This window comes from Actinoplanes sp. NPDC051475 (assembly GCF_040689425.1).
Taxonomy (GTDB): Bacteria; Actinomycetota; Actinomycetes; order Mycobacteriales; family Micromonosporaceae; genus Actinoplanes.
This window is the reverse complement of record NZ_JBFAZZ010000025.1, coordinates 1-96897: the sequence shown is the minus strand read 5'-3', so window position 1 is coordinate 96897 and position 96897 is coordinate 1. Positions and strand designations below refer to the sequence as shown.

93 protein-coding genes and 1 riboswitch are annotated in these 96897 nt (G+C 71.7%); of the genes, 40 read left to right on the top strand and 53 right to left on the bottom strand.

Annotation, left to right across the window (positions count from 1 at the left end; translation table 11 throughout):
• Positions 1-71 precede the first annotated feature (71 nt).
• The gene (add, locus tag AB0368_RS35370; protein WP_366158397.1) at positions 72-1031 is read right to left on the bottom strand and encodes an adenosine deaminase; all 960 of its coding nucleotides are present in this window, start codon (positions 1029-1031) and stop codon (positions 72-74) included.
• A 159-nt stretch (positions 1032-1190) separates the two neighbouring features.
• Between add and AB0368_RS35365 the strand changes: the two genes are divergently transcribed.
• From AB0368_RS35365 to AB0368_RS35355, 3 genes are all read left to right on the top strand, one after another.
• Positions 1191-2081 carry a SemiSWEET transporter gene (locus tag AB0368_RS35365; protein ID WP_366158396.1) on the top strand — a complete coding sequence of 297 codons (891 nt, stop codon included), beginning with the start codon at positions 1191-1193 and terminating at the stop codon, positions 2079-2081.
• 61 nt (positions 2082-2142) lie between these two features.
• Positions 2143-3273, top strand: a complete 1131-nt coding sequence (locus tag AB0368_RS35360; RefSeq protein WP_366158395.1) for a substrate-binding domain-containing protein — start codon at positions 2143-2145, stop codon at positions 3271-3273.
• 222 nt (positions 3274-3495) lie between these two features.
• Positions 3496-4275: a hypothetical protein gene (locus tag AB0368_RS35355; protein ID WP_366158394.1), complete on the top strand. Its 780-nt coding sequence runs from the start codon at positions 3496-3498 to the stop codon at positions 4273-4275.
• A gap of 168 nt (positions 4276-4443) precedes the next feature.
• On the opposite strand, the gene AB0368_RS35350 is transcribed toward AB0368_RS35355, so the two are convergent.
• Entirely contained in the window at positions 4444-4905 is a 462-nt protein-coding gene (locus tag AB0368_RS35350; protein ID WP_366158393.1) for a GNAT family N-acetyltransferase, read from the bottom strand.
• Between the two features lie 246 nt (positions 4906-5151).
• Here AB0368_RS35350 and AB0368_RS35345 point away from each other — a divergent pair, with 246 nt between their 5' ends.
• The 6 genes from AB0368_RS35345 to AB0368_RS35320 all read left to right on the top strand — a co-directional run bounded on the left by AB0368_RS35345 (position 5152) and on the right by AB0368_RS35320 (position 13222).
• The gene (locus tag AB0368_RS35345; protein ID WP_366158392.1) at positions 5152-5466 is read left to right on the top strand and encodes a PadR family transcriptional regulator; all 315 of its coding nucleotides are present in this window, start codon (positions 5152-5154) and stop codon (positions 5464-5466) included.
• The gene (locus AB0368_RS35340; protein ID WP_366158391.1) at positions 5463-6473 is read left to right on the top strand and encodes a hypothetical protein; all 1011 of its coding nucleotides are present in this window, start codon (positions 5463-5465) and stop codon (positions 6471-6473) included. The genes AB0368_RS35345 and AB0368_RS35340 overlap by 4 nt, the downstream gene beginning before the upstream one ends.
• Before the next feature lie 101 nt (positions 6474-6574).
• The gene (locus tag AB0368_RS35335) at positions 6575-7741 is read left to right on the top strand and encodes a glycosyltransferase family 4 protein (RefSeq protein WP_366158390.1); all 1167 of its coding nucleotides are present in this window, start codon (positions 6575-6577) and stop codon (positions 7739-7741) included.
• A 115-nt stretch (positions 7742-7856) separates the two neighbouring features.
• Positions 7857-10262, top strand: a complete 2406-nt coding sequence (locus AB0368_RS35330; RefSeq protein ID WP_366158389.1) for a transglycosylase domain-containing protein — start codon at positions 7857-7859, stop codon at positions 10260-10262.
• Positions 10263-10408: 146 nt separating this feature from the next.
• Positions 10409-12067 (top strand): serine/threonine-protein kinase, encoded by a 1659-nt coding sequence (locus AB0368_RS35325; RefSeq protein ID WP_366158388.1) that lies wholly within the window; start codon positions 10409-10411, stop codon positions 12065-12067.
• Positions 12068-12103: 36 nt separating this feature from the next.
• Positions 12104-13222 carry an acyltransferase gene (locus tag AB0368_RS35320; RefSeq protein ID WP_366158387.1) on the top strand — a complete coding sequence of 373 codons (1119 nt, stop codon included), beginning with the start codon at positions 12104-12106 and terminating at the stop codon, positions 13220-13222.
• Here AB0368_RS35320 and AB0368_RS35315 read toward each other — a convergent pair.
• From AB0368_RS35315 to AB0368_RS35290, 6 genes are all read right to left on the bottom strand, one after another.
• Entirely contained in the window at positions 13200-13826 is a 627-nt protein-coding gene (locus AB0368_RS35315; RefSeq protein WP_366158386.1) for a DUF305 domain-containing protein, read from the bottom strand. The two genes, AB0368_RS35320 and AB0368_RS35315, sit on opposite strands and share 23 nt — an antisense overlap.
• 61 nt (positions 13827-13887) lie before the next feature.
• A complete protein-coding gene (locus AB0368_RS35310) occupies positions 13888-15171 on the bottom strand; it encodes a primary-amine oxidase (protein ID WP_366158385.1) in 1284 nt (427 codons plus the stop codon).
• A gap of 16 nt (positions 15172-15187) precedes the next feature.
• Positions 15188-15922, bottom strand: coding sequence for a hypothetical protein (locus tag AB0368_RS35305; protein WP_366158384.1), 735 nt, complete (start codon positions 15920-15922; stop codon positions 15188-15190).
• Positions 15923-16100: 178 nt separating this feature from the next.
• Positions 16101-16928 carry an SAM-dependent methyltransferase gene (locus AB0368_RS35300; protein ID WP_366158383.1) on the bottom strand — a complete coding sequence of 276 codons (828 nt, stop codon included), beginning with the start codon at positions 16926-16928 and terminating at the stop codon, positions 16101-16103.
• On the bottom strand, positions 16925-19015 hold the full coding sequence (locus AB0368_RS35295; protein WP_366158382.1) for a bifunctional diguanylate cyclase/phosphodiesterase: 2091 nt from the start codon (positions 19013-19015) through the stop codon (positions 16925-16927). Before AB0368_RS35295 ends, AB0368_RS35300 begins: the two co-directional genes overlap by 4 nt.
• The gene (locus tag AB0368_RS35290; protein ID WP_366158381.1) at positions 19015-19626 is read right to left on the bottom strand and encodes a sigma-70 family RNA polymerase sigma factor; all 612 of its coding nucleotides are present in this window, start codon (positions 19624-19626) and stop codon (positions 19015-19017) included. Before AB0368_RS35290 ends, AB0368_RS35295 begins: the two co-directional genes overlap by 1 nt.
• 175 nt (positions 19627-19801) lie before the next feature.
• Between AB0368_RS35290 and AB0368_RS35285 the strand changes: the two genes are divergently transcribed.
• Positions 19802-20641 (top strand): metallophosphoesterase, encoded by an 840-nt coding sequence (locus AB0368_RS35285; RefSeq protein WP_366158380.1) that lies wholly within the window; start codon positions 19802-19804, stop codon positions 20639-20641.
• On the opposite strand, the gene AB0368_RS35280 is transcribed toward AB0368_RS35285, so the two are convergent.
• A complete protein-coding gene (locus tag AB0368_RS35280; protein WP_366158379.1) occupies positions 20622-21575 on the bottom strand; it encodes a helix-turn-helix domain-containing protein in 954 nt (317 codons plus the stop codon). The genes AB0368_RS35285 and AB0368_RS35280 overlap by 20 nt on opposite strands.
• Before the next feature lie 151 nt (positions 21576-21726).
• Here AB0368_RS35280 and AB0368_RS35275 point away from each other — a divergent pair, with 151 nt between their 5' ends.
• Complete coding sequence (locus tag AB0368_RS35275) at positions 21727-21855, top strand: hypothetical protein (RefSeq protein WP_366158378.1); 129 nt, start codon at positions 21727-21729, stop codon at positions 21853-21855.
• A gap of 61 nt (positions 21856-21916) precedes the next feature.
• Here AB0368_RS35275 and AB0368_RS35270 read toward each other — a convergent pair whose 3' ends face one another.
• On the bottom strand, positions 21917-22924 hold the full coding sequence (locus AB0368_RS35270) for a hypothetical protein (RefSeq protein ID WP_366158377.1): 1008 nt from the start codon (positions 22922-22924) through the stop codon (positions 21917-21919).
• Positions 22925-23114: 190 nt separating this feature from the next.
• Here AB0368_RS35270 and AB0368_RS35265 point away from each other — a divergent pair, with 190 nt between their 5' ends.
• Genes AB0368_RS35265 through AB0368_RS35250 form a run of 4 tightly spaced genes read left to right on the top strand, consistent with a single transcriptional unit; the run spans position 23115 to position 26365 of the window.
• Positions 23115-23729, top strand: coding sequence for an MEDS domain-containing protein (locus AB0368_RS35265; RefSeq protein ID WP_366158376.1), 615 nt, complete (start codon positions 23115-23117; stop codon positions 23727-23729).
• Positions 23729-23899, top strand: a complete 171-nt coding sequence (locus tag AB0368_RS35260; protein ID WP_366158375.1) for a hypothetical protein — start codon at positions 23729-23731, stop codon at positions 23897-23899. Before AB0368_RS35265 ends, AB0368_RS35260 begins: the two co-directional genes overlap by 1 nt.
• Entirely contained in the window at positions 23896-24852 is a 957-nt protein-coding gene (locus AB0368_RS35255; protein WP_366158374.1) for a sensor histidine kinase, read from the top strand. The genes AB0368_RS35260 and AB0368_RS35255 overlap by 4 nt, the downstream gene beginning before the upstream one ends.
• A 46-nt stretch (positions 24853-24898) precedes the next feature.
• Positions 24899-26365, top strand: a complete 1467-nt coding sequence (locus tag AB0368_RS35250) for a serine/threonine-protein kinase (RefSeq protein ID WP_366158373.1) — start codon at positions 24899-24901, stop codon at positions 26363-26365.
• A 5-nt stretch (positions 26366-26370) separates the two neighbouring features.
• Here AB0368_RS35250 and AB0368_RS35245 read toward each other — a convergent pair whose 3' ends face one another.
• From AB0368_RS35245 to AB0368_RS35225, 5 genes are read right to left on the bottom strand one after another with little or no spacing between them, the layout of a single operon-like run.
• Positions 26371-26919, bottom strand: coding sequence for a hypothetical protein (locus AB0368_RS35245; RefSeq protein ID WP_366158372.1), 549 nt, complete (start codon positions 26917-26919; stop codon positions 26371-26373).
• 16 nt (positions 26920-26935) lie between these two features.
• Positions 26936-27949, bottom strand: a complete 1014-nt coding sequence (gene yjfF / locus AB0368_RS35240; protein ID WP_366158371.1) for a galactofuranose ABC transporter, permease protein YjfF — start codon at positions 27947-27949, stop codon at positions 26936-26938.
• Positions 27946-28956: an ABC transporter permease gene (locus AB0368_RS35235; RefSeq protein WP_366158370.1), complete on the bottom strand. Its 1011-nt coding sequence runs from the start codon at positions 28954-28956 to the stop codon at positions 27946-27948. Before AB0368_RS35235 ends, yjfF begins: the two co-directional genes overlap by 4 nt.
• A complete protein-coding gene (locus tag AB0368_RS35230; protein WP_366158369.1) occupies positions 28953-30467 on the bottom strand; it encodes a sugar ABC transporter ATP-binding protein in 1515 nt (504 codons plus the stop codon). Before AB0368_RS35230 ends, AB0368_RS35235 begins: the two co-directional genes overlap by 4 nt.
• A 13-nt stretch (positions 30468-30480) precedes the next feature.
• Positions 30481-31455 (bottom strand): ABC transporter substrate-binding protein, encoded by a 975-nt coding sequence (locus AB0368_RS35225; protein ID WP_366158368.1) that lies wholly within the window; start codon positions 31453-31455, stop codon positions 30481-30483.
• A gap of 291 nt (positions 31456-31746) precedes the next feature.
• On the opposite strand from AB0368_RS35225, the gene AB0368_RS35220 reads away from it, so the two are divergent.
• A complete protein-coding gene (locus tag AB0368_RS35220; RefSeq protein ID WP_366158400.1) occupies positions 31747-32742 on the top strand; it encodes a LacI family DNA-binding transcriptional regulator in 996 nt (331 codons plus the stop codon).
• Between the two features lie 10 nt (positions 32743-32752).
• Here AB0368_RS35220 and AB0368_RS35215 read toward each other — a convergent pair whose 3' ends face one another.
• The 3 genes from AB0368_RS35215 to AB0368_RS35205 form a co-directional block, all read right to left on the bottom strand.
• Positions 32753-33619, bottom strand: a complete 867-nt coding sequence (locus AB0368_RS35215; protein WP_366158367.1) for an AbfB domain-containing protein — start codon at positions 33617-33619, stop codon at positions 32753-32755.
• Positions 33620-33710: 91 nt separating this feature from the next.
• Positions 33711-36626: a glycoside hydrolase family 48 protein gene (locus AB0368_RS35210; RefSeq protein ID WP_366158366.1), complete on the bottom strand. Its 2916-nt coding sequence runs from the start codon at positions 36624-36626 to the stop codon at positions 33711-33713.
• A complete protein-coding gene (locus AB0368_RS35205) occupies positions 36623-38890 on the bottom strand; it encodes a sialidase family protein (RefSeq protein ID WP_366158365.1) in 2268 nt (755 codons plus the stop codon). Before AB0368_RS35205 ends, AB0368_RS35210 begins: the two co-directional genes overlap by 4 nt.
• A 265-nt stretch (positions 38891-39155) precedes the next feature.
• Between AB0368_RS35205 and AB0368_RS35200 the strand changes: the two genes are divergently transcribed.
• Complete coding sequence (locus tag AB0368_RS35200) at positions 39156-40493, top strand: cellulase family glycosylhydrolase (RefSeq protein WP_366158364.1); 1338 nt, start codon at positions 39156-39158, stop codon at positions 40491-40493.
• 85 nt (positions 40494-40578) lie between these two features.
• Here the strand turns inward: AB0368_RS35200 and AB0368_RS35195 are convergent, their stop codons facing one another.
• The 3 genes from AB0368_RS35195 to AB0368_RS35185 form a co-directional block, all read right to left on the bottom strand.
• The gene (locus AB0368_RS35195) at positions 40579-40785 is read right to left on the bottom strand and encodes a hypothetical protein (RefSeq protein WP_366158363.1); all 207 of its coding nucleotides are present in this window, start codon (positions 40783-40785) and stop codon (positions 40579-40581) included.
• A 98-nt stretch (positions 40786-40883) separates the two neighbouring features.
• Positions 40884-41366: a GNAT family protein gene (locus AB0368_RS35190; protein ID WP_366158362.1), complete on the bottom strand. Its 483-nt coding sequence runs from the start codon at positions 41364-41366 to the stop codon at positions 40884-40886.
• Positions 41367-41484: 118 nt separating this feature from the next.
• Positions 41485-42129 carry a transglycosylase family protein gene (locus AB0368_RS35185; RefSeq protein WP_366158361.1) on the bottom strand — a complete coding sequence of 215 codons (645 nt, stop codon included), beginning with the start codon at positions 42127-42129 and terminating at the stop codon, positions 41485-41487.
• Position 42130: 1 nt separating this feature from the next.
• A riboswitch (cyclic di-AMP (ydaO/yuaA leader) is annotated at positions 42131-42309 on the bottom strand.
• A gap of 176 nt (positions 42310-42485) precedes the next feature.
• Between AB0368_RS35185 and AB0368_RS35180 the strand changes: the two genes are divergently transcribed.
• Complete coding sequence (locus AB0368_RS35180; RefSeq protein WP_366158360.1) at positions 42486-42869, top strand: Hpt domain-containing protein; 384 nt, start codon at positions 42486-42488, stop codon at positions 42867-42869.
• Between the two features lie 10 nt (positions 42870-42879).
• Here AB0368_RS35180 and AB0368_RS35175 read toward each other — a convergent pair whose 3' ends face one another.
• From AB0368_RS35175 to AB0368_RS35155, 5 genes are all read right to left on the bottom strand, one after another.
• Entirely contained in the window at positions 42880-43302 is a 423-nt protein-coding gene (locus AB0368_RS35175; protein WP_366158359.1) for a response regulator, read from the bottom strand.
• Positions 43303-43368: 66 nt separating this feature from the next.
• Positions 43369-43677 carry a DUF2064 domain-containing protein gene (locus AB0368_RS35170; protein WP_366158358.1) on the bottom strand — a complete coding sequence of 103 codons (309 nt, stop codon included), beginning with the start codon at positions 43675-43677 and terminating at the stop codon, positions 43369-43371.
• Positions 43678-43729: 52 nt separating this feature from the next.
• Entirely contained in the window at positions 43730-44836 is a 1107-nt protein-coding gene (gene menC, locus AB0368_RS35165) for an o-succinylbenzoate synthase (protein ID WP_366158357.1), read from the bottom strand.
• 28 nt (positions 44837-44864) lie between these two features.
• Positions 44865-45614 carry a GNAT family N-acetyltransferase gene (locus tag AB0368_RS35160; RefSeq protein WP_366158356.1) on the bottom strand — a complete coding sequence of 250 codons (750 nt, stop codon included), beginning with the start codon at positions 45612-45614 and terminating at the stop codon, positions 44865-44867.
• Positions 45611-46705, bottom strand: a complete 1095-nt coding sequence (locus AB0368_RS35155; protein ID WP_366158355.1) for a M20 family metallopeptidase — start codon at positions 46703-46705, stop codon at positions 45611-45613. Before AB0368_RS35155 ends, AB0368_RS35160 begins: the two co-directional genes overlap by 4 nt.
• 327 nt (positions 46706-47032) lie before the next feature.
• Here AB0368_RS35155 and AB0368_RS35150 point away from each other — a divergent pair, with 327 nt between their 5' ends.
• Both AB0368_RS35150 and AB0368_RS35145 read left to right on the top strand, forming a co-directional pair.
• Positions 47033-47641 carry a hypothetical protein gene (locus AB0368_RS35150; RefSeq protein WP_366158354.1) on the top strand — a complete coding sequence of 203 codons (609 nt, stop codon included), beginning with the start codon at positions 47033-47035 and terminating at the stop codon, positions 47639-47641.
• A gap of 56 nt (positions 47642-47697) precedes the next feature.
• Positions 47698-48594, top strand: coding sequence for an RICIN domain-containing protein (locus AB0368_RS35145; protein WP_366158353.1), 897 nt, complete (start codon positions 47698-47700; stop codon positions 48592-48594).
• 13 nt (positions 48595-48607) lie between these two features.
• Here AB0368_RS35145 and AB0368_RS35140 read toward each other — a convergent pair whose 3' ends face one another.
• The 3 genes from AB0368_RS35140 to AB0368_RS35130 form a co-directional block, all read right to left on the bottom strand.
• Entirely contained in the window at positions 48608-49480 is an 873-nt protein-coding gene (locus AB0368_RS35140; protein ID WP_366158352.1) for an NAD(P)-dependent oxidoreductase, read from the bottom strand.
• A 62-nt stretch (positions 49481-49542) separates the two neighbouring features.
• Positions 49543-50121: a hypothetical protein gene (locus tag AB0368_RS35135; protein ID WP_366158351.1), complete on the bottom strand. Its 579-nt coding sequence runs from the start codon at positions 50119-50121 to the stop codon at positions 49543-49545.
• Positions 50122-50337: 216 nt separating this feature from the next.
• The gene (locus tag AB0368_RS35130) at positions 50338-51228 is read right to left on the bottom strand and encodes a diiron oxygenase (RefSeq protein ID WP_366158350.1); all 891 of its coding nucleotides are present in this window, start codon (positions 51226-51228) and stop codon (positions 50338-50340) included.
• Between the two features lie 55 nt (positions 51229-51283).
• Here AB0368_RS35130 and AB0368_RS35125 point away from each other — a divergent pair, with 55 nt between their 5' ends.
• Together AB0368_RS35125 and AB0368_RS35120 are read left to right on the top strand one after the other, a co-directional pair.
• A complete protein-coding gene (locus AB0368_RS35125; RefSeq protein WP_366158349.1) occupies positions 51284-51991 on the top strand; it encodes a TetR/AcrR family transcriptional regulator in 708 nt (235 codons plus the stop codon).
• Complete coding sequence (locus AB0368_RS35120) at positions 51988-52287, top strand: DUF4873 domain-containing protein (RefSeq protein ID WP_366158348.1); 300 nt, start codon at positions 51988-51990, stop codon at positions 52285-52287. The genes AB0368_RS35125 and AB0368_RS35120 overlap by 4 nt, the downstream gene beginning before the upstream one ends.
• On the opposite strand, the gene AB0368_RS35115 is transcribed toward AB0368_RS35120, so the two are convergent.
• Positions 52241-53260, bottom strand: coding sequence for an AraC family transcriptional regulator (locus AB0368_RS35115; protein ID WP_366158347.1), 1020 nt, complete (start codon positions 53258-53260; stop codon positions 52241-52243). The genes AB0368_RS35120 and AB0368_RS35115 overlap by 47 nt on opposite strands.
• 69 nt (positions 53261-53329) lie before the next feature.
• Here AB0368_RS35115 and AB0368_RS35110 point away from each other — a divergent pair, with 69 nt between their 5' ends.
• The 4 genes from AB0368_RS35110 (at position 53330) to AB0368_RS35095 (ending at position 57795) form a co-directional block, all read left to right on the top strand.
• A complete protein-coding gene (locus AB0368_RS35110; RefSeq protein WP_366158346.1) occupies positions 53330-54778 on the top strand; it encodes an NAD(P)/FAD-dependent oxidoreductase in 1449 nt (482 codons plus the stop codon).
• Between the two features lie 5 nt (positions 54779-54783).
• Positions 54784-55647: an SDR family oxidoreductase gene (locus AB0368_RS35105; RefSeq protein WP_366158399.1), complete on the top strand. Its 864-nt coding sequence runs from the start codon at positions 54784-54786 to the stop codon at positions 55645-55647.
• Positions 55644-56495, top strand: a complete 852-nt coding sequence (locus tag AB0368_RS35100) for an alpha/beta fold hydrolase (RefSeq protein WP_366158345.1) — start codon at positions 55644-55646, stop codon at positions 56493-56495. Before AB0368_RS35105 ends, AB0368_RS35100 begins: the two co-directional genes overlap by 4 nt.
• Before the next feature lie 94 nt (positions 56496-56589).
• A complete protein-coding gene (locus tag AB0368_RS35095) occupies positions 56590-57795 on the top strand; it encodes an AGE family epimerase/isomerase (RefSeq protein ID WP_366158344.1) in 1206 nt (401 codons plus the stop codon).
• 36 nt (positions 57796-57831) lie between these two features.
• Here AB0368_RS35095 and AB0368_RS35090 read toward each other — a convergent pair whose 3' ends face one another.
• The 8 genes from AB0368_RS35090 to AB0368_RS35055 form a co-directional block, all read right to left on the bottom strand.
• Positions 57832-58656 carry a serine protease gene (locus AB0368_RS35090; protein ID WP_366158343.1) on the bottom strand — a complete coding sequence of 275 codons (825 nt, stop codon included), beginning with the start codon at positions 58654-58656 and terminating at the stop codon, positions 57832-57834.
• A gap of 339 nt (positions 58657-58995) precedes the next feature.
• The gene (locus AB0368_RS35085; protein ID WP_366158342.1) at positions 58996-59493 is read right to left on the bottom strand and encodes a GyrI-like domain-containing protein; all 498 of its coding nucleotides are present in this window, start codon (positions 59491-59493) and stop codon (positions 58996-58998) included.
• 114 nt (positions 59494-59607) lie between these two features.
• Positions 59608-60942 (bottom strand): nitrate/nitrite transporter, encoded by a 1335-nt coding sequence (locus AB0368_RS35080; RefSeq protein ID WP_366158341.1) that lies wholly within the window; start codon positions 60940-60942, stop codon positions 59608-59610.
• Positions 60939-61253 (bottom strand): Rieske (2Fe-2S) protein, encoded by a 315-nt coding sequence (locus AB0368_RS35075; protein WP_366158340.1) that lies wholly within the window; start codon positions 61251-61253, stop codon positions 60939-60941. The genes AB0368_RS35080 and AB0368_RS35075 overlap by 4 nt, the downstream gene beginning before the upstream one ends.
• Positions 61250-63709, bottom strand: a complete 2460-nt coding sequence (gene nirB, locus AB0368_RS35070; protein WP_366158339.1) for a nitrite reductase large subunit NirB — start codon at positions 63707-63709, stop codon at positions 61250-61252. Before nirB ends, AB0368_RS35075 begins: the two co-directional genes overlap by 4 nt.
• Position 63710: 1 nt before the next feature.
• Complete coding sequence (locus tag AB0368_RS35065; protein WP_366158338.1) at positions 63711-65804, bottom strand: molybdopterin oxidoreductase family protein; 2094 nt, start codon at positions 65802-65804, stop codon at positions 63711-63713.
• Positions 65805-65873: 69 nt separating this feature from the next.
• Positions 65874-66512 carry a CbiX/SirB N-terminal domain-containing protein gene (locus AB0368_RS35060; protein WP_366158337.1) on the bottom strand — a complete coding sequence of 213 codons (639 nt, stop codon included), beginning with the start codon at positions 66510-66512 and terminating at the stop codon, positions 65874-65876.
• On the bottom strand, positions 66509-67633 hold the full coding sequence (locus AB0368_RS35055; protein ID WP_366158335.1) for a uroporphyrinogen-III synthase: 1125 nt from the start codon (positions 67631-67633) through the stop codon (positions 66509-66511). The genes AB0368_RS35060 and AB0368_RS35055 overlap by 4 nt, the downstream gene beginning before the upstream one ends.
• Before the next feature lie 129 nt (positions 67634-67762).
• Here AB0368_RS35055 and AB0368_RS35050 point away from each other — a divergent pair, with 129 nt between their 5' ends.
• Positions 67763-69073 carry a TIGR04013 family B12-binding domain/radical SAM domain-containing protein gene (locus AB0368_RS35050; RefSeq protein ID WP_366158334.1) on the top strand — a complete coding sequence of 437 codons (1311 nt, stop codon included), beginning with the start codon at positions 67763-67765 and terminating at the stop codon, positions 69071-69073.
• 8 nt (positions 69074-69081) lie between these two features.
• On the opposite strand, the gene AB0368_RS35045 is transcribed toward AB0368_RS35050, so the two are convergent.
• Both AB0368_RS35045 and AB0368_RS35040 read right to left on the bottom strand, forming a co-directional pair.
• Positions 69082-69354, bottom strand: a complete 273-nt coding sequence (locus AB0368_RS35045; RefSeq protein WP_366158333.1) for a hypothetical protein — start codon at positions 69352-69354, stop codon at positions 69082-69084.
• Positions 69351-69587 (bottom strand): hypothetical protein, encoded by a 237-nt coding sequence (locus AB0368_RS35040; RefSeq protein WP_366158332.1) that lies wholly within the window; start codon positions 69585-69587, stop codon positions 69351-69353. Before AB0368_RS35040 ends, AB0368_RS35045 begins: the two co-directional genes overlap by 4 nt.
• Positions 69588-69727: 140 nt before the next feature.
• Between AB0368_RS35040 and AB0368_RS35035 the strand changes: the two genes are divergently transcribed.
• Positions 69728-70465, top strand: a complete 738-nt coding sequence (locus AB0368_RS35035; RefSeq protein ID WP_366158398.1) for an XRE family transcriptional regulator — start codon at positions 69728-69730, stop codon at positions 70463-70465.
• A 45-nt stretch (positions 70466-70510) separates the two neighbouring features.
• Here AB0368_RS35035 and AB0368_RS35030 read toward each other — a convergent pair whose 3' ends face one another.
• The gene (locus AB0368_RS35030; RefSeq protein ID WP_366158331.1) at positions 70511-71635 is read right to left on the bottom strand and encodes a pyridoxal-phosphate dependent enzyme; all 1125 of its coding nucleotides are present in this window, start codon (positions 71633-71635) and stop codon (positions 70511-70513) included.
• Between the two features lie 202 nt (positions 71636-71837).
• Between AB0368_RS35030 and AB0368_RS35025 the strand changes: the two genes are divergently transcribed.
• Positions 71838-72311, top strand: coding sequence for an Hsp20/alpha crystallin family protein (locus AB0368_RS35025; protein WP_366158330.1), 474 nt, complete (start codon positions 71838-71840; stop codon positions 72309-72311).
• A gap of 57 nt (positions 72312-72368) precedes the next feature.
• On the opposite strand, the gene AB0368_RS35020 is transcribed toward AB0368_RS35025, so the two are convergent.
• Positions 72369-75278 (bottom strand): AAA family ATPase, encoded by a 2910-nt coding sequence (locus AB0368_RS35020; protein WP_366158329.1) that lies wholly within the window; start codon positions 75276-75278, stop codon positions 72369-72371.
• A 135-nt stretch (positions 75279-75413) separates the two neighbouring features.
• On the opposite strand from AB0368_RS35020, the gene AB0368_RS35015 reads away from it, so the two are divergent.
• Complete coding sequence (locus AB0368_RS35015) at positions 75414-75974, top strand: TIGR03086 family metal-binding protein (RefSeq protein WP_366158328.1); 561 nt, start codon at positions 75414-75416, stop codon at positions 75972-75974.
• Positions 75975-76187: 213 nt separating this feature from the next.
• Here the strand turns inward: AB0368_RS35015 and AB0368_RS35010 are convergent, their stop codons facing one another.
• From AB0368_RS35010 to AB0368_RS34995, 4 genes are all read right to left on the bottom strand, one after another.
• On the bottom strand, positions 76188-77132 hold the full coding sequence (locus AB0368_RS35010; RefSeq protein ID WP_366158327.1) for a DUF5995 family protein: 945 nt from the start codon (positions 77130-77132) through the stop codon (positions 76188-76190).
• Positions 77133-77331: 199 nt separating this feature from the next.
• Entirely contained in the window at positions 77332-79197 is a 1866-nt protein-coding gene (locus tag AB0368_RS35005) for a propionyl-CoA synthetase (protein ID WP_366158326.1), read from the bottom strand.
• Positions 79198-79200: 3 nt separating this feature from the next.
• Positions 79201-80592 carry an AMP-binding protein gene (locus tag AB0368_RS35000; RefSeq protein ID WP_366158325.1) on the bottom strand — a complete coding sequence of 464 codons (1392 nt, stop codon included), beginning with the start codon at positions 80590-80592 and terminating at the stop codon, positions 79201-79203.
• A gap of 39 nt (positions 80593-80631) precedes the next feature.
• The gene (locus AB0368_RS34995) at positions 80632-81573 is read right to left on the bottom strand and encodes a S41 family peptidase (RefSeq protein WP_366158324.1); all 942 of its coding nucleotides are present in this window, start codon (positions 81571-81573) and stop codon (positions 80632-80634) included.
• A gap of 688 nt (positions 81574-82261) precedes the next feature.
• Between AB0368_RS34995 and AB0368_RS34990 the strand changes: the two genes are divergently transcribed.
• On the top strand, positions 82262-84235 hold the full coding sequence (locus AB0368_RS34990; RefSeq protein WP_366158323.1) for a M4 family metallopeptidase: 1974 nt from the start codon (positions 82262-82264) through the stop codon (positions 84233-84235).
• A 309-nt stretch (positions 84236-84544) separates the two neighbouring features.
• Positions 84545-84859 (top strand): hypothetical protein, encoded by a 315-nt coding sequence (locus AB0368_RS34985; RefSeq protein WP_366158322.1) that lies wholly within the window; start codon positions 84545-84547, stop codon positions 84857-84859.
• 62 nt (positions 84860-84921) lie between these two features.
• Here AB0368_RS34985 and AB0368_RS34980 read toward each other — a convergent pair whose 3' ends face one another.
• Together AB0368_RS34980 and AB0368_RS34975 are read right to left on the bottom strand one after the other, a co-directional pair.
• Positions 84922-85449 carry an adenylate kinase gene (locus tag AB0368_RS34980; RefSeq protein WP_366158321.1) on the bottom strand — a complete coding sequence of 176 codons (528 nt, stop codon included), beginning with the start codon at positions 85447-85449 and terminating at the stop codon, positions 84922-84924.
• The gene (locus AB0368_RS34975) at positions 85446-86165 is read right to left on the bottom strand and encodes a hypothetical protein (protein WP_366158320.1); all 720 of its coding nucleotides are present in this window, start codon (positions 86163-86165) and stop codon (positions 85446-85448) included. Before AB0368_RS34975 ends, AB0368_RS34980 begins: the two co-directional genes overlap by 4 nt.
• 64 nt (positions 86166-86229) lie before the next feature.
• On the opposite strand from AB0368_RS34975, the gene AB0368_RS34970 reads away from it, so the two are divergent.
• Positions 86230-86859, top strand: a complete 630-nt coding sequence (locus AB0368_RS34970) for an NADPH-dependent FMN reductase (protein WP_366158319.1) — start codon at positions 86230-86232, stop codon at positions 86857-86859.
• A 136-nt stretch (positions 86860-86995) separates the two neighbouring features.
• Complete coding sequence (locus AB0368_RS34965; RefSeq protein WP_366158318.1) at positions 86996-87409, top strand: hypothetical protein; 414 nt, start codon at positions 86996-86998, stop codon at positions 87407-87409.
• Between the two features lie 67 nt (positions 87410-87476).
• Here the strand turns inward: AB0368_RS34965 and AB0368_RS34960 are convergent, their stop codons facing one another.
• Together AB0368_RS34960 and AB0368_RS34955 are read right to left on the bottom strand one after the other, a co-directional pair.
• Complete coding sequence (locus AB0368_RS34960) at positions 87477-87818, bottom strand: hypothetical protein (protein ID WP_366158317.1); 342 nt, start codon at positions 87816-87818, stop codon at positions 87477-87479.
• A 145-nt stretch (positions 87819-87963) separates the two neighbouring features.
• Positions 87964-88290 (bottom strand): TraR/DksA C4-type zinc finger protein, encoded by a 327-nt coding sequence (locus AB0368_RS34955; RefSeq protein ID WP_366158316.1) that lies wholly within the window; start codon positions 88288-88290, stop codon positions 87964-87966.
• Between the two features lie 92 nt (positions 88291-88382).
• On the opposite strand from AB0368_RS34955, the gene AB0368_RS34950 reads away from it, so the two are divergent.
• Positions 88383-89249, top strand: coding sequence for an alpha/beta hydrolase (locus tag AB0368_RS34950; protein ID WP_366158315.1), 867 nt, complete (start codon positions 88383-88385; stop codon positions 89247-89249).
• 243 nt (positions 89250-89492) lie between these two features.
• Complete coding sequence (locus AB0368_RS34945) at positions 89493-91757, top strand: arginine/lysine/ornithine decarboxylase (protein ID WP_366158314.1); 2265 nt, start codon at positions 89493-89495, stop codon at positions 91755-91757.
• Positions 91758-91852: 95 nt separating this feature from the next.
• Here the strand turns inward: AB0368_RS34945 and AB0368_RS34940 are convergent, their stop codons facing one another.
• Positions 91853-92674: a hypothetical protein gene (locus AB0368_RS34940; RefSeq protein WP_366158313.1), complete on the bottom strand. Its 822-nt coding sequence runs from the start codon at positions 92672-92674 to the stop codon at positions 91853-91855.
• Between the two features lie 342 nt (positions 92675-93016).
• Positions 93017-93496: a hypothetical protein gene (locus AB0368_RS34935; RefSeq protein ID WP_366158312.1), complete on the bottom strand. Its 480-nt coding sequence runs from the start codon at positions 93494-93496 to the stop codon at positions 93017-93019.
• Positions 93497-93637: 141 nt separating this feature from the next.
• Here AB0368_RS34935 and AB0368_RS34930 point away from each other — a divergent pair, with 141 nt between their 5' ends.
• The 3 genes from AB0368_RS34930 to AB0368_RS34920 are packed head-to-tail and all read left to right on the top strand — an operon-like array spanning position 93638 to position 95667.
• Complete coding sequence (locus AB0368_RS34930; RefSeq protein ID WP_366158311.1) at positions 93638-94063, top strand: hypothetical protein; 426 nt, start codon at positions 93638-93640, stop codon at positions 94061-94063.
• Between the two features lie 25 nt (positions 94064-94088).
• Positions 94089-94895: a TIGR02452 family protein gene (locus tag AB0368_RS34925; RefSeq protein ID WP_366158310.1), complete on the top strand. Its 807-nt coding sequence runs from the start codon at positions 94089-94091 to the stop codon at positions 94893-94895.
• A gap of 31 nt (positions 94896-94926) precedes the next feature.
• Positions 94927-95667 carry a hypothetical protein gene (locus AB0368_RS34920; RefSeq protein ID WP_366158309.1) on the top strand — a complete coding sequence of 247 codons (741 nt, stop codon included), beginning with the start codon at positions 94927-94929 and terminating at the stop codon, positions 95665-95667.
• A 20-nt stretch (positions 95668-95687) separates the two neighbouring features.
• Here AB0368_RS34920 and AB0368_RS34915 read toward each other — a convergent pair whose 3' ends face one another.
• Positions 95688-95915 (bottom strand): zinc-ribbon domain-containing protein, encoded by a 228-nt coding sequence (locus AB0368_RS34915; RefSeq protein ID WP_366158308.1) that lies wholly within the window; start codon positions 95913-95915, stop codon positions 95688-95690.
• Positions 95916-95945: 30 nt separating this feature from the next.
• Between AB0368_RS34915 and AB0368_RS34910 the strand changes: the two genes are divergently transcribed.
• The gene (locus AB0368_RS34910; protein WP_366158307.1) at positions 95946-96830 is read left to right on the top strand and encodes a hypothetical protein; all 885 of its coding nucleotides are present in this window, start codon (positions 95946-95948) and stop codon (positions 96828-96830) included.
• The last annotated feature ends 67 nt before the right edge of the window (positions 96831-96897 follow it).

Genomic DNA, 96897 nt, shown 5'->3' with positions numbered 1-96897 from the left:
CATGCCATCCTCTTCGGGCCCGCACGGGACCCGGGGAGTGCACAACGGGCGTACCACGGTTGCCGTTCGGTTCACACCCCCGGAATCCTCAAGTCGGTGAAGGCGGCCCGTACGGACTGCTCCGCGACGGTCCGCAGCTGCTCCGGAGTGAGGCCCGAGGCGTAGCGGGCCAGGGTGTGCTCCTGGGACAGCCGGACGTCACTGACACGCGGGTTGTCCGTGTTGAGCGTGACCGGTACCCCCGCCGCCAGCAGCGCGTGAATCTGGTGGTCCGGATAGCCCGGGGCGGCGCCGGTCTGGACGTTGCTGGTGAGGGCGACCTCGAGGGTGACGCCCGCCGCGGCGAGCTCCGCCATGAGGGTCGGGTCCTCGGCCGACCGCACGCCGTGCCCGATGCGCTCGGCGCCGAGCTCGCGCACCGCGGCGCGCACGCTCTCCGGTCCGGCGGCCTCACCGGCGTGCACGGTGACGTGCAGGCCGGCGTCGCGAACGGCCCGGAACGCGGGACGGAACAGCTCCGCGGCGTACCCGGCCTCGTTTCCGGCGAGATCGACGCCGCACCACAGCTCACGCCGGGTCAGGAAGGTCGCCACCTGCTCGGCCGCCGCCTCCGGGCCCAGGTCGCGCAGGATCGTCGCGATGAGCCCGGCCCGGAGGCCGGTGACCGCCGAGCCCTCCGCGACGCCCTCGGCGACCGCGTCGATCACCGCCTCCGGGGCGAGCCCGGTCTGCTGCCGGATGAAGTACGGGCTGAACCGGAACTCCACGTAGTCGAGCCCGTCGTCGTACGCGTCCTCGACCGCCTCCCGTGCCACCCGCCGCCAGTCGCCGAGCCCCGAGACGACCCCGATCCGGTCGTCGACCTTCGCCAGGTACGGCAGCAGCCCACCCAGCGGCCCCCGCGCGACCAGCTCGTCCCGGGGCCGGGGCACGTCGGCGAACGGGTGCCCGTCGCGGCGCGCGATGGCGATCATCGTGCTGGAGCGGATCGAGCCCTCCAGGTGCCGGTGCAGGTCGATCAGCGGGAGCATCGCCCCTCCTTCTCGGATCTTGGTTGCGGAACGGTGGTTTCCGTCCGTGTCGCCTCTCACGGATGGATCTTGTCAACCCGCCCCCGCGGCGGGCCGATGGGGCAGGTGGCCGTGACGAACCCGGCCTCCCTGTACGGACCACCTCACCGGAAACGGATCATGTTCTCCTCTGTATGGCTCGGCTGGCTCGGCGCCGCACTGTCCATGACTCTCCCCTGGCCCCAGGTCTGGCGCTCGTGCGCCCAGGGCCGCACCGGCGGCCTCTCCCCCGTCGCGTGCTGGATGGGCGCCGCGATGCCGGTGGGCTGGATCACGTACGGCCTGCTCACCGGCGAGACGGTGCAGGTGGTCACCAACTCCGTGACCGGCGTCGCCGGCCTGGCCGTCCTCGTCGTCGTCCTCCTCAAGCAGGGTGAGCTGCGCAGCGGGCGCAAGCTGCTGGTCAGCGCCGCCGGCGCCGCGGGTGTGCTGACCGCCGCCGCGGGCAGCGCGGCCGTAGCCGTGGCGACCGACGCCACCGGCGCGCACGTCGCGACGTTCCTGGGAACGGTGCTGGCGGTCGCGGCCACCCTCTCCGCCGTGCCCCAGCCGTTGTCACTGCTGCGCGACCGGAACCAGGACCTCGCCGGTCTCTCCCCGCTGCGCTGGCGCCTGGCCGCCGGTGCCTGCGCCTGCTGGATGACGTACGGGCTCAGCACCGCCCAGCCGGCCGTCTGGATGTCCGCCGCGGTGGGCCTGATGAGCGCGCTGATCGTCTGCTGGATGCTGCTGCCGGTCAACCGCCCCGCCGCCCCGAGCACCCGGGAGGCGGCTCCGGTCGTCCGCCCGGCCCGGGGCACGGCGCGCGTGGTGCGGCCCGCCACCTCGGTCGTCGTTCCGGTGTCCGAAGAGGTCCCTGCGGTGCTCCGGCCCGTACCGATGCCGATGCCCCGGCCGTCCTCCACACGGGTCGTCCGTCCCGCGGCGGCCGTGGCCCGCTCGGCCCGCCCGGTCTCCGGACCGGCCCGCGGGACGAGGGTGGCGCGTCCACTTCGGCCGGCGCTCGCCTGAGGTTCTCTCACGACCGAGTCACTGATAGCCTTGCCGCGCTCTCGCCCATTGAGGAGAAGACGTGCGCCGGAATCTGCTGGCTCTTGTGACGGTCGGTCTGCTGACCGTGGGCGGGCTGACCGCCTGCACCGACGACGACGGAAAGACCAGCGGCGGCGGCAGCAAGGTCGCGGCCCGCGGGGGCGACGGCACCGGCAAGGTCGGAGTGATCCTGCCGGACACGACGACGTCGCAGCGCTGGGGCACGGACGATCCGAAGCTGCTCAAGGCGGCGTTCGACGCGGCCGACGTACCGGTCGAGATCGAGAACGCCCAGGGCGACCCGGCGAACTTCCAGCGCATCGGCGACCGGATGATCGCCGCCGGCGCCACCGTGCTGATCATCGCGAACCTGGACCCGGCCAGCGGCACGTACGTCCTGAACAAGGCGCGCGCGGCCGGGGTCAAGACGATCGACTACGACCGGCTGACGCTCAACGGCGGCGCCGACTACTACGTCAGTTTCGACAACGTGAAGGTCGGCCAGCTCCAGGGCCAGGGGCTGGTGCGGTGCCTGAACGCGACGAAGGCGCTGCGCGGCGACCGGCCCCCGCGCATCGTCTACCTGAACGGCGCGCCGACGGACAACAACGCCACGCTGTTCAAGAACGGCTACGACTCGGTGCTTCAGCCCAAGTACGACGACGGCACGTACCTCAAGGGCCCGGACCAGTCCGTCGACAAGTGGGACAACAAGGAGGGGCGCTCGATCTTCGTCGAGATGCTCAACCAGTTCAACAACGACGTGGACGGGGTGCTGGCCGCCAACGACGGGCTCGGCAACGCCGCCATCAGCGTGCTGCGCGAGCGCAAGAAGAACGGCACGGTCCCGGTCACCGGGCAGGACGCCGAGACCCAGGGTCTGCAGAACATCCTCGCCGGCGACCAGTGCATGACCGTCTACAAGCCGATCAAGCAGGAGGCCGACGGCGCGGCGAAGCTGGCCATCGGCCTCTTCAAGGGCCAGCAGACCAAGGTCAAGGGGCAGGTCAAGGACCCGCAGTCCGGCGCGTACGTGCCGGCGGTGCTGCTGGAACCGATCCCCGTCTTCAAGGAAGACGTTGGCAAGGTCATCAAGGACGGCTTCGTCTCCAAGAAGGCCGTCTGCGCCGGACGCTTCGCGGCGCTCTGCAGGGAGAACGGCATCAAGTAAGCCGTGCGGACCGCGGCCACGAAACCGCCGGTCCAGGAGTGGAGCGACCCCGAGGTCGGTGCAAGTGCCCGTACCGTCGCGCACTCCGCCGCTGAGTTCAGCGTGGACGTGTACGCGGGGCTTTGCTGTCGAAGCGGCCGGGATCCGGCGACCTCTCTTTCGGCGTCACAATCGACTAGAAATTGGAGTGAGCGGCGCCTTCGTGACCCTAGAATGCCCCTGGTGTCCGCTCGTGCCGCCATGCTGCTCGCCGCGCCGTTCGCCCTGCTGGCCTTCGCCATGCACCTCGGCGCGACGCTGTGGCTGCAACCCCTGACATGGCGCATCGGTCCGCTCGCCTTGGGCCTTCTAGCGTATTCCGGCCTCGCGGCAGGCAGTTTCGGTATCCCCCTGGCGGCTTACTTGCTGCTCACCAGAGCAGCACGGCAACGGAGGCCGGCCTGGTACCTCGACGAACAGAAGCGCCGTTTCGTCGCGGGCAGCTCGCCGTACAGCACAGGACCATTGGCAATCTTGTCCGGATGGTTCACCGGTGGCTTGGTCCTGACCGAGCGGGTGCCCAACGAGGAGCACATGCGGATCGCCCAGTTCGGCGTTGTGACCACCATCAGCATCGTTGCGGCCCTCGGGTTGCTGATTCTGATCACACTCAGGCTGCTCGTGAACAGACCGCGTCTGATCCTGACCGCCGAGGGCATCACCGTGCAAGTGCTTCGCGGCCGCGTTGAGACACGGTGGGACGAGTTGCTGCCTGGAGGGCCACCGCCACCCGCCAAACGCAATCCCCACACTCTCGTCGTGCTCACGATCAACGCCGCCGGAGGACCACCGCAGCCACAAGCGTTGCCTGCACGCAGCCTCCATATCGACACCGCATTCCTAGCCGCCACTATCCGCTGCTACGTCGAAAATCCGGACCGTCGTGCGGGTATCGGAACCTCCGAAGAGCGAGCCAGATTGCAGCTTCTTGTCTCCGGGACCGCTGGCGTTCCAGGTACGTAGACAAGGCAGGCCTACTTCGTCCCAGGTGCAACATGCCGAACTGTTTTCGGCCGTTCTGGCGGCCGAAATCTCGTGAAGTTCTTCTGGCCCGGCGCCGGCAATGGGACGAGTTGTTCGGGGCGCGGACGGGAGGCCGCCGGGCGGAAAGGCGGGGTACCTGCAGTCGCTCTATCGGACGTAGTGCCGCAGCCGCACCACTTCCCCGCGCGGACCGCTCCAGTCAGCGGTCGCCGTGTGCGTGTACCGCCATCCGGTGCGCTCGTAGAATGCGACCGCAGGGGATTCGGGCTTGTCGATGACGTTGAGGATCAGCCGGCCGCCGGCCCACACACTCACGTGGTCCAGCAGAGCACTGGCGACCTTGAGGCGCCGGGCCGCAGGGGCCACAAACAAGCGGGTGACCTCCCGGGCGTTCTGGACGGCGACGTGCCCGTCGATGACACCGGGTGAGCTATGGGCCACCCAGGCCTGGTTCAGCTGCGGGTGGTCCAGCCAGGCTCGGGGATTCGACGGCCATTTCATCGGATAGCCGTTGGCCAGGCGCACCTCGCGCAGCACTTCCACACACTTGTCGAGATCCTCGGACCGCCGGGCCCGGATGGTCAGGGGGTGCATAGTCGGGTTGCTCACCCGAGCATCATGAAGTAGAGCCGCCCCATCTCACGAAACGAATCGGTGCGGCGAGCGCGGTCCCAACCTCGCGGGTGGCAAAGGACCCCGGCCGCCTGCGGCCGGAACGCGTGGCGTCCGGGTCGGGCCAGCGGATGCTGCAGCCGGCTGTCACGCGGTCGGCGGAGGCCGCGTGCATGCCCCCAGATTGAGACGTGGGCCGAACGGACGCTGCCCCGGCTTTCTCTACCTGAATAGAGTTCGCTTATGGTTCGGCTGAGGCGCCCGTCGGCGCAGACCGTGGTGGTGGTGAACGCACTGGCCGACGATCCGGTCGCGTGGCGGTACGGCTACGAACTCGGCCGGCAGGTCGGCCTGAAGGCCGGCTCGCTGTATCCGATCCTGATCCGGCTGCGCGATCGTGGTCTGCTCGAGGCGACGTGGGAAAACGACCCGTCGCCCGGGCGCCCACCGCGGCACCTGTACCGGTTGACCGCCGAGGGTCTGCGGTGGGCCGCCGAATTGGCGGCCGTGCCGGTGCCCGGCCGCGTTGTCGGCCGGCCTCGACTGCGGGAGGCATGATGAACCCGGCCGGCCGGGACCGGTCCGCTCGGTTGCTCGCCGCCGCCGTGCGTGTCGTGCCCGCCGGGCGCCGTGACTGGGGCCGGGCGATGCAGGCGGAACTGGCCGCGATAGCCGAACCGGGGCAGCGGTGGAGCTTCGCCTGGGGTTGCGTCCGTGCTGCGGCCGCCCAGTTCCACCTGCTGCGCGGAGCCGTGCATCTGCTCGTGGTGCTGGGCACCTTGGGGACATTGCTGTCCTGGACCGCCACCGTTGACTACCCGCCGCTGGCCTGGGTCCTGTATGTGATGGTGTCGGTCCTGACCTGCGTGTGCTGGGCGGCGCGGCGGGCCGGGATGCTCGGCCCGAATGGCGACGGTGTCACCGCTTGGCTCCTGCGCGGGGGTGGCTATCTGATCGCCGCCGCGGTCGCCGCGGTCGCCGTCGCCCACACTCACGCTGCCACCCTGGAAGCCGCCGACGCCGGCGTCGGCATTCTGATGATCGCCACCGTCCCGGCCAGCTTCCTGATCGGACTGGCGGCCGTGTTCGCGAAGAGATCCGCGGCGACCGCACGGCTACTGACCACCGCGGCCGGTAGCGGACTCGCCGCGACTGTGCTCTGGCTGGCCCTCGTCGTGGTCACCCCACCGATCCCGACCTCGGTCGGATGGGCACTCGCCCTGACCGGCGCAGCCGCGGTCACTGCGGTCCTGACGAACGCCGACCGGTCCGGCACCATCCAGGGCTGCCTGCTCGCGGGGCTGCTGGCCGCGGCCACCGCGATGGCATTGATCTTCGCCGGAGTGGTCGGGCTCGCGCACTGGGGCCCGGACAGCCTCATCCCGAACATCACTCCGCACGCGCTGCCCGCCGACCGCGTCGCCGAGAGCCGCATCGAGGTCGTCGATCCGTACGTGCTGATTCTCGTCCTCAGCGCGGTGGCAGCCACCGCACTCGGCCTCGCCGCGGTCGTCACCCGCCGACCGTCCGTGGACCACCGGTCAAGCGCCGAACGACCGGGGTAGACCACCGACGGCTACGCGCAACTTGCGTGCCGACCCGGACAAGATCCGTTAGATGCTGGGAGCGCTTCCGGCGCATTGACGCAGGGCAATAACGTGGGCGGATGCGCATCCGGTACGTGCTTCACAACGCCTACGGAGCCGGCGGCACCATCCGCACGGTGGTGAACCAGGCGAACGCGTTGTGCGAGGCCCACGACGTCGAGATCGCCAGCGTCTACCGGTCCCGTGAGCAGCCGGTCTTCCCCGTCGACCCCCGGGTTCGCCTCGTGACGCTCACCGGCCTGCGCGAGGACGGTGCACGGTGGACGGATCCCAGGGACGCGAACTCCCGGCTGCTGCGCAAGACGCGGTGGTTCCGCAACCGGCTGCCGCACGGCCAGGACTTCCGTTACAAGCGGTGGGACCCGGTCGTCGACGCGGCCGTGATCCGGTACTTCCGGGCGCAGCACTCCGGAATCCTGGTGACGACCCGCCCCGGGCTCAACCTGTTGTCGGCCTGGTTCGCCCCGCGCCGGCTGGTGCGCGTCGGGCAGGACCACCTGAACCTTGCGGCGTACAAGCCGGGACTGCGCGCGGCGGTGCTGCGGGCGTACCCCCGGCTCGATGCTGTCTGCGTGCTGACCCGGGCGGACCTGGCCGCCTACCGCGAGGCCCTCGGGACGCGGGTCCGCCTGGAGCGGATCCCGAACGGCCTTCCGTCTCGCGTGCCCGGGCCGGAACGGGCCCGCACCCGGACGGTGCTGGCGGCCGGGCGGCTCGGCCGCCAGAAGGGTTTCGACCTGCTCATCGATGCCTTCCGGACCGTGCACGAGCGGCACCCGGACTGGGAGCTCGCCATCTTCGGCGAGGGCCGGCTGCGTGCCCGGCTCACCGGGCAGATCGAGGAACGAGGGCTCGCCGCCCACGTGCACCTGCGCGGCCTGACCCGCCGGCTGGACCGGGAACTGGCCGCCGCCTCCATCTTCGCGCTGAGCTCGCGGTTCGAGGGCCTGCCCATGGTGCTGCTGGAGGCGATGGCCGCCGCCGTGCCGGTCGTGGCGTTCGACTGCCCCACCGGGCCGGCCGAGATCGTGGCGGACGGCCGCAACGGCCTGCTCGTGCCGGCGGAGGACACGGCGGCCCTGGCCGACGGCATCTGCCGGCTCATCGAGGACGCCGCCGCCCGGGAGGTCATGGGCCGCGCCGCCCGGGAGACGAGTGCGTGCTACGCGATGCCCGCGGTGGCACGGCAGTGGGAACGGTTGTTCGCCGAGCTCGCCCGGGCGTGACGCAGAGCGCCGACGGCCGTACCCGTTTGCGCGTGATCGTTACCCTCCCGCCCGGGCGGTTCGCCAGGAACACCCTGGACGTTGACGTATATCTAAGTTTGGACTTCGGATCCCGATGCGCGTACGCGAGCACTCGATCTTCACCAACGCCGGCACCCTGCTGATCTGCGGCCTGCTGTCCGGGGTCGTGGTGGCGGCCGCCGCCTTCCCCGCGGTGGCGATGTCCGGGCTGGCGGCAAAGGCCGGCGGCGAGTCGTTCGCCAGCCTCCCGGGCGAGCTGAAGCACGCCACCGCGCCGCAGGTCAGCCGCGCGGTCGCGGCCGACGGCAAGACGCAGGTCGCGGTCTTCTGGGACGAGTTCCGCAGCGACGTACCGCTCAAGGACATCTCGAAGAGCATGCAGGACGCCATCGTCGCCGCCGAGGACCACCAGTTCTACGAACACAACGGCGTCGACCTCAAGGGCGTCGCCCGGGCCTTCGTCAGCAACAGCGGCTCGTCGAACGGCCGGCAGGGCGCCTCCACCCTGACGATGCAGTACGTGAAGATGTCGCTCGCCTACTCCGCGACCACCCCGCAGGAGGTCGTGGACGCCACCGAGGACTCGGCCAAACGCAAGCTCACCGAGATGAAGTTCGCCATGCAGGTGGAGAAGGAGCTCACCAAGGGACAGATCCTCGAGCGCTACCTCAACGCCGCACCGTTCGGCAACGGCGCGTTCGGGGTCTCCGCCGCCAGCCAGGTCTACTTCGGCAAGAAGCCGCAGCAACTCTCGATCGCCGAGGCTGCCCTGCTGGCCAGCATGGTCAAGGCGCCGTCCGGCTTCGACCCGACGACCGCGCTCGGCTATCCCAAGGCGCTGGTCCGGCGCAACTGGGTCATCGACAACATGCGCGACCTCGGCTCGATCACCCCGCAGCAGGCCGCCGAGGCGGCGAAGGTGAAGCTCGGCAGGACCGTGCACCGCAGCGGCAACGGCTGCAGTGCGGTCAAAGTCAACAGCTGGGGCTTCTTCTGCGACTACTTCTACCGCTGGTGGCTGGACCGGCCCGAGTTCGGCAGTTCCCGGTACGACCGCGAGCGGCGCCTCAAGAGTGGCGGCTACCGCATCCAGACCTCCCTGGACGTCGACGCGCAGACCGCCGTACGCAAGAACATCGCCCGGCGGATCGGCGTCAAGGACCGCGACGCCCTGCTGCTGGCCGCCGTCGAGCCGAAGACCGGGCGGGTACGGGCGCTCGGCGCCAACCGGCGCTACAAGCTCGACGACCCGGCCCACCCGCAGAACAAGCCGCACTCGGACCCCAAGCTGGCGAAGAAGGGGCTCCGTGGCACCTTCCCGAACACCACCAACCCACTGCTCTCCGGCGGCGGCGACATCACCGGCTACCAGGCCGGCTCGGTGTTCAAGATGTTCACCATGGTCGCGGCGCTGGAGAACGGCTTCCCGCTGGCGTACCCGATCAACACCACCAACCGCTACAAGTCGCCGACCTACCTGGACTCCGGTGCGCCGGCCGAGTGCGGCGGGCACTACTGCCCCACCAACTCCTCGCCCGACGAGAAGGGCCCGTACAACATGTGGTCGGGCTTCGGCGCCTCGGTGAACACGTACTTCGTCCCGCTCGAGGAACAGGTCGGCGCCGAGAAGGTCGTCGACGTGGCCAAACGCTTCGGCGTCCAGTTCCGCGCGCCCAACGACCGCGACCTGGCGACCAAGTACGCCCACGACTGGGGCTCGTTCACCCTCGGCGTGTCCTCGTCCACCCCGCTGGAGATGGCGAACGCGTACGCCACGCTGGCCGGCGACGGCATGTACTGCACGCCGACACCGGTGCAGCAGATCACCACGATGAGCGGCGAGAAACTGGACGTGGGCAAGCCGCACTGCGTCCACGCCACCTCCAAGGACGTGGCCCGCGCGGCGATCGACGCGGCCCGCTGCCCGGTCGGCGACTCACCGCGGCTCGGCGGCAGCTGCGGCAGCCACCGTACGGCCGGGGACACCCACGGCATCGTCGGCCACCCGGTCTTCGGCAAGACCGGCACCACCGACGACGAGAAGACCGCGTCGCTGATCGTGGGGACCGCGTCCATGGTCGTCGCCGGGTACCTGGTGAATCCCGACTATCAGAACCATCCGTACCGGCTGCGGCACACGATCGTGAACCCCGCCGTCCAGCACGCGTTGCACGACATCATGGAGGGCAAGCCGGACGTCCAGTTCAAACGCCCCTCCGGATCGAAGATCGCCCGGGGTGAGCAGCGGTCGATCCCGGACGTGCAGTGCGTCAGCGTCGAGCAGGCCATGGACCGGGTGGAGAGTGCCGGCTTCACCGCGTCACGCGGCTCCGAGGTCACGTCGTCGTGCCCGGCCGGCCAGGCGGCGGGGACCGAACCCTCCGGCACCACGATCAAGGGTGGCTTCGTCAGCATCCAGATCAGCGGCGGCCCGGCGGGAGGCGGGCCGGGCGGGCCGGGCGGGCCGGGTCAGCCGGGCGGTCCAGGCCGGCCACGCTGACCCGGCCGGGCGGGCTGTGCCGGGGCCGGACCAGGTCCAAAAAAGAGCCGGTCCGGCCTCGCTGACCTGGTCTTGCGGGATCGTTGCCCGGCCGGCCGGAGGGGCGGGGATGCAGATCGGCGTCGATGTTGGCAGACTGCGTCGGCATGGAGGTGAACCCGAAACTCGGCGGCCGGTACGCGCTGCTCGAACCGCTCGGCCACGGTGGCATGGCCGTCGTCTGGCGGGCGCGCGACGAGGTGCTCGGGCGTACGGTCGCGGTCAAGGTGCTCGCCCCCCGGCACGCGGGCGACCCGGAATCGCGGGCGCGGATCCACCACGAGGCGCGGGCCGCCGCGGCGCTGTCCCACCCCAACATCGCCCAGGTGTACGACTACGGCGAACAGCCGGCCGGCGCCACCACCACGCCGTACGTGGTGATGGAGCTGGTCCGCGGCGGCACCCTCCAGCAGCGGATGGCTGCGCCGATGCCCCCGCGGTTCGCGATGCGCGTCTGCGCCGAGGTGGCCGCGGCCCTCGCCGCCGCCCACGCCGACGGCCTCGTCCACCGCGACGTCAAGCCGGCCAACGTCATGCTCACCCCGGCCGGCGCCAAGGTCGTCGACTTCGGCATCGCGGCGGCGATCAACCCGTCCGGCACGGGCGACCCGGCCGCCGAGATCTACGGCACCCCCGCCTACCTCGCACCCGAGCGGCTGGTCGACGACGCGGTGGACCCGGCCTCGGACGTGTACGCGCTCGGAGTGCTGCTCTACCGCCTGCTCTCCGGTCACTCGCCGTGGACCGCGGACACCACGACGCAGATGCTCACCGCACACATCTACGTGGAGCCCGAGCCGCTGGTTCCGCTGCCGGAGGTGCCCGGGTATGTCATCGAACTGTGCAACCGCTGCCTGAGCAAGGACGTCACCATGCGGCCCAGCGCCCGGGAGGTCGCCGCCCTGCTCGCCCAGGCCGCGGGCATGCGGGTGGTCGCGGACGAGCCGACGCCGGCGCCCGGCGGCACGGCGGTCGACCCGACGCCGTCACTCCTGATCCGCCGCGAGAATCACACCCCACCGCCGGCCACCGCCGCCGCGCCGCCCCCGACCGCGCCGCCCCCGACCACGCCGCCCCCGACCACGCCGCCGTCGGCCTCTGCAACGCCCAGCCCGCCGCCTCCTGACCCGCCGGTCCCGCCACCCCCGGACGCGCCGAGCACCGCCGTCGGCGAGACGCCCGGCGAAAGCAAAGGCCCCAGCCGGCGACCATGGCTGGTCGCCGTAGCCGCGCTCCTCGTCGCCCTCGCCGCCCTGGCATGGTCATTCCTGCCCCGCGACCGCGACGAGCAACCAGCCGGCGCCCACCCCGCCCCCGCACCGTCGCCCACGGTGTCGCCGGCGCCCGCGACGACCAAGGCGTCCCACGAGGAGAGCACCGCCACCACGCCCCCGGACGACGAGGCGCCCGCCGGGCCGGGAGCCACCACCGCGGGCCGTCCCGCGGACGGCCACCCGGAACCGAGGACCGCCATTCCGCACCCCACGACGACCACCACCACGCCGCCCCGCACGCCCAAGCCCACGGCCACGGCACCCCGGCAGTGGACGTTCTCCTCGAACGGGGGCACCGTCCGCGCCACCTGCACCGAACCCGACGAGGCCGAGCTGGTCACCTGGGAGGCGAAGAAGCCCTACAAGGTCCAGGACTCCGACGCCGGCCCCGCCGCAGCGCCGTGGGTGACCTTCAAGCACGGCAACGACCACCTCCGGATGACCGTGACCTGCTCGGCCGGCCTGGCCTCCGCGACGAACGACCAGGTCTGAGCGAGTTCCGGCGGCGCATGCGTCGTTGTTCCCGTCATGGCTGTTCTCGTCACGCCCCTGCAACGCCGGCCCGGCGGCACCCTGACGCCGCGGCCGCGGCCGCGCCCGGGCCGGATCGCGGTGCTCGACGGGCTGCGGCTCGTCGCGGCGCTCATGGTGGTCGCTTATCACTTCGTCGCGTACGACCGCGGCACCGTCCCGCCGTGGGGGGCCGCCGCCGACCGGGTGTTCCCGTGGCTGTCCGTGCCGGCCTCGTACGGGTGGATCGGCGTGCCGATGTTCTTCGTGATCAGCGGCTTCGTGATCTGCCTGAGCGCGTGGGATCGCACCCCCGGCGAGTTCCTGCGGTCCCGGGTGATCCGGCTGTTCCCGGCGTACTGGGCGGCGGCGCTGCTCACCTTCGCCGTGCTGAGCCTGTGGCCCGTGGTGCGCCGGCCGGTCGGGCCCAGCGATCTGCTGGTCAATCTGACGATGCTGCAGAACCCGATGGGGGTACGCCCGGTCGACGCCGTCTACTGGACGCTGTGGGTGGAGGCGCGGTTCTACCTGCTCTTCGCGTTCGTGGTGTGGCGTGGCCTCACCGTGCGCAGTGCGACACTGTTCGGCTTCGGGTGGCTGGTGGCGTCGGCGCTCGCGGAGCAGGCCGGTGTGAAAGCGCTGGACGTGGTGGTCATGCCGGAGCACGCGCCGTACTTCGTCGCGGGGATCGCCCTGTTCCTGGTGCACCGCAGCGGGAGCCACCTCACACTGTGGGCGCTGTTCGGGGCCGCGTTCCTGATGGCGCAGCACCACGTGGCCACGCAGGTGGGCCATGTCGCCCACGACGTGCTCGGCCGGCCGCTCCCGGTGCTGCCGGCGCTGATCCTGGTCTCCGCCATCTTCGCGACGATGGCGGCCGTGGCCACCGGCCGGCTGTCCCGCGTGCGCTGGCGCTGGCTCACCGTGGCCGGGGCGCTGACGTATCCCCTGTACCTGCTGCACGAGTACATCGGCTGGACGCTGATCGCGGCGCTGCGTCCGTTCCTGCCGCGCCACGTCACCCTGGCGATCGTCGTCGCGGTGGTGATGGTCGCGGCGTGGCTGCTGCACCGCTACGTGGAGCGCCCTGCGGCACGACTACTCCGTAAGCACCTCAGCCGGCAGCTGCCCCGCTGACCGTCCGGGGCGGCAGCAGGGCGGCCATGGCGTCGATCTCCGCGGTCTGCTCGTTGATGACGTGCTTGGCCAGGCTGTGGGTGTAGACGTTGCGCCCGTCGCCGTCGAGCAGCGCGCGGGACGACACGACGGCGCCCCGGTGGTGCTCGATCATGCGGCGCAGGAACAACGGCACGGCCTGCTCGGTCTTGGCGAGGTCGAGCTCGTGGAGCTGGGCTTCGGTGAGCATCCCCTGCTTCGCCGCGCCGGCTCCGTGAGCGTGGTCGTGGCCGTCGCCGGCCTGCGCGCCCCAGGCGGCCAGCCAGGCGTTCGTCTCGTCGATCTCGCGCTGCTGGTCGTGGACGATGAACTCGGCGATGAGGCGGATGCGCTCCGGGACGCCCGGCTTGGCGATCAGGGCCCGGCTCATGCGTACGGCCTGGGCGTGGTGCGCCACCATCATCTGCGCGTACGCCAGGTCGGCGTCCGACGGCGGGGCCACGGATGCCACCGCGACCGGGCGCGGGTCCGGCTTCTTCTCCCCGTCACCGCGGGACGCGAACGTGATCACGGTCAGCGCGGTGGCCGCCAGCACGAGGGCGGCGGCGAGGCGGCGTGCGGGCAAGGTCGTCCCCCCAGGAAGGCAGGAGCCCGGCCCGGTCTCGGTGACCGGGCCGGGCCGATGCTCAGTTCGGCTGTCCGTTGACGCCGGCGCGGTCGGCCGGGGTCAGCGGGTTCATCTCGGTGAAGTCGCGCGGCAGCAGGTCGAATCCCTGCCAGTGCAGCGGCATCGGGCTCTGGTCCTCGTCACGCGGGACGTGGTGGAAGCCGACGCGGACCCACATCACCGGGTTCTTGAGCGTCTCCTTGTCGTGGGCGTAGTCCAGGATCGTCTTCTTGGTGGCGCACTGCGGGTCGGCGTTGCCCGTGGCGAACTTCTCGCAGGTGTGCGCCTGGGTGAAGGTCACATCCGGCGTGGTCTCCGGGTGCGCCTCGTACCGGTCATCGGCGCCGGTGACCAGCTCGTACGAGCGCTTGTGCCCGTCCTTGTTCTTGCTGGTCGGGCTGACCAGCCGCCACCAGCGGCGGTTCACCTTGGAGAAGCTGCCCTCCTTGGTGATCGTCTTCTTGCTGGTCTTGAGCTTGGCGGCCATCGAGCCGCGGCCGTCGACCTTGGTGTCGTACTGCTCGACCTTCTCGCCGCCCTTGCCGTCGATGTTGAAGTCGACCCGCCAGAACGCGCTGTGGTAGTGCATGGACGCGTAGTCGCGGGCGTTCTTGCCGATCGGCCAGCCGTTGTCGGCCCTGACGTAGTCGCTGGGCGACAGGTCACCGGTCGCACCGAGCCGCGCGGAGATCTGGCCGTCGTCGGCCAGGCGGAACTCGGTCACGTACTCGTACCAGCCGACCTTGCTGATGGTGCGCAGCACCAGGTCGTGGCCCTGCTTCGAGTAGACCTTCTCGGCGTTCGTCTGGAAGTTGTAGCTGTGCAGCCGGTAGGCCAGCCCGGACGCTTCCGCGCTGACGCAGAGCACCTTGCGACGCTGCGCCTGCGGGCCGCCGTCGGAGCCCTCGCGCGCCGAGCCGCCCTTGCAGTCCTCGCCGGTGAGGGTCTCGAGGTCGCCGCCGCCGAACCCGAAGTCGCTCAGGTCGTTGTACTCGGTCTCGCCCGAGTCGTACGGCACGTTGAGCTGCGCCAGCCGGATCGACTGGAGCACCTGCACCGGCTGGGGGTAGCGCCGGGTGGCGACGGACACCTTGTCCAGGATCAGACCGGCGCGCTCGTCGATGCGCCAGCAGAGCTGCCACGTGGTGCCGTTCGGCAGGGTCTCCTTGACCTGCGACCCCGAGGTACACGCGGCGGCCGCGGCCGCGGGCGCCTTCGCGGCCGCGGGCGATGCCCCGATGCCGAGGGAGGCGAGGGTCAGGAGCGCGGCGGCGCCGGCACCCGCTGTCTTTCGGTACGTCATGCTGCCGGTTCCCCGTCTAGCTCAGGCGGGCGACCGTGCGCCCGGAGAGGTCGATGATGATCTTGTCAAGGTCGATGATGTGGCCGTCCTTGGTCTCCACGATCAGCTGCAGGCACCGGTGCTTGCCGCACTGGCTCGTGCCGCTGTCGGCCGCCTTCGCGTTGAAGACATGGGCGGTGGTGACCAGGCCGTCCTTGCCGGCGAACGGCTGGCCCGTGGCCTGCTTGTACGCGTCCTTCAGGTCGCTGGCCAGCGGATCGGCGAGCAGCATGTCGAGCGCGGTGGTGACCTCGCGGTCGGCGGCCGGCAGCTGCAGCCCCGCGGCGGAGTACGAACCCGCGAGCTTGCCGGCCGCGAGGTCGACGACCTGCTTGACCAGCTTGTTGCTCTTGTAGTCGTAGTAGTACAGCTCGGCGCGGCGACCCTCGTCCGCCTCGACGATCTCGGCCGAGAGGTACTCGATGCCGGTCGCGCCGGTCACGTCCTTGGCGCCGGCGGTGAGCGCCGTGGTCTCCGCGATCTTGCGAGCCTTGCCGACCTCTCCGGTGGTCAGCGCGTCGACGCCGGTCCCGGCCGCGGGCTCCGGGCCCGGGTTCGGGTCGGACACGCTCGGCTGCTCGTTCCCCGCCGCGGCCGGCGGCGTGCTGGGTGGCGGCGCGGCATTCGCCTGCCACGATGCCACGCCGAAGGCGGTCACCGCGGTAACGCTCGCGATGCCCAGGCCCCAGGCCCATTTCCGGTAACGCCGCACTGTCGGCATTCCTCCCCCTCGTCGATGGTTCGCACGAGAGGATGCCGGTCGGCGCGTAAGGGCGCCGTGAAGTCTGATGATCATGAATATCGAAACAAGACCCCACCGTACGCATCGACGACGGGGGCACCCCACCCCTGCGGGGGCGGCGAAGGGGTGGGGTGCTCGGGGGAAGGTCTCAGGACGCCGCGGGGATCCGACCGACCGCCGCGACCACCGCCGTGCCGTGCGGGTCGCCGTCGCCACCGTCCGGCCACTCGTGCACCCAGACCAGGCCGGGCGGCACCAGCACCGCGTCGCCGAAGAAGCGCAGGATCTCGTCCCTGCTCCGGCCGTGGGCGGCGGACACGTCGGTGCGCCGGTAGAGCGCCGTGACCGCGTCGATCGCCGCGTCCGCCGGCGTGTCCGAGAGGCCGTGCGAGACGACCACGTAGGAACCCGGCGGCAGGGCGGCGCGCAGTCGTTCGGCCGCGGGAAAGGCGTCCTCGTCGGGGACGAAGTGCAACATCGCGACCAGCAGCAGGCCGATCGGCTCGGCGGGATCGAGCAACTCGCGCACACCGGGGTGCTCGAGGATCGCCTCCGGGAAGCGCATGTCGGCCTGGACGGCCAGGGCCAGCGGGTTGTCCTTGAGGATGTCGTTGCTGTGGGCGACCGCGACCGGGTCGATGTCGACGTAGACCACTCGGGCGTCGGGGACGCAGCGCTGGGCGATCTCGTGGACGTTGCCCACCGTCGGGATGCCGCTGCCGATGTCAAGGAACTGGCGCACCCCCCGGTCGAGCAGGAACTGCACCGCCCGGTTGAGGAAGGCCCGGTTGGCTCGCGCCATCTCCCCTGCGCGGGGGATCGCCGCGAGCAGGTGCTTTGCGGCCTCGCGGTCGGCCGCGAAGTTGTGGTTGCCGCCCAGCAGGGCGTCGTAGATGCGGGCGCTGCTGGGCCGGTGGGAGGGATCCGTGTCGGCGTTCGCCATGCCGAGGAACCCTACTCCACTGTGGTCGGTCATGACGCCACCAATCCGTTGTCCCGGCGGGCGAACGACGCCAGGGTCCCGGCACCGCGCAGCAGGATCGGCACCTGGTGCGGGGTCGTGGGCGGGCCGTACCGCAGCCCCTGGGCGCCGTCGCAGCCGGTGCCGATCAGGGTGGCCGCGCGTACCTCGTCGTCGACGCCGTGCACCGTCAGGGTGAGGCTGAGCGCGTGCGCCACCCGGGCCATGCCGGCAAGGAGCTCCCGGTCCGCCTCCGCGCCCGCGGCCATGGGATGCAGCAGGCCGGCCGGGGTGCGGAGGCCGTGCACGGGCAGATCACGGAGGTACGCGAGGCTGCTGTACCCCGTACCGAAATCGTCGAGGATCAGCCGCACGCCCAGCGCAGCCAGCGCACTGAGCACGGCGTGGCTGTGGGCCCCGGCCGGGACCGCGTCGATGCCGGAGAGGTGCAGGTGCAGCCGCCTCGGCGGCAGGCCGCTGCCGGTCAGGGCCGCGCGGACGAGGTCGGCGACGTCGGGATAGCCGATCTGGTGCACCGGCAGGTCGACGCCGATGAACGGGCCCTTCTTGCCGCCGTCCCACTGCATCGCCTGCCGGCACGCCTGGTGCAGCAGGCTGCCGGCCAGCCGGGTGGTGGTGTCGCGGTCGCCGGTGAGCTGGCCGATCCGGTCGAGGTCGAGGGTGCCCAGGTGGGGATGGCGCCAGGTCATCCGGGTGTGCAGGCCGGCGATGCGCCCCGTGGCGAGGCGGACGATCGGCTGATACGTGGGCGGCCCGGTGACCAGCCCGGTCACGCTCGTGCCGCCGGCGCGGCCGGGGGTGGCGGGCTGCGGGTCGTACACCGCCCAGCCGCTGCCGGCGGCCCGGGCCTGGCGCAGGGCGATCTCGGCGTCGACCAGCACCCGGGCCGGGTCGAGTCCCGCGGTGGACACGTCGACCACGCCGACATGGGCGAGCACCGGGGCTGCCGGGCCGGTGCCGGGCAGCGCGACGGGTTCGCCCAGGGCGCCGGTGATCCGTCCGGCGAGCTCGGCCAGGTGGGCGACGCCGCCGCTGTCCTGCACCAGCACCGCGAAGGTGTGCGGGCCGTGCCGGGCGATCAGGTGGTCGGGATGCTCGGCGACCGCCCGGAGCCGGCGGGCCACCTCGGCGAGCAGGTGCTCGCCGGCGTCGGCGCCGAACTGCTCGCAGACCGCGCGGTGGCCGCCGGCCTCGACGAGGCAGAGGCCGGCGTGCCGGACCGGGTCGTCGCCGTGCGCGGCCTGCTGGAGGCGCTGGACCAGCCGCGCCTTGCTGGCCAGGCCGGTGACCGGGTCGTAGTACGCGAGGCGGCGGTAGCGGGCCTCGCTGTGCTCCAGGGCCAGCTGGAACTCCCGGGCGGCCCGCTGGGCGGCGCGATGCAGCGACTCCTGCTGGGCCAGGGTGCGGGCCTGCAGCGCCGCGGCGAACCCGGCGGCGAAGGTGCCGGCGATCTGGCGGGCCGGGCGGCGCACCACGTCGCCGTCGGCGAGGTGGTCGAGGATGACGCTCATCGTCGCCGGCAGGGCCTCGTGACGGCCGATCCCGAGCGCGACGACCTCCGTGCCGATCCGGTATGCCGCGCCGAGGTCGGGCGGGTCTGCGTGCGCCGCGTCGGCGAGGCAGGCCGCGTAGACGTCCAGGGTCCGGGCCGCGGCGGGCTCGGCGAACGGCAGGTAGACGCCGGCCGCGATCGCCGCCGCCAGCCAGCGCTCGCCGGCGGAGCGGCCGGCATCCGCGTCGGCGGGCATGGGCGCGAGGTCCACCGGGGCCGGGGCGGGGCCGGCGACGCTCCTCCGCGCGCTGAGCACCGTGCGGGCCGCCTGGTCCAGGGCCGCGTCGGTGTACTGCACCGCGGTCTCCAGGGCGGCCGCCACGATGCCGTCGGCGCGATGCCGCGCCGCCTCGATCAGCCGGTCGGCGGGGTTGCCGTACGGCGCCGGCACCGGCTCGACGTCCTCCTCGGCGACCGGCGGGTATCCGCAGTCCGCCAGGACCTCGTTGAGCGCGGCGATCATCATCGCGTGGGTGATCATCGGCTCGTCCTCGGCGGACGGACCGTCGTGCGCGCCGGGCTGCGCCATCAGTTCTCGCCTGCCTCGGGGCCCGTCGGGCGCTTACCGGCACGCTGGCCGGGAACCGCCTTCCAGATCGCGACGGCCTGTTTGCGGCCCAGCTTCAGCGCGGTGCGCACCGCCTCGGGCGTCTTGCCGACCTGGGCGGCGATCTCGCTGGGCGTGAGCCCCTGCGCGGACAGCTCGAGCGCCTCGCGGCGGGCGGGCGGAAGCTGGGCGAGCACGCCGGAGAACCACTCCTCCAGCTCGTACGCGACGAGCTCCGGGTCGTCGGCGCGCCCCTCGCTGAGCTCGGTGACGTCGGCCACGAGCACCTCGACGTCGCCCTGCCCGGTGGCGCGGCGCTGCTTGAGCCAGTGCGAGCGGGCGGCGGTGCGCACCCACGCGACCGGGTGGTTCAGCTCCGACCAGCGCCGCAGCGCCTCCCGGATGGCCTCGGCGACGGCGTCCTGGGCCTCCCAGCGGTTGGCCCCCTCGCGCAGCAGGTTGCGGACGAGCCCCTCCCAGTAGCGGCGGAAGAACTCCTCGATCTCGGCCGCCGGCGGCGGGTCGGCGATCAGCGGCCGCGGTGGGGCCGCGTTGTCGCTGTCCACGTCGTGCGCATCCTGCGCGTCGACCACCGAAGCCTCCGTTCGCCGTCGAACTCCCCTTAGATAGGTCTCGGGGAGCGGCCCGGCGTGACAGTGGCGATCAAGATTTCTTTTCCGACGTCCCTCCACTGTAGGGCACCGGTCATGCGGTCCCGGCTGGCAAGATCGTGATCGAGGGACATCGAAGGAACACGAGGAGGCGCCCGTGGCGGGCACCCTGTACGCCGTCAGCGACCTGCACGTCGCGTACGCGGAGAACCGCACGCTCGTGGAGGACCTGCGCCCGGACTCCCCTGACGACTGGCTGATCGTGGCCGGCGACGTCGCGGAAGTGTTCGGCCACGTCGAGGCCACCCTGCGGACGCTGCGGTCGCGCTTCGCCGAGGTGATCTGGGCGCCGGGCAACCACGAGCTGTGGACCCACCCGAAGGACCCCGTGGGGCTGCGCGGCGCCGGACGCTACGACGCCCTCGTCGCGATGTGCCGGACCATCGGCGTACGCACCCCCGAGGACGAGTATGCGGTGTGGCGGGGCGAGGGCGGCCCGGTGACCGTGGCACCGCTGTTCCTGCTGTACGACTACACGTTCCGCGCGCCCGGCACGTCCACGAAGGAGGAGTCGCTGGCGTACGCGTACCGAACGGGGGTGGTCTGCACGGACGAGGAGCTGCTGCATCCGGACCCGTACCCGGACCGGGAGTCGTGGTGCCGTGCGCGGGTGGCCGCCACCGAGCGCCGGCTCGCCGCCCTCGACCCCGGCATGCCGACCGTGCTGGTCAGCCACTGGCCGCTGCACCGCCACCCGACCGAGGTGCTGTGGTACCCGGAGTTCGCCCAGTGGTGCGGCACCGAGCTGACCGCCGACTGGCACCTGCGCTTCCGGGCCGCGGCCGCCGTCTACGGTCACCTGCACATCCCGCGGGTGACGTGGCAGGACGGCGTACCGTTCCGCGAGGTGTCGCTGGGCTATCCGCGCGAGTGGAGCAAGCGGGGCAAGCCGCCGGTCCTGCTGAACCGGGTCCTCGCTACGCGGCCCGGGTCTTGAACGTCGACCGGTAGGCCTGCGGCGTGGTGCCGAGCCGGTGCCCGAAGTGGTGGCGCAGTGTGGCGGCGGTGCCGAAGCCGCAGCGCACCGCAATGGTGTCGACGCCCAGCTCCGACTCCTCCAGCAGCCGCCGGGCGAGCAGGACCCGCTGGTTGGTCAGCCAGTCGTGCGGGGTGGCACCCGTCTCGGCCCGGAACCTGCGGGCGAACGTCCGCGGTGCCATGTGGGCCTGCGCCGCCATCGTCTCGACGGAGTGCGGCCGGTCGAGGCTCGCCATCACCGCGGCCAGCACGGGCTGCAGGGTCTCACACTGGATCGGCTTGAGTGGCGTCTCGATGAACTGCGCCTGGCCGCCGTCACGGTGCGGCGGCATCACCATGCGGCGCGCGATCTGGGTGGCGACCGCCGAGCCCTGCTCCTGCCGGATGAGGTGCAGCCCGCAGTCGACCGCCGCCGCGGTGCCCGCGCTGGTGAGGATGTTGCCGTCGGCGACGTACAGGACGTCGGGGTCGACCTTGGCGGTCGGATAGCGGGCGGCGAGCCGGTCGGTGTGCCGCCAGTGGGTGGTGCAGCGCCGGCCGTCGAGCAGCCCCGCCGCGCCGAGGGCGAACGCCCCGGTGCACACGCTCATCACCCAGGCACCCCGGGCGTGCGCCCGGCGCAACACCTCGAGGACCTCCGGGTCCGGGTCCTGGTCGCCGTCGTCCGGCACCACGGCGACCAGGTCGGCGTCCTCCGCCGGGGACAGGTCGTGGCTGGGGGTCAGGGAGAACCCGGCATGGGTACGCACGGGACGCCCGCCCACGCTGCACACCGAGAACTCGTACGCGGGCAGCCCCTCGTCCGTGCGGTCGTAGCCGAACAGCTCGCAGAGCACGCCGAGCTCGAACACGGCGACCGGGGGGAGGGCAAGGACGGCGACCTTCTCCAGCATGGCCGTCAGCATACCGCGGCCGTGGCAGGATGTTGAAGATGTATGGCATTACTGCCACTGTCCGCCCGGCGCCGCCCGGACCAGACTGGAGGACGAGCAAACCCGGTGCGCACCGGCCACGAGCACTTCGCCGGACAAGGGTGTGACTGTCATGGAACTCGGAATTCTGCTGTTCTTCCTGCTCCTCGTGCTGGCCTCGGCGTCGGGCCTGACCGCCGACTCGCGCGACAGCGCCGACTGGAAGCCGACCTCCGACGGCCTGCGGGCCGCGCGGTGGTGACGCGCATGAGAAAGGTGGCGCGGTCCTCGCCCCGGACCGCGCCACCCGCCGTACCCGGGGTTCAGTTCCCGGACTGAGCCCCGGCCTCCTCGCCGGCACCGGCCTCGTGCTCGGCCTTACCGCCCTTGCCGGACTTGCCCGCGCCCGCGTCGTCGCCCGCACCGGCATCGTCGCCGGCACCCGCGTCGTCGCCCGCGCCGGCGTTGTCGCCCGCACCGGCGTTGTCACCAGCGTTGTCACCAGCGTTGTCACCAGCGTTGTCGCCGGCTTCATTGCCCGCACCGGCGTCGTCACCGGCTCCGGCGGCGGCCGCGGCGGCCTTGGCGTCGGTGAGCGTGAGGCAGGCCGTCAGCAGGGCCTCGCGGGCGGCGGTCACCGCGGCGTCGAGGTCCCCGGCGTTGCCCTGAGCGTTGCCGTTGCCCTGAGCGTTGCCGTTGCCCTGAGCGTTGTCGTCGCCCTGAGCGTTGCCGTTGCCGTTGCCGTTGCCGTCGCCCTGGGCATTGTCGTCGCCCTGGGCATTGTCGTCCTGCCCGGCGTCACCCTCGGCGGCGCTGCCCTTCTGGCCCGCACCCGCGTTGGCAGCGCCCTGGCCCATCTTCTTGGCGTACCGCTTCGCGATGGCCCGCTTCAGCCTCTTCGACTTGGGCTTGGCGGCGCCCGCCTGATCCCCCGCGGCACCGGCCTGGTCACCGGCACCCACCTCGTCCTGACCCGCCTGCTGCTGACCGGCCTCCTTGTCGGCGGCGGCCTGGTCGGCGGCGAACTGGTCGCACGACGCCTCGAGCAGCTCGGCGGAAGCGGCGGCAGCATCGGCCGCGCCCTGCTTCTGCTCCGGCTGCAATTGCTCGCCGTCACAGACGACCGAGCCGGCGTTGATCTCCAGTTTCTCGCACCCCGCGATGTCGAAGTTCTGGCCATCGACCACCACGATCTCCGCGGCCTTCGCCTGTTCGCCGGCGCTTGCGAACTGCAGGCCCGTTATGCCGCCTGCCACCAGCACCCCGGCGAAGACTGCGGCACCGATCGCCTTGCGGTTGACTCCGGTACCCCGTCGCTGACGCAGTCTCATCACCACTCCTCGTCATCGGACATCAAATGCGCGTTCGGGAGTCGATACGGGATCCGGGCACGAAGCGGTTCACCACTCGTGCGAATTTCCGCGGTTCAATTTCAGGCGGGTCAATTTCTCTTTTCTTTCCTTACGGATCTTGACCCTCCTCGCCCGGGGGCTCCCCCGATCGGGGCACTATGCTCGGAGGATGGCAGACACGATCAGCGCCGGCCCGCCGCGGCCGTACGGTCATGTCTGCCTCGCTTATGACGACCCGGCGACATTCCGGACGGCCGCGCGTGACTTTCTCGCCGAGGGTGCCGCCGCCGGGGAACGGGTCTGGTATCTGGCGTCGGAGCCGCCGCACGGCTGGGAGTTCCGGCCCGATCTGATCCGGCTCGGCGAGCACTACCCCGAGGGCGCCGTCATCGATCCCGCCCGCGGTCTCGAGGCGTACGCGGCGGCCACCTGCCAGGCCCTCGCGGACGGATACGCCGGGCTCCGGGTCGCCGCGGAGGTGACACCACTGGTGCGCACCCCGGCCCAGCTCGACGCCTTCGCCCGCTACGAGCACGTCGTCGACCGCTACATGCGTACCCACCCTTCGGGGCGCTGTGCGGCTTCGACCGCGCCGAGCTGGGCGCCGCGGTCATCGAGGAGCTCGCCTGCCTGCACCCGCAGTCGGATGCTCCGTTCCGGCTCTACGCGACCCCGCCGGCGCTCGCCGACGCCGGACTGGCGGGCGACCTGGACGAGGCCATCCGCGACCTGTTCGCCCGTACCCTCGAGCGGGCCGAGCTGCGCCCGGCCACCGGCGACCTGATGATCGACGCCGCCGGGCTGGCGTTCATCGACCACCACTCGCTGCTCGAGCTGGACGCGTACGCACGCCGGCGGGGCGTCACGGCGGTGTTGCGCACCCGACTGTTCAGCCCCGGACACCTCGCGGAGCTGCTGGGCCTGACCGCCCTGCGGGTGGAGGGCGGCCGATGAGGACGGGCGCGGCCGCCCGGCACCCCGGCTACTTCCACGCGGCGGTGGAGTACACCCACGACGACGACCTGCTCGCCGTCACCCTGCCGTTCCTGCTGGAGGGCGTCGCGAACGGCGAGCCGTCGATCGTGGCCTTCGGCGAGCGCACGGCCGGCCTGGTCCGGGCCGCGCTGCCCGCAGGCTCGGGCGTCGAGTTCCTGCCCGGCGGCGACATGTACGCCCGCCCCAGCTCGGCGATCCGGGCGTACCGCCGGCTGCTGGCCAGGCACGTGGCCGCCGGCGCGGCGCAGATCCGGATCATCGGCGAGATGCCGGTGTCCGCGTTCGGCAACACGTGGGATTGGTGGGCGCGCTACGAGTCGGCCATCAACCACGCATACGACGACTTCCCGCTCTGGAGCATGTGCGCGTACGACTCCCGCGTCACGCCCCCCGAGGTGCTGGCGGACGTGGCCCGTACCCACCCGCGGTACGCGATCGGCGCCGGCCTGCACGACGACAGTCCCGCGTACACCGAGCCCCGGGTCTTTCTGAGCGAGGACCGCCCGCCGGTGCCGGATCCGCTGCAGGCCGGGCCGCCCGCGGTGAGCCTGGTCGGCCCGACTCCGGGAGCCGCCCGCCGCGCGGTGCAAGCGGCGTGGCGGGGGCAGTTCCCGGCCGCGGACCTCGACGACCTCGTGGTCGCGGTGAGCGAGACGGTCACCAATGCGCTGCGGTACGGCCGCCCGCCGTTCCACCTGCGGGTCTGGGCCGGCGACGACCGCATCGTGGTGACCGTGTCGGACGCCGGCGCCGGACCCAAGAACCCGTTCGCGGGGCTCCTGCCGGCCACCGAGGCGGCCACCGGCGGCCGCGGTCTGTGGATCACCCACCAGTCCTGCAACCACGTGGCGGCCGTGACCAGCGACGAGGGCTGGACGATCCGCCTCATCGCCGGCAACCCCGCCGCCTGAGCCCCGGCCCGCGGATCCGCCGAACGTCGCGTGGCATGATGCGCGGGTGCTGCAGCCAGGCCGGCGACTCGGCGACCGCTACCGCCTCGACGCCCGGATCGGCGCCGGCGGCATGGGCGAGGTGTGGCGCGCGACCGACGAGGTGCTCGGCCGGGTCGTCGCCGTCAAGGTCATGCTGCCCGGGGTCGCCGACGATCCCGGCCTCGCCCGGCGGTTCCTGACCGAGGCGAAGGCCATGGCGGGCGTGAACCATCCCGCGGTCACCGCCATCCACGACTACGGCAGCAGCGGCGGGACGCCGTACCTGGTCATGGAGTTCGTCGACGGCGAGTCCCTGGCGCAGCTGCTGGGCCGCCACGGCCGGCTCACCGCCGCGCAGACCATGCAGCTCGTCGCCCGGGCGGCCGACGGCCTGCGGGCGGTGCACGAGCGCGGCATCGTGCACCGTGACATCAAGCCCGCCAACCTGCTGGTACGGCGTGACGGATCCGTGCTGATCACCGACTTCGGCATCGCGCGCCTGGCCGACGCCACGCCGCTGACCACCGCCGGGGCGATCTTGGGCACGCCGACCTACCTGGCGCCGGAGCAGGTGCTGGGGCGCCCCGCCAGTGCCCTCACCGATGTGTATTCATTGGGGCTCACCGCGTACGAGTGTCTCGCGGGTCATCGGCCGTTCACCGGCGACAACCCTTACGCGGTGGCTCTGCAACGCATCCAGAGCGCACCGCGGACGCTGGCGGGCGACCTGCCGGTGGCGGTCCTGGCGGTGGTCGAGCGGGCGCTGGCACCCGAACCCGGCGACCGCTGGCCCTCCGCGGCGGATCTCGCGGCAGCCGCCCGAGCCGCGGCCGCCACCCTCGCCGACCCGGACCAGGACCGCGCCCCCGCCGGCCCTGGCCGCCCCGGCGCGATGCCGGACCTGGGCCACGCCCCACTCGCCGGACCGGCGGATCATGGCGCGAAACAGCCGGACCGCGGCCGGATGCGACGAGGCCGGCGAGCCGTGCTGCTGACGACCGCCGCGGTGGTCGTGACGCTCGTCGGCTTCCTCGGCTTCCTCGGCTGGAAGGCCATGGGCGACGATCGCCACGAGGCCGATCCCGGTGGCCGGCCGGCATCAGGCCCTGGCGCGGCCGCCCCAAAGGGGTTCGGCGAGTGCGATGCGGGACTGTGCCCGGCGGCTCCCCTGTGCTGGGGCGGCATGGTGGCGATCAGCGGCAGGGCCATGCCGCCCGGCGCGGCCGACTGCGCCGGCGACCACTACTGGGAGACCTTCGCGGCCGTGCCGCTGCCGTCCGATGCCTCCGGCGTACGCCAGGACAAGCTGATCGGCCGCCCGGACGTGGCGGCGGCGTGCTCGGCCGCCGTCATGGCCCGGCGCAGCGAACACCCGGCGGCGACGACCGGGTGGCGGCGCGACGCCTGGCCGGTGCAAACGGGCGACACCTGGCTTCTGCACTGCATCGCCGGCTCGGACTCCGGCGAGACCAAGGGCGCGGTATTCCGGTAGACGGCTCAGAGGAAACGCCACAAGCGGTCCGGTGTGCCGCCGTCCCCGGCCTCGACGATCCGCTCGGCCCGCGTGACACAGAGGACCCGGCCGGTGGCCGCGTTCTGGATGCGGAAAGCGCCTGCCCCGCCGTAGCGAAGCCGCCACAGCCGGCCCAGCGGCAGACCGGTACGCGCGTTGCGCAGCTTGAAGCAGCCGTTGACCCGGTAGTCGGCTTCCCACAGGCAGTCGGGACCGCCTAGGCGCAGCCCGGTCGGCACGTGCTCGATGCCGCGCCGGCCGTCGGGGACGAACCACCACGACTGCGTACGGGGTCCGGCGTCGCCGAGCAGCCGGCCGCCGGCCACCGCACGGATCTGCTGAGTGCCGTCACCCATGTCGACCGGCTCCCAGGGCCCATCGGCACCGCCGTCCGGCGCCCACCGCCCGCCGGCCTCGCCGTCGGGCGACCAGAGCCGGCCGGTCTCGCCGTCCGGCGCCCACCGCCAGGTCAGGCCGGTGCCGGCGGATGCCACGTCGCGGATGGACAGCACGGCTCCGGTCCCCGCGTTCACGAGGCGGAACATCATGTCAGCGGGTACGCCGCGTGACGAGCCGCTGCAGCACGATGAACGCGAACAGCAGGATGCCGATGACGATCTTCGTCCACCAGGAGCTGAGCGTCCCCTGGAAGGTGATGATCGTCTGGATCAGGCCGAGCACGAGCACGCCCAGCACGGTGCCGACGAGGTATCCCGAGCCGCCGGTGAGCAGGACGCCGCCGATGACCACCGCGGCGATGGCGTCCAGCTCCATGCCCTGCGCGTGCAGGCTGTAGCCGGAGAGCATGTAGAAGCTGAGCAGGACACCGCCCAGCGACGAGCAGAAACCGCTGACCGTGTAGACCGCGATCCGGGTACGCCCGACCGGCAGCCCCATGAGCAGCGCCGAGTCCGCGTTGCCGCCGATCGCGTGGACGGTACGCCCGAAGCGCGTGTACGAGAGCACGTACGCGCCGGCGAGCACGACCACGAGCGCGATCACCACGCTGGTGGAGATGAACACGCCGGGGGCGAAGCGGATCCGTTCCTGGGCCATGGCGGTCCAGAACGGGTCCGTGATCGGGATGGAGTTGCGGTTGATCAGCAGCGACAGGCCGCGGGCCAGGAACATGCCGGCGAGCGTCGCGATGAACGGTTCCACCTTGAAGTAGTGGATGACCGCGCCCGTGCCGAGGCCGAGCGCGGTGCCCATGAGCAGGACCAGCGGCAGCACCACGACCGCCGGCCAGCCCGCGTGCAGCAGCGTGGCGGCGACGACCGTGGTGAGCGCGACGACCGCGCCCACCGAGAGGTCGATGCCGCCGGTCAGGATCACGAAGGTCATCCCGGCCGCGACGACGAGCAGGAACGCGTTGTCCACGAAGACGTTCAACAGGACCTGGGTGTCGGAGAAGTTCTCGTAGTTGCCGACGCCGGTGGCGTACATGGCGACCAGCAGGCCGAGGGTCACCAGGACCGGGACGTGGCGCCGGTCGGGGCCACGCCGGCGGCGCCGCGAGGGCGCGACGGTGGCGGGCTGGGGTGGGGCGCTGACGTCGATCATGCGGACGCTCCTACGGTCCGGCGGCGCAGGACCACGGCGCGGAAGGCGGCGGACTGGCTCAGGCAGAGCACGACCACCACGACCGCCTTGAACAGCAGGGTGGTCTCGGCCGGGATGCCGATCGTGTACGTGGTGATGTCGAGCGCGGAGATCAGGACGGCGCCCAGCACGCTGCCGGCCAGCGAGAAGCGGCCGCCGGTCAGGGCCGTACCGCCGATGACCACGGCGAGGATGGCGTCGAGCTCGATGAGGTTGCCGGCCGCGTTGCTGTCGGCGCTGGCCACGTTGGAGCTGAAGATCAGCCCGGCGACGGCGGCGCAGACGGCCGCGAAGACATACGCCATGATCGTCAGTCCGCGGGCCCGGATGCCGGCGAGGCGGCTGGCTGTGGGGCTGGCGCCCACCGCCTCGACCAGCACGCCGAGCGCGGAGCGGCGGGTGAGCACGGCGGCGGCCGCCACCACGGCGGCGACGACGAGCACCGACACCGGCAGGGTCAGGAAGTAGCCGGCGCCGATCACCCGGAAGGGCGGCGAGGAGACGTTGATGATCTGGCCACCGGTGAGCAGCTGGGCGATGCCTCGCCCGGCGACCATCAGGATCAGGGTGGCGATGATGGGCTGGATGCCGATCACCGACACGAGCACCCCGTTCCAGACGCCGAGGACCACGGCGAGGCCTATGGCGGCGGCGACGGCCGGCAGCATGCCGCCGACGCTGTCCTGGTGCGGCAGGTCGCCGATCATGAGGCAGGCGACGGCGCCGGCGATCGCCATGACCGAGCCGACCGAGAGGTCGATGCCGCCGGTGGCGATGACCACCGTCATGCCGAGCGCGACGAGCACCAGCGGCGTGCTCGAGCGCAGCACGTCGATCAGCGAACCGTAGAGGTGGCCGTCGTGCAGCGTGACGGAGAAGAACCGTGGTGCGAAGAAGACGTTGCTCACCAGCAACAGGACGAGGACGACGGCCGGCCAGAAGAGGCGGTGCCGGGTCAGGGCGGTCATGGGGTGGCTCCGCTCGCGATGGTCTGCATGATGCGGTCGGCGTCGACGCCGGCGGTGTTCTCGATCTCCTCGACGAGACGCCGGTCGCGCAGCACCTCGATCTTGTGGCTGAGCCGCAGCACCTCCTCCAGCTCGGCGCTGACGAAGAGCACGGCCATGCCGCCGCCGGCGAGCTCGACCAGGAGTTTCTGGATCTCGGCCTTGGCGCCGACGTCGATGCCGCGGGTGGGCTCGTCGACTATCAGCAGCCGCGGCTCGGTGATGAGCCAGCGGGCCAGCAGCACCTTCTGCTGGTTGCCACCGCTGAGGTTGCGGACCGCCGTCTCGGGGTCGGCGGGCCGGATGTCGAGCGCCTTGACGTACCGGGCGACGAGCTCGTCCTGGCGGCGCCGCGGCACCGGGCGCGCCCAGCCCCGGGCGGCCTGCAGGGCGAGCACGATGTTCTCGCGCACGCTGAGCTCGCCGATGATGCCCTCGGTGCGCCGGTTCTCCGACGAGAAGGCGATGCCGTGGTGCATGGCGGTCCGCGGGGCGCGCAGGGTGACCGGCTTGCCGTCGATCTCCACGCGGCCCGCGTCCGGCCGGTCGGCGCCGTAGAGCAGCCGCGCGACCTCGGTGCGGCCCGAGCCCAGCAGCCCGGCCAGCCCGACGATCTCCCCGCCGCGGATGGTCAGATCGAAGGGCTCGATGGCACCGGTACGGCCCAGCCCGTGCGCGGCGACCACCGGTTCACCGGAAGCCGCGGGCGTACGGGTCTGGTCGTCGAGCCGCTCGAGGACGGTCAGCTCCTTGCCGATCATCCTGGTGACCAGCTCCATCTGGGGCAGCTCGGCGGTCCGGTACTCGCCGATGAGCGTCCCGTTGCGCAGCACCGTCATCCGGTCGGCGATCTCGTAGACCTGGTCGAGGAAGTGGGAGACGAACAGGATCGCCACGCCGTCGCTCTTGAGCCGCCGCATCACCGCGAACAGCCGCTCGACCTCCGACGCGTCCAGGCTGGAGGTCGGCTCGTCGAGGATGAGGACCTTGGCCGAGATGTCCACCGCCCGCGCGATCGCCACCATCTGCTGGATCGCGAGCGAGTACGAGTGCAGCGGCGCCGAGACGTCGAGGTCGAGGTCCAGCCGGCGCAGCAGGCCGGCGGCGCGGCGGCGCATCTCGGCCCAGCGGATGCGGCCCAGCCGGCGCGGTTCGCGGCCGATGCAGACGTTCTCCGCCACCGACAGGTTCGGGCAGAGGTTGACCTCCTGGTAGACGGTGCTGACCCCGGCCTGCTGCGCCTGCAGCGGGCCGGCGAAGTGCACCGGCTCCCCGGCCAGCCGCACGTCGCCGCCGTCGATGCCGTAGACGCCGGTCAGCACCTTGATGAGGGTCGACTTGCCGGCGCCGTTCTCGCCCATGAGGGCGTGCACCTCGCCGGGGAACAGCCGGAAGTCGACGCCGTCGAGGGCGACGACTCCCGGGAAGCGCTTGCGGATGCCGGTCATCTCGAGGATCGGCCGGTCACTCATCGCCGGGCCCCTGTCAGTACTTGCGCCGGGGCAGGGCGGCCTTGGCCTGTTCCTGCGTGAAGGTGGTCTCCTCGGTGAGCACCCGCTGGGGCACCTGCTCGTCGGCGTTCACCTTCTTGACCAGGTCCATCAGCTGGGGGCCGAGCAGCGGGCTGCACTCCACGATGTAGTTGATCTTGCCGGTGGACAGCGCGGTCATGCCGTCCTTGACCGCGTCCACTGTGATGATCTTGATATCGGTGCCGGGCTTCTTGCCGGCCGCCTCGATCGCCTCGATGGCACCGAGGCCCATGTCGTCGTTGTGCGCGTACAGCACGTCGATGTCGGGGTAGGTCTTGAGGAACGCCTCCATGACCTCCTTGCCGTCCGTACGCGTGAACTGCCCGGTCTGCGAGGCGATCACCTTGAACTTCGGGTCGGCCTTGATGACGTCGGCGAAGCCCGCCTTGCGGTCGTTGGCCGGCGCCGCACCCGGCGTGCCCTGCAGCTCGACGATGTTCACCGGCTCGCTCTTGCCCTCGTACTCCTTGACCAGCCACTCCCCCGCCTTCTTGCCCTCGACGACGAAGTCCGAGCCGATGAAGGTCTTGTAGAGCGAGGTGTCCTGGGAGTCGACCGCACGGTCGGTGAGGATGACCGGGATGCCGGCGTCCTTGGCCTCCTTGAGGACGGTGTCCCAGCCGGACTCCACCACCGGCGAGAAGGCGATGACGTCGACGCGCTGGGCGATGAACGAGCGGATGGCCTTGATCTGGTTCTCCTGCTTGCCCTGCGCGTCGGAGAACTTGAGGTCGATGCCGGCGGAGGCCGCCGACTCCTGGACGGACTTCGTGTTGGCCGTACGCCAGCCGCTCTCGGCGCCGACCTGGGAGAAGCCGAGCGTGATCTTGTCTCCGCCGCCGCCGGAGCCGGCGTCCCCGCCGCAGCCGGCGAGGCCGGTCACCGCCAGAGCGCCGGCGAGCAGCGCCGCGGTCCACTTCCGGGACATGGTGCCTCCTGGAGTCTCACTTGTTAGCGTTCACAATTTGAATGTCGAGGGTGCGTCGCATCGTCGGGGTCGAAGGGAACAGTTCGTCCGCGCCAGAAACGCCCACTGCGGGAGAAGACGCCACGGCAACAAGGCCGCTCAATGTCATGTCGTGCGTCACAGGGCGCGTTTCTGGAGTGTTACCGCTCTCAACCCGGACGTCAAGAGGGCAGCGCGGATCTACACTGTGACCGGCCACAACGTGAGATCGACGAGGGGTGCCGCGTGCCATCGAAGAAGCGGGTCACGGTCATGCGTGACGTCGCCAAACTCGCCGGGGTCTCCCACCAGACCGTGTCGCGGGTCCTCAACGAACACCCCAACGTCAAGCAGGAGACCCGGACCCGGGTCCTCGAGGCCATGCAGTCGCTGAACTACCGCCGCAACCTCGCGGCGCGGACCCTGGTCACCCGGCGCTCGCACACCCTGGGCCTGATCGGCTTCGAGACCACGCTGTTCGGCCCGGCCTCCATGCTGTACGGCATCGAGGACGCCGCCCGTACGGCCGGCTACCTGGTCAGCATCGCCACGGTCCGCAACCTGGAACGCCGCGAGGTGCTCGACGCCGTGGACCGCCTCTCGCAGCACGCCGTCGACGGCATCATCGCGATCGCGCCGAAGCCCGCGGTGACCAACGGGCTGCTCCAGGCGCCGTCCGGCCTCTACTGTGTCGCCGTCGGCGGGGCCGGGGACCCGGACGCCGTCCCCACCGTCCGCATCGACAACGCCGCCGGCGCCCGGCTCGCCACCCGGCACCTGCTCGACCTCGGCCACCGGACCGTGCACCACGTCGCCGGCCCGCACGACTGGCCCGAGGCCCAGGAGCGGGTCATGGGCTGGCGCGACACCCTGTACGAGGCGGGCGCGCCGGTGCCGCCGGTCACGTTCGACTCCTGGAACGCCGAGTGGGGCCACCGCCGCGGCCAGGAGCTGGCCCGTGACCGCTCGGTCACGGCGATCTTCTGTGCCAATGACCGCATCGCCCTCGGCGTGCTGCGGGCGCTGCACGAGGCGGGCCGCAAGGTGCCGGAGGAGGTCAGCGTCGTGGGCTTCGACGACATGCCGGACTCCGGCTTCTTCATGCCCCCGCTCACCACGGTGCGGCAGGACTTCGCGGAGATGGGGCGCCGCAGCCTGACGCTGCTGCTCGAGCACATGTCCGACGCGGAGGACCCCGGGCCGCCCGCGCACATCGTGGTCTCCCCCGAGCTCGTCGTCCGCGGCAGCACCGCCCCGCCGCCCGGGTGAGCCCGGCCGGTCACAGCGCCGGCCGTACCGTGAAGGCATCGCCGCGGCGACCGAGGTCCAAGCGGGAGCGGTGCAGCGACAGGTAGCGATCGGGGTAGTTTTCCGAACGCAGCGCGACGCTGCCCGCAAGGCCCCCGCCGACCGGGCAGAACGTCGCGTCCGCGGCGTAGCGGGCCGAGCCGTCGCGCCGGTCGAGCCAGACGTGCCAGTCGCGGTGCCGCAGGAAGTGGCCCGGATAGTTGACCGACTCGAACGACACGCACGAGCCGTCGGCGAGCCCGGCCCGCACGGTGAAGCTCGAGTCGGCACGGTCCAGGGCGGAGCTGTCCGCGCCGATCCGGTCGACCCGGCCGCGGTAGTCGCGGTGCCGCACCCGGAAGCCGGCGAGCCCGGCCGGCTCGAGGCCGATCACGGCGCCGATCGCGAACGGGCCGCGCCGCTGCGGGACGGCACCGGTCGCCGCCCGGGACGGCGGCGACGAGGACTCGCCGGCCAGTCTCCGTTCGGACAGGGAACGGCGGACCACGGCGGAACCGGGCGGCGGCGACGTGGTCGGTGGGTCAACCGGCGAGGCGGAGTCCGTCGCCATCGGCGGCATCGTGACGAAGCGCGGCGTGCCGACCGGCGCCGGGCGGTCCATCCGGAGGGCCATGACGCCGAGCACGGCGAGCACCGCGAGAGCTGCGCAGGTCGCGATGGCGGACCGCTGGCGGGACGGGGCCGATTCCTCGGGAACGACGGCGGGCTCGGGCACCGAGGCGGTCGCCGCGGCGAGGAACGAGTCGGGCAGCGGGGCGGGGGCGCCGGAGACCGGGCGATGCGGGGGCAGCCAGCCGCCCACACGCAGGGGCGGCCGGTACTCATCCTCTGTGGACATGCACTTCCGTTCCGGGGGGCGTCGGACGCGAAACGCGCCCCGCCATGATCGGGGCACATGCGGCAGAAGGCAAGAGGTGACCTCCTTCCGTCTAGCCGTCGGGGAACAGGCGGGCGTAGTCCGCGTAGCCGGTGGCGACGTCGACCTGGGCCCAGAAGCGGTGGTAGGTGAAGGTGGGTGCCGGGCCGCCGTCCAGGTACGCCTGGACCTTCGGCCAGTCCGGGTCCCGCTTGTAGAAGGAGCGGATGTCCACGAAGGACACGCCCGGCTTGATGACATCGCCGTTCGGCATCCTGCCGCTCCAGCCCGGCGGGATGTAGATGCCCTGACCGGTCGCCGGGTCGTAGACGTCGTCCATGCGGTTGTAGTCGGCGCGGGTCTCGGTCACCGACACGCCCTTGCCGTCCTTGTACGCCCAGATCGCGTCGAGCAGCCCCTTGGCGGCGGTCTTCGCCCGGGTGTTGCCGGACTTGGCGGCGTAGTACGTGAGCAGCTTGGCGTACGAGCCGGCGACACCGAGGTCCTGACCGCGGCTGGTGACCTCGACGTGCAGACCCGTGTTGGCGGACGGGCTCGAGGGATTCCAGGTGGCCGGCTTCCCGGTCCACGCCAGGTCGGACGGGATCGCGAAGGTGCCCGCGCCGCCGACCGTGGTGTTGTCCAGCGCCCAGGGGACCCACTTGTCCAGCACCGACTTCGCCTTGGCGTCACCGGTCAGGTAGTAGTACTCGGCGAGCCGCTCCAGCGACCACGTCTGCATGCCGAACCAGCGGTTGGACGGCGGGTCGGCGTACACCGGGGCTTCGACGTAGGCCAGGCCGTGGAATGTCGGCGTGCCCGCCGGGGGCGCCTGGTAGGAGCCGTTCCAGCTGTTCGTCGCGCCACCGGCGATGCCGCCCTCGGCCGACTGCAGCCACTGGTAGAACTCCAGCTGCCGGTTGAGGCCGGCCTGCCAGTCCGCCTTGGCCGTCGAGGACCGCGGCGTGAGAGCGCCGACATTGGAGAGTACGTACGCAGCCAGCGGATTCTGATAGCCGAAGTGACTGGTGCTGGACCCGATCCGCCAGGCCCAGCCGGCCTGCGTGTCGGTGGCCCCGCCCCACGCGTAGTACCAGGACATGAGGTTGTTCGAGCTGCTCTTGCCCGTACCCGCGGGGCAGGAGGTGGAGGTGCAGCCCGGGTTCTTGAAGTACTTGTCGTAGAACGAGTAGCGCAGATAGTCGCCCAGCTTCGCGGCATTGGCCACGGCGGTGGAGACCTGCGACGCCTTGCCCTGCTCGGTCGCCCAGGTGAGCGCCCAGTACGCCGCCTGCACCGCGCGCGAGTCCGCGTCCGGCGCGTTGGTGTACTTCCACTGCTTGGCGTACGACGCGTCCTTGGTGAACAGGTCGAGGTAGCCGTTGGGGCCGCCGTACTCGAACGTGTCGCAGGACGGCTGGGGCACGGTCTCGAACGTCGACTCCTGCGGTCCGCGCTGGAAGGTGTTGATGTACGCGACCCGCGAGGTCCCGTCCCCGCAGTGCCCGAAGCCGTACGTGTTGTCCACGTCCAGAAGCCAGTGCGTCCCGTAGACGTCCGAGGTGCCGTACGTGGACTTCAGCTCATTCGCCAGCGGGTCCTGCCCCACGGCGACGCTTCCGTCCAGCTGCGACGGGTACGACGAGGGTTGCGGATGCTCGGCGGCGTACGTGGCCGGCTTCGACGGGTCGTACTTGTCGTTGGTGGGCTGGTCGGCGTGTGACGGGATGAGGTACTTCTCCATCGTCTGCCACGCCGTGTTGAACGGCGTCCACTCGCCCGTGACCTGGCCGTGCTCCGCCTCCAGCCACAGCCAGTAGCTGAACGCCTCGGAGGTGGTCTCGTGGCCCTGGTCGGGCGCCTCGTCGATCAGGGTCTCGATCGAGTGGTACGGCACGCCCTCGGGGCTGAAGTAGCCGTTGGCCGGGTTCTTGATGTCCTGGTAGAGCTGGGCGAACCGGCCGTCGGCGCTGCCCTCGGCCACCACGAGCGCGGTAACGGTGGCGGCTGTCAGCCCGGTGCCGCCCGCGGTGAACGTCGCCGAGGTGCCCGGCTCGGCACCGGCGGTGGCCGACACGGTCACGGACTGCCCGGTGTTCCAGGTGGACGGCGTGAAAGTGAGCGAGGCCGGGGCGGCGGAGACGGTGGTGGCTCCAGCCGCACGGGCGATCGTCACCGTGGTGGTCGAGGCCGGCGCCTTGGACAGCGCGACCTTGAACGTCGCGGTCTTGCCGGGCGACACCGTGACGGAAGTGGCGTCGGCGACGACCGACGGGTTCGCCGACGCGTCGACGAAGACCGGCACATCGGCCGTCTCGCTGGTCATGCCGGTCGAGTCGTAGGCGATCGCCTGCAAGTGGTACGCCGCGGTCTGCGCCGGCACGCCGCTCCACGTGTAGCTGTACGGCGCGGACGTGTCGGTCCCCAGCAACAGGCCGTCGTGGTAGAAATCGACCTTGCCGACGGTCCGGCCGCTCGCCGCCGTGGCCGTGGCCGCGATCGGGATCGACGCCGGGGCTGTGTAGCGGGTGTTCGCGGCGGGACTGCTGATCGCCACGGTCGGCTTGGCCACCGTCTCGTTGCAGCGCATGCCGTTCAGCGTGAACGCGGCCGGCACCGGGTTCGCCGACGTGAACGTGCCGTTGAAGCCGGTGCTGACGCTCGCGCCGGTGCCCAGGGTGCCGTTCCAGGCGGCGTTGGTCACCGTAACGTGGGCGCCGCTCTGGGCGTACGTGCCGTTCCAGCCCTGGGTGACGCGCTGGCCGGCGTCCGGAAAGTCGTACTCCAGGCGCCAGCCGGTGACCGGGTCGCCGGTGTTGGTGATCGCGATGTCGCCGGTGAAGCCGCCGTTCCACTGGCTGGCGACGCGGTAGACGACGGTGCAGGCCGCCGCGGCCTGCGCGGGTGGCGCGGCGGCGGTGATGGCGAGGCCGGCGCCGAGGAGCGCGGCGGCGCAGGCCGCAAGGGCCCTTCTTGCTTTCTGTCTCATGGGGTTCCCTTCCGGAGGTCGGCGTAGAGGATGCCGCGGCCGTTGGTGCCGAGGTAGACGCGGCCGTAGACGCGGGGGTCGCCGGCGAGCGCGTCGCCCGCGTTGCCGTACCGATGGGCGTCGTCGTTGATCCGGACCCAGGCCGTGCCGGCGTCGTCCGAGCGGAACACCCCGGCGACGCCCGCGACGGTGCCGACGAGGAAGACCGCGGGGTACGACGCCCCGGGCGCCGCCTTGCCGAACGCCACGTTGATGCCCGACGTGACGGTGGCGACCTTGGTGAACGTCACACCGGAGTCGATCGAGCGCAGCAACCCGGTCTCCCCCGCGAGCCAGACCTCGCCGGCCCTGCCGGGTACGGCGTGGAAGTGCACGCGTCCCGACGCAGGCATCGCGGCCACCGACGCGGTGAAGGACGCGCCGCCGTCGCGGCTGACGAAGAACCGGCCGGCGGCGTACCCATAGAAGGTCCGGGGATCGGCTCGGTCCGATTCGACCTTCGCGCCGGCGGGGATGCCGGCCGACCGGGTCCAGGAACTGCCGCGGGTGGCCGAATAGTGCACGTCCGTGCCGGCGGGCGCCCAGACGAAGGCCCCCGCGTCGGCGGAGACGGCGATGGTGCCGCCGCCGGTGACGCCCGGCGGTTCCTGACCCTGGTACCACGTCTTGCCGCCATCGGCGGATACGCCGAGGTGCGGTGCCGCGTCGGCGTTGCCCACACGAGCGAAGACCGCGGGGCTGCCCTCGGCGAAGTCCAGGCTGGTGTTGCTGCTCAGGCTCGGAGTGTCGTGGAAGCCGGCGGGCACGGTGCCGAGGTCGGCGTGGTGGAAGCCGCCGATGTCACCGAGCGCGCTGACCAGCGGGGCGCCCGAGGGCGGGCTGGCCAGGTCGAGGACCGCGGTCTCCTCCAGGCCCCGGGCCATCGGTTTGATCGTGAACGGGGTGCCGCGGTCCCAGTCGGTGAGCCGGGTGGTGCCGTACACGGTGGCTCCGGTGCCGTAGAGCAGCCGGTCCGAGTCGAAGGGGTCGATCTCCACCGACTCGTTCATCCAGCCCAGCTTCGGGGCGGACTCGGGCGGCTGCGGGCTGGTGTTGAAGTCCAGCCACGGGTCCTCCGAGATGTCCATGGTGTAGCGCTTCGACCGGCTCGGATAGCTGGTGTAGTCCCAGATCCGCGTCCAGGTCGTGCCGTTGTCGGTACTACGGAAGAAGATCGCGTCCGGCCACCACGAGACCTGGGTGGCGACCATGAGCGTGCCCGGGTGCTGCCGGTCCACGGTGAGGCCGGAGTAGCCGAAGTAGAGGTCGTCGCCGGCACTGAGCTGGACCGGGCTGACGTCGGTCCACTGCCCCGTGACGGTGTTCAGCCGGTACACCTGACCCTTGCCGCCGTCGTACGGGCCGCCGGTGTCACTGGTGGCGATGTAGAGGTAGTGGCCGACGGGGTCGAGCACGCCCTTGTGCGGGAGGTAGCCCGTGGGCTGGCCGGGGACCCGCGACCAGGTGGCGCCGCCGTCGGCGGAGCGGTAGACCGGATTCTGCTTGTCCGCCACGCCCACGTAGACGTCGCGGCTCGCGTCGTCGAAGGTGACCCAGGTCAGGCCCTGGTTCTGGCTCAGGTATCCGCTGGTGTCGCCGGGGTCCTGAACGTAGGTGCCGGCGTTGGGGAACGCCGTGACCTTGGACCAGGTACGGCCGTAGTCGGTGCTGCGCCAGAGGCCGTTTCCGCCCTCCGCGGCGAAGTAGACGGTGCGGTGGTCGTGCGGATCGACGGCGAGCCGTTCGCCCATGCCGCGGCCGGGCATGTTGCCCCCGTTCTTGAACGGCAGCGCGGTGGCCTGCCAGGTGGCGCCGCGGTCGGCGGAGCGCAGGATCGCGCCGTTGTTCGGGTCCCAGCCGTTGGTGTACATGCCGACGGCCGCGTACACCCGGTCGGCGTCGACCGGATCGGCGGCGATGCTCAGCACGCCGTTGTAGCCCCAGTCGTCCTGGCCGACCCAGTCGAGCAGCGGCGTCCAGCTACGGCCCGCCGGGTTCCAGCGGTACGCCCCGCCGATGTCCGTACGGGCGTAGATCAGGTTCTTCTCGGCCCGACTGAAGACCAGTCCGGGGACGAAGCCGCCGCCGTCGATCCGCACGTTCTTCCAGGCGTACGTGTCGGACCGGACGGCGGGCTCGGGACGGGGGACGGCCTGCCCGGCCGGCGCGACGGCGCCGGCCAGGCAGAGGGTGGCCAGGAAAGCGGCGAACGGTGGGGGAAGCACGGGGATCCTCTCGAGGGACGTCGCGACGCCGGGGATTACGCCATCGATGGACATCTCTGATGGGAGCGCTCCCATGAATGTGGGCCGTGTTCATCCGGAAGTCAAGAGCCCGAAACAAACCCATCGGTGGGGGTCGATGTTGACAGCACTGAACCGAGTAGGTAGACACAGGACTGTCCGCCGTCGTGGGAGCGCTTCCGCACGATGGAACGCCATCGCTCTCCCATCGAAAGGCGCCCCTGAGCACCGCCTGAGGAGGACTTCCATGAGGAAACGCAGACTGTTCGGCGGCGTGACTGCCTTCGCGGCCGCCGTCGCGGCGATGACAACGTTGGCAGCACCGTCGGCGCAGGCCGCCGCCGGTTTCACCGTCCGTGGCTCGCAGATCCTGGACGCCAACGACAACGCATTCGTGATGCGCGGCGTCAACCACGCCCACACCTGGTACCCGGACAAGCTGGGCTCGCTCGCCGACATCAAGGCGCTGGGCGCCAACACCGTCCGGGTGGTGCTCAGCAGCGGCGACCGCTGGACCCGAAACGACGCCGCCGACGTCACCAACGTGATCAGCCAGTGCAAGGCCAACCGGCTGATCTGCGTCCTCGAGGTGCACGACACCACGGGGTACGGCGAGGATGCCGCCGCCACCACCCTTGCCCACGCGGTCGACTACTGGATCGGCATCAGGAGCGCCCTGGCCGGTCAGGAGCGCTACGTCATGCTCAACATCGGCAACGAGCCGTACGGCAACACCGACCCGGCCGGCTGGGTCACCGACACGAAGAACGCGATCACCCGGCTGCGGGCGGCCGGGTTCGAGCACTCGATCATGGTGGACGCCCCCAACTGGGGCCAGGACTGGTCGTTCACCATGCGCGACAACGCCGCCTCGGTCTTCGCCACGGACCCGCAGCGCAACACCATCTTCTCGATCCACATGTACGGCGTCTTCGACACGGCCGCCGAGATCACCGACTACCTCGGCCGGTTCCGGGCGGCCGGGCTGCCGATCGTGGTCGGCGAGTTCGGCTTCAACCACTCCGACGGCGACCCGGACGAGGACACCGTCATGGCCACCGCCCAGGCCCAGGGCATCGGCTACCTCGGATGGTCGTGGAGCGGCAACGGCGGCGGCGTCGAATACCTCGACCTCGTCACGAACTTCGACGCCGGCCTGCTGACCTCCTGGGGTGAGCGGCTCTTCAACGGCCCGAACGGCATCAAGGCCACGTCCCGCGAGGCCACCGTCTACGGGACCCCACCCTCGTCACCCCCGGTCAGGGCCTGCACCGCCACGTACGCGACCACCGGCCAATGGACCGGCGGCTTCCAGGGCGCGGTCACGGTCAAGGCCGGGACCGCCCCGATCAGCTCCTGGACCGTCACCTGGACGTGGCCCGACGGCCAGCGCTTCACCAACACGTGGAACGCGGCCGTGACGACCTCCGGCGACGCGGTGACCGCCCGATCGCTGTCGTACAACGGCTCGCTGCCCGCGGGCGGGAGCACGAGCTGGGGCTTCACGGCCGCGTGGACCGGCCGGAACACCGCGCCGGCGGCGACCTGCACAGCCGCCTGGAAGCGCCCGCGGGAGGGCCGGTGAGGTCCGGGAACGGCCCTCCCACGGGCGAACACCCCTTCAGTGCTCCGCCGGGCCGGAAAGGTTGCCCGCGTTCCCCACATTTCTTTCAGGCCGGCGGCGCCGGGGATTCCGCGCCGGGCACGAGCAGCCGCGGACGGCCCGTACCGTCGGCGGGAACCGACCAGACCGCCGGAGTGCCGGCGCTGTCCCGCAGGGTGTACGCGGGCGTCGCGCCGTCGAGCCACGCCGCCCGGTCGTCGACGCTCGCCGTCTCGGCGGTCCCCACCACGTCCATCGACGCCAGGTCGAGCACCGACAGCCGCCGGCCCCGCGCCTGAACTCGAACATCTCCATGGCCGCCGGCTCGGCGCAGGAGCGGTGGCTGCGCACCGACAGCGGTACGGGAACCTGTCACTGATCCCGGCGCAGCCGGTAGTACACGAATCCCTCACGGGTGACGCCGCCGTCGGGGGTGAACCCGGCGGCGGCACAGCACGCGCGGCTCGGCGCGTTGCCCTTATCGATGCCGCAGAAGAACTCATCCACATCGGACAGCTCGGCGTTGTCGACGACCGCTCGCAGCAGGGCCCGGCCGCGGCCCTCGTGCCAGCGCCGCGGGTCGACCACGAAGGCGAGGCCCATGGAGCGGCGGCCGCGACCGTCGGCGTACACGTCGCCGCCGATGAAACCCACCTCGCCGGCCGCGTCCACGCCGAACCACGCGTGGCAGCGCAGCACCAGGTGGCCCCGGAACACCTCACCGCCGCCGCGCTCGGCGATCGCGAGCATGCGGGGCAACCAGTCCCGCCCGCCCAGGTAGTGCTGCACCTGGGGATGGTCGAACCAGGGCGCCGCGGAGTCCGCCAGCATTGTGGTCGGCGGGACCAGCCTCATGCGCACATCATGCCGGTACGCGCAAGCCGGCGGTGCTGTTGTCCCTCCATAGTGGTGGGTGTGGCGGGACCCGGCCGCCCCACGGGGGAAGGGCGGCCGGGCCGGTCTCCGCCAGGCCTCAGAGGGCCAGGCGTTGCCCCGGGAAGATGAGGTTCGGGTTGCCACCGATCTCACCGCGGTTCAGCTGGTACAGCGCGCGCCAGCCGCCCTTGACGTGGTGGCTGCTCGCGATCTTCGCCAGGGTGTCGCCGGAGCGCACGGTGTAGGACTTGCCGGTCGCGTGCGCCGGCGTGCTCTTGCGCGTCGTGCTCCTGTGCGTCGTGCTCCTGTGCGTCGTGCTCCTGTGCGTCGTGCTCCTGTGCGAGGACGACTTCGACGAGGCCCCGGACGTGTTCCTGCCCGAGTAGGACTTCGAGGAGCCGGCCTTCCTGCCGCACACCGGCCAGGCGCCGATGCCCTGGCCGTCGAGGACCTTCTCGGCGATGCGGATCTGCTCCGCGCGGCTCGCCTTGTTCGCCGTGCTCGCGTACTTGCCGCCGCCGTACGCCTTCCAGGTGCTGCGGCTGAACTGCAGGCCGCCGTAGAAGCCGTTGCCGGTGCTGATGCTCCAGTTGCCGCCGGACTCGCACTGCGCGACGGCGTCCCAGTTCACACTGGACCTGGCCGCTGCCGGCGATGCCGGGCCCAGCAGGGCGGCGGTGCCGGCCGCGCCCGCGACCACCAGGCCGAGGGCACGCAGGGACTGCTTGCGGATCTGTGCCATGAAAGGAAACCTCCACGCCTGCGAGGTCAGCTGTCGGGTTCGGGCCGAGGAGCCCGGCCGCGTGTGGCGGCTTCACCCCGAGGCGCGGCTTGCGCGCCGTGGAACCTGTGGGTCCCCCGCTCCATGCCTGTCGGTTGAGGTCCCGGCCCGGTCGGCGGCAGGACTCGGCGTTACCGACCGCGGGGCCCGCATCTGCGGACCGGCCGACCGTAGCCACTTCCCCCCGGGCGATCGCAAACTTCCGGGGCCGAACGTGACGTTGTTTACACCCTTGCGACCGGATTGATCTTTCTCCGAGGTGTCGTTCGAACCGGGATAATCACCGCGAAGCGGGCCATCGGCCGTACCGTTGGATCATGGAAGATCCTGCCGTCGCCGTCCGCGCCCGGCTCCTCGAGATCACCGGGCCCGAACCCGGTGGGCCGGAATGCGCGCTGCTCGTCAGGCTGCTGACGTCGTACACCGTCAAGACGCCGCCGGCTCTGGAGCGGCTGGCCGAGGCTCTGGCCGCCGGGGACCTCGCCGCCGTCCAGGACCAGGCACACGCCCTCAAGGGATCGGCGGCCAACATCGGCGCCGCCGAGCTGACCGATCTCTTCGGCGAGCTGGAGGACGCGGCGCGCGACGGCCACCTCCTGGAACCCCGGGCGACGCTGGACCGCATCCACGGCGCCTACGGCCGGGTGGCACCGGTGTGCACCCGCATCGCCGGTGACCTTCAGCAGGAGGCCGTGCGTTGACCGAGAGGGATCATTCGTCCCACCAGTTCGCCGGCGCCGTCGCGCTCACGTTCTCGGCCAGGAGGCTCTGCAGGACACTGGCCAGGACGCTCGGCTGTGCCGGCTTCTCGAGGTACGGCGCATCCGGCCGCACGAGCCCCTGGGCCAGGGCGACATGCCGGGGGATCCCGCTGATGTAGATCACGTGCATGCGGGGATACACGGCGCTGATGGCCCGGGCGAGGTCGCCCCGGCTGTCTCCGGGCAACGACAGGTCGGCGATGAGGGCGTCGATCCGGCCCTCCTGCTCCCGGCACACCTGCATGGCCGACTCCTGGTCCAGCGCGGTGAAGACGCGGAAGCCCCGGGCGGCGAGCATGTGGGCCGTGGTCTCGAGGACGTCGGCGTCGTCGTCGACCATCAGGACCGTGGCGTGACCGGAAAGGTTCGTCATTCTCGCCTCCTTGCGACCCAGCCTAAGTGCACGAACCGTGCCGCGACCGGCGTTTGTGCCGGTGGGTCACGGGACGGGCAGGGTCGGCAGCAGGGCCACCCGCAGCCCGAGCCGCAACGCGGCCAGCATGAGGGTCCCCGAGTCGGTCAGCGGCTCGAGTTCCGGCGCCCGGGACGGCTCCCGCAGGCCGAACGCATACCAGCCGCCGTCGCTGGTCGGGCCGATCACCGCATCGAAGCTGCGCAACAGCCCGTAGGCGTCACCCAGCAACCGCGCGCTCACCTCCGCCGCGATCACCAGGTAGGCACTCCCGCTCCCGGGGCCGGGGGGCGAGAGCCGCGAGTCACAGCGGAAGAACCGTCGAGTCCGGGTCATGCCCCGGTAGTGGCCGCCGGCGCCCGGAAGGTTGCCTGCCTGGGCGAGAAACCTACAGCCGGATCCATTCCGTCGCCGTCGTCACCGACTCCAGCACCGCGGCCAGTGGTTCGACCCCGAGGCCCGGGCCCGCCGGCACCGGCAGGTGGCCGTTCTCGAGCACGAAGGGCGCGGTGAGGTCGGTGGCGAAGTAGCGGTCCGAGGCCGAAGTGTCGCCGGGCAGTGTGAAGCCCGGCAGGGCGGCGAGGGCGACGTTCGCCGCCCGCCCCAGCCCGGTCTCCAGCATGCCCCCGCACCACACCGGTACACCGTGCGCCACGCACACGTCGTGGATCCGCCGCGCCTCCAGGTAGCCGCCGACCCGGCCGGGCTTCACGTTGACCACCGAGCACGCGCCGAGCGTGATCGCGGCCGCGGCGACCCGGGCCGAGGTGATCGACTCGTCCAGGCACACCGGCGTGGTGATGAGCTTGGCCAGCTCCGCGTGCCCGAGGACGTCCTCCTCGTCCAGCGGTTGCTCGATCAGCAACAGCCCGAACGGGTCCAGCCGGCCCAGGTGCCGCGCGTCGGCGAGCGTGTACGCGGTGTTGGCGTCCACCTGCATCAGCACCTCGTCGCCGAAGCGCTCGCGGACGGCGCGGACCGGCTCGACGTCCCAGCCCGGCTGGATCTTGAGCTTGATCCGGACGTAGCCGGCGGCCAGGTAGCCGCCCACCGCGTCGAGCAGCTCCGCGATCGAGCCCATGATGCCGACGGACACCCCGCACGGCACGCGGTCGCGGACGGCGCCCAGCTCGCGGGCCAGCGACCGGCCCTCGGCGCGCAGCTCGGCGTCGAGGACCGCGGTCTCCACCGCCGCCTTGGCCATGCGGTGGCCCTTGAACGGGGCGAGGACGGGCGCGACCCGGTGGGCGTCGAGCCGGGGCGCGGCCGCGAGCGCCGGCACCAGGTAGCGGCGCAGCACGTCCGCGGCGGCCTCGGTGTACTCGCTCGAGTAGCGCGGGTCGGCCATCGCCACGCACTCGCCCCAGCCCTCGGCCCGGTCCGTGACCACCCGCAGCAGCAGCACGTCGCGGGCGGTCTCGGTGCCGAACGAGGTACGGAACGGCGCGACCAGCGGCATGGCGATGCGGCGCAGCTCGATGCCCTCCAGCTTCATGACGACCTCACAGGGACGCCGGCGAGCTTCACGAGGGCCTCCTCAGGACGTACCAGCCGGTGCGGTCGAAACCGGTGACGCGGGCGCCGGTGGCGAGCAGCGCGGACAGGGTCGCCCGGACCGCGAACCGCCACCGCCGGGCCTCCCCGGGCTCGCGGCGCCGCAGCCTCTCGACGTCCGGCGGCACGGCGACGAGGAGCTTGCCGGCGTCGAGACTGCCCGGCACCCCGGTCCGGTCCAGGGCGACCACCGCGCCGGAGGTGTCGTCACGCAGCGGCGTCGGCCGCGTCAGGTCCCAGCGTACGAGGAGCCGGTCCGACACGTCGTCGCCGTTGATCCGATCGTGCATCGCGCCGTAGAAGTTCGGCAGGTACTCCTCCACGACCGCGCCCAGCTTCGCCAGGTTGAAGTAGGCGTTCCGGGCGACGAGGGGGTCGAAGGTCCAGCTGATGGTGGTGGCGCCGTTCTCCAGCGCCCAGGACCGCTGGTGCTGTTTGAGGGCGTACCCGATGCTGCGGCCCATGGCCTCGGGCGCCACCCCCGCGATGTGGCTGTGCAGCTCGCGGGTGCCCGGCGCGCCGAAGAAACCGACGCAGGCGCCGAGCAGGGCGGCGCCGTCGTAGGCGGCGGCCACGTAGTTGCCCGACTTCGCCAGCGCGCGCAGCAGCTCAGTGCTCAGCAACGGCGTTCCGGCGTCCTGCTGCCAGATCGCGCCGAACAGGCGGTCGACGGCGGCCAGCTCGTCGAGCTCGCTCACCGTGCGCACCTCGACGCTCATGCTCGCAGCCGGTCCGCGATCAGGCCCGCGACCAGGGCGGCCCGCGGGAGCAGGTCGGGTACGAGCACGTGTTCGTCGTCGGCGTGTGCGCCGCCGCCGACCGCGCCCAGGCCGTCGAGGGTGGGCGTACCGATGCCGGCGGTGAAGTTGCCGTCGGAGCCGCCACCCACCGCCGCGGTTGCCGGCTCGGGAAGGCCGAGGTCCGCGGCCACCCGCACCGCGCGGGCGAACAGCGACGCCGTCGCCGACGCCTCCATCGGGGGCCGGTTGGGGCCACCGAGGATCTCCAGGGCCGCACCCGGCAGGATCGGCCGCAGGGCGTGCATCGCGGCATCGATCCGCTGCTGCTCGGCGGTGTCGCGGACGCGGACGTCCACGGCGACCTCCCCGGCCGCGGGTACCGTGTTCTCCGACGTGCCCGCGGCGAGCAGGGTCGGCGTCACGGTCGTGCCCCGCGCCGGGTCGGCGAGCGCCGCGACGGCCAGCACCTGGTGCGCCAGCTCGACGGTGGCGCTGACGCCCCGCTCGGGCTCCAGACCGGCGTGCGCGGCCCGGCCGTGGACGCGTACCCGGTAACGGGAGACCCCCTTGCGCTCCGTCTTGAGCGCTCCGCCGCCGGCGGCGGCCTCCAGGACCAGGGCCGCCGCGCAGCCGGCGGCCTCCGACTCCACCAGCGCGCGCGAGGTGGGCGAGCCCAGTTCCTCGTCGCAGGTGATCAGCAGGGTGGTCCCGGCCCGGTCGGCCAGGCCGGCGATGGCGTGCATCGCCAGGGCCAGCCCGGCCTTCATGTCGACGCAGCCGGGTCCGCGCAACACGCCCTCGACGATTCCGTACGGATGGGAGCCGAGCGATCCCAGCGGCCACACGGTGTCATGGTGGCCGAGCAGGAGCACCCGCCGCGGACCGGCGCCGAACCGCCACCGCAGATGGACCCGGTCCGCCACCACGACCCGCTCCGGGGTGGCACCCAGCCGGCGCTCGCCGAGTGCCGCCACCACCTCGGTGCTGCGGGCCAGGGCGGCCGGGTCGGTGGACGGCGACTCGCAGGTCACCAGCGCCTCGATGTCGCCGAGCAGCGCGGTCAGGTCCATGTCAGCCCACCTTAGGCGGTGACGGGCGTCCACGGTCGCGCGGCAATCTCTGTCCCCATGTGCTCGCGCGCTTCAGCACGGACGTCGCGGTGAGCAAGCCCCTGCCGACCCGGAGCACCCGACCCCGTACCCGGTCGTGGAGTACGTCGACGGGCCCAGCCTCGCCGAGGTCGTCCAGGAGCAGGGGCCGCTGACGGCGGGCAAACCTGCACAGCGTGGGTCACGTACGCGGGCACCGGCCGTACCCCGTTCGCGGCGGACTCCCCCGCGGCGACCGCCGCGCGCATCCTCACCCAGCCGCCGGAGCTGTCCGGCCTGCCGGCGCCGTTGCGCGACCTCGTGGCGCTCACGCTCGCCAAGGACCCGGTCGAGCGGCCCAGCGACCGCACCCGCACGGACGTCCCACGGCCGCGTCGTCGCCGCCGCCTGGCCACCCTCCTGGCCTCGGGGGCCGCCACCGCCGTCCTCGGGACCCTGGGGGCCCACTACGTCAACAGCCGGGACAACCCGGACGCGCGGACGGTCGCCCAGTTCTCGGTGGCCCCGCCGGCGCCGCGCCAGGTCCGGGGTCCGTCCGTCATCGACCCGCTCGACCGGCCCGGCCAGTGGCAGACGGTCACCGGCGACTCCTCCGGCTCGTGCGTGTTCACCGCCGGCGGCCTGCGGATGCGTACGGACGAGAGCAGCGTGCACCAGTGCCCGGGCCCGGAGGTGTCCGCGTGCCCGGGACTGGTCAAGATGGAGCTGGTCGAGGACAACGACGAGGTCACCCTCACCACGGTCGCGTCGCAGGACTTCCGGCCGGGCGCCCGGCACCGGCTGCGGATCGACCTGCGCGGCCAGGTCGCCACCGTGACGATCGGCGGCGATCTGCTGATCAAGCTGCGCACCGGGGACGGGACCGTCGTCGAGATGGCCGAGCTCTATACACCCTGATCCGGACCTCGCGTATCTTCACGTACCGGCCGGTAGACCACCGAGGCGAGGACGGGATGGCTGACATGCACGACGAGCCGCAGGATCCGGTGCTGGTCCGGCCGTACGTCGGAAGCGACCCGGACGGGCACGACGACCGTCCGGAGGAAACCTGGCCGGAACCGGCCGCCATCCCCGCCGACCCACCGGCCGAGGTCGGCACCAAGGTGCAACCGGCGCTGCCCCTGGAGGCGCCCGGCAGGGCATCCGCGCTGCGGCGCCAGCGCTTGATCGTCCTCTCCGGAGTCGCGGTGCTCGCGCTCGCCGGAACCGGCCTCGTCATCGCCGGCTCCGGCGAGGACCCCGAACCGCCCGGGGCCCGGCCCGCGGCGACCGGCTCCCTGGGCGCCGGGCCCGCCGCGAGCAACGGCGCCGCGAGCACCGCCGCCCGCCCGTCGGCGCCGCCGGCACCCAGCGCCCGGGCCACCGGCCAGGTATCGGCTCCGCCAGCGGCCGGCCCGGCTGCGACCGAGCCGGGCCGGCGGCACCCGGCACCGCCCGCACCGACGTCGGCCGGCGCGCCGTCCGCCACCCTGGGGCCGCCGCCCCCGGCCGACCGCACCGGCGCGATCACCTCGGCCGGCGGACGCTGCCTCACCCTCGGCGGGCTGCTGGGCATCGACGGCAGCCCGATCGAGGTTGCCGGCTGCGGCGGCCTGAGCGTCCAGTCGTTCACCCTGGCCACCGACGGCACCCTGCGCGTCTCCGGCCGCTGCGCCCAGGTCACCGGCGACGGCGACGTACGCACGATCGGCTGCGACGACCGCGAGAGCGCCCAGTGGCGGGCCGGTCCGAACGGCTCGCTGGTCAACCCGGCCACCGGGCACTGCCTGACCGACCCGGGCACGTCCGGCGCCACCACCCGCGCCGAGGCCTGCACCGGCGCCGCGGAGCAGAGGTGGACGCTGCCCTGAGCCGGTCCTCGCCTCAGCGGGCCTCGAGCGCCCGTACGACGGCGGCCATGTCCTCGTCGCCGTGCCCGAGCGCGAAGGCCTCGGCGTAGAGCGCGTGACACGCGTCGAGCACCGGTGAGGGGATGCCGGCGGCTCGAGCGGCGTCGGCGATCAGCTGGTTGTTCATCAGTACGTCGCGCAGCGAGGCCTGCACCTCGAAGTCACGGGCCAGCAGCTTGGCCGCCTTGATCCGGGACACGTCGCTGGCCATCGGCCCGGCGTCGAGCACGGCGGTGAGCCGTCCGAGGTCCAGCCCGTGCCGCGCGGCGAAGTGGTACGCCTCGGCGAGCCCGGTGACCATGCTGATCAGGTACAGGTTCACCGCGAGCTTCATCAGCAACGCCTGCGGTACGAGCCCGCAATCGACCGCGTCGCGCACCATCGGCGTGAGCAACGGCCGTACGGTCGCGACGTCCTCCGGCTCCCCGGCGAGCATGGCGACCAGGTGCCCGGCCTCGGCCGGCTTGCGCGACCCGGATACCGGCGCCTCGACGTACCGGCCGCCGGCCGCGACCACGGCGTCCGCCAGCCCGCGGGAGTACTCCGGCGAGGTCGTGCCCATGTGCACGAGCAGTCTCCCCTCGACGGCGCGGAAGGCAGGCGTACCGCGGCCCAGCACGGCGTCGATCGCCGCGCCGTCGGCGAGCATCATGAGCACGACATCGGCCTGGTCGAGAACCTCGGCCGGGCTCGCCGCGACGGTCGCGCCGTGTTCCCGGACGGCGGCGCACCGCTGTGGCCGGCGGCTCCAGACGACCAGCGGGGTGCCGGCCCGCGCCAGGTTGAGCGCCATGGGCTCGCCCATGACCCCGAGCCCGAGAAATCCGACGATCTTGCGGTACGCCATGGCCGTACCGTAATCGGGCCCGGACGTCCGGGGCGCGGGCCAATTCGCCGGAGGCGGCCCGCCTACCCGGTGCGGCCGTTCGCGTAGACGACGCGGAAGCCCAGGTGGTCGGCGAGCGCGCTCCAGCGGCTGGAACGCACGAGCCGCTCGACGCTGTCGATGCGGCCGCCGTTGACCAGGGCGTTGAGCACCACGGTCTCGAACGCGGCCGACTCGACCCAGTCGATCGCCTTGGTGAAGCCGCACAGCATGGCGGCCTTGGTCTCGTGCAGGAACTCCTTGAGCACCCGGTCCGAGGCGCGCAGCACCGAGCAGCTGCCGAAGTACAGGGTGCGGCCGGCGCAGCGCCCGGACATCCAGGCGGCGATCTCGTCGAGCTCGACGGTGGTCTTGGCGGTGAGGCAGAGCTGGGACGGCTGGCCGTGCAGGGCGAAGAAGCCGACCTTGAAGTCCTGGTACTTGCGGGACAGCCAGGTGTCGAGGTAGTAGTGCAGCTCCTCGGTGGTGGCGGTGTCGCGGTGGATGAAGCGGATGCTCCCGAGCCGCTCCAGCAGCTCCAGCGTGGGGAGCACGGATCCCCGCTCGGTGAGGTCGTCCTCCCATTGGCCCTCGACGCAGAACACTCCCCCGGCCTTGGCCACAGCCCCTCCTCGCGGTGTCGGGATGACGGCCCCGACCCGACGACGCTAGCCGACCCCGCCGCCGGAGGGGGGACCGGACAGACGAAGCCTGATAAGCCTCACAAATCGCTCCGCCCCCTGCCGACATTCCGGCTCGACGGCCGCGCCGGGTCGTCCGGGGCGAAGGCGGAGGTATCTGGTGGCGCTCAGGCGACGGGCTACTGGCAGTACCTCAAGTCACGAACTGAGCAGGCCGGAGCGGCGCCACAGGGCCAGGCCGGGGCCGCCGATGAGGTCGAGTTCGCGCAGGTAGGCGACCACTTTTTCGGCCGCCCACCGCATCGTCTCGCGGTGGTGCGGGTTGGCCCGTGCGGCCCGCACACCCACCTCCGGCTCGATGCCCACCGACCGGTAGACCTCCGGCGCGATGAGGCGCCGCCCGGTCAGGTACGCCGCCCGCGCGATGACCATCCGGTCGTACGCCAGCCGCTTGCGCCCCGCCGCCCGTACCTTCCGGGCCAGTTCCTCGCGGGCGTAGCGGACGTGCCGGGCCTCCTCGATGACGTGGATGCGCGACACCATCCGGACCAGGGGCTGCACCGTCTCGTCGGCCGCCGCCTCCCGCTGCAGGGAGTCCAGGATCTCCTCGGCGATGAGGATGGCCGCGTACATGCGGGGGCCGGTGGCCGTGGCGGCGAGCCATTTGCCGAGGCCGTCGTCGAAGGCGCCGACGCGGTAGACCGGGCACTCCAGCTTCTTGATCATGCGGCCGAACATCACCGAGTGGCGGCACTCGTCGGCGACCTCGGTGAGCGCGTACTGGGCGTGCGGCGTGGTGGGGTCCTGCTTGTAGTACTCGCGCAGGAGCAGCTGCATGAGGATGGTCTCGAACCAGACGCCGAGGCCGGCGATGCTGGCGACCTCGTGCCGGGTGAGGGTCCGCCGCTGTTCGGCGGAGAGCCCCTCCCACAGCTCGGTGCCGTAGAGCGAGGACCGCCGCTCCGGCACGAAGTACGCGTCGGGAAGCAGCGGGGCGTCCCAGTCGATCTCCACTTCGGGGTCGTACGAGTGCGACGCCGACGAGCGCAGGAGCCGGGTGGCGGTCTGGGAACGGTCGGGGGAAACCACGTCTGACCTCCGCGGGGGGTTGACGTTACCGGAAGTAACAGCTACTTCTCGTACTATGAACTCCAGCGAGGAGACCGTCAACCGTCCCGACGGGCGCAGCAAGCGGTGGGCCGGCCACCGCGAGCGCCGGCGCGAGGATCTGGTCGACGCGGTCATCGAGGCGATCCGCGAGCTCGGCCCCGAGCCGGGCATCGACGCGGTGGCCGCCCACGCCGGCGTCAGCAAGCCCGTGCTGTACCGCTACTTCACCGACAAGTCGGGACTGTGGGAAGCCGTCGCGCGCCGGGCGGCCACCGCCGTCGTCGAGGCGGTGGCCCCGGCGGTGGCGGTCGTCCGGGAGGAGCGCGAGGTGGTCCGTGCCGCCGTCGCCGCCTACCTGGGCTTCATCGACTCGGACCCGCAGCTGTACCGGTTCGTGGTGCACCAGCGCGGCATCGCCCGGGGCCGCGACGTCGTCGCCGAGGCGATCGACTCGATCGCCAGCGTCCTGGCCCGCATCATCGGCGACCGGCTCCGCGCCCTCGGGCTGGACTCGGGACCGGCGCTGCCGTGGGCGTACGGGGCCGTCGGCTACGTCCAGACCGTCGGCGACTGGTGGCTGCGTCACCAGCAGCCGATCAGCCGCGAGGCCCTGGCGGAGTACCTGACCACGTTTCTCTGGGGCGGCATCATCGGCATCCGCGCGGCCGCCGACACACCGAGCTTCCCCGCGGCGGAAAACGGAAAGACACCTCAATCGGACGGATCGGCGGCGACATTGTGAGCGATGCAGACGAGGAATATCGCGGTGCGGCCGTGATCCGGGCCGGGGAGGCGGCGGTGACCGTGGCGGTACGGCTCTCTGTCCATTTCGAGCCGATCGAGGGCCGCTACCGCTGGGCCGGGCGGGCCGCGCCCGACGACACCCTGAGCGCCCAGCTGCGGGCCGGGGCGCGCGACGTCACCGTCCGGATCGGTGAGCGGGAGGCGCCGGCACGGCTGGGCGAGCCCGACCCGTGGGGCGGCGTACGCCTCACCGGGGTGGGACACCCGCCGTGGAGCGCAGCGCCCGGGGCGTGACGCCGTACCAGCGGCGCACCGCCCGGCTCAGCGCGGACTGCTCCGCCATCCCGACCATCGCGGTGACCTGGGTGAACGGCAGGTCGGTCTGGGTGATGAGCCGGTGCGCGGCGACCCGGCGGACGTCGTCGAGGATCGCCTCGAAGGTGCTCCCCTCCGCGGCGAGCCGGCGCTGCAGCGTCCGCGGGTGGGTCCGCAGCAGCTTCGCCACGGCGCCCACCTCCGCCGGCGAGGAGCCCAGCCCCTGGGTGAGCAGCATGCGCACCCGGTCCGCGGTGCTCTCGCCGGGCGCCGGGAAGTGGCTGGTGAGGTAGTCGACGGCGATGTCGCGCAGCATCTGGCTGCCGCCCGGCACCGGCATGGTCGCCAGGCCGCCGGGCACCCGCAGCACCGCGTCCGGCCGGCCGAAGCGCACCTCGGCGCCGAAGAACCGGGTGTACGCCTCGACCGGCGCCAGGGCCGGGTGCGGCAGGTGCACCGAGCGCAGCCCGTACGGGCCGCCGTGCAGCAGCACGATGATCCGGTGGAACAGGCCCAGCCCCACGTCGACGACCTGCGGCGGGAGCGGCTCAGCGTCCGTGCCGCGGTAGAGCAGCCCGACCACCCCCGCCCGGCCCGACGGGTCGGGGATCTGCGAGACGGTCAGGGCCGGGCTGTGCACGAACAGGTAGCGGCGCGTGGTCTCCAGCGCCTCACCGAAGGTGGCGGAATTCTCGATGGCCAGCGCGAGCGGGCCGAGCACCGAGGCGTTCTGCAGCCCGGCCAGGCGCAGCCCCAGGTCCGGGCAGGCCAGCTCTGCCGCGGCCACCTCGAGCAGCATCCCCGCCTCGATCGACGGGATCACCGCGTCCTCGGACCGGATCGCCGCGCACGTCACGCCGAAGCGCGAGAGCAGTCCCCTGCCGTCGCCGCCCAGGCTGTCCACCAGGCCGGGCAGCCCTCGCAGGCCCGCGGCGCGCACCATCGACTCCATGGCGCGCAAGGATAAATCCCTGTCGCGCAAAGGCAAGTCACGCATCGCCTACCGGCGAACACTGGAGCCATGGCCGAACACTTCGACGTCCTCATCATCGGCGCCGGCCTGTCCGGGGTCGGCGCGGCGTGGCGGCTGCAGCAGGAACGGCCGGGCACGACGTACGCGATCCTCGAGGCCCGCACCGCGATCGGCGGCACCTGGGACCTGTTCCGCTATCCCGGCGTGCGCTCGGACTCCGACATGTTCACGCTCAGCTACCCCTTCCGGCCGTGGCGCGGCGACAAGTCGATGGCGCCCGGCGACGCCATCCGCGAGTACATCCGCGAGACCGCGGCCGACGGCGGGATCATCCCGCACATCCGCTTCGGCACGAAGGTGCTCTCCGCGAGCTGGAGTGGCTCGCACTGGACCGTCATCACCTCCCAGGGAACCCTGACCTGCAACTTTCTGTACGCGTGTGCCGGCTACTACGACTACGCGCAGGGCTACCAGCCGGACTTCCCGGGGCACGACGATTTCCGCGGCACACTCGTGCACCCGCAGTTCTGGCCGGAGGACCTCGACTACGCCGGCAAGCGGGTGATCGTCATCGGCAGCGGCGCCACGGCCGTGACCGTGGTGCCCGCGATGGCCGGCACGGCGGGGCACGTGACGATGCTCCAGCGCTCCCCCACGTACATGACCGTGCTGCCCGAGCGCGACGTCATCGCCGACGTCCTGCGCAAGCGGCTGCCCGCGCGGGCCGCGAACAGGATCGTCAGAGCCAAGAACATCTTGCTGACCCAGGGCTTCTACCAGCTCGCGAAGCGCCGCCCGGAACGCGCGAAGGCGCTGCTGCGGCGCTTCGCCCTCGCACACCTCGAGGACCCGGCCTACCTGGACGAGCACTTCACGCCCACGTACGACCCGTGGGACCAGCGGCTGTGCGTGGTGCCCGGCGGCGACCTGTTCAACGCCATCAAGGCGGGCACGGCGTCGGTGGTCACCGCCCACATCGATCGGTTCGTCCCGGAGGGCATCCGGCTCACCGACGGCCGCGTGCTGGAGGCCGACATCATCGTCTCGGCCACCGGGCTGTCGCTGCTACCGATCGGCGGCGTCGAGCTCACCGTCGACGGCGAGACCGTGCAGCCCGGCCGGACGGTCGCGTACCGCGGCGTGATGCTGGGCGGCGTACCGAACTTCGCGTACTGCATCGGCTACACCAACGCGTCCTGGACCCTGCGCGCCGACCTCTCGCACCGCTACGTCTGCCGGCTGCTGTCCTACATGGCCAAGAACGGCTACACGGTCGCGACCCCGCAGGAGAGGCCCGGCCCCCGCCGGCCGCTGCTCGACCTCACCTCCGGGTACGTGCAGCGCGCGCTGGACCGGTTCCCCAGCCAGGGCGACCGCGACCCGTGGATGGTCCGGCAGAACTACCTGCGCGACGTGCTCACCACCCCGCGCGCCGACGTACGCCGGGACATGACGTTCAGCCGAAGGCCCGCCCCCGTGCTCGAGGAGATCCGATGACAGGACTGACCCCGTACCGGTTCGCCGGGCGGACCGCCGTCGTGACCGGCGCCGCAAGCGGCATCGGCGAACAGCTTGCCCACGGCCTCGCCGCCCGCGGCAGCGACCTGGTCCTCGTCGACCGGGACGCGATGCGCCTCGACGCGATGGCCGAGGCGACCCGGTCGGCGCATCCCGCCCGTACCGTCGAAGCCCTGGTCGTGGACCTCGCCGACCGCGACGCCGTGGTGGAGCTGGCGACCGGCATCCGGGAGCGCCACCCGCGGCTCGGCCTGCTAGTCAACAACGCGGGCGTCGCGCTCGGCGGCCGCTTCGACCAGGTCGCGGTCGAGGAGTTCGAGTGGGTCATGGCGGTCAACTTCACCGCGCCGATGCTGCTGATGCACCACCTGCTTCCGGCCCTGACCGCGGAGCCCGGCTCCCACCTGGTCAACATCTCCAGCCTCTTCGGGCTCATCGCGCCGCCCGGGCAGTCGGCGTACAGCTCCAGCAAGTTCGCCCTGCGCGGGCTCAGCGAGGTGCTGCGCAGTGAACTGCGCGAGAACGGCGTCGGGGTGACCACAGTGCATCCCGGCGGTGTGCGTACCCGGATCGCCGAGAGCGCGCGCATCGGCACCGCCGTGCCCACCGACGACGTCGAGCAGCACCAGCGGACGTTCGCCGCGATGCTGACCTATCCTCCGGAGAAGGCGGCCGAGGAGATCCTCGACGCGGTGCGGCGCCGCCGCGGCCGGGTGCTGATCGCGACCAGCGCCAAGATCCCCGACCTGCTCGCCCGGCTGATGCCGGTCTCGCACATGCGGGTGATCAACCGGCTCACCGCGGCGACCGCCCGGCGGGTCCAGCCCAAGGCCCCGGTGAGCAAATGATCAAGAATCTGACCGTACGCGGTGCGACGATCCGGGTGCACGAGACCGGCGACCCGGAGCACCCGCCGATCCTGCTGCTGCACGGCATCGGGCGCAGCCTCGAGGACTGGTCGCCGCAGCACGAGCGGCTCTCCGGCCGGTGGCGCGTCATCAGCGTCGACCTGCCCGGCTTCGGCCTGTCCGACCGGATGCCGGCACCGATCAGCCTCGCCTCGCTGGCCGACGGCGTCCTGGCCACCCTCGACACCCTCGGCGAGCAGCGGCCCCTGCACGTCATGGGCAACTCGCTCGGCGGCGCGGTGGCGATGCAGCTGCTCGCGTCCACCCCGGCCCGGGTCTCGACGCTGACGCTGGTCAACAGCGCGGGCTTCGGCAAGGAAGTGGCGTTCTTCCTACGCGCCCTCGCCATCCCGGGGCTGGGGAAGCGCCTTCTGCGCCGGATCGACGCCCGGGTCGCCCGGCGGGTGGAGCGCAGCCTCTTCCACGACCGGGCGTACGTGACGCCGGAGCGGGTCGAGTTCGCGCTGCGGGTGGCCGCCCGGCCCGAGCACGCGCTGGTGTTCCTCGAGACCGCCCAGGCCCTCGGCGGCCTGCGGGGCATCCGCGGGCCGTGGCGCCGTACCCTCCTCGAGGAGGTGGCCCGGCACCCGCGGCCGACGCTGATCGTCTGGGGCGACCACGACCTGATCCTGCCGGCGACCCAGCTGCCGGCGGCCCGGGCGGCCTTCCCGGACGCGCGCTGGCACCTGTTCCCGGACACCGGGCACATGCCGCAGATCGAACGCGCCGACGAGTTCGCCGACCTCACCGAGCTGTTCCTCACGGCCCGCTCGGACAGCGTCGCATAGTCCTCGCGGCGGCTCGCTTAACCGAGCTGACCACGGGTCGGACATTCCGGCGGCCGGTGCGGGACGAATCCGGCACTGACCTAGAGTGATCGACATGTCCGCCTGGCCGACGAGTCCTGCCCATCACCGCTGGCTCGACCAGCACAGCCGCGACCTGCTCGCCTTCGGGCGCCGCACCGCCGACCCCGGCGGCGGCGCCCGCTGGCTCGGCGACCACGGCGAGCCGGAGCCGGACCGGCCGGTCTCGGCCCTGATCAGCTGCCGGATGACCCACGTGTACGGCATCGGCGCGCTGCTCGGCGTGCCGGGCGCGGGCCGGATCGCGGCGCAGGCGATGGCCGGGCTCACCGGCCGGCTGCGCGACACCGAGCACGGCGGCTGGTTCTCCGCGGAGGGCACCGGCGGCAAGTCCTGCTACGACCACGCCTTCGTCCTGCTGGCGGCCTCCACCGCCGTCCAGGCCGGCCTGCCCGGCGCGGAGGACCTGCTCGCCGACGCCCAGAAGACGTTCCTCGAGCGCTTCTGGGACGAGGAGGCCGGGCTCTGCTTCGACACCTGGGACACCGCGTTCACGACCCTCGACGAATACCGCGGCGTCAACGCCAACATGCACGCCGTGGAGGCGATGCTGTCGGTGGCGAGCGTGACCGGCGACCGCAGCTGGATCGCCCGCGCGCAGCGCATCTGCCGGTTCGTGGTGGCGACCGCCGAGGCACACCAGTGGCGGATCCCGGAGCACTACGGTCCCGGCTGGCAGCCGTTGCCCGAATACAACCACGACCAGCCCGACCACCCCTTCAAGCCGTACGGCGCCACGATCGGTCACGGCCTCGAGTGGTCCCGCCTGCTGCTGCACCTCGCGTCGGCCCCGACGGTCGGCGAGCCGGCCGGCCTCGCCACCGCCGCCCGCGAACTCTTCGCCCGCGCGGTGACCGACGGCTGGGCGGTCGACGGGCAGCCGGGCTTCGTCTACACCACCGACTGGACGGGCCGGCCGGTGGTCCGCGATCGCATGCACTGGGTCGCGGCCGAGGGCGTCAACGCGGCGGCGGCGCTGTATGGGTACACCGGCGAGGTCTTCTACGCGGACCTGTACCGGGCCTGGTGGGACTATGTGGACGAGTACATGATCGACCATGAGCACGGCTCGTGGTTCCACCAGCTCGACGCGTCCAACTCACCGACGGCGACGGTGTGGCCGGGCAAGGCCGACCTGTATCACGCGTTCCAGGCGACCCTGGGGGCCCGCGTACCGCTGTGGCCGATGCTGGCGACGGCGGTGGACGAGCACCTCAGCTGAGCGGGCCGGCGGGCAGCTGTCCCGCCGGCACCGCGATCACGGCTTGGTGAGCAGGCAGCCCGGAACGGTCAGGTCGATCGTCCGGCTGCCGTTCAGGCAGGTGGTGAACCAGTAGGTCTGCTCGCCGTAGCTCTGGCCCTGGTACGCCCGGGTAGTGCCGTCGGCGGCGACCTCGCACGGGTTGTTCAGCGTGCACATCTCACCGTCGTCGTTACCGGTGTTGTTGATCCCGATGATCCGGCCGGTGGTCCCGTCGACGATCGGCGACCCGGACGTGCCGTGGATGGTGTCGCAGGCGGTGTCGTACCGGATCGAGTCATGCCACGTCCACTGGTCCTCGCGCAGCGTGTCGACGAACGTGTCGATCTTGCAGTTCCAGATCCGCCGCCAGTAGCTGGACGGGATGCTCATCGAGGTGCCGGCGGCCGCGCGGGTGCTCGAGAGGGTCAGCGCCGCGACCCCGTAGCGACTCTGCAACGTGGAGTACGTGCTGGTCAGGCGGTACAGGGTGACGTCGGTTCCGGTCATCGTCGCGTACAGCACGCGGTCGGCGCGGACCGTTCCCAGCGATCCGCCGGAGCTGTTGAGCAGCGTGCCCGAGCGGCTGCTGGACCGGTTCTGCAGCACCTGCCCGGCGGCGATGAAGCCGCCCTCGTAGCAGTGCCCGTTGGTGAGCATCATCGCCCGGTCGGTGCTGGCGGAGTTCGGGTAACGGACCAGGGAGGCGGAGCAGTTGCTCAGCTTGATGGTCGCGGCCAGGGTGACCGCACGGGCGGCCTGGGCGGGGGCGGGGCCGACGAGCAGGCCGCCGACGGATGCGAGGACTGCGGCGCCGAGGGTGAGCGCACGACGTAGGCGCATCAAGGGTCCCTTCTGCTGGGTGCCGCGGCCGGATCGGCGACTCGCGGCACCGGATGATCTAGACCTCCACGATCTTTGCATTGATAGTGGTCCATGTAAATCAATGCTTCGGATCAGCGGAAGGGCAGGGCCACGTCGCAGACGGGCGGCGAGCCGGCGCTCCACCGCCGTCCAGTACCCGGCGAGTCGCTCGGCCGCCTCCGGCCCAGGAGCGCCGACGATCTCGGTGATCTCGGTGAGCGGCATGTCGAGCCGGCGCAGCAGGGCGATCAGCCGGCCGGTGTAGAGCTGACGGCTCGCATATCGGCGGGATGGTCAGCAGCCCGGCCGCCCCGGGCATCAGGTCACCGGGAACGCGACATCGAACACCTCGTCGCCGTCCGCCGCCGCCATGAAATCGGTCCAGTAGGTCTCCCGCGGCGCCCGGGCGACGGCCAGCCCGTTGGCGGAGATCCACTTCTCGACCGCCTCGTAGACCCCGCCGAGTTCTCCGCTGGTGACGACGGACTTGGTCACCCTCGCGTACGCCTCGCGGTGCGCCGGGATGGTCCGGTCTCCCCCGGCGGCGACGGTCGCGCAGACCTCGACCGGGGTCGGCCCCGCGTTCGGGTTGCCCTCGTAGATCGCGAGGAGCACCGGCTCGTCCCCGGACCGCTCCAGGAACGGCCAGTCCGTGGTGCCGAGCAGTCCACCGGCCGACCGGGCCCGGTCGGCGACCCGGGCCATCGCGCCCGGCAACCAGGCCTCGAGCTCAGCCTGGTCGACGCTGCGAGTCTCACTCACCACGTGCTGCTCAGGCACCTCGCGCAACCGGATCTCGACCATGACACCCTCCATCCCGGCAGCGTACGCACGCCGCCGGAAGACAGAGTGCAGTCTCTCCCCACGTCAGGGTCAAGCCTGGAGGTCGCGCCGCGGCGGCGGCCGAACCGACCGCCGCCGCGAAACCGCTCAGACCGTGCCGATCCTGCGGTCCGGGCGCAGGTACACCGCCCACGTGACCAGCACGCACAGCGCGTAGAAGGCGATGAACGCGATGTACGCCGCATCCGCCGTCTTGTACTCCAGGAACGACTGCCGGAACGCCAGGTTCACCAGCACCCCGCCGAACGCCCCGATCGCCCCCGCAATACCGATCACCGCTCCGGACAGCCGCCGCGCCTCGTGCTGGTCGTCCGGGTTCTTCAGGGCGAAGATGCGGGGGATCATCTTGTACGTCGACCCGTTGCCGATCCCGCTGAACACGAACAGCGCGATGAAGCCGACCAGGTAGAGCGGCAGCGACTTGAGCTGGGACGCGATCAGCACGATGCTCGCGCCGGCCGCCATGGCGAGGAAGTTGACGAAGGTGACCCGGGCGCCGCCGAGCCGGTCCGCCAGGGCCCCGCCGACCGGGCGGATCAGCGAGCCGAGCAGCGGCCCCAGGAACGTGAGGTACGCGGCCTTCACCGGCGTGCTGAACACGTCGTGGAACTGCACCTGCAGCACCTGACCGAAGGCGAAGCCGAAGCCGATGAACGAGCCGAACGTACCGATGTAGAGCAGCGCCATGATCCAGGTGTGCGGCTCCCGGGCGGCGTCGCGCACGCCACGCTTCTCGTTGCGGACCTGGCTGAGGTTGTCCATGGCGAGGGCCGAGCCGACGGCGGCCGCGACGATCAGCGGGATGTAGATGCCCGCGACGATGCCGGGGTGGCCGGCGCCGAACACGGCAAGCACGAAGAGGCCGACCAGCTGCACCGCGGCGACCCCGATGTTGCCGCCGCCTGCGTTGATGCCGAGCGCCCAGCCCTTGAGGCGGTCCGGGTAGAAGGCGTTGATGTTCGTCATCGAGGAGGCGAAGTTGCCGCCGCCGACGCCTGCGACCGCGGCCAGCGCCACCAGCGTGCCGTACGAGACCCCGGGCTTGATGAGGAAGGCGGCGAGCACGGCCGGGAGCAGCAGCAACGAGGCGCTGATGATCGTCCAGTTGCGGCCGCCGAAGCGAGCCACCGCGAACGTGTACGGGATCCGCAACGTCGACCCGACCAGCGCGGGTACGGCGGTGAGCAGGAACTTACCGGCCGGGTCGATACCGTACGCGGGGCCGAGGAACAGCACCAGCACGGACCACATCGTCCACACGGAGAAGCCGATGTGCTCGGAGAAGATCGAGTAGACCAGGTTCCGCCGGGCGACGGCGGCGCCCCCGTTCGCCCAGAACGCCGGGTCCTCGGGCCGCCAGTCGTCGATCCAGTGCCCCCGTACGGTGAGGGCGGCGGGACGTTCCAGGGTAGTAGCGCTCACGCGGAGACCTCCGAGTAGATGACGATGTGACCCTCGTCGTCGACACCGACGGGGTAGACGGTCAGGTCGGGCTGCCCGCTGAGCGAGCAACCGGTGGTCAGGTCAAAGGCGTTGAGGTGCAGGGGGCAGACGACGACCTTGTTGTCGATCTGCCCGTCGGCGAGGGGTCCGCCCTTGTGCGGGCAGACCGCCGACAGGGCGCGCAGGGAGCCGTCGCGGAGCCGGAACACGGCCACCATCTCGCCGTCCACGGCGAAGGCGCGTCCCTCGCCGAGCGGAATCTGGTCCACGGGACCGAGCCGGGTGCTCATCGGACCGGCACCTGGGGCAGGACCGTCAGGGGCAGGGAGGTGCGGAACTGCCCGGGTGTCACCGGTTCGGCGCGTTCCCGCCATGGATCCCGGTAGGCGGCCACGGAGGCGGCCATCGCGGCGTCGAGGTCGGCGGCGATCCCGTCGGCGTCGTCGATGACGACCTCGCGGATGCGCTCGATGCCGATCCGCGGCACCCACGCGTACGTGCGCTCGAGCCAGTTGGCGTTCTCGCGGTAGTACTGCAGGAACCGCCCGGTCAGCGTGACGACCTCGTCGGGCGAGTCCACGGTGGCCAGCAGGTCGCCCTTGCGCACGTGCGCCCCGGCGGCACCGCCGACGTAGATCTCCCAGCGACCGCCGTCGATCGCGACGACGCCCAGGTCCTTCACGTACGCCTCGGCGCAGTTGCGCGGGCACCCGGTGACGGCCAGCTTCATCTTTCCCGGGCCCTCGATGCCCTGGTACCGCTCCTCGAGCGCGATGCCCAGCGCGGTGGAGTCGCCCACTCCGAAGCGGCAGAACTCCGAGCCGACGCACGTCTTCACGGTGCGGAAGCTCTTCGCGTACGCGTATCCGGACGGCATGTCGAGCTCCGCCCAGATCTGCGGCAGCTTCTCCTTCGGCACCCCGAGCAGGTCGATGCGCTGCCCGCCGGTCAGCTTGACCATCGGTACGGAGTGCCGCTCGGCGACCTCCGCGATCCGCTTGAGCTGGGCCGGAGTGGTGACGCCGCCCTTCATCTGCGGCACCACGGAGAACGTGCCGTCGCGCTGGATGTTGGCGTGCACCCGGTCGTTGACGAAGCGGGCGTCGCGCTCGTCCTCGTACTCCTCGCCCCACATCATCTTCAGCAGCGAAGCCAGGCCCATCTTGCTCTTGGCGTCCTCCTCGCCGCCGGGCACCAGCGTGGCGAAGACCGAGGACACCGACTTCAGCCCGTGGGTCCGGATCGCCTGCATCAGCTCCGGCTTGGGCATCGGTACGCCGGGGACGTACCAGGAAGCCGAGGGGTCCTCCTCGACCTCTCCCCCGGCGGCCCACTCGACGATCTGCTGGACCAGGCTCTTGCAGGTGCCGCAGCCCTTGCCGGCGCGGGTCTTGTCCATGACGCCGTTGACGGTCTTGCATCCACCGTGGACGGTCTCGACGAGCTGGCCCTTGCTGACGCCGTTGCAGTTGCAGACCTGGGCGTCGTCGGCCATCTCGGCGGCGCTGACCTCGGCGGGCGGGCCACCGAGGTCGAACATCAGCTCGACGCGGTTCTCCGGCAGCGCCAAACCGCGGTCGAACGCCTGCATGAGGAAGGCGACCTTGCTGACGTCGCCGACCAGGGTGGCGCCGATCAGGCGCCCGTCGCGGATGACGAGGCTCTTGTAGATGCCCTTGCGCGGCTCGCTGAAGGTCAGCGTCTCGTCGTCGTCGAGCTCGGCGGCCTGGACGCCCATCGCGGCCACGTCGACCCCGGCGACCTTGAGCTTGGTGGCGACCCGGGAGCCGTGGTACGCGGCGTCCGGGTCGCGCCCGGTGAGGTGGTCGGCGAGCACCTTCGCCTGGTCCCACAGGGGCGCGACCAGGCCGTACACCTCGCCGCGGTGCTGGGCGCACTCGCCGACGGCGTAGATGTCGGGCTCGTCCCGCACGCGCATCTGGTCGTCGACGACGATGCCGCGGTCGACCGCCAGGCCGCTCGTCTCGGCAACCTCGGCGTTGGCGCGGATGCCGGCGGCGACCACCACCACGTCGCAGGGAATCGTCCGGCCGTCCTTGAGCTTCACCCCGGTGACCGCGTGCTTACCGAGGATCTCGGTGGTCAGCCCGTCGGTGACCACCTCGATGCCGAGCTTCTCCACGCTGCGCTGCAGGGTCGCGCCGCCCTGCGCGTCCAGCTGGGTGTTCATCAGGTGACCCATGGCGTGGACGAGCGTCACGTGGCTGACGTGGTTCTGCAGGCCGCGGGCCGCCTCCAGGCCGAGCAGGCCGCCGCCGATGACGACCGCGCGCTCGTGCTCCCGGGCGTAGCGGATCATCGAGCGGGTGTCGTCGAGCGTGCGGAAGGCGAAGACGCCCTGGTGGTAGCCGCGGCCGGGGCGGTGGATGCCGGTGATCGGCGGCACCCAGGAGCGGCTGCCGGTGGCGATGATCAGTTTGTCGTACGGGGTCGCCGTGCCGTCCTCGGCGTACACCTTCTTGGCGGCCCGGTCGATGCGCGCGATCCGGGTGCCGGCGTGCAGGGTGATGCCGTTGTCGGCGTACCAGGAGAGGTCGTTGAGGAAGATGCCCGCCTCGTCCTCCACGCCCGCGAGGACGTTGGAGAGCATGATGCGGTTGTAGTTCCCGTACGGCTCGTCGCCGAAGACGGTGATGGCGAAGTCGCCGTCGCGGGCGAGGATCTCCTCGAGCGTACGGGCGCCGGCCATGCCGTTGCCGATGACCACCAGACGCGGTTGCTGCACGTCAGCAGCTCCCTTCTTCTTCGGTACGGGAGATGGCGACCGCGCACGCCTTGAAGGCGGGCATCTTGGAGTGCCGGTCGAGCGCGGGGTCGGTGAGGGCGTTGACGGCGTTGTCGCCGCCCCAGTGGAAGGGTGCGAAAACGGTGTCCGGGCGGATGCCGGAGTTGAGCCGGGCCCGGAAGAACGCCCGGCCACGGCGGCTGCGCAGCTCGACCATGTCGCTGTCGGCGATGCCGTGGCGGCGGGCGAGGTCGGGATGCAGCTCGACCCGGGGCTCGGGCATGGCCACGCTCAGCGCGGCGACGCGGCGGGTCTGGTTGCCGCTCTGGTACTGCTGCATCGTGCGGCCGGTCGTCAGGACGTACGGGAAATGCCGGTCGGGAACCTCGTGCGGGTCGCGGTGCTCGACCCGCACGAAACGGGCCCGCCCGTCCGGCGTCGGGAAGCCGTCGGCGAACAACCGCGGCGTGCCCGGGTGGTCCTCGGCCGGGCACGGCCAGAACACGCCCTGCTCGGCCTCGATCCGCTCGTAGGTGATGCCGGCGTAGTCGGCGATCCCGCCGGCGCTGGCCCGGCGCAGCTCCTCGAACACCTCGCGCGGCTCGTCGCTGAAGAACTCGCCGCGGCCGAGGCGGTCGGCGAGGTCCTTGAGGAACCTCAGGTCGGTGCGGACCTCGGGCGGCGGGGGCAGGGCGCTGCGGCGGCGGATGACCCGGCCCTCGAGGTTGGTCATCGTGCCCTCCTCCTCCGCCCATTGCGCGGTGGGGAGGACGACGTCGGCGAGCTCGGCGGTCTCGGACAGGAAGATGTCGGAGACCACGAGCAGGTCGAGCGAGCGCAGCCGGTCGATGACGTGGTTGGCGTGCGGGGCGGAGACCGCGATGTTGCTGGCCAGCACCAGCAGCACCCGGACGCCGCCGTCGGTGCCGAGCCGGTCGAGCATCTCGTACGCGGACTTGCCCGGCTGCGGCAGCTCGGCCGGGTCGATGCCCCACACCTTCGCCACGTGCGCGCGGGCGGCGGGGTCGTCGATGCGGCGGTAGCCGGGCAGCTGGTCGGCCTTCTGGCCGTGCTCGCGGCCCCCCTGCCCGTTGCCCTGGCCGGTGATCGTGCCGTAGCCCGAGAACGGCCGGCCGACCAGGCCCAGCGCGAGGGCGAGGTTGAGGTAGGACTGTGCGGTGTCCGTACCGTTGCTGTGCTGTTCGGCTCCCCGGGCCGTGAGGATCATCGCCGGGCGTTCGGTGGCGAGCATCCGGACCGTCTCGCGCAGATGCGCCTCGGGCACGCCGGTCATCCGCTCGACCCGCTCCGGCCAGTAGGAGGTGACCGCGGCGCGGACCGCTTCGAAGCCGGTCGTCCGGTCCCGGATGTAGTCCTCGTCGATCAGGCCCTCGCGGATCGCGATGTGCAGCATGCCGTTGGCCAGCGCCAGGTCCGTGCCGGGCAGGGGTTGCAGATGCCGGTACGCGCCCTTCGCCGTCGCCGTCAGCCGCGGGTCGACGACGATGTGCCGGGCCCCCTCGGCGCGACCGGCGTCGAGGTACTGCATCGAGGGCGGCATCGCGTCGGCCGGGTTCGCCCCGACCAGCAGGACCGTCCGCGCACTCGCCAGGTCCTCGAGCGGGAACGGCAGCCCCCGGTCCACACCCAACGCCCGGTTGGCGGCGGTGGCGGCCGACGACATGCAGAACCGGCCGTTGTAGTCGATGGACGCCGACCGCAGCGCCACCCGGACGAACTTGCCCAGCGTGTACGCCTTCTCGTTGGTGAGCCCGCCCCCGCCGAACGCGCCGACGCTGTCCGGGCCGTATCGTTCCTGGCTGCTGCGGATCGCGGTGACGATCCGGTCCAGGGCCTCCGCCCAGGTGGCTTCCCGCAGCGGGCTGGTCCGGTCCCCGGCGGTCTTGCGCACCAGCGGGGTGAGCAGCCGGTCCTTGTGGTCGAGCAGTTCGGCCGCGGTCCAGCCCTTGGCGCAGAGCCCGCCGCGGTTCACCGGGAAGTCGGCGGGCTCCAGCCGCACCCGGGGGATCTCGGGCGTCAACCGGATGCCGCACTGCAAGGCGCAGTACGGGCAATGCGTCTCGGTCACCGTCACGTGATCGATCGTCGCGGTCCGGCGTTTCGTTCACTCGCGCGTAACGATTGCCCCGAGGTTCTGTTTTCCCTACAACCGGCTCGGGGCCATTGTGAGATCGAGATACCGGGTCAGCACCAGGTCCGCGATCGCCGGGTCCGCGCACAGCGGCGCGGTCACGTGGTCGGCCCCGGCCCGGTGCAACGACCGGTAGAACAGGCCTTCGGCGAGCAGGTACGCCGCGACGGCGATTCGTCTCGTCCCCTGGTCTCTCAACCGGGCGACCACGTCGGACACCAGCCGCTCCTGACCCGAGGCGTAGGCGACCGTGGCACCGAGCTCGGCGGCGACCTCATCCACGTCGGCCCGCCACGCCGGATCGGAAGAGCCGGCGGCGGCGAGCACGACAGCGTCGCAGGGCGGAATCCGTCGCCGCAGGACGTCCACGAGCACCGGGTCGGGCCCCAGCGGCGGCGCCACGGCCGCGCCGACACGTGCCGCGGCCTCGGCGATGTCCACGCGTACGTGGTAGCCGGCGGACAACAGCAACGGCACCACGACGTCCGACTCCTGGATCGCATCCGCAACCCGTGGGTGCTGTACGTCCACGTACGCCAGGCGCACGTCGACGTCGGGCCTCCGGCAGGCGACCCGGTCGACGAGGTCACGGATCTGGGCCTGTCCGGCGGCGGAACGGGTCCCGTGCGCGACCGCAAGCAGCTTCCTCATACGGCCACCTCATCCACTCGCAGCCGGTAGCCCCGCTTGATCACGGTCTCGATGTGCCCGCCACCGCCGAGCGCGGTCCGCAGCCGGGCGATCGCGACATCGACGGCGTGCGCGTCGGTGCCCCGCGGCAGTGCCTCGACCAGCTTCTCCTTGGAAACCACGGCGCCGGGCCGGTCGGCGAGCGAGCCGAGGATGGCCATCGCGGCCGGGGCCAGCGTCTGCAGCCGGCCGTCGATGAGCACGGCGTGCCCGCGGATCTCCAGCTCGTCCCCGGCGACCGACAGCCGCAGCGCCCGGCGCGGCAGCTCGTCGGTAACGACCTTGACCAGGGCGCCGAGCCGGGACCGGTGCGGCGTGACCACCGGAACGTCCTGCGCCACCAGCGAGGCGGCGGTGACCGGCCCGACGCAGGCGGCCATCGTCCCGCCCCGGAACCGGTCGAGCACCTCGTCGGCGGCGGGACCGGCGATCTCCAGCAGAGCCTGCACGGCCGGGGCGCTGGTGAACGTGACCGCGTCGATCTGCCCGGCGGTGAGCTGGCCGACGAGGCGGCGTACGGGCGCGACGTCGGGCGGCAGCGTCGACCGGTAGACCGGAACCTCCACCACGGCGGCCCCGGCGGCCCGCAGGGCGCCGATGAACTCGGCCTGCGGCCCGCCGTGCAGCTGCACGGAAATACGCCGCCCCGCGATGCCCTGCTCGAGCAGCCGCTCGAGGATCTCCTCCGACGACTCGGACGCGGCGGACCACTCCTCGGTGAGGTCGGCGGCCCGGATCGCCCCGCACGGCTTGGCGCCGCGGGCGATCAGCCGCGCCCGGCCCAGCGCGGCCCGCAGCGTGTCGCCCATCCCCCAGCCCTCCGCCGCCTCCAGCCATCCCCGGAAGCCGATCCCGGTGGTGGCGACCACGATGTCCGGCGCGAGCCCGACACAGGCCTCGGTGGCGGCATGCAACGCCTGGTCGTCCCGCAGCGGCACGATGGTGATCGCGGGAGCGACGACGACCCGCGCCCCGCGCCGCTCCAGCAGGGCGGCCAGCTCATCGCGCCGGCGCTCGGCGGTCACGGCGATGGTGAACCCGGCGAGCGGTCCGGCAGCGTCGGCATTCTGATCGGGATTCACCCGTCAGATGCTCGCTACCAGCCATTACGGTCTGAGCACCCTTGTGTTTCCGCGGTGATAACGCGGAATCACTTGGGCCCGCGCCCCGCGGAGAGCCGTTCCGGCACGCACTGCTGGCAGGATGCATGCATGGATCTGGTGCTTGTCCTGCGCTACCGCAAGGCGGTCACGTACGGCTTTCACGTCCTGCTCGGCGCGCTCGAAGGGCACGAGACCACCACCCGGTACGAGGTCCGCTTCGGCGAGACGCCCGAGGCCACCGCCGCGCACATCCGGGACGCGACCGCCTCGGCGAAGCGCGTACTCGTCCTGTGGTCGTTCTACTCCCCCGACGCCGCCGCCCTCGCCGAGGAACTGGCCGCGATCCGGGCCCTGGCCGACGGCCCGCAGGTCACCCACGTCGCCGGCGGCGTACACGCGACCGCCGAGCCGGTGCAGACGCTGGACGCGGGCTGGGACGTCGCCGCGATCGGGGAAGGCGAGACCACCCTGCTCGCGCTGGTCGACGCCGCGGGCGACCCGGCCGGGATCCACGGGCTGGCCTACCGGGACGCGGCGGGCGAGCTGGTGCGAACCGGCAAGGCCCGGCAGCGGCCGCTCGACGACTTCCCCGGCTTCTCCCTGAGATGGGACAAGTTCAACGCCCTCGAGATCACGCGAGGCTGCGTCTACGCCTGCCGGTTCTGCCAGACACCCTTCATGTTCTCGGCACGGTTCCGCCACCGCAGCCTCGGCAACGTCCGCTGGCACGTCGACCGCATGCGCGAGCGCGGGCTGCGGGACGTCCGCTTCATCACCCCGACCGCGCTGTCGTACGGCACCCGGTCCGAGGAGCCGAACCTGGCTGCGATCGAGGAGCTCCTCGCGTCGTGCCGGGAGGGCATCGGCCCGCACGGGCGGGTCTTCTTCGGCTCGTTCCCCAGCGAGATCCGCCCCGAGCACGTCAGCCGGGAGGCATTGCGGCTGGTCAAGCGGTACTGCGCGAACACGAACATCATCGTCGGCGCGCAGTCGGGCTCGGACCGGGTCCTCGACGCGGCCAAGCGCGGGCACGGGACCGAGGAGGTCCGGCGGGCGGTCCGCCTCGGCGTGGAGGAGGGCTTCCGGATCAACGTGGACATGATCTTCGGCATGCCGGGCGAGGGCCCGGACGACGTCGACGCCTCCCTGACACTGGCCCGCGACCTCGCCGACCTGGGCGCCCGGATCCACGCCCACACCTTCATGCCGCTACCAGGCACCCCGTGGCGCGACGCCCCGCCCGGCGACGTCGACCCGGCGACGATCACCGAGGTCGATCGGCTGTCGCAGCGCGGCGCCCTCTACGGGCACTGGCAGAAGCAGCGCGTCCATGCGGCCCGCCTCGCCGCGGCCGCGGAGGCGTACCCGCGTCCCGGGCGCAGCCGGACGATCCTGCCGACGCTACCGCTCGGCGAGTAGCGGCCCGGTCAGCGCCGCCGATTGCGGCGGGTGCGGTGCTCGGCTCCCGGGGTGAGCAGCGCCCGGTCCACCCTGGGCAGCGGCACGGTCGGCTGAGCATGCCAGCTCCCGGAGTTGCGGCGCACGTCGTCCTGGCGGGCCGCGTCCAGCAGAAGCTTGCGGGCGGTCTCCCGCTCCTCTTGCTGCCACAGCCTGGCGGTGGCCAGCACCTCCGCCCGGCTCCTGCGCGCCCGCCAGGTGCGCACCCAGGGCAGCCGGTCAGGCCACCCCCAGCCGGTCACGACTCGCTCCCGGACCAGACGATCACCAGCTTGCGGATCTGGGTTACCCGGGTGACCACCTCGGCCACCGCGTCGAATGTCGTGCGCTCGAAGCGAGAGCCTTCCGTCAGGCTCACCGTCCAGCCACGGGCGTGGCGGTGCGCTACCGCCAAGGGACGGTCGGCCAAGGGGCGGGGCTGGCTGGCGTCACGGAAGGAAGCGGTCACGTCCGCGCGGGGGCCGGGCAGGCTCATGCCCTCGAGAATCGCCCTGCTGGGAGCGGCAGCGCGACGGCGGCAGGGGCGTCGAACCGGCGATATCGGGGGCGTCATTTCGGCGGCATTGGACTACCCTGGCGACCGTGACCACGAACGCCACCCTCCGCGCCGTCCGTATGGGAATGCTGCTGAGCCAGGACGACTTCGCCCGCGCCCTGCGCGCGGCCGGGGATCGTGCCGGGGTGCCCAACGACGCCAGCAAGCGTCTCGTGCAGCGCTGGGAGGCGGGCCAGACTGTTGCCCCCCGGCCGGTCTACGCCCGCGCTCTGGAAGCGGTCACCGGGCTGCCGATCGCCTCCCTCGGGTTCAGCGTGCCCGTGCCGCCGGTCCGCATGTCCGGTGACGGACACGGAGGTCACGACCTGGAGGCCGTAGCACCGACCGCCCCCGCACCCGCCCATGCCGCATCGCCCGCTACGGGGAACTACTCCGGGGTGTGGCTCAGCCGGTACGACTTCTACTCCTCCAGCCGGGAGAGCACGCACACCGGGGAGCACTACGTGGTGGTCTTGCAGCACGGCGACCGCCTGACCGTACGCAGCCTGCCCGGCTCCGCCAAGTCATCGCTGACCATGGACCTGACCGTGGACGGGCCGGTCGTCACAGGCACCTGGGTGGAGCAGACCGAGGCCGACGGCTACTACCGGGGCGCCCGCTACCACGGGGCCATCCAGATGCTGGCCGAGCCCACCGGACGCCGGATACGCGGCAAGTGGGTGGGATTCGGCAAGGACATGGACGTCAACTCCGGCCCCTGGGAGCTGGTCTTCCAGGACGCGTCCACAAACCAGGCCACGCTGGCCGCCTACAACCGGCCGGCCGCCAGCCCACCGTCCGAAGAGGACGCCTTGTAAGCACCGCAGCGATCTGCATCGAGCAGCCGGACGATCCTGGCGACGCTACCGCTCGGCGAGTAGCCTGCCCACGGCGTCGGCTGCCTTCAGCGCCGAGCCGGTGAGCACCAGCACCGCGGTCTCGCCGGGACGCAGGGCACCACGGAGCAGGAATTCGCGGGCGGCCGGGACGACGATGGCGCTGGTCGGCTCCGCGTAGAGGCCGCGGGCGGCCAGCTCGAACGTCGCCGGGCCGATGTCCGCCTCGGCCACCGCCGTCGCATCGCCGCCGGAGAGCCGGATCGCCGCCAGCACCTCGCGGTCCCGCACCGGCCGGGCTATCGCCGTACCCTCGGCGACCGTCGGCACCCACTCCCCCGGCGCGACCGTTTCCGCTCCGGCCGCGAACGCCGCGACCAGCGGGCTGCAGTTGCGCGGCTGGGCCACCAGCAGCCGCGGGCGGCGGCGGATCGCCCCTGAGGCGAGCAGCTCACCGAAGCCGAGGTGCAGGCCCAGGACCAGGCTGCCGGCCCCGCACGGCAGGACGACCGCGTCCGGCGCCACGAACCCCAGATCCTCCCAGATTTCGTACGCGAGCAGCTTGGTGCCCTGCAGGAAGAACGGGTGCCAGTTGTGGCTGGCGTAGAACGTCGAGGCGGAGCGCCGTACGGCCGCGTCGGCGGTGTCCTGCCGGCTGCCCGGCACCAGCTCGACGGCGGCGCCGTGCATCCGGCTCTGCTGGATCTTGGCCGCGGACGTGGATTGCGGTGCCAGGATCGTGGCCCGGATGCCGGCGGCTGCCGCGTACGCGGCGACCGAGGAGCCGCCGTTGCCGCTGCTGTCCTCGAGGATCTCACCGACGCCCTGCCCGCACAGTGTGGAGACCATGACGGTGGTGCCGCGGTCCTTGAAGCTGCCGGTCGGGTTTCCCCACTCCGGTTTCACCAGCAGCGCCACCCCGTCGAGGTCGAGCGGCAACAACGGCGTCAACCCCTCCCCGAGGGTCACCGGCCGCGCGGCCGGCGCCGGCAGGGCCGCCGCATAACGCCACTGCGACCGTACGGTGGTGTCGACGTCGTCGCGTGTGATGCCGGGCAGCGGCTCGACGAGCAGCGGCGAGCCGTCGTCGCCGCACCACCGCGGCACCTGCAGCGGGTAGGAGCGGCCGGCGCGGTCGACGAGAGCGGTCATCGCCCGATCCTCGCAGAAAATCTTCGGCCGACCTCTTGGCACTCTCCGGCGGACAGTGCTAGAAAATGAATTGTCGCTGCAGCTCACCGCGGTGATGAACTCACCTCGGGCGTGCTGCACGAGTCTCGGCAGAGATGATCTGAACGCCGAGCGCCACACGCCCCGCCGGAACGGCCGGCGGGCCGCACGAGGAGGTGGATCCGTGGTGCTGACCTTCGATCCTTTCCGTGAGTTCGACCGCCTGGCCGGCCAGGCCTTGGGCCCGACCTCGGGCTCCGCCGGCGCGGCGAACATGGCGATGCCGATGGACCTCTACCGCTCCGGTGACCACTTCGTCCTGCACTGCGACCTCGCCGGCGTCGACCCCGGCTCGGTCCAGGTCGACGTCGACAACCACGTCCTGACCATCCGCGCCGAGCGTTCGCCCCGGACCGACTCCGACGTCCAGTGGCTGCGCCGCGAACGTGTGAACGGCACCTTCGAACGCCGCCTGACCCTCGGCGACGGCCTCGACGTCGAGCACATCACGGCGACCTGGCAGGACGGTGTGCTGACGCTGACCATCCCGGTCGCCGAGGCCGCCAAGCCGCGACGGATCGAGATCGCGCGGGGCGAGGACTCCCCGGTCCTGAGCAAGGAGTCGCAGGTTCTGGAGGGCACGTCCCGCCCGTCGTGACCATCCGCCCATCCCCGGGGCGGGCGGTGCGCCTGCCCCGGAACACTTTGCGCGGCGTCAGTCCCCGGGTCCGGGCAGCAGGCCGGCCTCGCGGGCGCGCAGCACGGTCGCCAGCCGGTCCGTCGTACCCAGCTTCCGGTACAGCCGGGCGAGGTGCTTGTGGACCGTGCCGGTACTGATGCCCAGCCGGCGGCCGATCGCGGCCGCCGTGAGCGACTCGGCGAGCAGCCGCAGGACGCCGAGCTCCCGAGGGGTGAGCCGCGGGCCGGAGGCCGCTTCCGTCAAGGCGATGCCCGTCAGCGTCTCGAGCCAGCGCGGAGAGGCGTCGCAGGCCGCGAAGGCGCGCCGGGCGGCGGCAGTCTCCCGCCCGGCGGCTGCCGCGGAGCCGAGGTCGCGATATGCCGCACCTCCGTACAGGTAGGCCTGGGCGGCGCCGATCCGGTCGCCGGCCCGCTCGAACGACTCGGCCGCCCGCTTGGCGTGGGCGGCAGCGGACGCGGGGTCGGTGCGCAGCGTGGCATGAACCTGCGCCAGGGAGATGAAGCCCGCCCGCCGCGACAGCGCATCGACCACCGGGAGGCGGGCGGCCCGGGCCGCCCATCCGGCCGCACCGCGGTCGTCGCCGGCAGCGGCAGCCGCCGCGGCCAGCCACTGGTACCAGCGCGCCTGCCACACCGGCCGCACCGACACCTGACCCGCGGCGTGGCCGCCGCGCACCATCAACTCGAGGCCCGCCCCGGGATCGCCGGCGGCACAGCGGGCGAATCCGAGGTAGACCTCCGCCGATCCCGCCTGCCAGTCCGGGCTGTCACCCGGCACCGCCAGCGCCACCGCCTGCTCGGCGAGGGCGACGGCCTCGGCCGGCTCGCCGCGCCAGACGCTGACCCAGGACCGGTAGCCGAGCACCCGCGCATGCGTCTGGGGCGTACCCGTCAGCACGGCAGACTCCATCGCGTCGTCGAGGTGCACGAGGGCCTGGGCCAGCCGGCCGGTCATGCTGGTGAGCACGCCCAGCAGCATCTGGAGCGCACCGATCAGGTGGCTCTGCCCGCTGCACCGCGCGATCCGCAGCGCCCGGTGCAGGTGCCGGTGGGCGGCGGCGAAGCGTTCCCTGTACAGCTCACCCCAGCTCAGGAACGTCACCGTGTCGAGGCGTCCGGCGAGTTCGCGGTCGGGCATGGCGTCCACGAGCTCGACGGCCTCGTCGAGCCAGGCCGTCGCGTGCGGATGGGTGACATCGAAGGAGTGGTGGGCCACCACGCCGACGCTGAGGGCGAAGGCGAGCAGGGCGCGGTCACCCGTACGGCGGGCGGTGCGGATCGCCTCCTCCACGCCGGCGGCGCCGGAGCGGCCGTACATCACGCTGGTCAGCGTCAGCCCGACGCGCAGCACGCCGGCCGCAAGCCCGTCCTGGTCCGGCAGACCGGCCAGCTCCTGCGCCAGCACGGCACGGGCCTCCGCGTGGTCGCCCATCAAATTCTGCAGGACGGCCAGGAAGCTCACCGCCGTGAGCCGCTCCTCGGCGCCGACCGGCAGCAGCCGCAGGATCTCGCCCAGGATGTCCCGGCTCTCGGTGAGCCTGCCGGTGACGCCCAGCGCCCGCCCCCGCAGGTTGAGCAGCTGCAACCGCAGGGCGACGGTGTCCGGATCCGGCGGCAGCAGCCGTAGCGCAGAACCCAGCCAATGCGCCGCGACGGCGGGTGTGGCGGGCATCGCGTCCACCGCCGCGGCGCGAAGCACCTCCGCCGCCGTCAGGTCACCGACCGCGGCCGACGCCTCGATGTGCGGAGCCCGTACGTCCACCGGCGCCCGCCGCCGGTCCAGCTCCGCCGCCGCCCGGCCATGCGCCCCTAGCCGCCACCCCGCCCCGGCGTGGTGGTACGCGGCACTGCGCAGCAACGGATGGCGGAAACGAAACCCGCCCGGCGCCGCACCGGGCCGTACGAGGTCACGCCGCGCCAGCTCGTCCAGCGCGGCCAGCACGTCCGCCTCGGCCCGTTCGGCGACCGCCGCCAGCAGGCCCGGATCGAACTCGTCACCGGCGACCGCCGCGGCGTGCAGCACCCTCCGGCACAGCGGCTCGAGCGTCGCGAACTCCCCGGCCAGCGCGGCGCGCACCGACCCCCAGGGGTGCGCGCCGGTCGGTGGCCGGTCGGCCTCCCGTCCGCGGGCCAGCACCTCGAGGTAGAACGGATTGCCGCCACTGTCGCGGTACAGCTGCTCGAGCCGCGCCGCCCCGAGACCCGGCGGCAGCAGGTCGCCGGCCTCGGCGGCATTCAGGGGCCCCACCTCCACGGTCGTCGCCAGCCCCCGCTGCACCGCCCCGGCGAGCGCCTGCTCCAGTCGGGCCGGCGCCTGCCGCGGCCTGTACGCCACCGCCAGCACGACCGGGGCGCGAGGCGGATGCCGCATCAGGTGATCGAGCAGCTCCAGGGAACCGTCGTCGCCCCAGTGCAGGTCGTCGAGGGCGAGCACCAGCCCGTTCGGCGCGGCGAGGGTCTCCAGCAGGGCCCGGACCGCCCGGTGCAGCCGATACCGCTCGCCGGCCAGCAGGTCCGGCTCGCCTCCCGGGCCGTCCGCCGCGAGCGCGGGATAGACGCTGGGCAACAACCGCAGGTCCGTGGCGTCCAGGCGGGTCCGGCCCGGTCCGCGCCACCCCCGCAGGTGGTCCTCCATGGCGTTACGGAGCACGCCGAACGGCACTTCCCGCTCGAACTCGGCGGCCCGGCCGGCCAGCACCAGCCGCCCGTCGCGGCGCGCCTCGGTCAGGAGTTCCGCCAGCAGCCGCGTCTTGCCGATGCCCGGATCGCCGGCGAGGGCGACGACGGCCGGTGCGTCACCTGGCCGGCCCAGGACGGCTCGCAGCGCGCCCAGCTCCGCCGCCCGGCCGATCAGCGGGGCAGGTGCGGTGGCGGCCCGCTGATCCTCGTGGTCGACAACCCGCTGCTCCGTCACCCCGGCACGCACGCTCCACACCCCCCGCATCGCCAGATCGACGCGAGCGAATCGTACCGAGGCGTGACCACCGTACGGGCCCGGCGGCCTGCCGGTTTCTGTCAGGGGCGGCTGATACGTTCCGGGCAACCGAGGCGAGGAGAGACCGTGCAGCAGAAAACCGAGGCGCAGCTGGCCGACGCCGCCGGCGAGATGGGCCGGCTGCTCGCCGGCATCCGGCCGGAGCAGTGGTCCGCCCCGACGCCGTGCTCCGGCTGGGACGTCCAGGCGCTGGTCGAACACGTGGTCCAGGGCAGCGCCCGCTTCGCCGTCGCGCTCGGCGGCGACCCGCAGGCCACGACGACCGAGCCCACGGCCGCCGGCTTCGAGCGCAATGCGGCGGTCCTGCTCGCCGCCGCCGGGCAGCCCGGCGTACTGGACCGGATCGTCGACGTGCCCTTCGGCCGCGTGCCGGGCGCCGTCGCCTTGCACCTGCAACTCACCGAGCTGCTCGTGCACGGCTGGGATGTCGCCGTCGCCACGGGCGAGCGACCCCGTTTCTCCGACAAGCTGGCCGCCCAGGAGCTGGAGTTCACGCTCCGGACGCTGCCCGCGGTGCCGCCGGACCGCAATCCGTTCGCACCGTCGCAACCGGTCGCGGACAACGCGCCCGCACTGAACCGGCTCGTCGCCACCTTGGGCCGCTCCGTCGACGCCGTGACCGGCTGAACAGCTCGCCCCGAGACCGCCACCGGCCCAGGGGAAGGCGGCCCGAACCCCCGGGCGGCCTGAAAGGGGTTCCGAACCCCGGGCGGCCTGAAAGGGGGCCGGAACCCGGGACTCGGAGTCCGGTCCACCGCGATCCCGCGGACGTGCGCGGCCGGCCCCGACCGGCTCGGGTCGATCGGCGGGCCGGCTCGGGTCGATCGGCGGGCCGGCTTCTCAGATCAGCGGCCGTTGCCGGTGCAGGAGCCGCTCGATGCCGGCGCGCGCGGCGTCGCGGCCGGCGCGCAGTGCCGCGCCCACGCGGTTCACCACGCCGTCGCTGGTGATCAGGAGCTCGCCCACGTACGCCGATGCCCGGTCCATCACCAGCTGGGCCCGCGCGAGGTCCTCCTCGTCGTCGCGCAGCTCCCAGAGCCGCCGGGCCTGGTCCCAGGCGTGTGCCCGGGTCGCCGCGACGAGGACCCGCTGGCTCCAGTCGTCGAGGTCGCCGACCAGGCCGTCGATGCGCAGCTGCCAGCGGGTCGAGTAGCGGCGGCGCAGGCGCGGGATCTCCTGGTAGAAGATCTTGTTGACCAGCAGGTAGTCGGGGTGGATCACGTCGTCGCGGGGTGCGCCGACCTGCTCCCAGGTGGAGGTCAGGGCCAGCGCGAGGTCGTGGTTGATGTGGGCGTTGACGCCGAGCATCGCCGCGGCCAGCTTGCTGACCTTGCGGTCCTGGGCGCGGCGGAAGAGGATCTCCCACGCGTCCGGGGTCCTCAGGTCCTCCTCGCCCCACAGGCGCAGGGCCTCGAAGTAGCGCTTGGCGAACTCGACGTCCAGCAGCTCCAGGAAGTCGCGGTCCGTGACGTCGTTGCCCCTGATGGCCTGCCGGACCCGGTCGGTGATCGTGAAGTACAGCGAGTTGAACGACGCGACCCGGTTGGCGGCAGGCGGCGGCAGCTCGTTCATGATCGTCTGGGTCCGGGTCAGCATCTTGAGCACGTCGCCGATGGTGTCCGGGCAGTCCGAACACAGCTCGGCCATCTGGCGGGACGCGGGCGCCCACCCTCGTCCTCCGGGCACCAGGCCCGGTTCATCCGGTGCTATTCGCAGGCGTTCGGCGCGAAGCAGGTCGGCGCTGCTCTGCACCCCGCCCCGGTCGAAGGCGACAGTCGTCGTCATCGTTGGCCCCCCAGCCGCCGAAGCTACTCCATCGGTCGTCCACAGTGCTGAAGGACGCCCTGGTTGACCAGCCTCCCGGCGGCTACCCGACAGTAAGACCGCGGCTGGTCGTGCGACAGCAGACTACTGATCCCCGGGCTCCCGCGTTGTCCCCGCCGACCGGTTCCGGACCGTACATCCGGATCCGGGATGTTTGGCCTCAGCCGAGGAGGATCGGGCGCAGCCGGTCGAGCACGGCCGGGTCGTCGATGGTCGAGGGCACCGGCTCGGGGCGGCCGTCGGCGATGCCGCGCATGGTGCGGCGCAGGATCTTGCCGGAGCGGGTCTTGGGCAGGCCGGCCACGACGTCCACCCGGCGAAGCGCGGCGACCGGGCCGATCCGCTCGCGGACCAGGGCGACCAGCTCGGCGGGATCGACGTCGGCGCCGGCCTTGAGCACCACGAAGCCGCGGGGCACCTGACCCTTGAGCGGGTCGTGTACGCCGATCACCGCGCACTCGGCGACGGCCGGGTGGGCGGCGAGGACCTCCTCCATCGCCCCGGTGGACAGGCGGTGGCCGGCCACGTTGATGACGTCGTCGGTGCGGCCCATGACGTACAGGTAGCCGTCGGTGTCGAAGCGCCCGCCGTCGCCGGTGAGGTAGGTGCCCGGGAACGCCGACAGGTAGGAGGCGATGTAGCGCTCGTCGTCGCCCCAGAGCGTGGGCAGGCAGCCCGGCGGCAGCGGCAGGCCGATGACGATCGAGCCCTCCTCACCCGGTGGCACGTCGTCGCCCGCGGCGTCGACGACACGGACCCGGAATCCCGGTACGGGCAGCGACGGCGAGCCCGGCTTCGTGGGCAGCCGCTCCAGGCCCCGCGGGGAGGCGGCGATGGGCCAGCCGGTCTCGGTCTGCCACCAGTTGTCGATCACCGGTACGCCGAGCAGCTCCCCGGCCCACGAGTAGGTCTCCGGGTCGAGCCGTTCCCCGGCGAGGAACAGGTGCCGGAGCCTCGACAGGTCGTGACCGGCGGTCAGCTTGCCGTCCGGGTCCTCCTTCTTCACCGCCCGGATCGCGGTCGGCGCGGTGAACATCGTGGTGACCCCGTGCTGCGCGGCGACGCGCCAGAACGCGCCGGCGTCCGGGGTTCCGACCGGTTTGCCCTCGTAGAGGACGGTGGTGGCGCCGGTGAGCAGCGGCGCGTACACGATGTAGGAGTGCCCGACCACCCAGCCGACGTCCGACGCGGCCCAGAACACGTCGCCCGGGCCGGTGTCGAAGATCGCCCGCATCGACCAGTGCAGGGCGACCGCGTGGCCGCCGTTGTCGCGGACCACGCCCTTCGGGCGCCCGGTCGTGCCCGAGGTGTAGAGGATGTAGAGCGGGTCGGTCGCGGCGACCGCAATACATTCCGCGGGTACGGCACCCGCGACCGCCTCGTCCCACGTCAGGTCGGTCTCACGGATCAGCTCGGCGGGCCCTTGCGGCCGCTGCAGGACGACCACGTGCGCCGGGGCGTGCCCGGCCTCGGCCAGCGCCGCGTCGAGCATCGGCTGGTACGCCACCACACGGCCCGCCTCCACCCCGCATGACGTGGCGACGATGACCTTCGGACGCGCGTCGTCGATGCGAGCGGCGAGCTCACGCGCCCCGAACCCGCCGAAGACGACCGAGTGCACGGCCCCGAGCCGGGCGCAGGCCAGCATCGCCACGACGGTCTGCGGGACCATCGCCATGTACAGCACGACCCGGTCACCCGCGCCCACCCCGAGACGGCGCAGCGCCCCGGCGAACAGGGCGACCTCGTCGCGCAGCTCGCGGTAGGTGTACGTGCGCAGCACCCCGGTGACCGGGCTGTCGTGGATCAGCGCCGGCTGGTCACCGCGCCCCGCGTCGACGTGCCGGTCGAGGGCGTTGTGGCAGGTGTTGAGCCGGGCGCCCGGGAACCAGCGGTACAGCGGCGCGGCGCTGCGGTCGAGGACCTCGCCCGGCGGCGTCTCCCAGTCGATCGCGGTGGCGGCGTCGCGCCAGAAGCCGTCGGGGTCGGCCATGCTGCGGTCGTACGCCTGCCGGTAAGCGCCCATGCGTCATCGTAGGCGCGTCTTCTGCACCTTGCCCATGGCGTTGCGGGGCAGATCCGCGACGATGTGGACCACGCGGGGACGCTTGTGCGCGGCCAGCTTGCCCGCGACGAACGCGACGAGGTCCTCGGCGGCGGGCCGGCCGTCCGCGACCACATAGGCCGTCACCTGCTCACCGAGGTCTGGGTGCGGCGTGCCGACCACGGCGGCCTCGCGCACGGCCGGATGCAACAGCAACGCGTCCTCCACCTCCCCCGCCCCGACGCGGTAACCGCCGGTCTTGATGAGGTCGGTGGACGCCCGGCCGACGATGCGGTGCCAGCCGTCGGGGCCGATGGTGGCGACGTCGCCGGTGGCGTACCAGCCGCCGGACAGCGGCGCGGCGGCGCTGCCGTCGGGCTGCAGGTAGCCGTCGAAGAGGGTGGCGCCCCGGACCTGCAGGTTGCCGATGGTGGTGCCGTCGGCGGGCAGCGGCTCCCCCGCGTCGTCCGCCAGCCGGGTCCGCACGCCCGCCACGGGGACGCCGACGTGGCCGGGACGCCGGTCACCGTCCGCGCGGGTGCTGACCGTGATCAGGGTTTCCGTCATGCCGTACCGTTCGACCGGAGCCTGGCCGGTCAGGGTGACGAGATCGTCGAAGACCGGGACCGGCAGCGGCGCACTGCCGGAGACCAGCAGCCGCGCGTCCCGCAACGCCCGGGCGGCCACCGGGGCGGCACACATCCGGGACCAGACGGTCGGAACTCCGAAGTAGAGGGTGCCGCGGGCTGCCGCGTACGCCTCGGGGGTGGGCCGTCCGGTGTGGACCAGCGGCGACCCGGTCCGCAGCGCGCCGAGGACGCCGAGCACGAGCCCGTGAACGTGGTAGAGCGGCAGTCCGTGCACGAGCGTGTCGCCGGCCGTCCACTGCCACGCCTCGGCGAGCGCGTCGAGGTCGGCCGCGATCGCCGCCCGCGACAGCACGACACCCTTCGGCGGCCCGGTCGTCCCGCTGGTGTAGAGCACGAGGGCCGGCTTGTCCGCGGCGGGCTCGGCCGGCACCGTACCGTGTCCCGGCCGCGTGACCGGCACGACCGGCAGGCCGCTTTCGCCCGCGGCGGCGGGGTCGTCGGAGAGCATCACGGCCGCGCCCGAGTCACGCAGCACGTGCGCCCGTTCGAGCTCGCCGGCGTCCGGGGGCACCGGCACGACGGGCACCCCGGCCAGCAGGCCGGCGGTCACGGCGACGATCGCCGGCAGCCCGGGCACCGCGTGCACGGCAGCCATCGGTACGCCGTGCAGCTCCCCGGCGAGAGCGGCCGCCCGCCCGAGCAGCTCATGCCGCGACAGCGCCACCCCGGGGGCGGTGACGGCACGGGCGTGATCCGCGGGATCGTGCAGGGCTCCCAGTAAGCGCATGCGCACGATGATCCCAGACCGCTCGGCGAACCGGGGGGCTCAGCCGCTCGCCGGCAACGCGGCCCGAGCCTCCTCCAGCACGGTCGCCGAGGTTCCGGTGGCGAGCACATGCCGGAGCGCTTTCTCGTACGCGTACCCGAAAGCCTCCCCCGCCGGAACCTCGACGTCCGGGACGACCCCGATGCCCTCCCAGTTGGTGCCGGTGACCGGGTTGACCGCCCGGGCGATCGGCACGGTGATCTCCATCGTGGCCGACAGCGGGAAGAACTCGGTCGGGTGCGCGCCGCCGCGCGTGGTCGCACCGATCAGCGTCGCTCGTTTCTGGGTCTGCAGGTTGTAGCAGAACTCCTCGCCGGCCGAGAATGTGACGTCGCTGGTCAGCACATAGACGGGCCGGTCGAGGTAGCGCTCGCCGGGCAGGTGGGCGAGGCTCCAGAACTGCCGGGTACGACCGCTGGCGCCGTCGTAGATGTCGTTCAGGTGCGTCTCGTCGTCCGGGAAGAAGTAGCTGGTCCAGAAGATCACCCCGTTGGGCGCGCCGCCGCGGTTCTTCCGCAGGTCGACGATGAGCGCCGAGGTGTGCGTCACGAGCTCCATGGCCGCGGCGATCGCCCGGCCGCCGGCGGAGGCGTCGGGAATCTGCCGCAGGTCGAGGTATCCGACGTTGCCGTCGAGCCGCTCGACCCGGGCGATGCCGTGGTTGTTGCGCCGGAGCTGCTGCACGTACGCGGCGATCATCTGTTCTTCCGTGAGCGCCTCCCGCAGGTCCTCCTCGCGGGGGCGTACCCGTAGATGCTTGTCGGCGCAGACCTCGGCCAGGTCGGCGGTGAGTTGCTCCCCCAGCTCGGCTTCGCCGAGGTCCGCATAGGCGCCGGCGGCGCGCTTGGCCCGGATGACGGCGGCGGCCTCGGCGGCCTTCTCCGGGAAGATGTACTTGTCGCAGAGCAGTCCGAGCGCCTTCTCGATCAGATCGTCCCCCATGCCTGCACCCTATCGACGAGCATCGCGGTCCTCGGACGCAGCGTCCTCCTGGACACCAACGCGCGATCCCCGAGCAGGCGCCGGTTCCGTAGCGGTTCGGGCAGATCGACGCCGACGATTGCGCTTGCAGTCACGCGGCCCCCCAGACAATGAGCGTGACCGAAGCCGGTGCAGAACGGATCTCGACTCCAGCCGGCGTATGACAATCGCCGTCCGGCAATTCGATGACGAGATGGGCGCCGGCGGGGTCCATGCTTTCGAGCCGCGGCCGGTAGCGGAGCGGCCGGCCTGCCGGTCGACCGGCGGCGCCCCGCTCCCACATGCCGCAAGGGAGCCCGTCGCCAGGGCGAGGGCATACAGTCGCACCAAGGTTCGCAGGGAAGTCCCCATGTCGATGACAGACGACGCGGATGGCGACCGGGTTCCCGCCGCGGGCCTGTGACGACAACGGCACTGATCGTCGATGTACCGCATCGGCTGGATAAAGCTTACCGAAAGCCTTCCGTAAGACGCTGAGCCGCGGCCTTAAGAAGGATTAAGCAATTCTTAACCGCATTGACGAAGATGTTTTCCGGCCGAAGACTTGCACTCGCTCGGCAGACGAGCGCATTCCCCTCACTTCGCGACGGCGGGACGGTCGGGCACGACCCGGGCATCGGCGCCGCGAGTCTTCGCGCAAGGAGCACCCTTGAAGCACAAAGTCGCGGTGGCGACCGGCATAGCGGCCGTCACCGTAGCGGGGTCCATCGCCCTGACCATGCCGCAGGGAAACGCGGCCACCACCCCGGCGGTCCCGGCCGGTGCCGCGGCCGCCGACCCGGTGCCGACCGCCGTCGCCACCTCCCGGGCGACGTCGTCGGCGTCGGCGCTGGTGGCGAAGAAGCCGAAGCTGTTCTTCAGGAGCGGCAAGGACAAGCTCGTGAAGAGCCAGGTCGTCAGCCAGAACGGCCTTCAGTACGTGGCGTACGAGCGTACGTACCAGGGCCTGCCGGTGCAGGGCGGTGACGCGGTCGTGGTCACCGACACCTCGGGCACCGTACTGGGCAACTACGTGGCGCAGGACCAGGCGCTGTCGACCGGCACCACTCCGAAGATCTCCGCGAAGGCCGCCGCCAAGGTCGCCCGCAAGCAGCTGACCACGGTCCGGTCGACGGGCAAGCCGGCGCTCAAGGTGGTCGCGCAGGGTGCCGGTGTGCTGGCGTACGAGGTGGTGGTCGACGGCACGAAGCGGACCGAGCAGGGCCCGGCGCCGAGCAACCTGCACGTCTTCGTCGACGCCGCCACGGGCAAGGTGCTCACCGACCTGACCCGCGACGACGTGGTGGACGCCACCGGCCGGGGCGCCTACTACGGGAACGTCACCATCGACACGACGAGCTCGGGCGGACGCTTCACCATGAGCGACCCCACGCGCCCGGGTCTGCAGTGCGGCGGGCAGAACGGCGCCGCCTTCACCAGCACGACCGACACCTGGGGCACCGGCACCGCCACCGACCAGGTGACGGGCTGCGTGGACGCCATGTACGTCGTCTCGCAGGAATGGAACATGCTGCGCGACTGGCTGGGCCGCAACGGCATCGACGGCAACGGCCGCGCGTTCCCGGTCCGGCAGGGCCTCGACGACGTCAACGCCTTCTGGAACGGCTCGCGCGTCGAGATCGGCCACTCCTCCGACAACCGGCGGCTGCTCAACAGCATCGACGTGCTCGGGCACGAGTTCGGCCACGCGATCAACCAGTTCACGCCCGGCGGCTCCAGCGGCGGCAACGAGGCCGGCGGCATGAACGAGTCCACCGGTGACATCTTCGGCGCGCTGACCGAGTTCTACGCCCACAACCCCAACGACCCGGGTGACTACACCGTGGGCGAGCTGGCCGACCTCGTCGGCGACGGGCCGATCCGCAACATGGCCGACCCGTCCAAGCTCGGCGACCCGAACTGCTTCTCCAGCAGCATCCCGAGCACGGAGGTGCACGCCGCCGCCGGCCCGCAGAACCACTGGTTCTACCTGCTGGCGGAGGGCTCCCGGCCGACCGACGGCCAGCCGACCAGCCCGACCTGCAACAACAGCTCCGTGACGGGCATCGGCATCGAGAAGGCCGGCAAGATCTACATGGCCACGCTGATGCGCAAGACCAGCGGCTGGACCCACGTCAAGGCCCGCGCCGCCTCGGTCGCCGCCGCCGCGCAGCTGTTCGGCAACGGCACCGAGTGCGCCACCGTCAAGGCCGCCTGGAACGCCGTCAGCGTCCCGGCCGCCGCCGGCGAGCCCGCCTGCACCGGCGGCGGCAACCCGACGCCGTCGGGCAGCCCGACGCCGAGCACGCCGACCCCGACCCCGACGCAGTCCCCCTCGGGCGACTGCCAGGACGGGTTCTCCTCGCACGACAGCGGCGCAGTGGCCGCCGGCCAGACGGTCGTCACCGACACGTTCACCGCCGGCAGCGGCCGCCACGCCGCGTGCCTGACCGGACCCGCCGCGACGGACTTCGACCTGTACCTCGACAAGAGCGTCGGGGGACGATGGACGACCGTGGCGCGCTCGACCGGCGAGACCTCCCGGGAGGCCATCGCCTACACCGGAACGACCGGCAGCTACCGATACCGGATCGTCTCCTACAGCGGTTCGGGTAATGCCGTCCTCGGCTGGAACGCACCCTGATCATCCGGCGTCCGACCGGGGTGGCGTCCGCGCCACCCCGGTCTCTTTCTTGAACAGGATGGGAAATTCGCGGTGCGAAAGACACATACGTCCGTAGTCATAGCGGCTCTGCTCCTCGCCGGCGTCGCCGGCTGCAAGGACGACGCTCAGACTTCTGCCTCTCCTCCGGCTTCCGCTCCTCCATCGGCTACGGCTTCTGCTTCTGCCTCAGCTTCGCCATCGGCCCCGGCTTCATCCGCTCCCGCCACGACAACGGCCCCCACGCCCGGGGCTTCGAAGACGGCGGCGGACAAGGCGTTCCCGCTGGTCGTGGCTCGGCGGGGCGGCTTCGCCGGCGTCGACGACCGCGCCACGATCGCGGCCGACGGGACGGCGATGGTGTCGCGGCGGGGGCGGGCGCCTGTACGGACCGCCGTGCCGGCCAAGACCATGGCCGAGCTCCGCGGGCTGCTGAACTCGCCGGGCTTCGCCCATCAGGCGAAGCCCACGGCGGTGTGCAACGACGGCTTCGAGTACGAGTTCGTCACCCCGTCCTCGACCACGGTCGTCCACGACTGCGGCGCCTCGCAGGTGGCGGAAGTGGATCGGGCCCTGGCCATCGTCGCGACGTTGTTCAAGAGCTGACGCCTGTTCGCTCCGGCCTGCCCGGCTTCACCGTCACGGACGGAAAAGCCTGACGGCGCCGATCAGCCCAGGGTCCGCAGCCACGCCTCCACCTCGGCCGGCCGCCGGAACAGCAGGACCTCCGGCCTGCCGGGGTCGGCGTGCCACCGGCGCATGCGGGCGCGCTTGCGGGCGAACGAGCTGAAGTGCCACAGAACGATCGAATCCCTCGACAGCGACACCCGCAGCGATTCGACGTTGCCGTTGCAGACGCGGTCGCGGCGGACCAGGCGGAGCACGGTTCGCCGCAGCAGCCGGCCCAGCGACAGCAGGCGAGGGAAGTCGAGGCCCACGATGAGGTGGGCGCGGGCCAGCGGCACGTCCAGCCAGGCGCCGTACGCGTGGTCGAGGACCCACCGGTCCTGGACGCAGATCGCCTCTATCCGGTGGCGCTGGACCTCCGGCGGCACCGCCACCCACCCGGGCTCCCAGGTCAGGTCGTCCACCGAGTGCCACGGCACGCCCAGCCGCTCGCCGATGCGCCGGGCCAGCGTGGTCTTGCCGGAGCCCGTCACGCCGTACACCAGGATCCGGGCCGGGGGTGTGCTCACCGGGCGGCCCGGGCGACGGTCCGGCGAGCGTCCCGCCAGGCGATGAGGGCTGTTCGGAGCCGGGGCGAGGCGACGTTCTCGCCGCGGCGGCGGGCGTGCAGGTGGCCGACCAGCCAGGGCGGGGCGGCGGCGTGGTCGACGGCCCGGCTCTTGGTGAGCAGGTCTCCGGTGGTGAGGGCGTACCGGCCGCGGGCCATCGAGGTGAGGCCCAGGTCGGCGATCACCGGGTCGAGGAACAGCCACGGCCGCCGGGCCGCCCAGCTCCAGTAGCCGGTCAGTTCGGCGCGGGCGGCCTCGCGGACGTCGTCGTCGGTCATCGGCGGGAACAGATCGCGCGGCGGGCGGCCCCGGACTGCGAATCCGTGGCGGACGAGCTCGGCCCGGCTGACGCCGGACAGGATGCGCTCGACAAGCTGCCCGTGCGTCCATGTGGGGTGCCTCAGCCCGATATCGGTACGGGCGGTGGCGTCGACGTACACGCAGCCGAGCTTGAGGCCGGCGCCGACTCCCTCGTCGAGGTCGCGGTGCAGCGTGCAGAGTGTCGCCCGCCGGTCCGGACCGACCGGGCCGTCCACCAGGGCCACCAGGTCCAGGTCGCTGACCCCGGGACGGTAGTCGCCGGTCGCCAGGGAGCCGGCGACGAGCAGGTCGGGGGCCCAGCCGAGCGCCGCCAGCCGGTCGCCGAGCTCGCGGACGGCGGCGGGCACGGTCGGCATGGCCGAAATTCTAAGCCGCGTCGCGACCGGCCCGGAGCCCTCGGGACCCCTATCGTCATGCGTCATGACGCGCATCCTGCTGATCTCGGGCGACACACGGGAGGGATCCCTGCACACCGCCGCGCTGCGCACGGCGGTCCGGTTCGCCCCGGCGGACATCGGCGTCGTCCGATACGACGGCCTGCGCGACCTTCCGGCGTTCGTCCCGGACGAGCCCGCCATGCCCGCCACGGTGGCGCTGCTGCGGCATCGCGCCGGGGCGGCGGACGCCGTGCTGGTCAGCACCCCGGAGTACGCCGGCACGCTGCCCGGCAGCCTCAAGAACCTCCTCGACTGGCTGGTCGAGGGCGGTGACCTGCGCGGCAAGCCGGTGGCCTGGCTGTCGGTCACCCCGCCCGCGCAGGACCAGGCCGCCCTGGCGACGCTCGAGACCGTCCTCGGACACGCGGGCGCCCGGGTGCTGAAGCCGGCCTGCATCCGCATCCCGCTGGTGCCCCAGGCCGTCGACGAGCAGGGCATCGTCACCGACCCGCGGCTGCACACGGCACTGCAGGACATGCTGCGCGCCCTCGCACGGTCACTGGCCGCGCCGGAGCCCCGCCAGCCGCCGTCGTGGCAGGTGCACTCGAGCCTGTACCCGGTCGTGCCGCGCCGTGAGCCGTCGCGCTTCGGCCCGGGGCGCCTGTACACCTAGGCGCGAGAGCACCGGCCCGCCGCGCCTGACGGACAACCTTGTAAAACGGCGTTCGCCGGCTATCCATCCATGCCCGCGAGGATTGAGCTACGGCACGCAACGGCCACGCCCATCACGACGGAATTGGGGACTTGCCATGACTCGCGTCCGGAAGGCTCTCGCTGTCCTATGTGTCGCGACGCTGCTGGGGCTGGTCGCCCCGGGCCACGCCTCCGCCGCCACACCTGCGTTGCGAGACGTTCTCACCCACACGGAGATCTCACCGTCGGTCGCCCGGCCGGGGAACACGGTGCACGTGTCCTGGTGCTTCGACACCGCGTACGCGGACCAGGTCAAGTTCATCGAGCTGTGGCTGGGCCACTCCACCGGCATGGGACACGCACCATCCCTGTACCTGCAGTCGGGGATCGACCCGAAGACGAACCAGCTCGACTTCATCGTTCCCGCGGTATCACCGAGCCGGCCCGGCACCATCTGGTTCGTCGACCTGGTGTGGCGTGACGGCGCTGAGCTCACCGAGCTGGCGCTCGTACCCATCACCATCCAATAGCGCCGTTCAGAGGACGTCGCACCGATCACGCCGGCCTGCGTCATTCTTCGATAGGCGGCCGTCTGGCCTACTTCGGAACGTCGACCTGCAGGTCGTGGTAGTCGCCGATCGAGAGCACCACGGTGCCGTTCTCCACGAGCTCGTAGTCCCACAGCTTGTATTCCGGATCGAACGACTCGATGGACACCTCGACCCGCAAGAAGAGGGCCTTCGCGGCCGGCGTCATGGCACCCGTGATCTCGATGGCGTCGCGCATGCCGCTCCACGGTCGGATCTCTACGCCCGGCAAGGCCATGAATTCCGCTCGGCCGTAACTGAGCTGACCGTCGCCGTCCGGCATGTGCACCCGGAACTCGTCCGCGCGGCCGAGGTGTTCGCTCAACAGCGACCGCCATTCGACGTCGGACACCGGACCAAGATACTTTCGCGGCATGCCGGGGATCGTATCCGTGCCCGGCCAGCAGCGCCTCGCATTACCTGCGTCGTCAGCTCGACCCATCGCCGTTGCCTGCAACTCCGCACACAGCTTGGCCGTTACTGCTCCCGGGGTGCTTCTATGCGCACGCCATGCAGCAGCGGGCGAACGGCCGCGCGGCAAGCCGTTGCTCACCGATCGGCTGCCCGCACCGTTCGCACAGGCCGTACGTGCCCGCGTCCACCCGGCGCAACGCCTCGTCCACCTCAGCGATCCGCTCGCGCGCGGTGGCCAGCAGCGCGGTCAGCTGGGCGCGTTCGAAGCCGATGGTGGCACCCTCCGGGTCGTGCTCATCGTCGGCATTCGAATCCCGCGATGCCGTGAACAACGCCTCCAGATCCTGGGCCAGTGTCTCCGCCTGGGCTTGCGTGATCGCTCGTAGCCGCAGCAGCTCATCACGGACCATCTCTGCAGCTTAGCCACCTCGGCCGACGCACCGGCCATGTGTGCGTTTACTGAGCGATGGCCTATCGGCGCGACCGTATTACTGTTTCCGCCATGACCGCGGCCATGATGGTGATGGATGACGGAGCCCAGCTACGCACCTGGACCGAGGGTCGCGAGATCTCCGGTGAATTCCCAGTGGTCATGGTGCACGGTGGTCCAGGAGTCCCCGACTATTTGTCTCCGGTGTCCGACGTCGTCGAGGACCTGTGCCTGGTCCATCGCTACGACCAGCGTGGCACCGGCGGATCACGCTGGGAGGGACAGCACACGATCGCCCGTCACGTGCAAGACCTGGCGTTACTGCTCGATGCCTGGGGACGCGACCGGGTTGTTCTGGTGGGTCATTCGTTCGGAACGAACATGGCCAGCTATTTTCTGCTGGCCCATCCCGAGCGCGTGGCCGGCATGGTCTACCTCGCCGGGCCGTTCCTGGATCCGTGGCGGGAAGCCGACCGGCGAGCACAGCGAGCGCGACGCACGGACGAGCAGCAGACCAGGCTCGACGAACTCGATGCGATCGAGGTGCGTACCGACGCCGAAGAAATCGAATACCTCACGCTGTCGTGGTTCACCGACCACGCCGACCCTGCCCGGGCATGGGATTGGGCGCTGGATTCGGCCCGTACCCTGCGACCGATCAACTACCCGATGAACACCCAGCTCAACGCCGCGAAACGAGCCGACCCGCTCGAAGCACACCTGGACGCACTACGTGAAGACCTGCCCTCCGGAACGATGATCATCGGCGGAGACGGCGACAGCCGCCCCGCTGACGCCCTGCGACGTCTCGGAGCACGGCTCGACTGCGAGGTGACCATCATCCAGGAGGCGGGACACAGCCCATGGCTGGAAGCTCCGGAGCAGTTCCGTGTGGCATTCCGTGCTGCCGTGGGAAGGCAGATCGGAATGTCGAGTTGATTGGTCGGCGCCTCCTGTTCGGACACTCCCATTATCGATGGAAACTGGCGTCGCCTGCCGCATGCCGCCACCAATAGGGCGCGCTAGCACCGCGTGCCGCCGTCTCCTGCCGAGGCGATGCGCTGGATGTCACCCGCCTCGGGGACCCGCACGGGTTCCCCGCCCGGATCGCTCTCGTCCTGGCTAGGTTCACGGCGAAGCACATGCCCCGCTGCGCCAGCTACCGCCGAGAGGGCGTTCACCTTGTCGTTCCCGGTCACGATCGTCACGCCCGCGGAAGGTCCCGCCGGGGCGCAACGGCCACTGGAACTTCTGGAAGCCGCCCTGACGCGGGCCGGCCTGGAGCTCGTGCGGTTCGGCGACGAAGGGCGGGGCACCGAGCGGCTGGGAATGCTGGCACACGTCGCCAGGTCGAGCTCGGCTGTTCTCTACACGCTGCACCTGACCATCCGCCGGTCCCACGACGGGCCCGAGGAACCCTCCGACGTGGCCGCCGTCCGCGCGGCAGCCGAGTTCGTGCAGGCCGTACGCGCACACAACGACCGTGTCCCGATCCTGCTGTTCGGCGAGCAGTTGACGGCACGACGGATTCCGCAGTCGGTGCTCTCCCGGATCGACGGCGTCGTCAACGCCTACGAGGACACCCCCGACTTCCTGGCCCGCAAGATCCGGCGGGAGGTCAGCCACTATCTCGGTCAGTTGGCACCGCCGTTCTTCGCGGCGCTGATGCGCTACGCCAACGACGGCGCCTACTCCTGGCACTGCCCGGGCCACTCCGGCGGCACCGCGTTCCTGAAAAGCCCCGTCGGCACCCTCTTCCACGAGTTCTTCGGGGAGAACCTGCTGCGTGCTGACGTGTGCAACGCCGTCGAGGAATTGGGGCAGTTGTTCGATCACACCGGCCCTATCGCCGACAGCGAACGCCTCGCTGCCAGGACGTTCCGCGCCGACCACCTCTACTTCGTCACCAACGGCACCTCCACCTCCAACAAGATCGTGTGGAACTCGCTGGTCGGGCCGGGCGACATCGTCGCGGTGGACCGCAACTGCCACAAGTCGGTCCTGCACGCCATCATGCTCACCGGAGCCGTACCGATCTATCTGATGCCGACCCGCAACAAGGCCGGCATCATCGGACCCATCCCACGCAGCGAGTTCACCGCCGCCGCGCTCCAGGCCAAGATCGACGCGAGCCCTCTGGTCGTCGACAAGAGCAAGCGGATCCGCCTGCTGGCCCTGACCCAATCCACCTACGACGGCATCATCTACCGCGCCGACGAACTGAGGGAAACCCTCGACGGCGTCGTCGACGCCCTCCACTTCGACGAGGCCTGGCTGCCGCACGCCGGATTCCACAAGCTGTACGAAGGGATGCACGGTGTCGCCAACGACCGCGACCGCACCAACCGGACCGTGGTCTATTCCACCCAGTCCACCCACAAACTCCTCGCGGGCCTTTCCCAGGCGTCCCAGATCCTCGTCCAGGACACCGCCGGCGGCCACTTCGACAGCCGGGTCCTGGCCCAGGCGTACCGCATGCACACCTCGACCAGCCCGCAGTACGCCATCATCGCCAGCTGCGACGTGTCCGCCGAGATGATGGCCGGCAAACGCGGCCCCGCCCTGGTCGAGGAAAGCATCACCGAGGCGATGGAGTTCCGCCGCACCATCATCCGCGTCGGCGAGGAACGCGAGGACTGGTGGTTCGACGTCTGGGGACCGGACACCCCGCCCCGGACCGGACTGCCCGAACGCGCCGAGTGGGAACTGACCGCTGACGCCCCATGGCACGGCTTCGACCAGGTCGACGACGGCTTCACCATGCTCGACCCGATCAAGGTCACTCTCACGATGCCGGGCCTCACCGTGCACGGCGAGTTCAGCGAACCCGGCTCGCCGAGCATCCCGGGCGTGGTGCTGGCGCGCTATCTCGCCGAACACGGGGTCGTGGTGGAGAAGACCGGCCTGTACTCACTGCTCGTGCTCTTCACCATCGGTATCACCAAAGGCCGCTGGAACTCCCTGGTAGCCGAACTGCACCGCTTCAAGAGCGCCTACGACGGCAACGCCGCGATCGAACGGCTCATGCCGGCCTTCGCCGCCGCGTACCCCGGTTACGCCCGGCTCGGACTACGGGACCTCTGCGCTGCCCTGCATACCACCTACCGCGACGCCGACCTCGCCGAACTGACCACGGCGATCTACACCGAGCCCGTCGAGCAGGTGACGCTCCCGGCCGACGCGTGGACCGCCATGGCCGCCGGGCAGGTCGAACACGTGCCGGTGGAGAAACTGGCCGGCCGTACGACCGCGGTGCTTCTCACCCCGTACCCGCCAGGAATTCCGCTGCTGGTCCCCGGCGAGCGGATCAGCGCGACGATCGTGCGCTTCCTGCGGCACGAACAGGTACTGGCCGAACGCTGGCCCGGCTTCACCGGCATCACCCACGGCGTCGCCGACGAGGGCATCGGCAATCAGCGTACGGTCGCCTGCCTTCTTGCCTCGTAGACGAAACGCGGAGAAGGCGGTCACACCGCCGAGCGCAAGGGCCCACGGTCCAGCCAGGCGAGACCGCAGCCATCAAACCTTCGCTCAGCGATGAGTCATGAGCGCGGGTGGTGGCGCCGCTCGAAGCCCGGCATGTCGATGTGCGGATCGAGGTCGTCGCCGGAGGACACCTGGGCGGCCAGGCGCTGGGTGATGCGGCGGGCCCCGGGCCGGCGGCGGCCGTTGGAGTCCGGGACCTCGGGCCGGCTGAGCAGCTCGGCCATCTCGCCCATCGAGCGGGCGATCTCCTCGAACGGGATGTACAGGGCGCGGTTCGCTGCCGAGCCGAGGTACTCGAAGGGCGTGGAGCCGGCCATCGCGACGAACCGGACGCCCAGCATGTCCAGGTTGCGGAAGGCGGCCGAGTCCAGCATGCAGACGACGTGCCGGACGTCCCAGCGGTGGCCGGCGTTGATGAACGAACGGTAGAGCATGCTGCTGACTGTCAGGCCGTTGCGATCGGCGCGGTAGCGTGGGAGCACCGCCAGCGTGGCATAGTCCCAGATCTTGCCGCCGTCGTGCATGCCGTGCGCATCGACGATGTCGGACAACGACACACCGATCAGGCCGGGCGCATCGTCCAGGGTCTTGCCGCCACCCTCGATCGCCCGTGCGGCGCCCGCCGGCAGCCCGGTTTCCCGGTCGAGGACCAGGAAGAAATAGCTCTGTTCCTCGTACGCGGTGTACTCGGCGACCATCGCGGCCTCGTCCAGCCCGAACGACTCCTCGAACACGATCCGCTCGACCGTCCGCGCGACATCCGCCAGCGGGTCGTGCGTGGCGACGGCCAGGGCGACGAAACGGTTCTCCGACGCGTGTTCGCTGAGCGCCTCGGCGCAGAGGTCACCGAGGATGGCGTCGTCGAGGGCATAGGACATCTGGGGGGCTCCTTAACGGCGCCGGCGAGGGGGATGAGCGGCGCGTACCGGGCATACCGGGGGGAATTGAACTTATGCAGCATTAGCCATGAATCGTGCTATGTCAAGAAATTCATAATCACACCGGCCTGCGGCCCGCGGGACCGTCTTTGCCGGGGCCGCCGGCCGCTTCGCCGGCGCTCACCCTCGTGTCAGGGAGCCGGGCGCACCGGGACGAGGACACGCTCATGCCGGATTACGGGGTGGAAAACCCCGCAGCCGCGGTCACGGCCGGGAGCGCGTCGTGGGGACGTGGCGACCGATTTGCGCCGGCCCTACGTCACGCTGTGACACTTTCATCGATCAACGGCTGGTGCGGCAGGTCGTAAGCACACACTCGAGCACTTGGTCGACATCCGCGCGTGTCCATCCCTTCGCCGGGTGGATCGGCACCAGCAGCGTCGGCGCAGTACGTGCGGCCGCCCAGCGCCGGCCCGCGGCCGTGTGATTGTCATCGATCCATACGGCTGGACGATCGCCGGCCATTGCGTCGATCGCCGGAACCTTCAGCTCGGGCTCGAACGGTATGGGCGGGAACCGGATGAAAGGCAACGGCTCCACCCCGAGCAGCGGTAGGTAGAGCTCGTTGGCGTTCGCACCCCAGCCGGTGGCCCGCGACAAATCGCCTACGGCAGCCAACTCCCGGATCCAGCCACCGTGCCGGGGGCAGAAGCGCACCGGCTCCTCCCCCTCGAAGAGCACGCGTTCTTCGTACCCGTCGGGACAGGTGACCGCAGCGAACGGGTTCAGTACGCCATCGAGATCGAGCAGGAGAACCGGCAACGTTCGATCCGCGGCGCCACCCTACGGAGGTCACCGGAACCGGGCGAACGGTATTGCACGGGGCTCGGTTCGAGCGCTGATCCCGCCATGAGCGGGCGCCCTGGGAGCGCAGCGGTGGCCGGGTCGTGTGAGGCTGGTGGCGTGCCAGTGATCGCAGACTCCCGGCTGGTCCGGGACATCGATGTCATCAGGATCGCCCCGGAGCAGACCCGTGGGTGGGACGGGCTGACAGCCATCCGGGGCGACGTGATCGGGGTCTGGCACGGTGAGCAAGCCGTTGCCGCCCTCGCTCTTGTCGCGGCGCTGCCCGAGGCGCAGCAGATGCGGTGTTTCCTGCCGCACTACGCGATCCGGCTTCGCAGCGGACCGGCGGTCCTTGCTGAGATCGCGTTCTGCTTTCGATGCCGCAACGGTCGGGCGTTGGCATTCCAGCCGGATTTCGGGGTTGCCGGGTGGTTCACATTCGACCCCGACAGCGCGCCCGGCCGCCAGTTGCTCGCGCTGTTCAGGACCGCCGGGGACAACGGGGCGGACGGGCGCGCTGTTGATAACGAGTCGCCGCAGTAGCCGTGGTCGGACAGAATCGGTCGGCGTGACGACGAACCTGCGGGATCTCGCCCGCGATACTTTGCAGATCCTCCAGGACGGCGGCTACCGCGCGCCGGGCGGAGGAAAGGTCGACCTTGCCTCCGGGATGCAGGCGGCGGTCGGGGGCACGTCGGTGTATCAGCCGGAGGACCCGTTGCCGACGCCGGCGCTGACCGGGGTGGCATCCACCGTGTCGGTGACGGCGGAAAGCACCTTGGCGGCTACCCGGCGGCTGGCTCGTGACGGTGAGGTGGCTGCCCTGGTCTTCGCGTCTGCCAAGAACCCGGGCGGCGGCTTCCGCTCCGGAGCTCAGGCGCAGGAGGAGAGCCTTGCCCGGGCGTCGGCGCTGTACCGCTGCCTCAACGCCGTGCCCCAGTTCTATGCGGTCCACCGCGCCAGCAGTGACAATCTCTACAGCGACCGGGTGATTCATTCGCCCGGCGTTCCGGTCTTCCGCGATGATGACGGCCGTCTTCTCGAGAGCGCCTATCAGGTGTCGTTCCTGACCGCCGCCGCGCCTAATCGGGGGGCGGTGCCGGGCAGCCGGGCCGGCCAGGTTGCGGCGATTCTCGGCAAGCGGGCCCGGCGGGTGCTCGGCGTTGCGGCCGTCCATGGGCATCGGCGCCTTGTGCTGGGGGCTTGGGGGTGCGGCGTCTTCCGTAACGATCCTGCGATGGTGGCCGACGCGTTCGCCGGGGCCCTCGTCGACAGTGCCGGATGGTTTGACGAGGTGGTGTTCGCCGTGATGGATCACAAGAAAGGAACGCCGGTGCGGGCGGCGTTCGCCGCACGCTTTCCTGCTGCCGACTGAGCGCTCGAAACAGCCACCTAGCATGAGGCGCATGCGGGAGATCGACGAGCTGACGCCCGAGGCACGGATCGAGGTCGCGCGCGTGGCGCGGTCGCCGAGACTCGACCTTTCCAGATGTGGGCTTCACGAGGTGCCGGACGCGGTGCGTCACCTCACCCATCTGGAGTCACTCGACCTGAAGTTCAACAATCTCGAGGACCTGCCCGGCTGGCTGACGGAGCTCGATCGGTTGGTCGAACTCAATGTCCAGGCCAACGCCGTGGAACAGGTGCCTGATGTTCTCGACTCGCTCACCCGGCTGCGGCTGCTCGACCTGAGCGAGAACAATCTGGAGGGCGAGCCTCTCGATTTCCTCGGCCGGCTGACGAACCTCCGCGAACTCATTCTGATCGACACGCGATCGGATCGGCTGCCGGAGAGCATCGGCAACCTCGCCCGGCTCACGAACCTCGACCTGTACCTCGGCTGGTTCCACTGTTCACCGGAGAGCCTGCCCGACACTCTGGGGCGGCTCACCGGCCTGACCCGCCTCGAGCTGTCCCGGAACGGCCTGACCACGGTGCCGGAGTGGATTCGTCACCTGACCAACCTGCGAGTGCTCGGCCTGTGGATGAACGACATCTCCGAGATCCCGGCGTGGATCGGTGAGCTGACCGAGCTCACGGAGCTCTCGCTCCCCGGTGAGCCGGACGACGAGATTCTGGCTGTTCTGCGCGGGCTGCCCCACCTTCGGAAACTCAGCCTGGACGATGGGGACGTGGATCTCGGGTGAGATCGCGGCGCCGCTCCCGGTCACGCGCCGGCGGCCTCGCGGCGGCTGATCTCGCGGGATCCGCCGCAGTGGGTGCAGACCCGGATCCACCGCGACCGGCGCACCGGGAACAACGGGATGAAGAAGAGACTGAACTTCGTCGTCCGTTCGACCAGCGACTGCGCCGCCGTCACCCCGCAGAACTCACACGGGTGCACCGACGACGGATGAAAGTGGTCCTTGGTGCGGAGGCCGAAGATGAGGAACACGCATTCCACGATACGGGGAGGCAACCGGCCATGCGGGTGGAGATCGAGCGCGCCAGGGACCTGCGGTTCGACGACGGGCGTCCGGTGCGGGCCGCCTCGGCGGTCACGCGCTTCGGCGACGGCTGGCTGATCATCCAGGACGACGCGACCCACGCCGCGTGGGAGCGGCCCGGAGGGATCCGGCCGCTGCGGGTGGTGGCGGCCGCGGACGGGCGTGAGACCTTCAGCTCTGCCGAGGGTACGAAGCACCTCAAGCCGGACTTCGAGGCCGCCTGCGAGGTGCCCGGGGGTGTGCTGCTGCTCGGTTCGGGGTCCTCCCCCGCCCGGATGCGCGCCTGCGTGGTGGACGCGGAGGGCGGTTTCACCGTGGCGGACTTGGCACCGGTCTACGACGCGGCCGCTGCGGCGCTCGGTCTCGCCCCCGGCGCGCTGAACCTGGAGGGCGCGTGTGTCGCCGGGGGTGAGCTGCGCTGGTTCCAGCGGGGCAACTCGGGCGCCGGGGTGCCGTCCGCGTCGGTCGACGTGGATCTCGCCGCGTTGCTCGCCGTCGTGGCCGGCCAGGGGGCCGCCGGAGACGTCTCGGTCGGCGGGGTACGACGCTACGACCTGGGCGAAGTCGGCGGGGTGGCGCTCGCGATCACCGACGCCGTGGCGCTGCCGGACGGGCGGGTGGTGGTCAGCGCCGCCGCCGAGGACACGCCCAACGCGATCGACGACGGGCCGGTGGTGGGCGCGGCGGTGGCCGTGCTGGCCGAGGGGCGGCCGCCGGAGGTCGCCGCCCTTCCCCGGCCGGACAAGATCGAGGGGCTGGCGGTGCGCTCCTGCGACGAGGAGGGGGTGTCCCTGCTCGCCGTGGTCGACGCCGACGACCCCGCCGTGCCGTCAAGCGCGCTCGACCTGCGCCTTCGCTGGTAAGCCCCAGTCCGGCCCGGGCCACGACGCCAAAAGGGCCGGCCCGGGCCACGACGCCAGGTGGCCGTGG

What these genes read in the sequence shown, in the direction of transcription:
- add (WP_366158397.1), bottom strand. Translation starts at nt 1,031, where the DNA reads ATGCTCCCGCTGATCGACCTGCACCGGCACCTGGAGGGCTCGATCCGC.
- AB0368_RS35365 (WP_366158396.1), top strand. Translation starts at nt 1,191, where the DNA reads ATGTTCTCCTCTGTATGGCTCGGCTGGCTCGGCGCCGCACTGTCCATG.
- AB0368_RS35345 (WP_366158392.1), top strand. Translation starts at nt 5,152, where the DNA reads ATGGTTCGGCTGAGGCGCCCGTCGGCGCAGACCGTGGTGGTGGTGAAC.
- AB0368_RS35340 (WP_366158391.1), top strand. Translation starts at nt 5,463, where the DNA reads ATGATGAACCCGGCCGGCCGGGACCGGTCCGCTCGGTTGCTCGCCGCC.
- AB0368_RS35335 (WP_366158390.1), top strand. Translation starts at nt 6,575, where the DNA reads ATGCGCATCCGGTACGTGCTTCACAACGCCTACGGAGCCGGCGGCACC.
- AB0368_RS35330 (WP_366158389.1), top strand. Translation starts at nt 7,857, where the DNA reads ATGCGCGTACGCGAGCACTCGATCTTCACCAACGCCGGCACCCTGCTG.
- AB0368_RS35325 (WP_366158388.1), top strand. Translation starts at nt 10,409, where the DNA reads ATGGAGGTGAACCCGAAACTCGGCGGCCGGTACGCGCTGCTCGAACCG.
- AB0368_RS35320 (WP_366158387.1), top strand. Translation starts at nt 12,104, where the DNA reads ATGGCTGTTCTCGTCACGCCCCTGCAACGCCGGCCCGGCGGCACCCTG.
- AB0368_RS35310 (WP_366158385.1), bottom strand. Translation starts at nt 15,171, where the DNA reads ATGACGTACCGAAAGACAGCGGGTGCCGGCGCCGCCGCGCTCCTGACC.
- AB0368_RS35300 (WP_366158383.1), bottom strand. Translation starts at nt 16,928, where the DNA reads ATGACCGACCACAGTGGAGTAGGGTTCCTCGGCATGGCGAACGCCGAC.
- AB0368_RS35295 (WP_366158382.1), bottom strand. Translation starts at nt 19,015, where the DNA reads ATGGCGCAGCCCGGCGCGCACGACGGTCCGTCCGCCGAGGACGAGCCG.
- AB0368_RS35280 (WP_366158379.1), bottom strand. Translation starts at nt 21,575, where the DNA reads ATGCTGGAGAAGGTCGCCGTCCTTGCCCTCCCCCCGGTCGCCGTGTTC.
- AB0368_RS35275 (WP_366158378.1), top strand. Translation starts at nt 21,727, where the DNA reads ATGGAACTCGGAATTCTGCTGTTCTTCCTGCTCCTCGTGCTGGCCTCG.
- AB0368_RS35270 (WP_366158377.1), bottom strand. Translation starts at nt 22,924, where the DNA reads ATGAGACTGCGTCAGCGACGGGGTACCGGAGTCAACCGCAAGGCGATC.
- AB0368_RS35265 (WP_366158376.1), top strand. Translation starts at nt 23,115, where the DNA reads ATGGCAGACACGATCAGCGCCGGCCCGCCGCGGCCGTACGGTCATGTC.
- AB0368_RS35260 (WP_366158375.1), top strand. Translation starts at nt 23,729, where the DNA reads ATGATCGACGCCGCCGGGCTGGCGTTCATCGACCACCACTCGCTGCTC.
- AB0368_RS35255 (WP_366158374.1), top strand. Translation starts at nt 23,896, where the DNA reads ATGAGGACGGGCGCGGCCGCCCGGCACCCCGGCTACTTCCACGCGGCG.
- yjfF (WP_366158371.1), bottom strand. Translation starts at nt 27,949, where the DNA reads ATGATCGACGTCAGCGCCCCACCCCAGCCCGCCACCGTCGCGCCCTCG.
- AB0368_RS35235 (WP_366158370.1), bottom strand. Translation starts at nt 28,956, where the DNA reads ATGACCGCCCTGACCCGGCACCGCCTCTTCTGGCCGGCCGTCGTCCTC.
- AB0368_RS35230 (WP_366158369.1), bottom strand. Translation starts at nt 30,467, where the DNA reads ATGAGTGACCGGCCGATCCTCGAGATGACCGGCATCCGCAAGCGCTTC.
- AB0368_RS35225 (WP_366158368.1), bottom strand. Translation starts at nt 31,455, where the DNA reads ATGTCCCGGAAGTGGACCGCGGCGCTGCTCGCCGGCGCTCTGGCGGTG.
- AB0368_RS35220 (WP_366158400.1), top strand. Translation starts at nt 31,747, where the DNA reads ATGCGTGACGTCGCCAAACTCGCCGGGGTCTCCCACCAGACCGTGTCG.
- AB0368_RS35215 (WP_366158367.1), bottom strand. Translation starts at nt 33,619, where the DNA reads ATGTCCACAGAGGATGAGTACCGGCCGCCCCTGCGTGTGGGCGGCTGG.
- AB0368_RS35210 (WP_366158366.1), bottom strand. Translation starts at nt 36,626, where the DNA reads ATGAGACAGAAAGCAAGAAGGGCCCTTGCGGCCTGCGCCGCCGCGCTC.
- AB0368_RS35200 (WP_366158364.1), top strand. Translation starts at nt 39,156, where the DNA reads ATGAGGAAACGCAGACTGTTCGGCGGCGTGACTGCCTTCGCGGCCGCC.
- AB0368_RS35190 (WP_366158362.1), bottom strand. Translation starts at nt 41,366, where the DNA reads ATGAGGCTGGTCCCGCCGACCACAATGCTGGCGGACTCCGCGGCGCCC.
- AB0368_RS35185 (WP_366158361.1), bottom strand. Translation starts at nt 42,129, where the DNA reads ATGGCACAGATCCGCAAGCAGTCCCTGCGTGCCCTCGGCCTGGTGGTC.
- AB0368_RS35180 (WP_366158360.1), top strand. Translation starts at nt 42,486, where the DNA reads ATGGAAGATCCTGCCGTCGCCGTCCGCGCCCGGCTCCTCGAGATCACC.
- AB0368_RS35175 (WP_366158359.1), bottom strand. Translation starts at nt 43,302, where the DNA reads ATGACGAACCTTTCCGGTCACGCCACGGTCCTGATGGTCGACGACGAC.
- AB0368_RS35170 (WP_366158358.1), bottom strand. Translation starts at nt 43,677, where the DNA reads ATGACCCGGACTCGACGGTTCTTCCGCTGTGACTCGCGGCTCTCGCCC.
- menC (WP_366158357.1), bottom strand. Translation starts at nt 44,836, where the DNA reads ATGAAGCTGGAGGGCATCGAGCTGCGCCGCATCGCCATGCCGCTGGTC.
- AB0368_RS35160 (WP_366158356.1), bottom strand. Translation starts at nt 45,614, where the DNA reads ATGAGCGTCGAGGTGCGCACGGTGAGCGAGCTCGACGAGCTGGCCGCC.
- AB0368_RS35155 (WP_366158355.1), bottom strand. Translation starts at nt 46,705, where the DNA reads ATGGACCTGACCGCGCTGCTCGGCGACATCGAGGCGCTGGTGACCTGC.
- AB0368_RS35145 (WP_366158353.1), top strand. Translation starts at nt 47,698, where the DNA reads ATGGCTGACATGCACGACGAGCCGCAGGATCCGGTGCTGGTCCGGCCG.
- AB0368_RS35140 (WP_366158352.1), bottom strand. Translation starts at nt 49,480, where the DNA reads ATGGCGTACCGCAAGATCGTCGGATTTCTCGGGCTCGGGGTCATGGGC.
- AB0368_RS35125 (WP_366158349.1), top strand. Translation starts at nt 51,284, where the DNA reads ATGAACTCCAGCGAGGAGACCGTCAACCGTCCCGACGGGCGCAGCAAG.
- AB0368_RS35115 (WP_366158347.1), bottom strand. Translation starts at nt 53,260, where the DNA reads ATGGAGTCGATGGTGCGCGCCGCGGGCCTGCGAGGGCTGCCCGGCCTG.
- AB0368_RS35110 (WP_366158346.1), top strand. Translation starts at nt 53,330, where the DNA reads ATGGCCGAACACTTCGACGTCCTCATCATCGGCGCCGGCCTGTCCGGG.
- AB0368_RS35100 (WP_366158345.1), top strand. Translation starts at nt 55,644, where the DNA reads ATGATCAAGAATCTGACCGTACGCGGTGCGACGATCCGGGTGCACGAG.
- AB0368_RS35095 (WP_366158344.1), top strand. Translation starts at nt 56,590, where the DNA reads ATGTCCGCCTGGCCGACGAGTCCTGCCCATCACCGCTGGCTCGACCAG.
- AB0368_RS35090 (WP_366158343.1), bottom strand. Translation starts at nt 58,656, where the DNA reads ATGCGCCTACGTCGTGCGCTCACCCTCGGCGCCGCAGTCCTCGCATCC.
- AB0368_RS35085 (WP_366158342.1), bottom strand. Translation starts at nt 59,493, where the DNA reads ATGGAGGGTGTCATGGTCGAGATCCGGTTGCGCGAGGTGCCTGAGCAG.
- AB0368_RS35075 (WP_366158340.1), bottom strand. Translation starts at nt 61,253, where the DNA reads ATGAGCACCCGGCTCGGTCCCGTGGACCAGATTCCGCTCGGCGAGGGA.
- AB0368_RS35060 (WP_366158337.1), bottom strand. Translation starts at nt 66,512, where the DNA reads ATGAGGAAGCTGCTTGCGGTCGCGCACGGGACCCGTTCCGCCGCCGGA.
- AB0368_RS35050 (WP_366158334.1), top strand. Translation starts at nt 67,763, where the DNA reads ATGGATCTGGTGCTTGTCCTGCGCTACCGCAAGGCGGTCACGTACGGC.
- AB0368_RS35040 (WP_366158332.1), bottom strand. Translation starts at nt 69,587, where the DNA reads ATGAGCCTGCCCGGCCCCCGCGCGGACGTGACCGCTTCCTTCCGTGAC.
- AB0368_RS35035 (WP_366158398.1), top strand. Translation starts at nt 69,728, where the DNA reads ATGGGAATGCTGCTGAGCCAGGACGACTTCGCCCGCGCCCTGCGCGCG.
- AB0368_RS35030 (WP_366158331.1), bottom strand. Translation starts at nt 71,635, where the DNA reads ATGACCGCTCTCGTCGACCGCGCCGGCCGCTCCTACCCGCTGCAGGTG.
- AB0368_RS35010 (WP_366158327.1), bottom strand. Translation starts at nt 77,132, where the DNA reads ATGACGACGACTGTCGCCTTCGACCGGGGCGGGGTGCAGAGCAGCGCC.
- AB0368_RS35005 (WP_366158326.1), bottom strand. Translation starts at nt 79,197, where the DNA reads ATGGGCGCTTACCGGCAGGCGTACGACCGCAGCATGGCCGACCCCGAC.
- AB0368_RS35000 (WP_366158325.1), bottom strand. Translation starts at nt 80,592, where the DNA reads ATGCGCTTACTGGGAGCCCTGCACGATCCCGCGGATCACGCCCGTGCC.
- AB0368_RS34995 (WP_366158324.1), bottom strand. Translation starts at nt 81,573, where the DNA reads ATGGGGGACGATCTGATCGAGAAGGCGCTCGGACTGCTCTGCGACAAG.
- AB0368_RS34975 (WP_366158320.1), bottom strand. Translation starts at nt 86,165, where the DNA reads ATGCCGACCGTGCCCGCCGCCGTCCGCGAGCTCGGCGACCGGCTGGCG.
- AB0368_RS34970 (WP_366158319.1), top strand. Translation starts at nt 86,230, where the DNA reads ATGACGCGCATCCTGCTGATCTCGGGCGACACACGGGAGGGATCCCTG.
- AB0368_RS34965 (WP_366158318.1), top strand. Translation starts at nt 86,996, where the DNA reads ATGACTCGCGTCCGGAAGGCTCTCGCTGTCCTATGTGTCGCGACGCTG.
- AB0368_RS34955 (WP_366158316.1), bottom strand. Translation starts at nt 88,290, where the DNA reads ATGGTCCGTGATGAGCTGCTGCGGCTACGAGCGATCACGCAAGCCCAG.
- AB0368_RS34950 (WP_366158315.1), top strand. Translation starts at nt 88,383, where the DNA reads ATGACCGCGGCCATGATGGTGATGGATGACGGAGCCCAGCTACGCACC.
- AB0368_RS34940 (WP_366158313.1), bottom strand. Translation starts at nt 92,674, where the DNA reads ATGTCCTATGCCCTCGACGACGCCATCCTCGGTGACCTCTGCGCCGAG.
- AB0368_RS34920 (WP_366158309.1), top strand. Translation starts at nt 94,927, where the DNA reads ATGCGGGAGATCGACGAGCTGACGCCCGAGGCACGGATCGAGGTCGCG.
- AB0368_RS34910 (WP_366158307.1), top strand. Translation starts at nt 95,946, where the DNA reads ATGCGGGTGGAGATCGAGCGCGCCAGGGACCTGCGGTTCGACGACGGG.